The 115,343-nt window shown below is 60.8% G+C and carries 98 protein-coding genes, 1 tRNA gene and 4 pseudogenes (2 of these 103 only partly in view); 48 read left to right on the top strand and 55 right to left on the bottom strand.

Annotated features, from left to right (window positions below; genetic code table 11):
- Positions 1-9,706 carry the 5' portion of an autotransporter-associated beta strand repeat-containing protein gene (locus ACA065_RS12475; protein ID WP_497694773.1) on the bottom strand. It extends 794 nt beyond the left edge of the window, so the window shows 9,706 of its 10,500 coding nt (coding positions 1-9,706); its start codon is at positions 9,704-9,706; its stop codon lies off the left edge, out of view.
- A 304-nt stretch (positions 9,707-10,010) separates the two neighbouring features.
- Here ACA065_RS12475 and ACA065_RS12470 point away from each other — a divergent pair, with 304 nt between their 5' ends.
- Together ACA065_RS12470 and ACA065_RS12465 are read left to right on the top strand one after the other, a co-directional pair.
- Entirely contained in the window at positions 10,011-11,819 is a 1,809-nt protein-coding gene (locus ACA065_RS12470; RefSeq protein ID WP_497694772.1) for a monovalent cation:proton antiporter-2 (CPA2) family protein, read from the top strand.
- A gap of 72 nt (positions 11,820-11,891) precedes the next feature.
- A complete protein-coding gene (locus ACA065_RS12465) occupies positions 11,892-12,449 on the top strand; it encodes a DcrB/PsbP domain-containing protein (protein ID WP_497694771.1) in 558 nt (185 codons plus the stop codon).
- A gap of 195 nt (positions 12,450-12,644) precedes the next feature.
- Here ACA065_RS12465 and ACA065_RS12460 read toward each other — a convergent pair whose 3' ends face one another.
- From ACA065_RS12460 to ACA065_RS12445, 4 genes are read right to left on the bottom strand one after another with little or no spacing between them, the layout of a single operon-like run.
- Positions 12,645-13,364, bottom strand: coding sequence for an alpha/beta hydrolase (locus ACA065_RS12460; protein WP_497694770.1), 720 nt, complete (start codon positions 13,362-13,364; stop codon positions 12,645-12,647).
- A 12-nt stretch (positions 13,365-13,376) separates the two neighbouring features.
- Positions 13,377-14,132, bottom strand: coding sequence for a precorrin-6A synthase (deacetylating) (gene cobF, locus ACA065_RS12455; RefSeq protein ID WP_497694769.1), 756 nt, complete (start codon positions 14,130-14,132; stop codon positions 13,377-13,379).
- A 45-nt stretch (positions 14,133-14,177) separates the two neighbouring features.
- A complete protein-coding gene (locus tag ACA065_RS12450) occupies positions 14,178-14,732 on the bottom strand; it encodes a histidine phosphatase family protein (protein WP_497694768.1) in 555 nt (184 codons plus the stop codon).
- A 53-nt stretch (positions 14,733-14,785) separates the two neighbouring features.
- Positions 14,786-15,337, bottom strand: a complete 552-nt coding sequence (locus ACA065_RS12445; protein ID WP_497694767.1) for a DUF4865 family protein — start codon at positions 15,335-15,337, stop codon at positions 14,786-14,788.
- Positions 15,338-15,430: 93 nt separating this feature from the next.
- Here ACA065_RS12445 and ACA065_RS12440 point away from each other — a divergent pair, with 93 nt between their 5' ends.
- Positions 15,431-16,297, top strand: coding sequence for a LysR family transcriptional regulator (locus tag ACA065_RS12440; RefSeq protein WP_497694766.1), 867 nt, complete (start codon positions 15,431-15,433; stop codon positions 16,295-16,297).
- A 25-nt stretch (positions 16,298-16,322) separates the two neighbouring features.
- Here the strand turns inward: ACA065_RS12440 and ACA065_RS12435 are convergent, their stop codons facing one another.
- From ACA065_RS12435 to ACA065_RS12425, 3 genes are read right to left on the bottom strand one after another with little or no spacing between them, the layout of a single operon-like run.
- Positions 16,323-17,651 carry an MFS transporter gene (locus ACA065_RS12435; RefSeq protein ID WP_497694765.1) on the bottom strand — a complete coding sequence of 443 codons (1,329 nt, stop codon included), beginning with the start codon at positions 17,649-17,651 and terminating at the stop codon, positions 16,323-16,325.
- 43 nt (positions 17,652-17,694) lie between these two features.
- Positions 17,695-19,230 (bottom strand): class I adenylate-forming enzyme family protein, encoded by a 1,536-nt coding sequence (locus tag ACA065_RS12430; protein ID WP_497694764.1) that lies wholly within the window; start codon positions 19,228-19,230, stop codon positions 17,695-17,697.
- Positions 19,231-19,233: 3 nt separating this feature from the next.
- Positions 19,234-20,412 carry an acetyl-CoA acetyltransferase gene (locus ACA065_RS12425; RefSeq protein WP_497694763.1) on the bottom strand — a complete coding sequence of 393 codons (1,179 nt, stop codon included), beginning with the start codon at positions 20,410-20,412 and terminating at the stop codon, positions 19,234-19,236.
- 129 nt (positions 20,413-20,541) lie between these two features.
- Between ACA065_RS12425 and ACA065_RS12420 the strand changes: the two genes are divergently transcribed.
- Positions 20,542-21,129, top strand: a complete 588-nt coding sequence (locus tag ACA065_RS12420; protein ID WP_497694762.1) for a LuxR C-terminal-related transcriptional regulator — start codon at positions 20,542-20,544, stop codon at positions 21,127-21,129.
- 201 nt (positions 21,130-21,330) lie between these two features.
- Complete coding sequence (locus ACA065_RS12415) at positions 21,331-22,647, top strand: phophatidylserine decarboxylase associated domain-containing protein (RefSeq protein WP_497694761.1); 1,317 nt, start codon at positions 21,331-21,333, stop codon at positions 22,645-22,647.
- A gap of 1,146 nt (positions 22,648-23,793) precedes the next feature.
- On the opposite strand, the gene ACA065_RS12410 is transcribed toward ACA065_RS12415, so the two are convergent.
- Entirely contained in the window at positions 23,794-24,864 is a 1,071-nt protein-coding gene (locus ACA065_RS12410) for an NAD(P)-dependent alcohol dehydrogenase (RefSeq protein ID WP_497694760.1), read from the bottom strand.
- 148 nt (positions 24,865-25,012) lie between these two features.
- Here ACA065_RS12410 and ACA065_RS12405 point away from each other — a divergent pair, with 148 nt between their 5' ends.
- Positions 25,013-25,831: an alpha/beta fold hydrolase gene (locus ACA065_RS12405; protein WP_497694759.1), complete on the top strand. Its 819-nt coding sequence runs from the start codon at positions 25,013-25,015 to the stop codon at positions 25,829-25,831.
- Between the two features lie 53 nt (positions 25,832-25,884).
- Here the strand turns inward: ACA065_RS12405 and ACA065_RS12400 are convergent, their stop codons facing one another.
- The gene (locus ACA065_RS12400; protein ID WP_497694758.1) at positions 25,885-26,271 is read right to left on the bottom strand and encodes a DoxX family protein; all 387 of its coding nucleotides are present in this window, start codon (positions 26,269-26,271) and stop codon (positions 25,885-25,887) included.
- A gap of 174 nt (positions 26,272-26,445) precedes the next feature.
- Here ACA065_RS12400 and ACA065_RS12395 point away from each other — a divergent pair, with 174 nt between their 5' ends.
- Positions 26,446-27,444, top strand: coding sequence for an NAD(P)H-quinone oxidoreductase (locus ACA065_RS12395; protein WP_497694757.1), 999 nt, complete (start codon positions 26,446-26,448; stop codon positions 27,442-27,444).
- 818 nt (positions 27,445-28,262) lie between these two features.
- Here the strand turns inward: ACA065_RS12395 and ACA065_RS12390 are convergent.
- Together ACA065_RS12390 and ACA065_RS12385 are read right to left on the bottom strand one after the other, a co-directional pair.
- On the bottom strand, positions 28,263-29,384 hold the full coding sequence (locus ACA065_RS12390; protein WP_497694756.1) for an alkene reductase: 1,122 nt from the start codon (positions 29,382-29,384) through the stop codon (positions 28,263-28,265).
- Positions 29,385-29,462: 78 nt separating this feature from the next.
- On the bottom strand, positions 29,463-30,140 hold the full coding sequence (locus ACA065_RS12385) for a type 1 glutamine amidotransferase domain-containing protein (protein ID WP_497694755.1): 678 nt from the start codon (positions 30,138-30,140) through the stop codon (positions 29,463-29,465).
- Between the two features lie 324 nt (positions 30,141-30,464).
- Between ACA065_RS12385 and ACA065_RS12380 the strand changes: the two genes are divergently transcribed.
- Complete coding sequence (locus ACA065_RS12380; RefSeq protein ID WP_497694754.1) at positions 30,465-31,403, top strand: GlxA family transcriptional regulator; 939 nt, start codon at positions 30,465-30,467, stop codon at positions 31,401-31,403.
- On the opposite strand, the gene ACA065_RS12375 is transcribed toward ACA065_RS12380, so the two are convergent.
- Positions 31,400-31,666, bottom strand: a complete 267-nt coding sequence (locus ACA065_RS12375; RefSeq protein WP_497694753.1) for a hypothetical protein — start codon at positions 31,664-31,666, stop codon at positions 31,400-31,402. The two genes, ACA065_RS12380 and ACA065_RS12375, sit on opposite strands and share 4 nt — an antisense overlap.
- A 79-nt stretch (positions 31,667-31,745) precedes the next feature.
- Positions 31,746-32,322, bottom strand: a pseudogene (locus tag ACA065_RS12370) (GNAT family N-acetyltransferase).
- A gap of 120 nt (positions 32,323-32,442) precedes the next feature.
- On the opposite strand from ACA065_RS12370, the gene ACA065_RS12365 reads away from it, so the two are divergent.
- Positions 32,443-33,315 (top strand): undecaprenyl-diphosphate phosphatase, encoded by an 873-nt coding sequence (locus ACA065_RS12365; protein ID WP_497694752.1) that lies wholly within the window; start codon positions 32,443-32,445, stop codon positions 33,313-33,315.
- A gap of 115 nt (positions 33,316-33,430) precedes the next feature.
- On the opposite strand, the gene rtcA is transcribed toward ACA065_RS12365, so the two are convergent.
- The 3 genes from rtcA to ACA065_RS12350 are packed head-to-tail and all read right to left on the bottom strand — an operon-like array spanning position 33,431 to position 36,493.
- On the bottom strand, positions 33,431-34,456 hold the full coding sequence (gene rtcA / locus ACA065_RS12360) for an RNA 3'-terminal phosphate cyclase (protein WP_497694751.1): 1,026 nt from the start codon (positions 34,454-34,456) through the stop codon (positions 33,431-33,433).
- Between the two features lie 8 nt (positions 34,457-34,464).
- Positions 34,465-35,253 carry a nucleotidyltransferase domain-containing protein gene (locus ACA065_RS12355; RefSeq protein ID WP_497694750.1) on the bottom strand — a complete coding sequence of 263 codons (789 nt, stop codon included), beginning with the start codon at positions 35,251-35,253 and terminating at the stop codon, positions 34,465-34,467.
- 13 nt (positions 35,254-35,266) lie between these two features.
- Complete coding sequence (locus ACA065_RS12350; protein ID WP_497694749.1) at positions 35,267-36,493, bottom strand: RtcB family protein; 1,227 nt, start codon at positions 36,491-36,493, stop codon at positions 35,267-35,269.
- 211 nt (positions 36,494-36,704) lie between these two features.
- Here ACA065_RS12350 and rtcR point away from each other — a divergent pair, with 211 nt between their 5' ends.
- On the top strand, positions 36,705-38,303 hold the full coding sequence (rtcR, locus tag ACA065_RS12345; protein WP_497694748.1) for an RNA repair transcriptional activator RtcR: 1,599 nt from the start codon (positions 36,705-36,707) through the stop codon (positions 38,301-38,303).
- A 1,035-nt stretch (positions 38,304-39,338) separates the two neighbouring features.
- Here the strand turns inward: rtcR and yghU are convergent.
- The 3 genes and pseudogenes from yghU to ACA065_RS12330 all read right to left on the bottom strand — a co-directional run bounded on the left by yghU (position 39,339) and on the right by ACA065_RS12330 (position 41,472).
- A complete protein-coding gene (gene yghU, locus ACA065_RS12340) occupies positions 39,339-40,175 on the bottom strand; it encodes a glutathione-dependent disulfide-bond oxidoreductase (RefSeq protein ID WP_497694747.1) in 837 nt (278 codons plus the stop codon).
- Between the two features lie 2 nt (positions 40,176-40,177).
- Positions 40,178-40,562 (bottom strand): annotated as a pseudogene (locus ACA065_RS12335) (TolC family protein); the annotation flags it as partial.
- 142 nt (positions 40,563-40,704) lie between these two features.
- Positions 40,705-41,472: an SDR family NAD(P)-dependent oxidoreductase gene (locus ACA065_RS12330; RefSeq protein ID WP_497694746.1), complete on the bottom strand. Its 768-nt coding sequence runs from the start codon at positions 41,470-41,472 to the stop codon at positions 40,705-40,707.
- A 138-nt stretch (positions 41,473-41,610) separates the two neighbouring features.
- Between ACA065_RS12330 and ACA065_RS12325 the strand changes: the two genes are divergently transcribed.
- A complete protein-coding gene (locus tag ACA065_RS12325; protein ID WP_497694745.1) occupies positions 41,611-42,759 on the top strand; it encodes an aldose epimerase family protein in 1,149 nt (382 codons plus the stop codon).
- 476 nt (positions 42,760-43,235) lie between these two features.
- Here ACA065_RS12325 and ACA065_RS12320 read toward each other — a convergent pair whose 3' ends face one another.
- Genes ACA065_RS12320 through ACA065_RS12300 form a run of 5 tightly spaced genes read right to left on the bottom strand, consistent with a single transcriptional unit; the run spans position 43,236 to position 49,079 of the window.
- Positions 43,236-44,240, bottom strand: coding sequence for a substrate-binding domain-containing protein (locus tag ACA065_RS12320; protein ID WP_497694744.1), 1,005 nt, complete (start codon positions 44,238-44,240; stop codon positions 43,236-43,238).
- Between the two features lie 38 nt (positions 44,241-44,278).
- Entirely contained in the window at positions 44,279-45,142 is an 864-nt protein-coding gene (locus ACA065_RS12315) for an SMP-30/gluconolactonase/LRE family protein (protein WP_497694743.1), read from the bottom strand.
- A 15-nt stretch (positions 45,143-45,157) separates the two neighbouring features.
- Positions 45,158-46,738 carry an aldehyde dehydrogenase (NADP(+)) gene (locus tag ACA065_RS12310; protein ID WP_497694742.1) on the bottom strand — a complete coding sequence of 527 codons (1,581 nt, stop codon included), beginning with the start codon at positions 46,736-46,738 and terminating at the stop codon, positions 45,158-45,160.
- 10 nt (positions 46,739-46,748) lie between these two features.
- Positions 46,749-47,741: an AraD1 family protein gene (gene araD1 / locus ACA065_RS12305; RefSeq protein WP_497694741.1), complete on the bottom strand. Its 993-nt coding sequence runs from the start codon at positions 47,739-47,741 to the stop codon at positions 46,749-46,751.
- A 15-nt stretch (positions 47,742-47,756) separates the two neighbouring features.
- On the bottom strand, positions 47,757-49,079 hold the full coding sequence (locus tag ACA065_RS12300) for an MFS transporter (protein WP_497694740.1): 1,323 nt from the start codon (positions 49,077-49,079) through the stop codon (positions 47,757-47,759).
- Positions 49,080-49,272: 193 nt separating this feature from the next.
- Between ACA065_RS12300 and ACA065_RS12295 the strand changes: the two genes are divergently transcribed.
- From ACA065_RS12295 to ACA065_RS12285, 3 genes are read left to right on the top strand one after another with little or no spacing between them, the layout of a single operon-like run.
- Complete coding sequence (locus ACA065_RS12295) at positions 49,273-51,009, top strand: IlvD/Edd family dehydratase (RefSeq protein WP_497694739.1); 1,737 nt, start codon at positions 49,273-49,275, stop codon at positions 51,007-51,009.
- 47 nt (positions 51,010-51,056) lie between these two features.
- Entirely contained in the window at positions 51,057-51,779 is a 723-nt protein-coding gene (locus ACA065_RS12290; protein WP_094952623.1) for a FadR/GntR family transcriptional regulator, read from the top strand.
- 42 nt (positions 51,780-51,821) lie between these two features.
- Positions 51,822-52,505 carry an SOS response-associated peptidase gene (locus ACA065_RS12285; protein WP_497694738.1) on the top strand — a complete coding sequence of 228 codons (684 nt, stop codon included), beginning with the start codon at positions 51,822-51,824 and terminating at the stop codon, positions 52,503-52,505.
- Here the strand turns inward: ACA065_RS12285 and ACA065_RS12280 are convergent.
- Positions 52,487-52,966 (bottom strand): metallophosphoesterase family protein, encoded by a 480-nt coding sequence (locus ACA065_RS12280; protein WP_497694737.1) that lies wholly within the window; start codon positions 52,964-52,966, stop codon positions 52,487-52,489. The genes ACA065_RS12285 and ACA065_RS12280 overlap by 19 nt on opposite strands.
- Before the next feature lie 130 nt (positions 52,967-53,096).
- Between ACA065_RS12280 and ACA065_RS12275 the strand changes: the two genes are divergently transcribed.
- The 3 genes and pseudogenes from ACA065_RS12275 to ACA065_RS12265 form a co-directional block, all read left to right on the top strand.
- On the top strand, positions 53,097-53,987 hold the full coding sequence (locus ACA065_RS12275) for a bestrophin family protein (RefSeq protein WP_497694736.1): 891 nt from the start codon (positions 53,097-53,099) through the stop codon (positions 53,985-53,987).
- 154 nt (positions 53,988-54,141) lie between these two features.
- Positions 54,142-55,173 (top strand): annotated as a pseudogene (locus tag ACA065_RS12270) (cache domain-containing protein); the annotation flags it as partial.
- A 375-nt stretch (positions 55,174-55,548) separates the two neighbouring features.
- Positions 55,549-56,085: pseudogene (locus ACA065_RS12265) on the top strand (methyl-accepting chemotaxis protein); the annotation flags it as partial.
- Between the two features lie 40 nt (positions 56,086-56,125).
- On the opposite strand, the gene ACA065_RS12260 reads toward ACA065_RS12265, so the two are convergent.
- Positions 56,126-57,508, bottom strand: a complete 1,383-nt coding sequence (locus tag ACA065_RS12260) for an APC family permease (RefSeq protein ID WP_497694735.1) — start codon at positions 57,506-57,508, stop codon at positions 56,126-56,128.
- Positions 57,509-57,647: 139 nt separating this feature from the next.
- On the opposite strand from ACA065_RS12260, the gene ACA065_RS12255 reads away from it, so the two are divergent.
- From ACA065_RS12255 to ACA065_RS12240, 4 genes are all read left to right on the top strand, one after another.
- Positions 57,648-58,406: a helix-turn-helix transcriptional regulator gene (locus ACA065_RS12255; RefSeq protein WP_497694734.1), complete on the top strand. Its 759-nt coding sequence runs from the start codon at positions 57,648-57,650 to the stop codon at positions 58,404-58,406.
- 80 nt (positions 58,407-58,486) lie between these two features.
- Entirely contained in the window at positions 58,487-59,374 is an 888-nt protein-coding gene (locus tag ACA065_RS12250) for a proline iminopeptidase-family hydrolase (protein ID WP_497694733.1), read from the top strand.
- Positions 59,375-59,520: 146 nt separating this feature from the next.
- Positions 59,521-61,929: a glucose/quinate/shikimate family membrane-bound PQQ-dependent dehydrogenase gene (locus ACA065_RS12245; RefSeq protein WP_497694732.1), complete on the top strand. Its 2,409-nt coding sequence runs from the start codon at positions 59,521-59,523 to the stop codon at positions 61,927-61,929.
- 72 nt (positions 61,930-62,001) lie between these two features.
- Entirely contained in the window at positions 62,002-63,267 is a 1,266-nt protein-coding gene (locus tag ACA065_RS12240; RefSeq protein ID WP_497694731.1) for a carbohydrate porin, read from the top strand.
- A 42-nt stretch (positions 63,268-63,309) separates the two neighbouring features.
- Here the strand turns inward: ACA065_RS12240 and ACA065_RS12235 are convergent, their stop codons facing one another.
- Positions 63,310-63,906: an imm11 family protein gene (locus tag ACA065_RS12235; RefSeq protein ID WP_497694730.1), complete on the bottom strand. Its 597-nt coding sequence runs from the start codon at positions 63,904-63,906 to the stop codon at positions 63,310-63,312.
- 259 nt (positions 63,907-64,165) lie between these two features.
- Positions 64,166-66,802 (bottom strand): hypothetical protein, encoded by a 2,637-nt coding sequence (locus tag ACA065_RS12230; protein ID WP_497694729.1) that lies wholly within the window; start codon positions 66,800-66,802, stop codon positions 64,166-64,168.
- A 647-nt stretch (positions 66,803-67,449) separates the two neighbouring features.
- Between ACA065_RS12230 and ACA065_RS12225 the strand changes: the two genes are divergently transcribed.
- Complete coding sequence (locus ACA065_RS12225) at positions 67,450-67,746, top strand: DUF6124 family protein (RefSeq protein WP_497694728.1); 297 nt, start codon at positions 67,450-67,452, stop codon at positions 67,744-67,746.
- A 116-nt stretch (positions 67,747-67,862) separates the two neighbouring features.
- On the opposite strand, the gene ACA065_RS12220 is transcribed toward ACA065_RS12225, so the two are convergent.
- Complete coding sequence (locus tag ACA065_RS12220; protein ID WP_497694727.1) at positions 67,863-69,362, bottom strand: CoA-acylating methylmalonate-semialdehyde dehydrogenase; 1,500 nt, start codon at positions 69,360-69,362, stop codon at positions 67,863-67,865.
- 109 nt (positions 69,363-69,471) lie between these two features.
- On the opposite strand from ACA065_RS12220, the gene ACA065_RS12215 reads away from it, so the two are divergent.
- Positions 69,472-70,410, top strand: a complete 939-nt coding sequence (locus tag ACA065_RS12215) for a LysR family transcriptional regulator (RefSeq protein WP_497694726.1) — start codon at positions 69,472-69,474, stop codon at positions 70,408-70,410.
- Positions 70,411-70,795: 385 nt separating this feature from the next.
- On the opposite strand, the gene ACA065_RS12210 is transcribed toward ACA065_RS12215, so the two are convergent.
- Positions 70,796-70,969 carry a hypothetical protein gene (locus ACA065_RS12210; RefSeq protein WP_497694725.1) on the bottom strand — a complete coding sequence of 58 codons (174 nt, stop codon included), beginning with the start codon at positions 70,967-70,969 and terminating at the stop codon, positions 70,796-70,798.
- A gap of 21 nt (positions 70,970-70,990) precedes the next feature.
- Entirely contained in the window at positions 70,991-71,149 is a 159-nt protein-coding gene (locus tag ACA065_RS12205) for a hypothetical protein (protein ID WP_497694724.1), read from the bottom strand.
- A gap of 232 nt (positions 71,150-71,381) precedes the next feature.
- On the opposite strand from ACA065_RS12205, the gene ACA065_RS12200 reads away from it, so the two are divergent.
- Positions 71,382-71,945: a hypothetical protein gene (locus tag ACA065_RS12200; protein WP_497694723.1), complete on the top strand. Its 564-nt coding sequence runs from the start codon at positions 71,382-71,384 to the stop codon at positions 71,943-71,945.
- 18 nt (positions 71,946-71,963) lie between these two features.
- Here ACA065_RS12200 and ACA065_RS12195 read toward each other — a convergent pair whose 3' ends face one another.
- Positions 71,964-72,161, bottom strand: coding sequence for a hypothetical protein (locus ACA065_RS12195; protein ID WP_497694722.1), 198 nt, complete (start codon positions 72,159-72,161; stop codon positions 71,964-71,966).
- A 695-nt stretch (positions 72,162-72,856) separates the two neighbouring features.
- Between ACA065_RS12195 and ACA065_RS12190 the strand changes: the two genes are divergently transcribed.
- The 3 genes from ACA065_RS12190 (at position 72,857) to ACA065_RS12180 (ending at position 78,094) form a co-directional block, all read left to right on the top strand.
- Entirely contained in the window at positions 72,857-72,979 is a 123-nt protein-coding gene (locus ACA065_RS12190) for a hypothetical protein (RefSeq protein WP_497694721.1), read from the top strand.
- Between the two features lie 268 nt (positions 72,980-73,247).
- Entirely contained in the window at positions 73,248-73,904 is a 657-nt protein-coding gene (locus tag ACA065_RS12185) for a hypothetical protein (protein ID WP_497694720.1), read from the top strand.
- Between the two features lie 62 nt (positions 73,905-73,966).
- Positions 73,967-78,094 (top strand): RHS repeat domain-containing protein, encoded by a 4,128-nt coding sequence (locus ACA065_RS12180; RefSeq protein ID WP_497694719.1) that lies wholly within the window; start codon positions 73,967-73,969, stop codon positions 78,092-78,094.
- Between the two features lie 119 nt (positions 78,095-78,213).
- Here ACA065_RS12180 and ACA065_RS12175 read toward each other — a convergent pair.
- Positions 78,214-78,304, bottom strand: a tRNA-Ser gene (locus ACA065_RS12175).
- A gap of 152 nt (positions 78,305-78,456) precedes the next feature.
- On the opposite strand from ACA065_RS12175, the gene ACA065_RS12170 reads away from it, so the two are divergent.
- The gene (locus ACA065_RS12170; protein ID WP_159955664.1) at positions 78,457-79,128 is read left to right on the top strand and encodes a Bax inhibitor-1/YccA family protein; all 672 of its coding nucleotides are present in this window, start codon (positions 78,457-78,459) and stop codon (positions 79,126-79,128) included.
- Between the two features lie 62 nt (positions 79,129-79,190).
- On the opposite strand, the gene murB is transcribed toward ACA065_RS12170, so the two are convergent.
- From murB to ACA065_RS12130, 8 genes are all read right to left on the bottom strand, one after another.
- Entirely contained in the window at positions 79,191-80,210 is a 1,020-nt protein-coding gene (murB, locus tag ACA065_RS12165; RefSeq protein ID WP_497694718.1) for a UDP-N-acetylmuramate dehydrogenase, read from the bottom strand.
- Positions 80,207-80,671, bottom strand: a complete 465-nt coding sequence (locus tag ACA065_RS12160) for a low molecular weight protein-tyrosine-phosphatase (RefSeq protein ID WP_497694717.1) — start codon at positions 80,669-80,671, stop codon at positions 80,207-80,209. Before ACA065_RS12160 ends, murB begins: the two co-directional genes overlap by 4 nt.
- Entirely contained in the window at positions 80,671-81,435 is a 765-nt protein-coding gene (gene kdsB, locus ACA065_RS12155) for a 3-deoxy-manno-octulosonate cytidylyltransferase (protein ID WP_497694716.1), read from the bottom strand. The genes ACA065_RS12160 and kdsB overlap by 1 nt, the downstream gene beginning before the upstream one ends.
- Positions 81,432-81,617, bottom strand: a complete 186-nt coding sequence (locus tag ACA065_RS12150; protein ID WP_003174668.1) for a Trm112 family protein — start codon at positions 81,615-81,617, stop codon at positions 81,432-81,434. The genes kdsB and ACA065_RS12150 overlap by 4 nt, the downstream gene beginning before the upstream one ends.
- Positions 81,618-81,641: 24 nt before the next feature.
- Positions 81,642-82,652 carry a tetraacyldisaccharide 4'-kinase gene (lpxK, locus tag ACA065_RS12145; protein WP_497694715.1) on the bottom strand — a complete coding sequence of 337 codons (1,011 nt, stop codon included), beginning with the start codon at positions 82,650-82,652 and terminating at the stop codon, positions 81,642-81,644.
- Positions 82,652-83,080 (bottom strand): flagellar polar localization protein PocB, encoded by a 429-nt coding sequence (gene pocB / locus ACA065_RS12140; protein WP_497694714.1) that lies wholly within the window; start codon positions 83,078-83,080, stop codon positions 82,652-82,654. The genes lpxK and pocB overlap by 1 nt, the downstream gene beginning before the upstream one ends.
- Positions 83,077-83,712, bottom strand: coding sequence for a flagellar polar localization protein PocA (gene pocA / locus ACA065_RS12135; protein ID WP_106579832.1), 636 nt, complete (start codon positions 83,710-83,712; stop codon positions 83,077-83,079). The genes pocB and pocA overlap by 4 nt, the downstream gene beginning before the upstream one ends.
- A gap of 109 nt (positions 83,713-83,821) precedes the next feature.
- Complete coding sequence (locus ACA065_RS12130) at positions 83,822-86,047, bottom strand: DNA internalization-related competence protein ComEC/Rec2 (protein ID WP_497694713.1); 2,226 nt, start codon at positions 86,045-86,047, stop codon at positions 83,822-83,824.
- 134 nt (positions 86,048-86,181) lie between these two features.
- Here ACA065_RS12130 and ACA065_RS12125 point away from each other — a divergent pair, with 134 nt between their 5' ends.
- The 5 genes from ACA065_RS12125 (at position 86,182) to ACA065_RS12105 (ending at position 91,743) form a co-directional block, all read left to right on the top strand.
- The gene (locus tag ACA065_RS12125) at positions 86,182-86,697 is read left to right on the top strand and encodes a DUF2062 domain-containing protein (protein WP_497694712.1); all 516 of its coding nucleotides are present in this window, start codon (positions 86,182-86,184) and stop codon (positions 86,695-86,697) included.
- A 253-nt stretch (positions 86,698-86,950) separates the two neighbouring features.
- The gene (locus ACA065_RS12120) at positions 86,951-89,704 is read left to right on the top strand and encodes a response regulator (RefSeq protein WP_497694711.1); all 2,754 of its coding nucleotides are present in this window, start codon (positions 86,951-86,953) and stop codon (positions 89,702-89,704) included.
- A gap of 136 nt (positions 89,705-89,840) precedes the next feature.
- The gene (locus ACA065_RS12115; protein WP_497694710.1) at positions 89,841-90,830 is read left to right on the top strand and encodes a 2-hydroxyacid dehydrogenase; all 990 of its coding nucleotides are present in this window, start codon (positions 89,841-89,843) and stop codon (positions 90,828-90,830) included.
- Between the two features lie 71 nt (positions 90,831-90,901).
- The gene (locus ACA065_RS12110) at positions 90,902-91,342 is read left to right on the top strand and encodes a hypothetical protein (RefSeq protein ID WP_497694709.1); all 441 of its coding nucleotides are present in this window, start codon (positions 90,902-90,904) and stop codon (positions 91,340-91,342) included.
- On the top strand, positions 91,339-91,743 hold the full coding sequence (locus ACA065_RS12105; protein ID WP_497694708.1) for an META domain-containing protein: 405 nt from the start codon (positions 91,339-91,341) through the stop codon (positions 91,741-91,743). Before ACA065_RS12110 ends, ACA065_RS12105 begins: the two co-directional genes overlap by 4 nt.
- 141 nt (positions 91,744-91,884) lie before the next feature.
- Here ACA065_RS12105 and ACA065_RS12100 read toward each other — a convergent pair whose 3' ends face one another.
- A complete protein-coding gene (locus ACA065_RS12100; RefSeq protein ID WP_497694707.1) occupies positions 91,885-92,346 on the bottom strand; it encodes a TlpA disulfide reductase family protein in 462 nt (153 codons plus the stop codon).
- A 116-nt stretch (positions 92,347-92,462) separates the two neighbouring features.
- Here ACA065_RS12100 and arsC point away from each other — a divergent pair, with 116 nt between their 5' ends.
- The 3 genes from arsC to ACA065_RS12085 are packed head-to-tail and all read left to right on the top strand — an operon-like array spanning position 92,463 to position 93,818.
- Positions 92,463-92,816, top strand: coding sequence for an arsenate reductase (glutaredoxin) (gene arsC / locus ACA065_RS12095; RefSeq protein WP_497694706.1), 354 nt, complete (start codon positions 92,463-92,465; stop codon positions 92,814-92,816).
- Positions 92,813-93,427 (top strand): NAD(P)H:quinone oxidoreductase, encoded by a 615-nt coding sequence (gene wrbA / locus ACA065_RS12090; RefSeq protein WP_497694705.1) that lies wholly within the window; start codon positions 92,813-92,815, stop codon positions 93,425-93,427. The genes arsC and wrbA overlap by 4 nt, the downstream gene beginning before the upstream one ends.
- Complete coding sequence (locus ACA065_RS12085) at positions 93,411-93,818, top strand: DUF2069 domain-containing protein (protein ID WP_497694704.1); 408 nt, start codon at positions 93,411-93,413, stop codon at positions 93,816-93,818. The genes wrbA and ACA065_RS12085 overlap by 17 nt, the downstream gene beginning before the upstream one ends.
- 124 nt (positions 93,819-93,942) lie before the next feature.
- Here ACA065_RS12085 and ACA065_RS12080 read toward each other — a convergent pair whose 3' ends face one another.
- Complete coding sequence (locus ACA065_RS12080; RefSeq protein ID WP_497694703.1) at positions 93,943-94,614, bottom strand: DNA-3-methyladenine glycosylase I; 672 nt, start codon at positions 94,612-94,614, stop codon at positions 93,943-93,945.
- A 67-nt stretch (positions 94,615-94,681) separates the two neighbouring features.
- Positions 94,682-95,506 carry a tRNA 2-thiocytidine(32) synthetase TtcA gene (gene ttcA, locus ACA065_RS12075; protein WP_497694702.1) on the bottom strand — a complete coding sequence of 275 codons (825 nt, stop codon included), beginning with the start codon at positions 95,504-95,506 and terminating at the stop codon, positions 94,682-94,684.
- A gap of 367 nt (positions 95,507-95,873) precedes the next feature.
- On the opposite strand from ttcA, the gene ACA065_RS12070 reads away from it, so the two are divergent.
- On the top strand, positions 95,874-96,476 hold the full coding sequence (locus ACA065_RS12070) for a Yip1 family protein (RefSeq protein ID WP_497694701.1): 603 nt from the start codon (positions 95,874-95,876) through the stop codon (positions 96,474-96,476).
- 128 nt (positions 96,477-96,604) lie between these two features.
- Positions 96,605-97,099 (top strand): SprT family zinc-dependent metalloprotease, encoded by a 495-nt coding sequence (locus ACA065_RS12065; RefSeq protein ID WP_497694700.1) that lies wholly within the window; start codon positions 96,605-96,607, stop codon positions 97,097-97,099.
- A 99-nt stretch (positions 97,100-97,198) separates the two neighbouring features.
- On the opposite strand, the gene ACA065_RS12060 is transcribed toward ACA065_RS12065, so the two are convergent.
- The gene (locus tag ACA065_RS12060; protein WP_497694699.1) at positions 97,199-98,380 is read right to left on the bottom strand and encodes a CaiB/BaiF CoA transferase family protein; all 1,182 of its coding nucleotides are present in this window, start codon (positions 98,378-98,380) and stop codon (positions 97,199-97,201) included.
- 157 nt (positions 98,381-98,537) lie between these two features.
- Between ACA065_RS12060 and tusD the strand changes: the two genes are divergently transcribed.
- The 6 genes from tusD to ACA065_RS12030 all read left to right on the top strand — a co-directional run bounded on the left by tusD (position 98,538) and on the right by ACA065_RS12030 (position 101,974).
- A complete protein-coding gene (tusD, locus tag ACA065_RS12055) occupies positions 98,538-98,930 on the top strand; it encodes a sulfurtransferase complex subunit TusD (protein ID WP_497694698.1) in 393 nt (130 codons plus the stop codon).
- Between the two features lies 1 nt (position 98,931).
- On the top strand, positions 98,932-99,282 hold the full coding sequence (tusC, locus tag ACA065_RS12050) for a sulfurtransferase complex subunit TusC (protein WP_497694697.1): 351 nt from the start codon (positions 98,932-98,934) through the stop codon (positions 99,280-99,282).
- Positions 99,282-99,560, top strand: coding sequence for a sulfurtransferase complex subunit TusB (gene tusB / locus ACA065_RS12045; protein WP_497694696.1), 279 nt, complete (start codon positions 99,282-99,284; stop codon positions 99,558-99,560). Before tusC ends, tusB begins: the two co-directional genes overlap by 1 nt.
- A complete protein-coding gene (locus ACA065_RS12040) occupies positions 99,557-99,892 on the top strand; it encodes a TusE/DsrC/DsvC family sulfur relay protein (protein ID WP_497694695.1) in 336 nt (111 codons plus the stop codon). Before tusB ends, ACA065_RS12040 begins: the two co-directional genes overlap by 4 nt.
- Positions 99,889-100,890, top strand: coding sequence for a glycosyl transferase family protein (locus ACA065_RS12035; RefSeq protein ID WP_497694694.1), 1,002 nt, complete (start codon positions 99,889-99,891; stop codon positions 100,888-100,890). Before ACA065_RS12040 ends, ACA065_RS12035 begins: the two co-directional genes overlap by 4 nt.
- An 88-nt stretch (positions 100,891-100,978) precedes the next feature.
- A complete protein-coding gene (locus tag ACA065_RS12030) occupies positions 100,979-101,974 on the top strand; it encodes a glutathione S-transferase family protein (protein ID WP_497694693.1) in 996 nt (331 codons plus the stop codon).
- Between the two features lie 47 nt (positions 101,975-102,021).
- Here the strand turns inward: ACA065_RS12030 and cysG are convergent, their stop codons facing one another.
- Genes cysG through ACA065_RS12000 form a run of 6 tightly spaced genes read right to left on the bottom strand, consistent with a single transcriptional unit; the run spans position 102,022 to position 109,524 of the window.
- Positions 102,022-103,416 (bottom strand): siroheme synthase CysG, encoded by a 1,395-nt coding sequence (gene cysG / locus ACA065_RS12025; RefSeq protein ID WP_497694692.1) that lies wholly within the window; start codon positions 103,414-103,416, stop codon positions 102,022-102,024.
- On the bottom strand, positions 103,417-104,697 hold the full coding sequence (serS, locus tag ACA065_RS12020; protein WP_497694691.1) for a serine--tRNA ligase: 1,281 nt from the start codon (positions 104,695-104,697) through the stop codon (positions 103,417-103,419).
- 16 nt (positions 104,698-104,713) lie between these two features.
- Positions 104,714-105,088 carry a fluoride efflux transporter CrcB gene (crcB, locus tag ACA065_RS12015; protein WP_497694690.1) on the bottom strand — a complete coding sequence of 125 codons (375 nt, stop codon included), beginning with the start codon at positions 105,086-105,088 and terminating at the stop codon, positions 104,714-104,716.
- Positions 105,088-106,410: a replication-associated recombination protein A gene (locus ACA065_RS12010; protein WP_497694689.1), complete on the bottom strand. Its 1,323-nt coding sequence runs from the start codon at positions 106,408-106,410 to the stop codon at positions 105,088-105,090. The genes crcB and ACA065_RS12010 overlap by 1 nt, the downstream gene beginning before the upstream one ends.
- Before the next feature lie 27 nt (positions 106,411-106,437).
- Positions 106,438-107,061, bottom strand: a complete 624-nt coding sequence (gene lolA / locus ACA065_RS12005) for an outer membrane lipoprotein periplasmic chaperone LolA (RefSeq protein ID WP_497694688.1) — start codon at positions 107,059-107,061, stop codon at positions 106,438-106,440.
- A 54-nt stretch (positions 107,062-107,115) separates the two neighbouring features.
- Positions 107,116-109,524: a DNA translocase FtsK gene (locus ACA065_RS12000; protein ID WP_497694687.1), complete on the bottom strand. Its 2,409-nt coding sequence runs from the start codon at positions 109,522-109,524 to the stop codon at positions 107,116-107,118.
- 495 nt (positions 109,525-110,019) lie between these two features.
- On the opposite strand from ACA065_RS12000, the gene aat reads away from it, so the two are divergent.
- The 3 genes from aat to infA all read left to right on the top strand — a co-directional run bounded on the left by aat (position 110,020) and on the right by infA (position 111,783).
- Positions 110,020-110,700 carry a leucyl/phenylalanyl-tRNA--protein transferase gene (gene aat, locus ACA065_RS11995; protein WP_497694686.1) on the top strand — a complete coding sequence of 227 codons (681 nt, stop codon included), beginning with the start codon at positions 110,020-110,022 and terminating at the stop codon, positions 110,698-110,700.
- A 56-nt stretch (positions 110,701-110,756) separates the two neighbouring features.
- Positions 110,757-111,464 (top strand): arginyltransferase, encoded by a 708-nt coding sequence (locus ACA065_RS11990; protein ID WP_448651843.1) that lies wholly within the window; start codon positions 110,757-110,759, stop codon positions 111,462-111,464.
- A 100-nt stretch (positions 111,465-111,564) separates the two neighbouring features.
- Positions 111,565-111,783, top strand: a complete 219-nt coding sequence (infA, locus tag ACA065_RS11985) for a translation initiation factor IF-1 (RefSeq protein WP_002553999.1) — start codon at positions 111,565-111,567, stop codon at positions 111,781-111,783.
- A gap of 237 nt (positions 111,784-112,020) precedes the next feature.
- Here the strand turns inward: infA and clpA are convergent, their stop codons facing one another.
- Positions 112,021-114,291 carry an ATP-dependent Clp protease ATP-binding subunit ClpA gene (clpA, locus tag ACA065_RS11980; RefSeq protein WP_034120239.1) on the bottom strand — a complete coding sequence of 757 codons (2,271 nt, stop codon included), beginning with the start codon at positions 114,289-114,291 and terminating at the stop codon, positions 112,021-112,023.
- Positions 114,292-114,320: 29 nt separating this feature from the next.
- Positions 114,321-114,689 (bottom strand): ATP-dependent Clp protease adapter ClpS, encoded by a 369-nt coding sequence (gene clpS / locus ACA065_RS11975; protein WP_005789091.1) that lies wholly within the window; start codon positions 114,687-114,689, stop codon positions 114,321-114,323.
- Between the two features lie 224 nt (positions 114,690-114,913).
- On the opposite strand from clpS, the gene cspD reads away from it, so the two are divergent.
- Positions 114,914-115,219 (top strand): cold shock domain-containing protein CspD, encoded by a 306-nt coding sequence (gene cspD / locus ACA065_RS11970; protein ID WP_497694685.1) that lies wholly within the window; start codon positions 114,914-114,916, stop codon positions 115,217-115,219.
- A 71-nt stretch (positions 115,220-115,290) separates the two neighbouring features.
- On the opposite strand, the gene icd is transcribed toward cspD, so the two are convergent.
- Positions 115,291-115,343 carry the 3' end of an NADP-dependent isocitrate dehydrogenase gene (icd, locus tag ACA065_RS11965; RefSeq protein WP_065931181.1) on the bottom strand. Its footprint extends 1,204 nt past the window's final position, so the window shows 53 of its 1,257 coding nt (coding positions 1,205-1,257); its start codon lies beyond the right edge, outside the window; it ends in the stop codon at positions 115,291-115,293.

Here is a 115,343-nt window from a genome sequence, read left to right as displayed (position 1 = left end):
TGCCAAGCACGCGCATCCAGCCGACCATCTCGCCATGGCAACCGGCGCTGCTCAGGCGGTTTTCACTCGGCGCCAAGCTGTTGCGCGGGTCGTCCTCGCGGTAGCAGCCAGGTTGGCGCAGGCGCTCATTGACCGCGTCACGGATGTAACGCGAATCTTCAAGCAGGGCGCTGGCAGTGCTGGCGTGGATCTCGCCGGACAAGCTGTCGAAGGCCGCCCGCGCCCCGGCCGCATCGGCGTTGAGCAGTGCATTTTGCACCGCCACCCCGCCCACTGCGGCCCCACTGCCCAATGCCGCTGCGACGCCACGCTGATTACCCGTAGCCGCCACGCTGGCGTAGCTGACATTGTTACGGCTGACCGCCAACGCTACCTGAGTAGCGCTGTAGTTCAACGACGTGGTGAGGAACGCCAGGTTCTCCAGATTGGTAGTGCTGAAGGTGCCGTTCACCGCGCCCGCCGTCAGCAGTGTGTAGGTGGTCGGGCCGGCGTACGGCGCCAGGTTGATCACATTCAAGGTGCCGCCCAGGTTGGCCGTACCACCGACAGCCAGGGAGCCGGTCACCGAAGGCGTGATGACCAAGTTGAGTGCGCCCGTGCTGGCGTTGGTGAAGTTACCGGCCACCGTCAGCTTGCCGCCATCGGGGGTGACGCTGCCGTTGTTGACCAGCGAGCCGACACTGCCGTTGCCAGTCAGGCCTGCGCCATTGGCCACCGTCACCTGCCCGCCCAGCACCGTGCCGGGGTTGGCCGCATTGCCGACCTGCAACACGCCTTGGTCGACCGCCACAGTGCCGCTGAACGGCTGGTTGCCAGTCAGCAACAGCGCGCCTGTGCCCTGCTTGGTGACCGTGCCGGTGCCGGCGAGGCTGCCGTTGAAGGTGCCATTGGTGTTCTGCACAAACAGCATGCGCGCATTGTTCAGGAACCGACCTTGCAAGCTCAGCGTGTTACCGGCCAGCGTACCGCCGCTGACGGTGGTGCCTCCGCTGTAGGTATTGGCGCCGGTCAGCAACAAGGTGCCCGCATCGAGTTTGTCGATGCTGCCGGTGCCGACGATCGGCGCGGCAATTTCGGTGGTGACGCCCGAATTGATGCGTACCGCCGCCGTGCCGGTCGGCGTCAACGTGCCGCCGGCACCCGCCGTCAGCGTGTAGCCAGCGTCCAGCACTTGCAGGCCGGTGAAGCTTTGGTTGCCGACCACGGTGACGGTGCCGCCCTGCCCCGCGAACACCGCAAACTGGTTGTTCGACACCTGACCCTGGGTGCCTGTAGGGTCGGTCCAGTTGGTGCCTGGGCCCCAGGTGCCGCTGCCACCGGTGATGGTGCCATCCGGGTTGGTGACGCCGCCGTTCCAGAACTGGATTTGCCCTGGCGTGGTTTGCACCAGCAGGTTGAGCTGGTTGGCCAACGAGGTCTGCAGGGCTACGTTGCCCAGGCCGACGGGCAGCGAGCCAACGGTCAAGCCGTTGTCAGTCAAGCTGCCGCCGTAGCGGAACAGTTGGTAAACGCCGATGCCAAAGCCGCCGGCGTCAGTGACGTTGAGGGTGCCATCCAGGGTCAGGTTACCCGCGACATTCACCGCCGTGGTGGACGCACCCGGTGCACCGAGGGCGAAATCCAGCGTGGTGCCCGACGACAACGCCAGCGACCCCACCGACAAAGGCGTCGCCGCCCCGGCCTTGAGGATCGAGCCATCGGCCATGTTCACGGCACCGCCGAGGGTGCCGCTGCCGCCGAGGGTCGCGCCGCTGGCCACTTGTACCGCCGCACTGTTCAAGGTGCCGTTGACCAGCAAGCTGCCGGCGTTGACGTTGGTGTTGCCGGTGAAGGTGTTGTTGCCGGTCAACAGCAACTCGCCGGTGCCGGTTTTATTCAACACGCCAGCACCGGTCAGGTTGCCGGTGTAAGTGCCGTTGGCGGCCTGCTCAAAGGTCAAGGTCGCGTTGTTGGCAATCGCCCCTTGAAGGCTGGAGGTGTTGCCGCTGGTGGTGCCGGCGTTGAGTGTGGTGCCACCGCTGTAAGTGTTGGCGCCGGTCAACAACAGCGCACCGTTGCCGTTTTTCACCAGGCTGCCGGTGCCGCTGACCACGCCGCTGAGGGCCAGGTCATGGCTGCCGGCCAGGGTCAGCGGGCCGCCGAGGTTGATCGCGTTGGCCAGTTGCAGGTCGGTGCTGCCGTCCAGTTGGGCGGCGCCGCCCACGGTGAGCGCACCGGTGCCCAGCGCGGCGTTGTTGCCGAGGATCAGTTGACCGGCATTCAGCCCGGTGCCGCCGCTGTAGGTATTGGCGCCGTTGAGGGTCACGGTCGACGCGCCATTTTTCAGCAGGCTGCCGTTGCCGCTGATCACCCCATTGAGCGTCAGCGCATGGCTGCCGCCGATGGCCAGCGCACCATTGAGTACCGCAGCGTTGCCCAGCGTAACGGCAGCGTTGCTGTCCAGGGTGGTGCCGGCAGCCGCGGTCAGCGCGCCCGTGCCCAGTGCACTGTTGCTGCCGACCACCAGCGTACCGCCATTGAGCGCAGTGCCGCCGGTGTAGGTGTTGCTGCCGTTGAGCACCAGGGTGCCGCTGTCGAGCTTGGCCAGAGTGCCGGTGCCGCCGAGGGTTACGCCCAAGGTGGCGGTGGCGTTCGGGTCGACACGGATCGCGGTGTTGCCGGTGCCGCCATTCACCAGGTTGAGCACGCCCGCCGTGCCGGAGACCAGGTTATAGCCATCGGTGACGAACTGCATGCCGGTGATGCTTTGCGTGCCGTCCACGGTCACAGTACCGGCCGTGCCCTGGAACACCGCAAAACTGTTAGCCCAGCTCTGGTTGAGGCTGCCGTCGACGTTGGTCCAGTTGGTGGTTCCGGTGCCCCAACTGCCGCTGCCGCCGTCGATGGCACCGTTGCCGAGCAGGTTGGCGCCATCCCAGAATTGCACGGTGGTGTTGGGCGCCGTCACCAGCAGGTTGACCTTGTTGCTGACGGCGGTCTGCACCTGCACGTCGCCTGGGGTCACACTGCCTGGCAGCGTGCCGAGGGTCAGACCGTTGTCGGTCAACGCGCCGCCGTAGTTGATGATGTTGTAGACGCCGCTGCCAAAGCCGCCGACATCGGTGACATTGAGGTTGCCGTCCAGGGTCAGGTCGCCGCCGACGTTCAGCAGCCCGCTGCCACCGCCGACCACGGGCGTGCCCAGGCCGACATCCAGGTTGGCATTGCCGCCCAGCACCAGTGAGCCCACCGACAGCGCGCTGCCGGTAGCCAGGCTGATATGCCCACCGTCGGCCACCGTCACCGCGCCCGCCACTGAGCCGCTGCCGGCCAACGTGGCGCCGTTGTTCACCGCCACGGTGCCGCTGGCCAGCGAGCCGCTGACATTCAAGGTGCCGCCGTTGACGTTGGCGGCGCCGCTGATGCCATTGGTGCCGGTCAGGTTAAGCACACCGCTGCCGTTTTTATCCAGGTTGCCGGCACCGGTCAACGCACCGTCAAAGGTGTTGTTGAGGTTGCTGCCACCCACCGCCAATGTACTGCCGCCCGCCACCTGAGCCACGCCGTTACCTGCCAGTGTATTCAGGCTGGCATTGCCGCCCAGGTTGAGACTGGCACCCGTGCCCACGGTGACGCCGGACGTGCTGCCCAGCGCACCATTGCCCACCGTGGTCAGGCTACCGCCCAGCACATTCAAGGGCCCGGTGAAGGTGTTGTTGCCACTGAGCAGCAGGTCGGCACCGCCGTTCTTGATCAGTGCTGCGTTACCGGCGAGCACGCCGGCCAGGGTCAGGTTGTTGGTGCCGGCCACGCTCAGGTCGCCGTTGAGGTTAATGGCGTTGGCCATTACCAGCGGCACACTGTTGTCCAGCGTGGCGGCGCCACCCACCGTCAACGCCCCCGAACCCAGCGCCGTGGCGTTGCCGACGGTTAGCGTACCGGCGTTCAACGCCGTACCGCCGCTGTAGGTATTGGCACCATTAAGGGTCACATTGGCCGTACCGTTCTTAGCCAGGCCACCGGCCCCGCTGAGTACACCCCCCAAGGTCAGGTCATTGCTGCCGGCGAACCCCAGGTTGGCATTCAACACCACGTCGTTGCCCACGCTCAGCACCGCGTTGTTGTCCAACGTCGAAGCACCGCCCACCGTAAGGTTACCCAGGCCCAACGCCGAGTTATTGCCCAGGGTCAGTGTGCCGGCGTTCAAGGTGGTGCCACCGAGGAAGGCATTCGTACCGTTGAGGGTCAGGTTGGCCGCGCCATTTTTGCTCAGGCTGCCGGCGCCATTAATCGCGCCACCCAGCGTCAGGTCGGCGGTGCCGCCGATCCCCAGGTTGCCGGCCAGGTTGATCGTGTTATTGGCGCTGACGAGGGTGCTGGCGTCCAGCGTGGTGCCGTTCGCCGCATTCAAGACGCCACTGCCCAGCGCCGTGTTGGACGCCAGGATGAGCCCACCCGCATTCAAGGCCACCGGGCCGAGGAAGGTGTTATTACCCCCCAGCGTCAGGGCGGCTGCGCCGTTCTTGATCAGCCCACCGGTGCCGCCAATCACACCATTGAGGGTCAGCCCATTGCTGCCCGCGACCGTCAGGTTGCCGTTCAAGATGACGCTGTTGCCCAGCGTAATCGCGGCATTGCTGTCCAGGGTTGTACCGGCCGCAGCGGTCAGTTGGCCCACGCCCAGGGCCGTGTTGCTGCCCACCACCAGCTTCCCGCCATTGAGCAAGGTGCCACCGGTGTAGGTATTGGCGCCGCTGAGCACCAAGGTGCCCGCATCCAGCTTGGCCAGGGTGCCCGCGCCGTCGATGTTGACGCCGATGGTCGCCGTGGCGCCGGGGTCGACGCGCATCGCCACGTTGCCGCCGCTGCCGTTGACAGCCGTCAGTTGCCCGGCAGCACCATTGACCAGGTTGTAGCCGTCGGTGACGAATTGCATACCGGTAAAGGTTTGCGGGCCGTCCACGCTGACCGTGCCCGCCGTGCCCTGGAATACCGCGAAATCGCTGGCCCAGGTTTGGTTGAGTGTGCCGTTGGCATTGGTCCAGTTGGTGCCCGCGCTGGTCCAAGTACCGCTGCCGCCATCGACGCTGCCATTGGGAATGGTTTGGCTGCCGTCCCAGTAACGAATAATGGTATTGGGTGCCGAGACTTCGACGTTGATCTGGTTCGCCACACCGGTCTGCACCGCCAGGTCGCCCAGGGCGTAACCCACCGGCACGCCGGCCACATTCAGGCCCAGGTCAGTCAAGGCGCCGGTGTAGTTGATCAGGCGGTAGACGCCTACGCCAAACCCACCGGCATCCGTCACGTTCAGGTTGCCATCGAGGGTCAGGTTGCCGCCGATGTTGAGCAGCGAGGTGGTGGACGGTGTGCCCAGCGCCACATCCAGATTGGCGCTCGAAGCCAGCACCAAGGAACCGGCCGACAGCGTATTGCCGCTGCTCAGCGCCAGGTGCGCGCCATTGTTGACGTTCACACCCCCCAACGCCGAGCCGGTGCCGGTCAGCGTACCGCCGCTGTTGACGTTGATCTGGCTGCTGCCCAGTGAACCACTGAGGTTCAAGGTGCCTGCATTGATGGCGGTGTTGCCGGTGAGGCCGTTGATGCCGGTGAGGTTGAGCGTACCGGTGCCGACTTTGATCAGCCCACCCGTACCGCTGATTCCACCGTCAAAGGTGCTGGTGCCGTTGTTGCCGCCAACCGTCAGGAGGTTGCCGCCGACCTGCACGTCACCCGCACCGCTCAAACTGGCCACGTTGGCGTCAACCCCAAGCTGCAGGCTCGCACCTGCGCTGACGCTGGCGCCGGGCCCATTGCCCAGGGCATTGGCATTCAACAGCGTGAGGCTGCCAGACAGTACATCCACGCCGCCGGTGAAGGTATTGTTGCCGGCCAGGGTCAGGTCAGCCAGGCCATTTTTGATCAGGTTGCCGGCGCCACTGATCACACCGTTCAGGCTCAAGTCGTTGTTGCCGGCGATGCTCAGGTCGGCGTTGAGCGCAATGGCGTTGCCGATTCCGAAGGCTGCGCTGTTGTCCAACGTCGCCGCGCCGCCGACGGTCAGTGCACCGCTGCCCAAGCCATTGGCGTTGCCCAGGGTCAAGGTCCCGGCATTCAGTGTGGTGCCGCCGCTGAAAGTGTTGTTGCCGTTAAGCGTCAGGTTGGCCGCGCCGTTCTTGATCAAGGCGCTGGCGCCGCTGACAACGCCGCCAAGGGTCAGCCCATTGCTGCCGCCCACGCTCAGGCCTGCATTCAAGGCAACGTTATTGGCCAGCGAGACAGGCGCGTTGCTGTCCAGGGTCGCGGCGCCAGCGACGATCAGGTTACCAAGGCCCAGGGCCGCGTTGGTGCCGACGGTCAGGGTGCCCGCATTAAGGGTGGTGTCGCCCAGGAAGCCATTGTTGCCGTTGAGAATCAGGTTGGCTGCGCCATTTTTGGTCAGGCTGCCTGCGCCATTCACAACACCCGCGAGTGTCAGGTCAGCAGTACCACCGATGCCCAGGTTACCGATAATGTTCACCGCGTTGGCCAAGGTCACAGCCGCATTGGCATCCAACGTTGTGCCCGCCGCGGTGCTCAATGTGCCGCCACCCAACGCGCCTGTGGCGCCGACCACCAGCTTGCCGGCATTCAGCGCGGTGTTGCCCAGGTAACTGTTCGCGTGGTTGAGGACCAGGTCGGCGGCGCCGTTCTTGACCAAGCCACCGATGCCTGCGATTGCACCGCCCAAGGTCAAGGCGTTGGTGCCACCCACCGTCAGGTTGCCACCCAGGTTGATGTTATTGCCCAGGTTCACGCCAACGCTGGCATCCAGCGTGGTCCCCGCCGCCGCATTTAACGCCCCGCTGCCCAGCGCGGTGTCGGAGCCGACAATCAGGGTGCCGGCGTTCAGCGCAGTGGTGCCGCTGTAGGTGTTGGCGCCACTGAGGGTGAGGCTCGACGCACCGGTTTTGATCAAACCCGACGCACCGCTGATGATGCCGCCGAGGGTCAGTGCGTTGGTGCCGCCTGCCGTGAGGTTGGCATTGAGGGTGATCGCATTATTGACGGCAAGCGCCGCATTGCTATTTAAGGTAGCCGCGCCGCCCACGGTCAGGCCACCGGTGCCCAGCGCGGCCGCGTTGCCCAACGTGAGGGTGCCGGCATTCAAGGTGGTGCCGCCCTGGAAGGTGTTGGCGCCGCTGAGCACCACGCTGGAGGCGCCGTTTTTGATCAATGCGCCGGCGCCATCAATCACCCCGTTCAGGGTCAGTGGGTTGGTGCCGGCCAACGTCAGGTTGGCGCCCAAATTGATGGCATTGGCCAGGTTGATGCCGGCACTGTTATCCAGCGTCGACGTGCCGGTCACGCTCAGCGCGCCAGTGCCCAGGGCCAGATCGTTGCCGACGTTCAACGTGCCGCCGTTGAGGATGGTGCCGGCGAGGAAGGTGTTGGCACCGCTGAGAATCAAGGCGGCCGTGCCGTTCTTGGTCAACCCGCCTGCGCCGCTGACGGTGCCGGTCAAACCAAGGTTACTGGTACCGCCGATATTCAGGTTGCCGGTCAGGTCCAGTCCGTTGTTCAGGCTGATTGCACTGCTGGCATCCAGCGTGGTGTTGTTGGCCGTACTCAGCGTGCCGCCGACCCCAAGGGCCGTATTGTTACCCAGTACCAGCGAGCCGGCATTCAGGCTGGTGTTGCCGGTGAAGGTATTCGCGCCGCTGAGGTTCAAGGCAGCCGTGCCGTTTTTAATCAGGCTGCCGGTGCCGGAGATGATGCCGCCCAGGCCCAACGCCTGAGTGCCGCCGAGCGTCAATTCGCCCGTCAGACCGACCGCGTTGCCGAGGGTGACGGCCGTGCTTGCATCCAGCGAGGTGCCCCCTGCGGTATTCAGCGCGCCCGAGCCCAAAGCGGTATTGGAACCGACCACCAGGCCACCGCCATTAAGCGAGGTGATCCCGGTGCGGGTGTTGTTGCCGGTCACGGTGAGCAGGCTTGCGCCGGTTTTGATCAAGCCACCGGTCCCCGACATCAACCCGCTCAGGGTCAGCGGGTTGGTCCCGGTCAGGGTAAGGTCGCCGGCCAGGGCCACGTTATTGGTCAGAGCAGACGCCCCACTGGCGTCCAGGTTGGCAGCGCCGGTCACGCTCAACGCACCGCTGCCCAGGGCGTTGCCATTGCCCAGCACCAAGGTGCCGGCGCCCAGGCTGGTGGTGCCGGTGTAGCTGCTGTTGTCGCCGTTGAGGGTCAGGCTGCCGGTGCCGCCTTTGCTGATGCCCGATGCGCCGCTGATCGCGCCCGCCAGGGTCAGTGCGCCTGTGCCGGTGGCCGTCATGGCACCGTTGAGGGTGATCAGGTTGTTCAGGTTGATCGTACCGGGCGCCGACAGTGACGTCGCACCCGTGAACGTAATCGTGCCGGTACTCAAGGCCTGGTTGTTGCCCAGTTGCACCGTGCCGCCGTTGAGCGTGGTGTTGCCCAGATAAGTGTTGGCGCCCGTCAGCGACAGTTGGCCGGAGCCAACCTTGGTCAAGCCGCCGGAGCCTGAGATCACCCCGGACAACGTCGTGGCGTTGGTGCCCTGTACGGTGAGGCCGCCAGCGCCGAGGGCCACCAGGTTACTGACGTTCAAGCCCGCGTTACCCGCCTGCAGAATGCCGCCGTTGGAGGTCAGCACGCCGCTACCAAACGTCGCATTATTGTTGAACTGCGCTATGCCGCCATTGAGCGTGGTGCTGCCCGATACCAGAGGACCTTGCAGCGTCCAGGTGCCGCTGTTGAGGGTCAGGTTGTTGAAGTTGATATAGTTGGCGCTCGACACCGTGCCGACACCGGTGGTGCCGCCGCCGACGCCGACCGGGTTCTGCAGGATCAGCGAGTTGGTGCCCCCTGCCCCGCCATCTACCGTGCCGGTAGGGCCAAAGGTCAAGTTGATGCCAATCAGCCCGCCCAAGCCCACGCTGATTTGGACACCGTCACCGACGCTGACGCTGGAGCCGGTAACCGCGGTAAACGTGTTGGTGCTGCTCGCCCCCATCGACACGCCGCCCGTGATTGCACCGGCGTTGGTAAACGTGTTGCCCGCAGCGGAGGTTTCGAACGCCACCCGCCCGTTGATGACGCCGGTGGCGCCGTTGACCATATTGACCTGAGAGCCGCCGTATACGCCCACCACTGGTGTGTCGGCCAGCGTAATGCCGCCCACCGACAAACCGGTGGACGTAATCGTGCCGTTATTGGTGATGCTCGTGGTGCCGGCGGCCGCGTTGTTAACCGCCAGTGCCAGGCCGCCGATGCTCGACAGGTTGAGCCCGAGCAACATGCCGGTGCCGCGCATGATGCCGCTGGCATTGTTGAGCACGCTGACCGTACTCGTCGCCCCCGTACCGATGAAGGCACCGCCGCTCAATACCGACACCAGGCCCAAAAGGGCCGGGTCCAGGGTGCCGGAGTTGTTCAAGCTGATGTTGACGCCGGTGAGGTCCATCACGTGGCCGCCCAGCGTTGCATTCATCTGCGCGCCGGCGTTGACGTTCACGGTCAAGCCGTTGGTGGCGCTGCTGAAGTTGTTGAGAAACAGCGGCAGGCTCGGCACGCCCGTGCAGGTCACGGTAGACCCCGCCGTGGAACAGGTGGCCAAGGCCTCGGGACTCGCCAGGCCCACCATCAACCCCACGATTCCCAGTCGAATGGCCATATTCAGGGGGGCAATACGCGACACACCGGCAGCAGCAAGTCTTCTTTCCACGTGACACTCCTTCGTGGTTCAAGCTTTTCATCCATGAATGCGCAGAAGCCCAACACTCGTGACCCGCACGCATCAAATTCGAAATACCTGACCGTGGCGACAACTGATCTAGTTTGTCGAAACGGTAGTAGACCTACGGAAAAGTCATTGAATTAAATGGTATTAATACTTTCGTAAACCCTCAGTAAGAATGGGATTACAGCCAACATCCATTGATTCTCGCGACAAAAATACAAGTTTCTAAATGTTAAAAAGCGCTCTAATGGCGCCCTGTCGATTCGCTTTAAAGAGCCTGGAGTTCGCAATGCCCCATGAAGGCAACCTGTTACAAGCAGCCGTGGTGTTTCTGCTCGCCGCCGTGCTGACCGTACCGTTGGCCAAGCGTCTGCAACTGGGCGCGGTGCTGGGCTATCTGTTCGCCGGTGTGATCATCGGCCCGTCGGTGTTGGGCCTGATCGGCAACCCGCAAAGCGTGGCGCAGTTTTCTGAATTGGGTGTGGTGTTGCTGTTGTTCATCATCGGCTTGGAGCTGTCGCCGAAGCGCTTGTGGGTGATGCGCAAGGCGGTGTTCGGCGTCGGCCTGGCCCAGGTGTTGTTGACGGGTTTGGTGATGGGCGTGGTGGCGCTGTGGCTGTTTGGCCAGTCATGGAACAGCGCGATTGTGCTGGGCCTGGGCCTGGCGCTGTCCTCCACGGCGTTCGGCCTGCAAAGCCTGGCCGAGCGCAAGGAGCTGAACCAGCCTCATGGGCGCCTGGCGTTTGCGATTCTGCTGTTCCAGGACATCGCCGCGATCCCGCTGATTGCCATGGTGCCGCTGCTGGCCGGCAGCGATCACCCGACCACCGAAGCCCAGGGCCTGCAACACGTGTTGCAGATCCTCGGCAGCATCGCCGTGGTCATCATTGGCGGGCGCTACCTGTTGCGCCCGGTGTTTCGCATCGTCGCCAAAACCGGCCTGCGCGAAGTGTCTACCGCCACCGCGCTGCTGGTGGTGATCGGCACCGCCTGGCTAATGGAGCTGGTGGGTGTGTCGATGGCCCTCGGCGCGTTCCTCGCGGGGCTGCTGCTGGCGGACTCGGAATACCGCCACGAACTCGAATCGCAGATCGAGCCGTTCAAGGGCCTGCTGCTCGGCCTGTTTTTTATCAGTGTGGGCATGGGCGCCAACCTCAGCCTGCTGCTCAGCTCGCCGCTGGTGGTGATCGGCCTGACCTTGTTGCTGATCGGGTTGAAGCTGCCGCTGCTGTACGCGGTCGGTCGGGTGGTTGGCGACCTTAACCGCGAAAGCGCGTTGCGCCTGGGCGTGGTGTTGGCGGCCGGCGGTGAGTTCGCCTTTGTGGTGTTCAAGATCGGCCGCGACCAAGGCTTGTTCGAACCGCATCTGTACGATGTGCTGGTGCTGACCATCACCCTGTCCATGGCCGTGACGCCGCTGCTGCTCTTGGTGTGCCCGAAGCTGTTCAAGCCCAAGGTCAAACCGGTGGAAGTACCCGAGGAATACCGCGCCATCGAGAGCGATGCGCCGCGTGTGGTGATTGCCGGCATGGGCCGTATGGGCCAGATCGTGGCGCGGATCCTGCGCGCGCAAAACATCTCGTTCATCGCCCTCGACACCTCGGTGGAAACCATCGAACTGACCCGCAGTTTCGGCGGCATGCCGGTGTTCTATGGCGACCCGCAGCGCCCGGAGATCCTGCACGCGGCCAAAGTCGACCAGGCTGAATTTTTCGTGATCGCCATGGACGACCCGGAGATCAACATCAAGACCGCCGAACGGGTGCGCAACCTCTACCCGCACATGAAAATCATCGCCCGCGCCCGGAACCGGCAGCACGTCCACCGCCTGGTGGACCTGGACGCTTCACCCGTGCGCGAGACGTTTTACTCCAGCCTGGAAATGAGCCGCCGCACCCTGGTCGGCCTAGGCTTGACCCAGGCCCAGGCCGATGCACGCATCACCCGTTTCAAAAACCATGACCTGCAAGTGCTCGCCGCGCAGCACGCGGTGTACGACGACGCCGCCAAGGTCATGCAAACCGCCCAGGAAGCCCGTACCGAGCTGGCGCGACTGTTTGAGATGGATCGGCTCGAAGAAGAGTCCGAGAAGGTGTAAAACAGGGGATGAACGAACTAGCGAAATTTCTGACAGAATATGCCGCAATTTCGTTCATCCCTGGAGCGCTTCATGGCCACCTTCACCAAGACCGCCGCCCTGCTGGCCCTCGCGCTCACCGCCGGCAGCGTGTTCGCAGCGAGCAAGCCGACCACCCCACAAACTATCTCGACCCTGGGCGGCAAGTTCACCTTCAGCCTGCCCAAGGCCTACGTCGCTGACACCCTGCCAACCGGCAAGGTTGAAGATGGCACCGCCAATACCCAAGGCACGCTGTACGCCAACTCGATCAGCAAAAGTGTGGTGATCGTCGCCGAAACCGTGCGCAACGATGGCGCAACGATCAAAGACAATGACCCGCAGTTCCTCGATGGCGCCGTGGCCGGTTTCGTCAAGGACCAGAGCGCCGCCCTGCCTGACTTCAAAAAGCTCAACGAGAAGAAACTGACCTTCAAAGGCCTGGGCCTGCGCCAAGTGGACAGCACCGCCACCCAGGGCGGCGGCAAGACCTTGAACTCCACGTTCCTCGGTGGCTCGGGCAACCACTTGCTGGTGATCCAGGCGATTTCGCGGGCGGATGATGTGAAGGGGCATGCTGAGCTGGTGAAGCAGATTACTGGCGGCAAGTAACCTCATACCTGACAACACAAACCCAATGTGGGAGCGGGCTTGCTCGCGAAGGCGGCGGGTCAGTCAGCTCATTTGCAACTGGCCCAGCGCATTCGCGAGCAAGCCCGCTCCCACATTTGGATCTCACTACATCAGCTGGATGTGGTGCTGGTGTGCTATCGCAAACACCCCCTTTTCCACATTTTTAAACCGTGTTTACTTCAGGCTTTTCTCCAGCCAGGCCTTCAGGTCCTGCACTTCCGCCTCGCTCACCGTATGCGGCATGCCCGGATAGCCATGAAACTCCGGTTTCAACCCAAGCCCCACCAACACCTCGTTCGCCCGCGTGGCCGAGGCATACGGCAGCGCCTGGTCCAACGTGCCGTGGCCGATAAAGATCGCCAACTTGCCCAGTGATTGACTGGGCTTGAGCTCAGCCTTGAGCACCGGCAACACACTGCCACTCAGCGCCGCAATCCCGCGCACCCACTCAGGTTTTCGCAAGCCCACCTCGTAAGACATGATCGCGCCCTGGCTGAACCCCACCAGGAACACCCGATCACTTTGCGTGTGGTATTTGGCCGTGGCTTTGCCGACAAAGTCTTCGATCAGCTTGGCGCTGCGCTGCAGGTCGGCGGTTTCGCCGTCGTAATCGCCGTCACCCGGCGTCTTGGTAAACCAGCGATAGCCGTGCGGGTCCACCGGCATTGGCGCGCGCACCGACAGATAGGTCCAGGTCGATGGCAACGCGTCCTTGATGCCAAACAGGTCTTCCTCGTTGCTGCCGAAACCGTGCAAAAAAATCACCAGCGGTTGGTTGCGCGCATCGCTCCGGGTCTGTTCCAGGTAAGACAACGGCAAGTCGGTGTGCAGCGTGGCGTCGGCATGAGCGGCGCCGGCCACCAGGGTCAGCGCCAGGGCAAACAGTTTGAGCATGGGGAAGCTACCTCAGGGTTTGCGCAACAAATAAGTGTCCATGATCCAACCATTTTGCAGGCGCGCCGCCTTGCGCACCCGTTCGATTTCTTCAGCCACTTCACTGACTTTGCCACTGATGAGGATTTCGTCCGGCGTGCCCAGGTAGGCGCCCCAGTAAATATCCATTTCCTGGTTGGCCACGCTGCGGTAGGAATCCTCGGCGTCGAGCATCACCACCAACGTGTCCGCATCACTCGCCTGCCCTGCCGCCAACCGGCGTCCGGTGGTGATCTCGATGGAACGGCCGATGCGGTTCAGCGGTACTTTGTGCTGGGCCGCCAGGGCCTGCACGCTGGTGATGCCGGGGATCACTTCGAACTCGAATTCGATGCGGCCACTGGCGAGAATCGCCTGCAGGATACGGATGGTGCTGTCGTACAGCGCAGGGTCGCCCCAGGCGAGGAAAGCGCCGACTTCACCGTCAGCCATTTCCTCGTTGATCATGCGTTCGAAGGTGTGCTGCTTGTCACGGTTGAGGTCTTGCACGGCGGTGGTGTAATCAATATCACCGCGCACGCGCTCGGGGCAGTCGGCCTCGACGAAACGGTAGCCGGGCTCGGTGATGTAGGTCTCGCAGATCTCGCGGCGCAGGTCGATCAGCTTGTCTTTGCTCTGGCCCTTGTCCATCAGGAAAAACACGTCGGTGCGGTTCAGCGCCTTCACGGCCTGCATCGTGATGTAGTCAGGGTTGCCGGCACCAATGCCGATGATCAGGATGCGTTTCATGGGTTGCTCTCATTGCGGGGCGTGGATTTTGCCATGTTCACGCGCTCAGGCGTGAGTTTCCAGACGCAGGCGCCACACGTTGTTAAAGCGCAGTTCGGTGGTGGACAGTGGCTCGACGTCAATCCGGTAGAACATCGAGACAGGGAACTGCAAGACGTACAGCATCGCGGCGCGAATCACAAATGGGTGGGTGATGGCCACTACCTGACCGGGCTGGGTTTCGAGGGTTTTCATCCACTGCGCGACCCGCGTACAAATCTGCTCCACCGACTCGCCGCCGTGGGGCGCACTGGCGCTGTCGGTCATCCAGGCCGTTAGCGCGTGGTTGTCGATCTCGCCGATGGCCTGGCCTTTCCAAGCGCCAAAATCACCGTCGCGCAGGGCTTCTTCGATCTGCGCGTTATCGCCGAACATGCCCGCTGTCTGGCGGGCTCTGGCCTCAGGCCCGCACACCAGGCGCGGGCTTTTCTTGAAGCGGCCGGCCTGAGATAACGCCGCGCGCTGCCAGTCCATTGCGACGGATTCGTCATCGGCAAACCGCGCCTGCTTTTGCGACGCGGTCGCGGCATGGCAGATCAGTGTCAAACGTGTGGCAGGCAACGCAGCGTGCTCCGAAGACCAGAATCAAGCCTGCAAGACTGGCCCAGTTAACGCTATCGCGCAACGCCTTGCGCCAGATAGAGCACCTGGTAGCCCGTTCCCAGGCGGTCCATCTCCAGCGCGTTCGCCGACAAGGTAAACCGCACCAGCCGCCATGCCTGCACATCCAGCGCCAGGAATACCGCGAACGTATCATTGCTATCCGCCAACTGCTGATTGCGCCGTTTTGCCTCGGCCAATACCCCGGCGCGATCTGCTCCAGGCTCCAGCGGCCACTCTTCTCGGTACAGGCTCAACGCGTTCTGCGCCGGCCCGCGCTGCACGTCCAGCGCCAGCCAGCTCTCGATATCCGGGCGGCCAAAGCTGTCGAGCACCTTCTGAAAACGCTCACCCAGCAAAAAGTCGGCGGCCTGCAACGGGTCGGCCCACAGGTACACCGACGCATACACATTGCCCGTCGTCTGCCCGCGTTCCTGGGCGATAAACGCCTTGAACAGCAGCCCTTCGGCGTGATCCCACAACGGCCCCAGTTGCGCGGCGCGCCGGCGGATCACGTCCATGTCGTAGTCGGCAGGCAGGCGGTGTGAATACTGTTTGGCAAACATGGCAAAGCTCCTGTGCAAGATGAGGGTTCAGCTTGCGCAGCGGTGATGATTTCAACAAGATATGACCCGATATAAGTGCGATAAGGATTTGATATGACTGATGCACTCAAACCCTTGGATATCGATACCGTCCAAGCCTTCGTACTGGTCGCTGATTTCGCCAGTTTCACCCGCGTCGCCGAAGCCCTCGACACCTCCCAGGCCGCCATCAGCCTCAAGCTCAAACGCCTGGAAGAACGCCTCGGCTATCGCCTGCTGGTACGCACCCCACGTCATGTACGGTTGTCGCCCCAAGGCGAGCGTTTCATCGTCGCCGCTCGCGCCCTGCTCAATGCCCATGAACGTGCACTGGGCGACATGGGCACCCACACAACGCGGCGGCTGGTGATCGGTATCAGCGACCATGTGGCCGGGCCAGACTTACCGACGTGGCTCAGCCGACTCGCGGCCTACGACCCACTGGTGATTCTTGAAGTGCGCATCGCCTCGTCCCGCGACCTGGTGGCCGCTTTTGATCGCAATGAGCTGGACGCGGTGATCGTGCGCAACGAAGGCGACCGCCAGGACGGCGACGTGTTGGCGGTGGAGCGTTTTGGCTGGTTTGCCGCACCGACGTGGCAACACAGCCCCGGCACACCGCTGCGCATGGCGACCATGGCGGCGCCGTGTGGTGTTCGGCATTTGGCGGTCAGGGCATTGGAGGCAGCGCGTATCGACTGGGCAGAAGTGTTTGTCGGCGGCGGCGTGATGGCCGTGGGTGCGGCGGTGAGCGCCGGGTTGGGCGTCGCCGCCCTCGCCCATCGCGTGGCCCCGGCCGGGGCGGTGGACGTGAGCGAGCAATACGGTTTGCCCGCACTCCCGGTCAGTGAAGTGGTCCTGCATAGCCGGATCAGCGACGCGCGGTCCCGCGAAACGCTGCGGGCCTTGAGTGCAACGTTTCGCGGCGTATTGCAGCGCTGACCTGATTTTTAAACGCCGTAATCGTTCAAGAGGCTGGCGCCAATACAGCCGCCGCCGGTGACGTCACCGGGCTGCCACTGGCGACAAAATCCTCTTTGCGCAGCACCACCAGGGCGATCAACGACACCACGCCAGTCGCCACGTAGAAGTACCACGGGGAGGTGATATCGCCGGTCACCTTGATCAGCCACGTGGAGATCAGCGGCGCGCTGCCGCCGAACACCGCGACCGGCACGTTGTACGCCACCGCAATCCCGGTGGAGCGGATGCGCGTCGGCAGCAGTTCACTCATCAGCGCATAGGTGGACGAGGCATACAGCCCGAACAGAATCGCCACCGCCATCAACGGCGCAAAGAACGTCGCGGGGGTGGCGGTGGGCGCCGACTTGAACAGCCAGAACATCGCCAAGGTGGCCAAGGTGCCGATCACCATCAGGAACGGTTTGCGCCCGTATTTATCGGTGAACGCACCGCCGAACGGCATCACGAAGGCCGCCGAGAAACTCGCGACAAACACGTAGAGCAAGGTGGTGCCGCTGTCGAACTTGAGGATCTTGGCCATGTAGGTTGAGGCGAAGGTCAGCACCAGGTAGAAGATCGAGCTGTGCAAGGTGATGATAAAAAACACCAGGGCGATTGCGCGCTTCCACTGCCAGACTTCGCGCAGCGGTGCGCGGGAGGTTTGGCCGGCGCGTTGCAGGGCGAGGAATTCCGGGCTGTCTTCGAGCTTGAGGCGGATGTACATGGAGATAAAGCCCAACGGTGCGGCGATCAGGAACGGCACGCGCCAGGCCCATTCCTGCATCACGTCGGCCCCCAGAATCCAGGTCATGCCATTGGCCACGGCGCCGCCCAGCAGCAGGCCGAGTACGGCGGTGACCATCAACCAGCACGTGGCAAAGCCGCGTCGACCGGGGCCGGCATATTCGGAGATAAAGCTGGTCACGGTGCCGATCTCGCCACCGGCCGAGAAGCCCTGCACACAGCGCACCAGAATCAGCAGGATCGGCGCGACGATGCCGAGGGTGGCATAGGTCGGCAACAGGCCGAGCATGACGGTGGAACCGGTCATCATCACCAGCGCCATGATCAGGGTTTTGCGGCGGCCGATCTTGTCCGCCAACGGGCCGAAGAACAGCCCGCCCAGTGGCCGGATGAAAAAGCTCAGGGCGAACGCTGCGAAGCTGGCCAGCAGGCTGGTGGTGGGGTCATCGGAGACGAAAAAGGCCTGGCCGATGTACACGGCGAGAAAGCCGTAGACGCCGTAGTCATACCACTCGATCAGGTGACCGGAAGTGGCACCGAGAAACGCACGGCGCCGTTTGCGAACTGTGTCTTGCGCTTGATTGCCCATCGAAGGGACTCCTTGTCTGATGATCTGTCCATGTACAGCGGGTCTAGGGAAGCGCGGCGATACTCGCTGCTTTCAACGCCTGCCGCAAGTCAGTCTTGAGGATTTTGCCATAGCTGTTCTTGGGTAAATCATCGCGAAACAGGTACTTTTTCGGTTTTTTGAACGAGGCCATGCGCTCCAGAAACCACGCGGTCAGCGCGGCTGCGTCAAGCGGCTGACCGCTGCGCGTCACCACAAACGCCACCACCGATTCGCCCCATTGCGCATCCGGCTCACCCACCACACACACCTCGAACACCTCGGGATGCTGCGCCAAGACTTCCTCGACTTCACGCGGGTACACATTGCTGCCGCCGGTGATGATCACGTCCTTGGAACGGTCCGTGAGGGTCAGGTAGCCGGCCGGGTCGAGAAAGCCGATATCGCCGGTCAACAGCCAACCCTCCACCAGGGCCTGGCGAGTGGCCTCGGGGTTGCGCCAGTAGCCGTGCATCACCGTGGCGCCGCGCACGGCAATTTCGCCGCGCTCACCCGTCGGCACCGGCTGGTGCTGTGCGTCGAGAATACGGATCTCCACACAGGATTGCGCATGCCCCACGGAGGCGGCCAGCGCTGCCCAGCCCTCGCGTTGGCGGTCGGCGATCAGGGCGCGGGGCAGCACGCTGATGGTCATCGGGCTTTCGCCCTGGCCGTAAATCTGCACCAGCCGCGGGCCGAAGGTGTCGACGGCCGCGCACAGGTCAGCCAGGTACATCGGGCCACCGCCGTAGACGATGGTCTTGATGCCTTCGCCGCCATAGCCCTGACCACGCGCCTGTTCAACCATGCGCTTGACCATGGTCGGTGCGGCAAACAACGAAACCTCGCGCAACTCGACGGCCAAGCCGAACAGCTCGGCGGCGTCGAAACCCTGAGAGGCAGGCACCACATGGCGTGCGCCACAGCGCACATGAATGAAGTTGTAGAGCCCGGCGCCGTGGGACATGGGCGCGGCGTACAGCACAGCGTCGTCGGCGCTGACGGCGTCGACATCCGTGGGGTAACACAGCGACATCGCGATCAAATTGCCATGGGACAGCATCACGCCTTTGGAGCGCCCGGTGGTGCCGGAGGTGTAGAACAGCCAGGCGAGGTCTTGATCCTGGCGTGGCACCGGTTGCGCCAAGGTCGGCCAGCCACGGGTAGGCGGCAGCGTGTGGCCGTCCAGTTCCTTGCAGCGCTGCGGCAAGTCTCGCAACGCCGAAAACACCCGGCCGCCATCGGTAAAGATAACCCGCGCCTCGGCGTTATCTGCGATCCACGCGGCTTCAGCCGGGTGCAGTTTGGCGTTGATCGGCACGACCACCCCGCCCATCCACCAGATGGCGTAGAGCAACTCCAGGTAATCGCAGCTGTTCTTCATCAGCACGGCGACCGCATCACCCGCCACCAGCCCGTGCTGGTCTACCAGGTGCGCGGCGCGCTGGCGAACGTGAGCGGCAAAGGTCGCGTAATCGGCCACTTGCCGCGTGCCTTCGAACAACGCCGGGCGTTGCGGGTCGCGACGCTGGGTGTCGTGCAACCAGTTGGCAATGTTCATGGCTCAGTACCTGCGCGCGTGCAGGACCGAGGCGTAGTTGGCGACGGCCATGCCGCCCATATTGAACACCAGGCCGAACTCCGGGTTAGCCGCGGCCAGGCCGATCGGTTCGCCGGTCAACTGCCGGAACGCCAGGGCATGCATCGACACACCGGTGGCGCCAACCGGATGCCCCTTGGCCTTGAGCCCGCCGGAGAGGTTCACCGGCAGCCGCCCGCCCGCGCGCACCACGCCGCTGTCGAGCACGCGATGGCCCTCGCCTTTGGGCGCCAGGCCCATGGCTTCGTAGATCAGCAGCTCGGCGATGGTGAAGCAGTCGTGTACCTCGGCGAAACTCAGGTCGGCCAAGGTGATATTCGCCCCGCGCAACGCCGAGTGGATCGCCCGTTGCGGGCCTTCAAAGGCCAGGATGTCACGCTGGGCGATGGGCAGGCAGTCGTTGACCTGGGTCATCGCGCGAATCTGTACATCACGGCGAAACGCCCGCGCACGCTTGGGCGAGGCCAGGATGATCGCGGCGGCGCCGTCGCTGATCAACGAGCAATCGGTGAGGCGCAGCGACTCAGCCACAAACGGGTTGCTCTTGGACACATTGTTGCAGTGCTCAAAATCCATCACCCGGTGCATCTGCGCCAAGGGGTTGGCCATCGCATTGGAGTGGTTCTTGGTGGCAATGGCCGCCATCGAGCCCAGCGGGCAGTGGTAGCGCTCGGTGTATTGGCGCGCCGCACGGCCGAACAACTGCGGGAAACTCAAGCCGGCTTCGGCCGGGTCGTTCTGATAACCCGCACCTGCCAGGGCCTGCGTGACCTCGGCGGTGGACGTGTGGGTCATCTTCTCGGCGCCCACCACCAGCACCAGTTCGGCGCTGCCGGACAGAATCGCATTGACCCCCGCCTGAATCGCCGCCGAGCCGGACGCGCAGGCGTTTTCACAGCGGGTGGCCGGCTTGAAGCGCAGGCCAGGGTCAGCCTGCAACAGCAGCGACGCTGCAAACCCGTCTGGCACCAGGCCCGAGTTGAAGTGGCCGAGGAACAACGCATCGATTTCTGACGCATCAATGGCCGCGTCCGCCAAGGCTTCGCGGGTAACCTGTACGATCAGGTCTTCAAGGGTGGCGCCTTCCAGGCGACCAAAACGCGAATGACCGGCGGCAACAATGGAGACGCAATCAGCTGGCATAATCAATTTTCTTCTGTTTTTGGTGCGGACATTTACCTACAATGACTCACCGCTGGGCGCTCGCCAATTCGTGTAACTACTTACATGGATAAGTAGCCCGGTGAGAAAAGCAACGAGGCAGGATGCCCAATGAACGCGTTTACACAGCAACTCCACGATATCGAACGCCTGGCGTTCCAGCTCTCCCCCGCCCCGCAACTGGTCACCCGCAACCGCGTGATGGTCGACTGCAATGAGGCCTTTTTACAGTTGTTCGGCTATTCGCGCGACGAATTGGTCAACCAGCTGACCCTGCTGATTTACCCGTCCCAGGCCGACTATCACGCCATCGGCAAGCGTAGCCATGACTGGTTGCTGGAGAGCGAGAACGGCTTCTACTCCGACGAACGCTTCATGCAGCACAAAAACGGCGAAGTGTTCTGGGCCAAGTCCCACGGCTACACCCTCACGCCCAAAGACCCGTTCAAGCTGATGATCTGGCACTTCGAGCGCCTGGACCGCACCCACCAAGGCACCGGCGACCTGACGCCACGGGAGCGGGAAGTGGCGATGCACATCGTCAACGGCCTCAAGTCCAAGGAAATCGCGCAACGCCTGGCCATCTCGCACCGCACGGTAGAGGTACACAGGGCACGGCTGATGAAGAAACTGGAGGTAAAAAACATTGTGGAGCTGGTGTCGAAGATGATTTTCGTCGGCGGACGCGCCTGGTTATAGCCAACCATTACAAACCCCGGTCCTGCACTGGCTACGCTGAGAATGCTCAAAAGGAGCTTTCCCACGCAGTTACGTTTAAAGGACTAATGTCATGGCACACTCCGACCGTTCCTCACCCGCCACCCAACCCCGCAAAACCCCGCCCTCCGTCGAGAGCAGCGGTTCCAACCTGCTCACCCTGGACAATGCCGGCCCGTGCAAATGGGCTTCTGGGTGCCCAACCGCGTGTGGGCCACGGCCAACTTCCTGGTGCCGCTGCGCGACTACATCGCCGCCATGAAGGCCGCCGGCACCCTTGCGCCCATGCAGCCACAACTGGTGGCGTTCAAGCACTGGGTCACCACCCACAGCGTGTACCGCATGTGGGTCATGTCGATGATCGAGCAGTCCAACGCGTTCGTGCTGACCCTGCCGCCGCACACCCGCGACAAGATCAAGACTAAAGATGGCGACGCCTTGTGGATCAAGGACTACGACAGCTTCTTCGAGATCCTCAACGAGATCGTTACCACCTCGTCCTCCTTCAACGATACCGCCCAAGTGGGCACGCCGATGAATGCCTTCCTGGCGATTTCCATGGCCACCGAAGCCGGCGTCGCGCTGTTTCATGACACCACCTTCAATGAGCAATTCAAAAAGGTGCTCGACACCTGGAACGCCTACCTCAAAAGCCCGCAATCGCTGGACAAACTCGACATCAACAACCCCGAGAAGCCCGGCTCATGGATCTCCAAGGCCGCCTGGAAAGCCGGTGTATGGCACCAGATGGAGTGCGACCCGAAAAAGCCCGGCTATGGCTACGATTCCTGGAACGCGTTTTTCATCCGCAAGTTCGTGCCCGGCGCCCGGCCGTTCCAGGGCGACGCGCAAACGCAGGTCGACATTGGCTGTGAAACCACGCCGTGGGAGTACCAGAACAACATCGCCTTCGAGAGCGACTTCTGGATCAAGGACGTCAATTACTCACTGCTGGACCTGTTCGCCGGCCAGCGCGACTGGGCCAAGCATTTTGAAGGCGGGCAGCTTTACCAGGGCTTCCTCTCCGCCACCCACTACCATCGCTGGAACGCGCCGCTGGATGGCACGCTGCTGCGTTCATGGGTGCAACCGGGCACCTACTTCGCTCAGCGCCCCGCCCAGAAAGAGGGCCAGGGCACGTGGGAAGGTACTGAGTCGCAACCCTACTTGGGCCATGTGGCAGCCCGCGCCATCTTTATCTTCGAACACCCCACCTGCGGGTATGTGGCGCTGATCTGCATCGGCATGGTGGAAGTGTCGACCTGCATCATTGAACCGGCGTTTATCGTCGATGAAGGCAGCAAGCCGGTGAAGATCACCCGCGGCACCGAAATCGGCCACTTCGAGTTCGGCGGTTCTACCCACATGATGGTGTTCCAGCGTGACCGGGTGCGCCTTGAAGAGTGGGCCCTCAACGCGGTGAAGCACCGTCAGGCGGCGAACCCAACGCCTATGGGCAGTGTGATTGCAACTGCACTGGACACTCAAAAACCTAAGTGACCCGGGGGGCAGCGGCGGCGTGCTGTGCACCGCCGTGTCTGGCCGGATCAGGGTGGGGGCGACGATTCTTTGCGAGCACTTGTCGGCCTGATAAACCGCGAATGCTTCGATGTTGGGTTGCCTTTGATACTGCACAGCTTTTGGGGGCATATCCGTTATTTGGGTGATGGCGGGTATTGGTTCCGCTCTTACAGCGGGTCACTTTTGAAAAGAGCCCAAAAGTAACCAAAAGGCTCTTGCCCCACCACTCGGCACCTCGCTTAGGCTCGGTGTGCCCTCACGCAGGCTTTGGAGCGGGGGCCGCCGCGATGGGCCATCCTTGGCCCAGCGCGGCTAAACCGGCGTCCTGCCGGTTTACCCCCGCTCCAAAGCCTGCGTTCGGCCAGCGTGGTTGACGGGGCGCCTAAGATCAAAATCAAGATCAAGATCTACAGCACGGCGGCCTAGTAGCCGACCTGAGTGGTTGAATCAAAAGCAAAGCCAAGGCGGCCTGACAGCCGACCTGCTTACTGAAGCTGTTCTCGGTCTAATTGTGGGAGCGGGCTTGCTCGCGAATGCGGTGTGTCAGTCAGTTTATTTGTAACTGGCCCACCGCATTCGCGAGCAAGCCCGCTCCCACATTTTGAGCTCAGTACATCAGGTAGATGTGTGTGTGTACTCGGTCAATGTGGGAGCTGGCTTGCCTGCGAAGGGATCAACTGGGTTTGCCTGATGTACCGAGGTGTCTGCATCGCAGGCAAGCCAGCTCCCACAGAAAAGCAGCTCTGCTTTTGCCTTGTTTTTGCCCTGCTTTTGCTTCAACCACTCAGGTCGGCTACTAGGCCGCCGTGCTCTTGCTTTTGATCTTGATCTGACAGGCCCCGTTAACCACGATGGCCGCACGTAGGCACGGTGGAGCGGGTAAACCGGCAGGGATGCCGGTTTAGCCGCGCTGGGCCAGGGATGGCCCATCGCGGCGACCCGCGGAACCGGGCCGGAGTGCGGGCATGCCGAGCCTAAGCGAGGCACCGAGTGGTGGGGCAAAGACCTTTTGGTTACTTTTGGCTGGGCCGGCATTCCGGGCGTTTGCCAAAAGTGACTCGCTGTAAGAGCGAAACCATAGGTGGCCGTTACCGCAGCAACGGATATGTACTCACCCCCCCAAGATCACATCGCCACGTCGCTTTCCTTCTTCAAACTCTCCATATCAATCACAAAGCGATACTTCACATCGCCCTTGAGCATCCGCTCATACGCCTCATTAATGCCCTGAATATCGATCATCTCAATGTCCGAAACAATCTTGTGCCTGGCGCAAAAGTCCAGCATGTCCTGGGTTTCCTGAATGCCACCGATCAAAGAGCCGGCCAGGCTGCGGCGCTTGAAGATCAAGTTGAACACCGTAGGCGACGGATGCGGGCTATCAGGCGCGCCCACCAACGTCATGGTGCCGTCGCGCTTAAGCAAGTTGAGAAACGCATCCAGGTCATGCGGCGCAGCGACAGTATTGAGAATGAAGTCCAGACTGTTGACCACCTTGGCCATTTCGTCCGCGTTCTTCGACACCACCACTTGGTCAGCACCCAAGCGCAAGCCATCTTCGCGCTTGTTCGGCGAAGTGGTAAACAACGTGACGTGAGCACCCATCGCATGGGCGATCTTCACCGCCATATGCCCCAGCCCACCGAGCCCGACCACGCCGACTTTCTTGCCGGGGCCCACCTTCCAGTGGTGCAGTGGCGAATAGGTGGTGATCCCGGCGCACAGCAGCGGCGCCACGGCGGCCAGGTTCGCATCATCGTGGGAGATGCGCAGCACGAACTTCTCCTTGACCACGATGTTGTCCGAATAGCCGCCAAAGGTATTTTCACCGCCGAACACCGGGCCGTTGTAGGTGCCGGTAAAACCGTTCTCGCAGTATTGTTCCTCGCCCTCGGCGCAGGATGCGCAGTGCTGGCAGCTGTCGACCATACAACCGACACCGGCCAAGTCACCGACCTTGAATGTCTTCACATTGGCACCGACCGCCGTAACGCGGCCGACGATTTCATGGCCCGGCACCGACGGGTACAAGGTGTTGTGCCACTCGTTACGCGCGGTGTGCAGGTCGGAGTGGCACACGCCGCAATACAGAATGTCGATCTGCACGTCATCCGCGCCCGGCGCGCGGCGCTCGAAGGTAAAGGGCTTGAGCGTATCCTTGGAATCCCGCGCGGCGTAGCTGTAAGTCTTGGCCATTTGGTTCACCTGTTGATCTGACGGTAGAGGTCAGTGGACCCACATAGACGCTGAACCGTTCAACCGAGCACATCCGTACAAGCCCTTCGTCCGGTTTACCGCAATAGTGAGGCTGAGCGTTTTGCCCCCTGAACCCAAGGAGTTTTCCATGAGCACATTCGTTGCCAAAGACGGTACGCAGATCTACTTCAAGGACTGGGGCAGCGGCAAGCCCGTGCTGTTCAGCCATGGTTGGCCGCTGGATGCCGACATGTGGGAATACCAGATGGAATACCTGAGCAGCCGTGGCTTTCGCACCATCGCCTTCGACCGCCGGGGTTTTGGCCGCTCGGACCAGCCGTGGACTGGCAACGACTACGACACCTTCGCCGACGACATCGCCCAATTGATCGAACACCTGGACCTCAAGGACGTGACCCTGGTGGGCTTCTCCATGGGCGGCGGCGACGTGGCGCGCTATATCGCCCGCCATGGCAGTGCCCGCGTGGCCGGCCTGGTGCTGCTGGGCGCCGTCACGCCGATTTTCGGCCAGAAACCCGACTACCCGCAGGGCGTGCCGACCGAGGTGTTCGACGGCATCAAGGCCGGGTTGCTCAAGGACCGCGCGCAATTTATCAGCGACTTCAACACGCCGTTCTATGGCATCAACAAGGGCCAGAAAGTCTCCCCAGGCGTACTGACCCAAACCCTGCAAATCGCGCTGCTGGCGTCGCTCAAATCGACCGTGGACTGCGTCACCGTGTTCTCCGAGACCGACTTCCGCCCGGACATGGCCACGATCGACGTGCCGACCCTGGTGATCCACGGTGACGGCGACCAGATCGTACCGTTCGAGACCACCGGCAAAGTCGCGGCCGAAATGATCAAGGGCGCGCAATTGAAGGTGTACAAGGATGCGCCGCACGGTTTCGCAGCCACCCATACCCAGCAGTTGAACGAAGATTTGTTGGCGTTCCTGAACCGCTGAAACAACTGAATCACCCGCTCCTTGTTTGGCCGGGCTTGCCCGGCCTTTTTTATTCAGGCACACCGCTGACTGAGCGCCAGGCGGCCCGGCCCCGCGACCAGAATGCTGGTGAAGATGATCAACAGCAGCCAGCCAAACTGCCCTTCAAACAACGTCCACTGCGGATGCACCACCAGCAGGGCCACCCACAGCACGGCCAGGATCGGCAAGCACGCCAGGCGCACCAGCACCCCGACGATGATCAGCAGCGGGCACAGCACTTCGGCAAAAATCGCCAGCAACAACGTGACGTGGGCGCCGAGGTGAAACGGGGCTTCGATCAACGCCAACTGCTCGCTGTAGTGCAGCAGCTTGGGCAAGCCATGCACCCACAACAGAAACAGCGCCCCGCTGACGCGCAGAAACAACAGCCCGAGTGCCTGGTACTTTGATTCGTTCATAAACGCCTGTCCCCGTAGAATCGACCGGCGCCTGTGCGCCGGAGCCGGGGCGATTGTGTCGGCACAGGCGCTGGCAGACTTGCAGGCATGTGCTGACATGCCAGCGTTCCTGTTGAATCAACGGCCGCGTATTGTGGTCCCACTCTCTACGCTCCCGGTTAAAGGAATTGCACGATGAACCTGCCCAAAGAAATGACCCTGATCGAAATCACCACCCCAGGCGGCCCTGAAGTGCTGCAACCGCGCCGCGCCGACGTGCCGGTGGCAGGCGCCGGTGAGATCCTGATTCGCGTACACGCCGCCGGGGTCAACCGCCCCGATGCTTTGCAGCGTGCCGGCAAATACCCGATGAAACCTGGCATGAACCCGATCCCAGGGCTGGAAGTGGCCGGTGAAGTGGCCGCAGTGGGCGAAGGTGTCAGCGAATACGCGGTTGGCGACAAGGTCTGCGCCCTGACCAATGGCGGTGGTTATGCGCAGTTTTGCACGGTGCCGGCGAGCCAGGCCTTGCCCATCCCCGAAGGCATGGACTGGATTCAAGCCGCTGCCGTGCCGGAAACCTTCTTCACCGTCTGGGCCAACCTGTTCGGCCTTGGCGATGCGCACACCGGCCAGCGCGTGCTGATCCACGGCGGCACCAGCGGCATCGGCACCACCGCGTTGATGCTCTGCCGCGAGTACGGTATCCAGGCGTTCGCCACCGCCGGCAGCGCCGACAAATGTGCGGCTATTGCCAAGCTGGGCGCAGAGCCGATCAACTACCGCGAGCAGGACTTCGCCGAGGTCATCGCGCAAAAAACTGACGGCAAAGGCGTGGATGTGATCCTCGACATCATGGGTGCCTCGTACCTCAACAACAACCTCAAGGCCCTGGGCATGGACGGGCACTTGGTCATGCTGGGGTTCCTCGGTGGCGGCAAGGCCAATGACGTCGACCTGCTGACCATCCTCGGCAAACGCGCCGTCATCACCGGTTCGCTGCTGCGTGCACGCACCAAGGACGAAAAGGCCGCCATCGCCGAACAACTGCGCGAGTACGTGTGGCCGGTGCTGGCCGCTGGACGATGCCTGCCAATCATCGACAAGATGTACGAATACACCGACGCCGCCCAAGCCCATGCGCGGATGGAAGGCGGCGACCATATTGGCAAGATTGTGTTGCGGGTGGAATGAATACCAGCGCCCCCGTGTGGCGAGGGAGCTTGCTCCCGCTGGGGTGCGAAGCAGCCCTAAAACCCGCGACCGCGATCAGCCAGGCCAATCACCCGTGTAGGGTTTGGGAGGGCTTCGCCCTCCAGCGGGAGCAAGCTCCCTCGCCACAGGGATCAAGCAAACCTGGCTATCCGGCGTACGTCGGGTAATCGGTACGGCAAGATTGTGTTGCGAGTGCAATGAACACCAGCGCCCCCGTGTGGCGAGGGAGCTTGCTCCCGCTGGGGTGCGAAGCAGCCCTAAAACCAGCGACCGCAATCAGTCAGGCCAATCACCGATGCAGGCTTTGGGAGGGCTTCGCCCTCCAGCGGGAGCAAGCTCCCTCGCCACATTAGTCCGGGTGGCTGCTGAACTGGCCGCCGGGCGATGCCTGCGGATGATCGACAACGTGTACCCAACACCAACGCCCCCCTTGTGGCGAGGGAGCTTGCTCCCGCTGGGCTGCGCAGCGGCCCTAAAGCCCGCGACCGCGATCAGCCAGGCAAATCACCCGTGTAGGGTTTGGGAGGGCTTCGCCCTCCCGCGGGAGCAAGCTCCCTCGCCACATTAGTCCGGGTGGCTGCTGAACTGACCGCCGGGCTATGCCTGCGGATGATCGACAACGTGTACCCAACACCAGCGCCCCCCTTGTGGCGAGGGAGCTTGCTCCCGCTGGGCTGCGCAGCAGCCCTAAAACCCGCGAGCGCGATCAGCCAGGCAAATCACCCGTGTAGGCTTTGGGAGGGCTTCGCCCTCCAGCGGGAGCAAGCTCCCTCGCCACACAGGTCAAGCCAATTCGCCTATCCGGCGTACACCGGGTAATCGGTATAGCCAAGCTGCGAGCCGCCATACATGCCCTCTGCGCGCAGCGGGTTCAGCGGCCAGCCGTTGAACAGCCGCTGCGGCAAATCCGGGTTGGCGATAAACGGGCGGCCGAATGCAATCAAGTCCGCCAGCCCGGCCTCCACCAGTTTCGCACCGCGCTCAGCGGTGTAGCGCCCAGCGTAGATGATCCGCCCGCTGAAGGTGCTGCGCACCGCTTGGCGGAAGGATTCGGGCAGGTCCGGCGCGTTGTCCCAATCAGCCTCGGCGATGGACACATAGGCGATGCCCGACGCTTGCAGCACCTTGATCGCTTCGATGTAGGTGTGATGCGGGTCTTCTTCCACCAGGCCGATGTACACGCGGTCCTGGTCGGTGCCGCTGAACAACGGTGAAAAACGCACACCCAGGCGTTCCGGCCCGACCACGGCGGTTACCGCTTCAACGATCTCGCGCAGGAAACGCAGGCGGTTGTGCAGCGAGCCGCCGTACTCGTCATCACGCTGGTTGGCGTGGGCCGAAATGAACTGGTTGACCAGGTAGCCATTCGCCGCGTGGATTTCCACACCGTCAAACCCGGCATCCAACGCATTGCGCGCGGCCTGTGCGTAATGCCCGACCAATTCCTCGATCTCAAGCACGCTCAAGGCACGCGGCACGGGCGGCTGCTTCAGCTCACCCACCCCAGGCCCGGTTTCGATAAAGGCTTTGGCCTGCTCGGCCGCAATGGCAGACGGCGCGACCGGCGCGGCGCCGTCCGGCTGCAGCGCATTGTGGGACACGCGGCCCACATGCCAGAGTTGCGCAAAGATCACCCCGCCTTCGGCATGCACGGCATCGGTCACTTGGCGCCAGCCGTCGATCTGCGCTGGCGTGTAGATACCCGGCGTCCAGGCGTAACCCTGGCCGCGCGGCTCGATCTGCGTGCCTTCGCTGACCATGAAACCGGCCGTGGCGCGCTGGCGGTAATACTCGGCCATCAGGCCCGTGGCGATATCACCGGGTTGCGCGCTGCGTTGGCGCGTCAGAGGCGGCAAGACAACACGGTTATTGAGCGTGTGATGCCCCAGCTTTACCGGGGTATTTAAACTATCAGTCATTTGAAACTTCCAAATTCAGGGCGAGCAAAAGCATTGGCGGCTCTTGAGAGCCGCCAATCAATAAAGCGATTAATTAACTCAGGCGGTGAGTTTGAGCAGTGCCTTGGCCACATCACTCGAACTGGCAGGATTCTGCCCCGTCACCAACAAACCATCTTCCAATACAAAGGTTTGCCAATCTGCGCCCTTCTCATAGTGGCCGCCAAGTGCCTTGAAATCATCTTCGATCAGGAACGGCACCACATCGGTCAGGCCTACAGCGGCTTCTTCGGAATTGGAGAAACCCGTAACACGACGGCCCTTGACCAGCGGGTCGCCATTCACAGCCTTGACGTGACGCAACGCGCCCGGTGCATGGCAGACAAAACCAATGGGCTTGCCGGCGCGCTCGAACGACTCGATCAACGCGATGGAAACAGGCGATTGCGCCAAGTCCCACAGTGGGCCATGCCCCCCTGGGTAGAACACCGTGTCGAAGTCGTCGGCGTTGACCGAGTCCAGCTTGACGGTGTTGGCCAGGGCCTGCTGGGCAGCCGGGTCGGCAGCAAAGCGCCGGGTTTGCTCGGTTTGTGCATCCGGCTGGTCGCTGACGGGGTCCAGCGGCGGCTGGCCACCGGCCGGGGATGCCAGCACCAGCTCAGCACCGGCGTCCTTGAACGTGTAATACGGTGCAGCGAACTCTTCGAGCCAGAAGCCGGTTTTACGACCGGTAGTGCCAAGCTGGTCGTGAGAGGTCAGTACCATTAATACTTTCATTTTCAAGTCCTCCATCGAGGTGCATGTCGGTGTATTCAGGGCAACCCGACAGCGGTCGGGTCAGCGGCAGCGCCTCGTCAAAAGGCGCGGGTGTTCGGTGATCTTGCTTATGACGCTGGTCTTCAACCATAGCGCATCAAATGGGTGGCCCCCTACCCTCACAAGATTAGACCAGTCGTCTATTTCGTTAAGGGGATGTTAGCCGTCGAGAAAAACTTCAACAATGTCATATCCGCAAGGATTTCGGACACGCGGCAACGGCGGTTGCCGTTTCCCCGTTACACGCCGACAATCCCCCTCTTGCGCGCCACTTGGAGAATGACGATGCACAGCGTTGCGCTGATGGTTTACCCGAACTTCCAGTCCCTGAGCCTCAGCCTGGGCTCGGTGTTCGAGTGCGCGAACCTGCTGCGCGGCGAACCGGCCTATGAGTTCCACCTGGTGTCGCAAAGTGGCGGCGCCGTCATGACCTCCCAGGGTTTTTCGGTGAATACCACACCGATTCGCGCGCAGGGTTATGACACGCTGATCGTCAGCGGCTACCTGGAGTTTCGCCTGCCGGAGGCTAACCTGCTGGAGCTGGTCAAGGCGGCATCCGCGCAATCGCGGCGCGTGGCCTCGCTGTGCATGGGCATTTTCGTCCTCGCCGAAGCCGGCTTGCTCGAAGGCAAGCGCACCACCACCCACTGGATTCACGCACCCGCGTTCCGCAAGCGCTACCCGCATATTCAGCTGGATGAAGACAAACTGTTTGTGGTGGACGGCCAGGTATGGACCGGCGCCGGCATGAGCGCCGGTGTGGACATGGCACTGGCGATGGTGGAGGCCGACTTGGGCGGCGACCTCGCCCGGCGCATTGCGCGCAAATTGGTGATTGCCCAGCGCCGCGGCAGTGAACAATCGCAATTGTCAGCCTTGTTGGAACTGGACCCAAAATCCGACCGCGTGCAACTGGCCCTGGCCTATGCGCGCGAGAACCTGACCCACGAGCTGTCGGTGGAAGCCCTGGCTGGCGTGGCTCGGCTGAGCCCACGCCAATTCAGCCGAGTGTTTCGTGAAGAGACCGGGCAAACACCGGCCAAGGCCATCGAGTCGCTGCGGGTGGAAGCCGCCCGGGCGATGATGGAAACCAGCCGTCACCCGGTCGAAGTGGTGGCCCGCGAAACCGGCTTTGGTGATCGCGAGCGCATGCGCCAGGCGTTTCTGCGCGCATTCGGGCAACCGCCGCAAGCGATGCAGCAGGTGTTCAACGTGGGTGCCTAGCGACAGTGGTAAGGACTTTCGCTTTTGAGTTCTTCACCCGTGTCCAGGTCACGGATGGTGACCGTGCCCTTTGGGTTATTCATGCAAAACGCATTGCGAATAGAGTAGATGCCCCGGCCTTGGGTGGTGAACTCCATCTTGGCCGGCGCGCCGGTGGCGTCTACGGCGGTGACCTTGTAGTTACCCGACATCGTCAGGCAGCCGCCCAAGGTCAGCAATACGCCAGCGCAAACGACGACTTTGAACGAAGAGAAGGTGTTCATTTCGCATCCTTGTGAAATCAGGGCCCAACCGGCCGACGAGTCTGGGAGCCGTCATGCCCGGTTAAGTTCAACGTCGTGTTTAATGCAGCGCCGCCCGCGTGATCAAATAACTCACCAACTGCGGATCATCGTCCAGTTCAATCGTCTGCGCCGGGCGCGGCAGGTTATCCAGCACCGCACGCCAGAACGCCTGGGACACTTCATCCTGGTCATAGAAACGCACCAGCCAATTCGCCTCGCCGCTGCTCAACACCTGGGTGGCGATGGCGCGGCCGATGCCTTTGCGGCGGTAACGCTTGAGGATGAACAAATCAGCCAATTCCAGAGCATCCATGCCCGGTAATTCACTGCCTTCGATCAGCAGGAAGCCGGCGATATAGCCATCGACCAGCAGCAGATTTGCGCTCCACTGCGGGTCTTGCCAGTAGCGGGTCAGGTGCTCGTCATGGATGTAGAAACGGCCATCCGCCTCGACGTCTTCCTGTTCCCAATCCGACGACTCGTAGGCGTAGTACTGGTAAAGATTGCGGATCAGCTCAGACGCATCGGGGCCGGTCTGGATCAATTCGACAGTGGTTTCAGGCATTGGGCTCTCAGTGAAAATTACGCAAGGCCTCATTGTTCACAAAACTCATACACACGCCAATACATTGCATAACCTTTCTGCTTGCTGAACCGATTGCGGATTTGTTTGGCTCGGCCGAAAATCTTGAAACATTTAGAATAAACTTCGCTGAATACTCTTTTTCTCAAGCCCTTTTTCAAGGACATGTACTTTGACCAACGTCTGTTCCGCCGGCCTGGATGTGGGCTTTGCCTCCCTGGATTACCTGCAGATTCTGATCCTGGGGGTGATCCAGGGCATTACTGAGCTGCTGCCGGTGTCGTCCACGGCCCACATGCGCGTAGTGCCGGCCTTGCTCGGCTGGCAGGACCCGGGTTCGGCGTTTTCGGCGGCGATGCAGTTGGCGGCGCTGGCGGCAGTGGTGAGTTATTTCTGGCGCGATGTGTGCCAGGTCACGACCGGAAGTATCAGCGCAGTGCGCCGGGGCGACTACAACGACCAGTGGTTCAAGTTAGCCGTAGCGATTGTGCTGGCGACCCTTCCGATCGGGATTGCAGGCTTGGCGCTGTCTTCGACCTTGAACACCTGCAACTCGCCTTTGCGCGGCCTGATGGTGATCGGCATCTCCTGCGTGGTGATGGCGGTGCTGCTGGCCGCCGCTGAGTTGCGTGCACGCCATACGCGCGACATGAGCCAGATGCGCCTGCGCGATGCGTTGATTGTCGGTATTGCGCAGATTGGCGCGCTGATTCCTGGCGTATCGCGTTCCGGCTCCACGCTGACCGCCGCGCTGTTTCTGAACTTCAAGCGTGAAGAAGCCGCGCGCTTTTCCTTTCTGCTGGGCCTGCCCGCCATCGCCCTCGCCGGCTTGAAAGAGCTGTGGGTGTTGCTGCACGCCGACCTGCCTGCCCACGCTTGGTCGCACTTGATCTTCGGCCTGGTGGTCGCCAGCATCTCGGCGTTCTTCGCCATCTGGGGCCTGATGCGCTTCCTTGAACGGTTCTCCACCTGGCCGTTCGTGATCTACCGCGCGCTGCTGGGGATCTTTTTGATTGTGGCGGTCAGCACCGGGCTGTTGAGCTAAGTGGCAGGCTCGCGCTCGGCCCATCGGGTGGGGTGGGGGCTTCATCGCCCTGCGCGCCGGCGAGCGCGTAGGGCTACAGGCCCAATTGGCGGGCGAATGACAGCGTATTTGAGCGCTAGCGCGCCCGGCACTCCACCAGTAACCCGCCCTCCTCGCGCACACGGCTTTCGATTACCACCGGCAGGAAGCGCTGGATCACCGTCATATTGCTGTGCAAATGCTCGCTCATGTGTGGCGTGGTAAAGCGCCCGCCGCCTGCCAACGCCATCGGCAACAGCAGTTGATCCGCCAGGTGCTCACCCACCGCCGTGTCGGTGCTCTGCCATTCCACCACCTGGTCGATCGCCTCGTCAGCCACGGTCTCGGCGCGCACAGTGGCCATGCCAAACGCGCTAAACACCTCGGTGACGTGCGTGTGCACGTATTCGAGCATCAGCACATTGCCCGGCCCCTGCTGCGGGTCAATCTCAACCGGGAATAACTGCGCCTCGCTGAAGCCCAGGCGCTGGCGAACACGTTTGAACTCACGCGCGCTGACCTGGGCGGGCAGCCCGGCATTCAGAGTGATGGCGCGTTTTTCCAACAGTTTGCCGCGCTGCATCAGCTGCAACGGCAGCAACTGCGATGGCTGGATAAACACCTCAATTTCACCACCACCCGCCGGGACGAAACCATGGCGGTTGAGGTTCAATTCGACACACGCGCCCATGCGTCGCAACAGTGGCAGCCAGGCCCGCTGCAAAAAATCCACCGGCGGCGCCAGCGGGTTATGCGTGCCGCCGCTGATCGTCACATGGCTGGCGGTCGGCGCGCGCAATAACGCGGGTAACAGCGTCTGCAACACCAGCGTGCAACTGCCGGCCGTGCCGATGGCAAAGCGGTACTCGCCGCCTTGAATCGGCCCGGGCTCAAACACCAGGGTCTGCGAGCCCAACTCAGCCCCTTGCACCTGGGCACCACACACCTGCGCGGCGGCCAGCACGGCCGTCAGGTGCTGGCGCATCAAGCCTGGCCGGCTGCGTTTGGCGCGAATGTTTTTGATGCGCAAGCCAAGCCCGGTCACCATCGACAGGCTCAAGCCACTGCGCAGCACCTGGCCACCGCCGATGGCGCCGTCGAGTTCAATCACGTCCTGTTTCATGTTCATCCTTATGCGTAGCGGTTGACGGTGTGCCGCAGGTATTGGTCGAGTCGGTGCGAGTCTGCTTGCGTACGTGGCAATACCGGCACGCTGCGTTCCAGTTCGCGCAGGATAAATTCATGCAGCGTCCTGCGGCGTGGGCCGCTAGCGACTTCTCCGGCGCTGCGCTTGAGGGCCAGCAATGTCTCGATTTCATCGAGCAGTTGCGAGTCGTCCACCGTGCTCAACAAGTCGGTAAAGGTCATCGGGGGCCGCCCCAGGCCTAAGTCGATCCAGCGCACCGCCAGCAACGGCCGTAACGCATAAAAGTACTTTTTGAAACGCACCGTGTCCCCCTGCAAATGTCCATGCAAGGTCTTCTTGGCCATCGACAAGTAATGATTACGCGCCGCTGGCGGGCTGTAGAACGCCTCGGCCAAGGCACGCAGTTGCGCCGTCGCCTCAGTCTCCTGGCGATACACCAGTGGCGAATCCAGCCACTCCAGCAACGTGGGGTTGGATTTGCGCAACAGGCCCAAGGTCTTGCGCAACTCCCAGCCGCTCACGTCCAATTCGTCATCCAGCGGACGTTCGATCACGTCCCGCGGCGTATCCACCTGTACAAACCAATCAGGCTTCTCCACGTAGACAAAGCGCACGTCGTAGTCACTGTCGGTGGAGGCAAAACCCCAGGCGCGGCTGCCGGATTCGCAGGCATACAGCACGGTCACATTGCGCTCGCGCTCGATGCGCGACAATTCATCCAGCACCCGCGCACGCATGGCGTCGCTCAATGGGTGTCGTTCATCCTTTTCCATCGTTGTTCCCCTCTTAACCTTTTACGCACACCACTTGACGCAAGGTGTGCAGCACTTCCACCAGCTCGCGCTGGGCGTGCATGACTTTGTCGATGTCCTTGTAGGCCATCGGTATTTCATCGATCACATCGGCGTCCTTGCGGCACTCCACGTGGGCTGTCGCACGGATCTGGTCGGCCACCGTGAAGGTGTTTTTGGCCTTGGTGCGGCTCATGGTGCGACCGGCACCGTGGCTGCATGAGCAAAACGACTCTTCGTTGCCCAGGCCGCGCACGATGAAGCTTTTAGCGCCCATGGAACCCGGAATAATCCCCAGCTCACCCTTCTTCGCTGACACCGCGCCCTTGCGCGTCACCAGAATTTCCTCACCAAAGTGCCGCTCTTTTTGCACATAGTTGTGATGGCAATTCACGGCTTCCAACGCCACTTCAAACGGCTTGCTGATCACCTGGCGCGTGGCCTGGACCACCGCGCGCATCATCAACTCGCGGTTCTGGCGGGCAAAGTCCTGGGCCCAGCCCACCGCCTCCACGTAGTCATCGAAGTGCTGGCTGCCTTCTTCGAAATAGGCCAGGTCGCGGTCCGGCAAGTTGGCCAGGTGCTGGCGCATGTCCGCCTGGGCCAGCTGGATAAACAGGTTGCCGATGGCGTTGCCCACACCGCGCGAGCCGCTGTGCAGCATGAACCAGACACGGTTGGCTTCATCCAGGCACACCTCGACGAAGTGGTTACCCGTGCCGAGCGTGCCCAAATGCTGGCGGTTGTTGCTGCGCTCAAGCTGCGGGTATTTGTCGGTGATCGCCTTGAAGCGCGGGTGAAGCATCGCCCATACCTGATCGGCCTGGGCTGGCACGTCTTCCCAGGCACCTTTGTCGCGACCTTTACGGCTACGGGTGCGCCCATGGGGCACCGCAGCTTCGATGGCGCAGCGCAACCCGTGAAGGTTGTCCGGCAAGTCGCTGGCGGTCAGCGTGGTGCGCGCGGCGATCATCCCGCAACCGATATCCACGCCCACCGCCGCCGGGATAATCGCGCCCACCGTGGGGATCACGCTGCCGATGGTCGAGCCCTTGCCCAGGTGCACGTCCGGCATCACCGCGAGGTGTTTGAAGATAAACGGCATCTTGGCGGTGTTCATCAATTGCTGGCGGGCCTCGGGCTCCACCGGCACGCCTTCGGTCCAGAGTTTGATCGGCTTGCCGTTGGCCACTTCCAGCAGTTGATAGGTCTTCTCTTGCATGATTTCGATTCTTTCTTGTAGGCCGTCACTGCGGCGTTGACAGGGCTATAGCAGCGGTCGTGCCAGCTTTTCACGCTTTTCGCTAAAATCACTTATCTAATTGTTTTATATAAGTATTTAAAATTTATCGGTTTTATTAACTAAAAAGCGGTGACAAAACTGCCAGCCTATTTCTATCCTTATCTATCGTTATTTATATTTTGGTCTAGCCATGAAACACAAGCGCACGGTCGCCATCGGGTTTATCGGTTCCAAACTGGATCGCGTCGGCAAGGGCGCCAACCGCTGGAACCATTGGCGCCCCAGCGTCGGCCTGTGCCAACAAGCCGATGTGCTGATTGATCGCCTGGAGCTGATCCACGACGTCGATGCCCGCGACGTCAGCCTCGCCGAACGGGTGCGCGCCGACATCCTGCAGATCTCACCGCACACCGAGGTGCGCCTGCACGCGATGCCGCTGCACAACCCTTGGGACTTTGAAGAGGTCTACGCCGCGCTGCATGACTTCACCACCGACTATGCCTTCAATACCGAACACGAGGACTACCTCGTGCACATCACCACCGGCACCCACGTCGCGCAAATTTGCTGGTTCCTGCTGACCGAGGCGCGCAACCTGCCGGCGCGCTTGATCCAGACCGCGCCTGCACGGCGTGGCGATGACACCGCGCCGGCCACCGGCACCCACACACTGATCGACCTTGACCTGTCGCGCTACGACCGCATTGCCTCGCGCTTTGCCCACAAACGCCTGGAGGGCCTGGCGTTTCTCAAGTCGGGGATTGCCACGCGCAATGTCGCCTTCAACGGCTCCATCGAACAGATCGAACGCGTTGCGGTGCGCTCCAAGGCGCCGATGCTGCTGATCGGCCCCACTGGCGCCGGCAAGTCATTCCTGGCCCGGCGCATCTACGAACTCAAGCGCAGCCGCCACCAAGTGCAAGGGCGCTTTGTCGAAGTGAACTGCGCCACCCTGCGTGGCGACGGTGCGATGTCGGCACTGTTCGGGCACATCAAGGGCGCCTTCACCGGCGCCCAAAACGCACGGGACGGCCTGCTGCGCGCGGCGGACGGCGGCATGCTGTTCCTCGATGAAATCGGCGAGCTGGGGCTGGACGAGCAAGCCATGCTGCTCAAGGCCATCGAAGAAAAACGCTTTTACCCACTGGGCGCCGACCAGGAGGTAGCCAGTGACTTCCTGATCATCGCCGGCACCCACCGCGACCTGCGCGGGCGGGTGGCCCAGGGGCTGTTTCGCGAAGACCTGTATGCGCGTATCAACCTGTGGACCTTTGACCTGCCCGGCCTGGCGGGCCGCCGTGAGGATATCGAACCCAACCTCGATTTCGAACTGGAGCGCCACGCCCGCGAGCAAGGCCGCCGCGTGCGCTTCAACCTGGAAGCACGGCGCCGTTACTTGGCGTTCGCCTGCTCCAGCGAAGCGGCGTGGCTGGGTAACTTTCGTGAGTTGTCTGCGTCGATCACGCGTATGGCGACGTTGGCGGACAGTGGGCGTATTGATGAGGCCCAGGCTGAAGAGGAAATTCAACGGTTGCGCTATGCCTGGGGCCTGTCTGCGCCGCTGGCTGAATGGCAGGCCTTGCTACCTGCGGATCTGGATCTGTTTGATCAGTTGCAACTGAAGGCGGTGATTGAGGTGTGCTTGCAGGCAGACAGCCTGTCCGATGCGGGGCGCCGGCTGTTCGGTGTGTCGCGACAGGCCAAGGCGCAGCCGAATGACGCGGACCGTTTACGCAAGTACCTGGCGCGGTTTGCGATTGATTGGAAGCAGTTGGTAGCGCTCAAGTAGAGCGGGTTGTTTTGACGGGTTTGGGTGCATATCCGTTATTTGGGTGATGGCTGAAATGGGTTCCGCCCTTACGGCGGGTCACTTTGGAAAAGCACCAAAGTAACCAAAGTGCTCTTGCCCCACCACTCGGCACCTCGCTGTGGCTCGGTGTGCCCGAACGCAGGCATCACGAAGCGGGCCGCCGCGACGGGGCGTCCCTGCCCCGTCGCGGCTAAACCGGCGTCCTGCCGGTTTACCCGCTCCGTAATACCTGCGTTCGGCCAGCGTGGTTAACGGGGCGCCTAAGATCAAAATCAAGATCAAAATCTACAGCACGGCGGCCTAGTAGCCGACCTGAGTGGTTGAATCAAAAGCAAAGCCAAGGCGGCCTGACAGCCGACCTGTTGTTGGAAACTGAACTCGGTTAACTGTGGGAGGGGCTTGCTCCCGATGGCGGTGTGTCAGTCAGCTTATTTGTAAATGACCCACCGCATTCGCGAGCAAGCCCGCTCCCACATTTGGAGCTCAGTACATCAGGTAGATGTGTGTGTACTCGGTCAAATGTGGGAGCTGGCTTGTCGGACCGCCGAACCGCTGCGAAGGCATCAACTGGGTTTGCCTGATATACCGAGGTGTCTGCATCGCAGGCAAGCCAGCTCCCACAGAAAAGCAGCTCTGTTTTTGATCTGTTCCTGCTGTGCTGTTGCCCTGCTTTTGCTTCAACCACTCAGGTCGGCTACCAGGCCGCCGTGCTGTAGATTTTGATCTTGATCTGACAGGCCCCGTTAACCACGATGGCCGAACGCAGGCTTGAATCCGTGGGTAACCCGGCAGGACGCCGGGTTAGCCGCGCTGGGCCAAGGATGGCCCATCGCGGCGGCCCACGGATTCAAGCCGGAGTGAGGGCATGCCGAGCCTTAGCGAGGCACCGAGTGGTGGGGCAAAGACCTTTTGGTTACTTTTGGGGCGTTTGCCAAAAGTGACCCGCCGTAAGGGCGGAACCCTAATCCGCCATTACCGCAGCAACGGATATGTACTCAACCAAAAAAAACCCCATCAGTCCAAATCACTAGCATCATGCCGCTCACGCAACTGCTCCGAAACCTCCCCCGAAACCCGATTCACCCTGCGCCCCCGCTGCACCGCAGGCCTCAGCTCAATCGCCTCAGCCCAACGCAGTACATGCTTGTACTCATGCACCGATAAAAACTCCGCCGACGCCCCATACAAGCGGCCTTTGACCAACCCACCATACCAAGGCCAAATCGCAATATCGGCAATGGTGTACTCATCCCCCGCAATATACTCACTCACCGCCAACCGCTGATCCAGCACATCCAGCTGCCGCTTGGTCTCCATGGCAAACCGATTAATCGCATACTCCATCTTGCTCGGCGCATACGCATAAAAATGCCCAAACCCACCGCCCAGATACGGCGCGCTGCCCATCTGCCAGAACAACCACGACAAACACTCCGCACGCGCCGCAGGCTCAGTCGGCAAAAACGCCCCAAACTTCTCCGCCAGGTACTGCAAAATCGCCCCCGACTCAAACACCCGAATCGGCGTATCGCCACTGCGATCCAGCAACGCCGGGATCTTCGAGTTCGGGTTCACCGCCACAAACCCACTGCCAAACTGATCACCGTCACCGATCTTGATCAGCCAGGCATCGTATTCCGCGCCGGTATGCCCCAAGGCCAACAACTCTTCCAGCAAAATAGTGACCTTCTGCCCATTGGGCGTGGCCAGGGAATACAGCTGCAGAGGGTGCTTGCCGACCGGCAGCTCCTGGTCATGCGTCGCACCGGCGATAGGCCGGTTGATACTGGCAAAGGTGCCGCCGCTTTCAGTGTCCCAGGTCCAGACTTTCGGGGGTACGTACTCGGTCATGCTCACTTCTCCTTAGTTTCAATAGGGTTCGACGCAGCCAATTGAGCCACATTCCAGCCGCCGCCCAGCGCCTTGATCAGGCCCACATTGGCGCTCAATTGCTAAGTTTGCAATTGCAAAACACTGCGCTTGGCTTCCAGCGCCGCCATCAAACAGCGTGCCCACCAGTGACGGGCCGATAGCCCAGAACAGGTTCGGCGCGCTGAGCAAGCGGGCAAACTCATCACTCTGATAACCGCCTTGGGCGCTCAAAGTGACCTGCGGGAACCACGCCGCCTTGGCGACGCCAATCCGCGCATTGGCCGCAGCAATGCGACGCTCGGCGGCAGCGATATCCGGGCGGCGTTGCAACAGGCTGGAAGGCACCCCGGTCGGCACATTCGGCAAGACTTTGGCGCGGCCTGAATTCAAGGCTGCGGCGACCGCGTTTGAACAAAAAATCCGCCACTGCCGGTCCCAACCTGCAGCGCCTTGCCAGTCAACTGGAACGCCACCCTGCCTTCAAGAAGTACCCCATCGAATAACCGGCCTACACCCAACCGCCGTCCACAATAAAGTTCTGCGCCGAACACATCGCCGACACATCGGAGGCAAGAAACAGCGCCATATTGGCGATGTGCTCGGGCAATACACTGCCGGGCAAACACTGGCTGCGGCTGATCAATTCCTTGGCCGCATCGTCGACCCACATCGCCAGCTGTTTCTCTGTCATCACCCAACCCGGCACCAAGGTGTTCACCCGAATACGGCTGGGGCCCAGCTCCCGCGCCAGCGCTCGGGTCATGCCATGGGCCGCCGCCTTGCTGGCGGCGTACACCGGGTAGCCGGCGGAGGCCATCATCCAACCGACCGAACCCAGGTTGATAATTGCCCCGCCGCCCGCGCTTTTCATCATCGGCACCACCGCTTTGGCGGCGAAGAATGCATGCTTGAGGTTGACCGCGATCAGCCTGTCGAACATCTGCGAGTCGATTTCCTCCAGGCTGTGGCGCACGTCGTTGGCCGCGTTGTTCACCAGCACGGTGATCGGCCCCAGCGTGTGTTCAAAACGCGCTATCGCGGCCTTGTAGGCGATTTCATCGGTGATGTCGCAACACACGAACTCAACGCTATGCCCCTGGGCACTCAACAACGCCGCCAGCCGCTCGCCCTGGCTCTGCGCGCGATCCACAAAGGCCACCTTGGCGCCCTGCGCGGCGAAGGCGCGCACCATGAATTCGCCAATGCCCGAGGCACCTCCGGAAATCAATACGGCCTTACCCTGAAGGTCGGGATAAACGGCCTGTTCAGTACTCATATAACGATTGCCTCGATCAATTAGTCTTATTTTATTTTGCGTAATCGGCGTTAAAGGCTATAAATTCGCTGTCAACCTGACGAAATATCGCACATTAGTAGAACTATTCCACTCAAAACAACAAAAGGAAGTTCGACCATGAAGCACCCTAGACACCTGCTTTCGGGCCTCGCCCTGTCCATGTTGATTGCCAGCGGCGCCGCCCAGGCCGCAGGGCTTACCAGCGAACACAAGCCATTCGGCAAAACCAACGACGGCACCGCCGTCGAGCAATACATCTTGCGCAACAGCCATGGCATGCAAGCCACGGTAATCACTTACGGCGGCGTGTTGCAGTCGCTGAAAGTGCCGGACAAAAACGGCAACGTCGATGACGTGGTACTCGGTTTCGATGACGTGCAGGGCTACCAGAGTGGCACGGCGTTTTTCGGTGCGACCATCGGGCGCTTCGGCAATCGCCTCGCCGGTGGCGCCTTCGAACTTGACGGCAAACGCTACCAGGTGCCGCTCAACGATGGCCCCAACTCGCTGCATGGCGGCGCGCAGGGGTTCGACAAGCACGTGTGGCAAGCCGAGCCGGTCAAGGGCAAGGACTCGGTCGGCGTGAAGCTGAGCTACCTGTCCAAGGACGGTGAAATGGGCTTCCCCGGCAACCTGAAGACCGAGGTCACCTACAGCCTCAACGATAAAAACGAACTGCACATCGCCTACACGGCCAGCACCGACAAACCGACGGTGCTGAACCTCACCAACCACAGCTACTTCAACCTTGCCGGCGCAGGCAATGGCGACATCCTCAAGCAAGTCGCGACCTTGCATGCCAGCCACTACACGCCGGTGAATGCCACCTTGATCCCGACCGGCGAACTGGCCCCGGTCAAGGGCACGCCGATGGATTTCCTCAAACCTACGCCTATCGGTCAGCATATCAAGGACGACCACCCGCAGCTCAAGTTCGCCGAGCCCAAACAAGGCGGGTTTGACTTCAACTGGGCACTGGATAACAAAGGCGATATCAAGCAACTCGCCGCCGATATACATGACCCGGCGTCCGGCCGACGTTTGCAGCTCTACACCACCGAGCCGGGTGTGCAGTTCTACACCAGCAACTTCCTGGATGGCACGGTCAAGGGTAAAGCTGGCAAAACCTATGCGCACTGGAGCGCGTTTACCCTGGAGACGCAGCACTTCCCGGATGCGCCCAACCAACCCAAATTTGCCTCGACTCGCTTGAACCCGGGGCAAACCTACACCCACAACACCGTGTTCAAATTCTCCGCCGATTAAACGGTGGGGGCTGGCTTATCGGATCGCCGCACCGCTGCGATGGCACCGACTGGTTTTGCCTGATGGACCGAGGTGCCTGCATCGCAGGCAAGCCAGCTCCCACAGAAATGCAGAGCACTGCGGTGCTGGCAGCTGAACTCGGTCAAATTGTGGGAGCGGGCTTGCTCGCGAATGCGGTGGATCAGTTACAGATAAGCTGACTGACCCACCGCATTCGCGAGCAAGCCCGCTCCCACATTTGGAGCTCAGTACATCAGGTAGATGTGTGTACTCGGTCAAAGGTGGGAGCTGGCTTGTCGGACCGCCGAACCGCTGCGATGGCATCAACTGGTTATGCCTGATGCACCGAGGTGCCTGCATCGCAGGCAAGCCAGCTCCTACAGAAAAGCAGAGCACCGCGGTGCTGGCATCTGAACTCGGACAAAACTGTGGGAGCGGCGGTGCGAGCAAGCCAGCGCCCACATTTTTTGATTGCCTCAGTTCCACAGGCCGATTTTTTCCAGCTCCTGCTTGAAGTTCTCGCGGGTGATCAGCGTCACTTCATCCATGGCGGTGTACTTCGGGGGTTCCTTGCCGGTGGTGACCCAGTCGAACATCATCTTCGCGGTGTTGTAGCCTTCAATGTGCGGGCTTGGCAGCATCGAGCCGAAGAAGCCGCTGTCAGGCTTTTTCAGTTCGCCGATGGCATCGGTGCCATTGATACCGATGCCGATGACGTTGGCGGCGGCAAAACCGGCCGTTTCAGTGGCGCGTACGCCGCCGAGCACGGTGTTGTCGTTCATGCCACCGATGATCAGGTTCTTGGCGCCGCTTGGCAGCTTGACCAGTGCCGAGTTGGTGGCGTCCATGCTGCCCGGTACGTCGAGGGTCTTGGCGGCGGTGAACAGAATGTGGTCCTTGGGAACGCCGGCCTCTTCCAGGGATTTGACCGAGCCGTCAGTGCGTTTTTTTCCGGTGTCGAGTTCGTTGAAGGTGTTGATCACCGCATAGGTGTCCTTCCAGTCCCAGCCGCGCTTTTTCGCCTCGGCCGCCATCGCCGCGCCCTGCTTCTGGCCGACCTCAAACGCGGCCATGCCCAGGTACGGCACGTCCTCCATGAAGTTGCCCTTGGCATCGACGAAGCGATCATCCACCGCAATCACTTTCAAGCCGTTGGCCTTGGCCTTGGCGACAATCGCCGGGCCCAGAGACACGTCCGGCGGGCAGATCACAAAGCCCTTGGCGCCGTTGGCCGCCAGGCTGTCGATAGCCGAAAGGGTTTTCTCGCCATCGGGCACGGCGATCTTGATCACCTTGAAGCCATGCTCCTTGCCGGCTTTTTCGGCAAAGGCCCATTCGGTCTGGAACCACGGTTCTTCAGCCTGCTTGACCAGAAAGCCGATCTTCACTTCTTCGGCGGCCAGCAACAGGCCGCTCAAGCTCAGGGCTGACACCGCCACAGCGGCGCAGCAAAGGGAACGCAAACCACGACGACGATTCATACGGGTGACTCCTTGTTGTTGTTTTTGAATGTCAGGATTTAACCGGCAAAGCGGTGACAGGGTTTGCCTGGCACGTCGACCTCGATGGCTAATACCGCGCCATCCAAGGGGTGATCCAATGGGCTGGCGGCGCTGGTGATATAGAGCGTGGTGAGGTTCGGGCCACCGAATACACAACTGGTGGGACGGCTGACGGGCAGTTCGATGACGCGGTCCACTGCACCGTCCGGCGTCAGGCGCAGCAGGCAACTGCCGTCCCAACGGGCGTTCCAGATGTAGCCCTGGCTGTCCATCGCCGAGCCGTCCGGGCCGCCGCGTGAATGCGGGCCGAACCACACGTGCGCCGGGTCGAGCTGGCCACCCGCCTGGATCGAGTGTCGGTAGAGCGTGCCGTCCAGGCTGTCGCCGAAATGCACCTGAGTGCCGTCCTCGTTCCACAGCAAAGTATTGGGAATGCCCAGGCCGTGCAGCAGCGGCGTGACCTGCGCATCGGCATCAATGCGAAACAGGCCGCCGGAACGCCGCGTGATCGGCAGGTCTTCGCCCTGCTCGCCAATGTTGTTCTGCATGGTGCCCAGCCACAGACGGCCTTGGGCATCGCAGCGCGCTTCATTGCCACGGTTGCCGGGTTGCGGGTCGGCCACGCACAGCAGGGTCAGGGCTTCGGTTTCAAGGTTCAGCCGGTACACGCCGCTGCTCAGCGTGACCAACGCATCGCCGCTTTCACACGGGATGAACGCCGAGACGTGCTCAGGCAACTGCCAGATCTGCAAGTGCCCGCCCAGCAGACGCAGCGCCTGTTTGCCGGCGATATTGACCCAATACAGTGCCTGGGTCGGCACGTCCCAAAACGGGCCCTCCCCCAACTGCGCTCGGTGCGCAGTGACTGCGGTACACGACATAAAACCTCCTGGTGTCTACAGTGGGTCGCGCGATGGCGTGCCATCTACCAGCCGCTGGATACGCAACGGGTTGGCGTTTTTCAACGCGTCGGGCAGCAGGCTATCAGGGTAATTCTGCAAGCACACGGGGCGCAGGAAGCGGTCGATGGCCAGGCTGCCGACCGAGGTGCCACGCGCATCCGAGGTGGCGGGGTAAGGGCCGCCGTGGACCATGGAGTCGCAGACCTCAACGCCGGTCGGGTAACCATTGAGCAGGATGCGGCCAACCTTCTGCTCCAGCAACGGCGTCAGTTCAGGGAACTGCGCAAAGTCGGCTGGCTCGCCAATGATCGTCGCCGTCAGTTGACCGCGCAGGCCGTGCAAGGCGGCGCTGAGTTGGGCCTGGTCAGCCACTTCCACGAACACGGTCGTCGGGCCGAACACTTCTTCCTGCAGCACTTCATCGCCGTCGATCAGCAGGCTGGCTTGGGCCTTGAACAGCTGCGGTTGCGCCTGATTGCCCGCCTGGGCAGCGCCCGCCAGATGCTGGATGCCAGGGTGCGCGAGCAGCGTTTTAAGGCCTTTGCCGTAGCTGCCGAGGGTGCCAGCGTTGAGCATGGTTTGCGCGGGTTGATCGCCGATCAGCTGCGCCACTTGCTGGGTGAACGTGGTAAAGGCTGGCGAGGCAATGCCGATCACCAAGCCAGGGTTGGTGCAGAACTGGCCACAGCCTTGCACCACTGAGGCGGTCAGGTCGCGGGCGATCGTTTGCGCCCGCGCCTGCAAGGCCTGGGGCAACACGATGACCGGGTTGATGCTCGACATCTCGGCAAACACCGGGATCGGCTGCGGGCGTGCCGCTGCCATGTCGCACAACGCGCGGCCGCCCTTGAGTGAGCCGGTAAAGCCGACGGCCTGGATCGCCGGGTGCTTGACCAGCGCCTCACCGACGCCGCCGCCGAAGATCATATTGAACACGCCGGCCGGCATTTCGGTGGCTTCGGCCGCCCGCAGGATGGCATCGGCAACGCGCTCGGCGGTCGCCATGTGCCCGCTGTGGGCCTTGAACACCACCGGGCAACCCGCCGCCAGCGCAGCCGCCGTGTCGCCACCCGCCGTGGAAAACGCCAGGGGAAAGTTGCTCGCGCCAAACACGGCCACCGGGCCCAGGCCGATGCGGTAGTGGCGCAGGTCCGGGCGCGGCACTGGCTGGCGGTCGGGCAAGGCGCTGTCGATGCGTGCGCCGTAGAAATCACCGCGCCGCAGCACTGTTGCGAACAGGCGCATCTGGCCGCTGGTACGCCCGCGTTCGCCTTTGATACGCGCGGCAGGTAAAGCGGTTTCGCGGCAGACCAGCTCGACGAAATCATCACCCAGCGCGTCCAGCTCATCGGCTATTGCATCGAGAAACTGCGCGCGGCGCGAGGCACTCAACGTACGGTACGCCGGGTAAGCGGCGGCGGCGGCCTTGGCGGCGGCGTCGACTTCCTCCGGGGTGGCTTGGTAAAACACTTGGGCCAAGGCTTCGCCGCTGTTGGCGTCGATGCTTTTGAGCGTAACGCCGCCGTTGGCGCTGCGCTGGCCGCCGATGTAGTTGTGGCCGAGGAACTGGGTCATGGTGCTCTCCTTAAAGGGGGATGACAGTGCCGGGTTCGAACGCCGCGTCGGCCTTGCCGACAGTGTTGACCAGCGGCGCCCCGAATTCGGCCTGGCTGATCTCGAACACATCGCCCGGTTGGGTACGTATACCGTCAGCGAATGACAGCGTGGCGGTGCCGAAGAAATGAATGTGCACATCGCCAGGCGTCAGGAACTGGCTGTATTTGAAGTGGTGGTATTCGAGGTTTTCCAGGCTGTGGCACATATTGGCCTCGCCACTGAGGAATTCGTTCCGCCAGATTTCCTCACCGTCACGCAGGATGCGGCTGGTGCCCGCCAGGTGCTGGGGCAAATCACCCACGCGCAGTTCCGGGCCATAGCTGCAACTGCGCAGTTTGGAGTGGGCCAGGTACAGGTAGTTTTTGCGCTCCATCACATGGTCGGAAAACTCGTTGCCCACGGCGAAGCCCAGTCGATAGGGTTTGCCGTCGTGGCCAATCACGTAGAGGCCGCCGATTTCCGGCTCTTCACCGGCGTCGTCGGCAAACGGCGGCACCGGGAACGCCTGGCCCGGGCGCACCACGATGCTGCCGTCGCCCTTGTAGAACCATTCCGGTTGTACGCCTGCTTGGCCGGCCGGTGGTTTGCCGCCCTCCACGCCCCATTTGAAGATGCGCATGGTGTCAGTCAGGGCGCTGTCGTCAGCGGCATGCTGGTGCATTTTGTCCCGCGCCGAGGCACTGCCCAGGTGGGTCAGGCCGGTGCCACTGATGAGCATGTGGGCCGGGTCCGGGTGGTCGAGTGGCGGCAGGATTTTCAGGTCGGCGAGCAACGCGGCGTAGTCGTAGCTGTTGCCCAGGCCCAAACGGTCGACCTGTTGCTGCAACTTGACGCCCGCCTCGATGGCCGCCAGCGCCAACTCACGCACGCTGCGTGCGGTCTGCACTTCGCGCAGTTTGCTGCCTTGCACCACGCCGACGCGGCGCTCACCATTACGCAATTCGAACTGAACTAAACGCATCAAACTTCTCCAGGATTAAGTCCGCGTGGCGCCACGCGCACTGGCGGCGAATTGGTCGGCGGGCAGCACGTGCTTGCGCTCCAACACGCGGTAGACCACGCCGGTCAAGACAAGCCCGAACACCATCACGCCGGACAAGAAATACAAACCCGAAGCCAGGTTGCCGGTGTGCTCCTTGAGCGCGCCGATCACAAACGGGCCGATATAGCCGCCGAGGTTGCCCACCGAGTTGATCAGCGCAATGCCCGCCGCCGCACTGGCGCCGGCGAAGAACCGCCCCGGCAAGGTCCAGAACACCGCCGTGCAGGAGAACAGCGCGAACGCCGCCAGGCACAGCGCGGCCATTTGCAGCACCGGCACACTCAGCCAGGCACTGAAGAAAAGGCCAATGGCACCCAGCACATAGAGCACGGCGAGGTGGCCGTAACGGTCATTCAGACGGTCGGAACTGCGCGGGATGATCAGCAGCCCGATGATGCCGAAAATGTACGGCACCGCTGAGACGAAACCGGTCACCAGGTCACTCCCGCCGAACTGCTTGATCAGCGTCGGCAGCCACAGGCCCAGCCCATAGATGCTCAAGGTCACCGGCAGGTAGAACAGCGCCAGCAGCAACACGCGTTTGTCTTTCAGCGCATGCAGCGGGTTGCCATGGCGAGTCTGGCCGTACGCTTGCAGGTCTTTATTGAGCTCGCCGGTAAGCCAGGTTTTCTCGTCCTCGCTCATCCACTTGACCTGCTGGGGGCCGTCCGGCAAAAAACGCAGCACCGGCCAGGTCAGCAGCAAAGCCGGGGTGCCGATGACGATAAACAGCCACTGCCAGCCGTGCAGGCCGAGGATGCCGTCCATGCCCAACAAGCCGCCGGACACGGGGCCGGTGATCATCATCGCAATGGGTTGGGACAGGATAAACAGCCCGAGAATCTTGCCGCGATGGCGCACCGGGAACCATTGGGTGATGTAGTACAGCACGCCCGGAAAGAACCCCGCCTCTGCCGCGCCGAGCAAAAAGCGCATCACATAAAAGCTCTGCGGCCCTTGCACGAAGGCCATGCCGATGGTGATCGCGCCCCAGGTCAGCATGATGCGCGCGAACCAGCGCCGCGCGCCGAAGCGGTCGAGCATCAGGTTGCTGGGAATCTCGAAAAGAAAATAGCCAATAAAGAACAGCCCGGCGCCTAAACCATAAGCCGCATCACCGATGCCCACGTCGGCGCCCATGTGCAATTTGGCAAAGCCCACGGCGGAGCGGTCCACGTAGGCGATCAGGTACAGCAGGATCAGGAAGGGAATCAGTTTCAGCGTGATGCGCCGTATAAGCCGCAGTTCCTGGCTCATGGGGGTCGATCTCCGATTGTTGTTTTTATAGAAGCTCGGGGGCCGCCTCCGGCGAAATTCAGCCAGGGTCACGCCTCAGTTGAGGTCGACTATATAGTATGACTATTTGCAAAACAACACTTCCAAACCCACGATTTTGCGCTTATGTTTAAACGAATTTAGAACATATAGTCATACAATAAGAGAGTCGATCATGCCTGATAAAAAGCCCGCCCTGCGCTCTGCCCAGTGGTTTGGCACCGCCGACAAGAACGGTTTCATGTACCGCAGCTGGATGAAGAACCAGGGCATTGCTGACCATCAGTTCCATGGCAAGCCGATCATCGGCATCTGCAATACCTGGTCGGAGCTGACCCCGTGCAACGCGCATTTCCGCCAGATCGCCGAGCACGTCAAACGCGGCGTGATCGAGGCCGGAGGCTTCCCGGTGGAATTCCCGGTGTTCTCCAACGGTGAATCCAACCTGCGCCCCACCGCCATGCTCACCCGCAACCTGGCGAGCATGGACGTGGAAGAGGCGATTCGCGGCAACCCCATTGACGGCGTCGTGCTGCTGACCGGTTGCGACAAAACCACCCCGGCGCTGCTGATGGGCGCGGCCAGTTGCGACGTGCCGGCCATCGTCGTCACCGGTGGGCCGATGCTCAACGGCAAGCACAAAGGCCAGGACATCGGCTCGGGCACGGTGGTGTGGCAGCTCAGTGAACAGGTCAAGGCCGGCACGATCACCCTGGATGATTTCCTCGCGGCCGAAGGCGGCATGTCGCGCTCGGCCGGCACCTGCAACACCATGGGCACCGCGTCGACCATGGCCTGCATGGCCGAGGCACTGGGCACTTCCCTGCCCCACAACGCAGCGATTCCAGCGGTGGATGCGCGGCGCTATGTGCTGGCGCATATGTCCGGCATGCGTGCGGTAGAGATGGTGCGCGAAGACTTGAAGCTGTCGAAGATCCTCACCAAAGAGGCGTTTGAAAATGCGATCCGCGTCAATGCGGCTATCGGTGGTTCGACCAACGCGGTGATCCACTTGAAAGCCATCGCCGGGCGCATCGGCGTCCAGCTCGACCTGGATGACTGGACGCGCATGGGCCGTGGCATGCCGACGATTGTTGACCTGCAGCCGTCGGGGCGTTTCCTGATGGAAGAGTTCTACTATGCCGGCGGCCTGCCCGCCGTGCTGCGCCGCCTGGGCGAGGCTAACCTGATCCCGCACCCGAATGCCTTGACCGTCAACGGCAAATCCCTGGGCGAAAACACCAAGGACTCGCCGATCTACGGCCAGGACGAAGTGATCCGCACGCTCGACAACCCAATCCGCGCCGACGGCGGTATTTGCGTGCTGCGCGGCAACCTCGCGCCGCTGGGCGCCGTGCTCAAGCCGTCGGCCGCCAGCGCAGAGCTGATGCAGCACCGTGGCCGCGCGGTGGTGTTCGAGGACTTCGACATGTACAAGGCGCGCATCAATGACCCGGAACTGGATGTGGACGCCAACTCGATCCTGGTCATGAAGAACTGCGGGCCCAAGGGTTACCCCGGTATGGCCGAAGTCGGCAACATGGGCTTGCCGGCCAAGCTGCTGGCCCAGGGCGTGACTGACATGGTACGGATTTCCGATGCGCGCATGAGCGGCACGGCCTACGGCACGGTGGTGTTGCATGTGGCACCGGAAGCCGCCGCCGGCGGGCCGTTGGCCACGGTCAAGGAAGGCGACTGGATTGAGCTCGACTGCGCCAATGGCCGCCTGCACCTGGACATCCCCGACGCAGAGCTGGCGGCGCGCATGGCGGACCTGGCGCCACCACAAAAGTTGATCGTCGGCGGCTACCGCCAGCTGTACATCGACCATGTGCTGCAAGCCGACCAAGGCTGTGACTTTGACTTCCTGGTGGGCTGCCGTGGGGCTGAAGTCCCCCGTCATTCCCACTAATTGGGATGCTATGATGCCGCTTATTTAGCCAGAGCCTCCCGTTCGTTATGGATCACCAGCCGCCCAAGCCGCGCAAGAGCATGCATGCCCAGATCGTTCAGGACTTGGGCATGCACATCGTTTCCGGTCGCTTCAAGCCCGAAGAACGCCTGCCCATGGAGGCCACGCTGTGCGAGGAGTACAAGGTCAGCCGCTCGGTGCTGCGTGAGGCGACGCGGGTGCTCAGCGCCAAGGGCCTGGTGTATTCCAAACCACGGGTGGGCGCCGTGGTGCGGCCGCGCTTGAAATGGCACTTGCTCGACCCGGACGTGCTGTCCTGGCTGATGCAGACCACGCCTCACAGCGAGTTCTTCAATACCCTGGCGGGCGTGCGGCGCATCCTCGAACCGGAAATCGCCGCCATGGCGGCGACCACCGCCACCGATGAAGACATCGCCACCATCGAAAAAGCCTACCTGGGCATGGAAACCGCCAAAACCCACGACGCGCTGTTGCAGGCCGACCTGGACTTCCACCGCGCCATCGCCGACGCCACCCGCAACGACCTGCTCGCCTACATGTGCAACATGCTCTCGCTGCCGCTGCGCGAGTCGATCAACATCACCAACCGCCGGCCGGACATCCAGGGCCTGAGCCTGCCGCGCCACAAGGCGATCCTCACCGCCATCCAGAACCGCGACGCCCTCGGCGCCCGGCACGCCTCGCTGGTGCAACTGGATGACACGCGGGTGGCGCTGGACACGGTGATGAACGTGCTGACCCCGCTGTAAATCCATCGTCTACGCTCAGGGGGTCAGTTCGAGGAACCGACCATGTGTGGACGACTTTCGCAGTACCGCGGTATTCATGACTTCGTGGCGGCCTTGAGCATGCCCAATGCCCTGCTCAACAACGTGGGCGAGCTGCCGCTTGAGCGCTACAACGTGGCGCCCTCCACGCCCGTCGCGCTGCTGTACCTGGAAAATGACCGGCGGCATGCCGACCGGGTGCGCTGGGGTTGGCGCCCGCACTGGGCCAAGGACCGCGCGCCACCGATCAATGCGCGGGTCGAAAAAGTCGCCAACGGCCCGTTCTTTCGCGCGATCTGGCCGCACCGCGCGATTGCGCCGGTCGATAACTGGTTTGAATGGGTGGATGAAGGCGGCCCGAAAAAGCAGCCCTACCTGATTCGTCGCCGCGACGGCGCACCGGTGCTGTGTGCCGCCATCGGCCAACTGCCCGACGCCGATGAGGGCGCGGGCGTTGACGATGGGTTTGTGATCATCACCGCCGACAGCGCCGGCGGCATGGTCGATATTCATGATCGCCGGCCGGTGGTGCTGAGCCCCGAGCTGGCCCGCGAATGGCTGGACCCGGCGACCAACCGCGGCCGCGCCGAGCAGATGGTGCTGTTTCAGGGCGAGCCGCCAGAGGTGTTCGAGTGGTTCAAGGTCGACAGCGCGGTCGGCAACCCACGCCACGACGGGCGCCCGGTGATTCAGCCCAGCGGTGACTGAACAGGCTCCAACAGCGCAATCAACTGCGGCTCAATACAAGCCTCAACAATCTCCAGCACCGCGAGTGTCACCGGCAGCTTGAAACGTCGCCGGCCGGCGCTGCCGGGGTTGACGTACAAGGTTGCGCCGCGCCACTCGATCAAGGGCTTGTGCGAGTGGCCGGTGATCACCAGCCGCGTGTGCGGAGCCAGTAACGCGGGCACGTCGGCAATGTCATGCACGACCAGGGTTTGCCAGCCCTTCAGATCAATACTCAGATGGTCCGGCACCTGCTGCGCCCAGGCCGCGTCCAGGTCATTGTTGCCGCGCACCACGTGCACGGGCGCGATGTGCGCCAATTGTTCAAGAATGTCCGGCCCGCCGATATCGCCCGCATGGATGATCTGTTCACAGCCTTGCAACGCCGCTATGGCTTCAGGCCGCAGCAAGCCGTGGGTGTCGGATATCACGCCAATTTTCATAGAGCCTCCTGACGGTTATAAACATTGACCGCACGCGACTTAAACGATTCAGGTCTTTGGCGAACCTTTCCCCCCAAACCAGCGTCCGAGCTAGGGCATTGTTGCTTACCGCTCGCCGCGAGGTCCTCGTTTGAAAGCCGCCATCATCAAAAAATACCGCCTGATTATCAAGACCATGGGCTATGTGGGCTGGGCTTTGTTCTGGTTATTGTTATGGGATGTCGCCGTCACGGTGGATTTCATGCTGTTTCTCACCACCAAGATCAATTTGCCGCTGATGCCGCTGACGCTGCTGGGTTCGGCGCTGGTGGTGCTGATCAGTTTTCGCAACAGCAGCGCCTATAACCGCTGGTGGGAAGCCCGTACGCTGTGGGGCGCGATGGTGAATAACTCGCGCAGTTTTGCCCGCCAGGTGCTGACCTTGCTGGACGACCCGGACGGCGAGGTGAACCCGGTCAAAGCCACCTTGCTACGCCGCCATGTGGCCTATGTGAATTGCCTGGCGGCGCACCTCAAGGGCCAGCCGTGCCCGGATGAGGTGCGGGCATTTATCCCTGCGGACGAATTCGCGCGCAACGGCGCCACCAACAACTTTGCCAATGACATCCTTACCGGCTCGGCGGCGCTGCTGGCCAAGGAGTACAAGGCCGGTCACCTGGACAGCATTCGCCTGGCGCGGCTGGAATCGACCCTTGTGGACTTGTCCAACGCCCAGGGCGGCATGGAGCGTATCGCCAATACGCCGCTGCCCTACCCTTACGTGTATTTCCCGCGCCTGTTCATTTCGCTGTTCTGCCTGATCGTGCCAGTCGGGTTGGTGGAATCGCTGGGCTGGTTCACCCCACTGGCCTCGACGGTGGTGGGCTTTATGCTGCTGGCGATCGAGCGCATCGGCACCGACCTGCAAAGCCCGTTTCACTCCAGTGAGCATCAGATCCAGATGGAAACCATCTGCGAAACCATCGAGAAAAACCTGCAGTCGATGCAGCGTGATGCGCTGGGTGGCGAGCGTATCGGCTGACCGCACGTCTGCCCATCATTTGACGCCTCAAGTGCCCGCTGCCCCGGTCGATACATCGGGGTAAGCATGGGCCGCTTCCCTTCTAAAAAACACATGCGACGCTCACCGCTACCGTTTCCCCTTGCCAAAATTATAAATACCCGCGGGAGAAGTCATGAATATCAAGCAAAAGCTGACCTGGGCGTTTGCCGCTGTCGCGTGCGTGCCGGTTATCCTGGTGGCCGTGCTCGTCGTGTTGAACCTGCGCGAGGGCGCCTTGGCGAATTTCCTCGACAGCAGTGGCCGTGAGATCCGCCAGATCGACAATGGCATGAAGCAATTCTTCGACGGCATCAGCCAGAACGTCGAGTATGTGGCCAAGGACCCGCGTGTTGTCGCGGCTAAAGACCTCAAGAGCTACGCCGGCGCCGATGCTGCGCAAATCCCGCTGACCCCGACAAACACTGAGCTGCTGGCGATTTTCGACCAGTTTGCCAAGAGCCACCCGAGCACCGCCTACCTGTCGCTGGGCTTGAAGGACGGGGGCTACGCCAGCTGGCCTGATGACACCAAACTGAATAACTACGACCCGCGCGTACGCCCCTGGTATCAGGCGGCCCTCGCGGCGCCGGGCAAAACCGTGCGCACCGGTGCCTACTATTGGGCGCCGGACGATGTGTCGCTGATCGGCACCGTGCACACCGTCGCCGACGCCAGCGGCAATGTGCTGGGCGTGGTCGGCCTGGACGTGTCGCTCAAGCAGCTCACGGAACTGGTGAGGAATATCAAGCTCGGTGACAGCGGCTACCTGATGTTGGTGGAAGCCAACGGCAATGTGCTGGTGGACCCCAGCGATGCCAAGCACAACTTCAAGCCCATGGCTGACCTGGGCGCCAACTACGCCGAGCTGGCCAAGCGCGGCGATGGCGTGACCCAGGTCGACATCAATGGCGTGACCTACATGGCCAACGTCGTCAGCTCCAAGGACTTGGGCTGGCGGTTTATCGGCTTGATCAAACGTGATGAAGTGATGGCCCAAGCCTCCAGCCTGACTTGGCTGATCGCCGCCATTGCGGCGGTACTGGCGGTGGTTTTTGCGATTGTCGGCGCCAGCTTTGCCCGGGTCATCGTGCGCCCGATTCGCGGGGTCGCCGATGGCCTGCAAGAGATTGCCGAAGGTGAAGGCGACCTGACCCGTCAACTCAAGGTCGAGGGCAAGGACGAAACAGCCAGCCTGGCAGGCTGGTTCAACCAGTTCCTGAGCATGATCGCCCAGTTGGTGCAGCGTATCGGCAGTGCTTCCAGCGACCTGCAAACGGCCGCCGCCGACACCCGCGAAGTCGCCCATAACATGAACCAGGCCGCCGGCCGCCAGCGCGAAGCCGTGGAACTGGTGAGCACCGCGTTCAATGAAATGGTCGCCACCGCCAATGAAGTTGCGCGCTCGTGCAGCGCTGCCGCGTCGAGTGCCGACGAAGGTTACCGCGACGTGCACGACGGCCAGCAGCACATCGGCGAAGCCACCGGCAGCGTGCTCAAGCTGAGCGAAGACCTGCAGCGCTCGACTCAGACCATGCAGTTGCTGGAGCAGGACAGCAAGAACATCAACACTATTCTCGACACCATCCGCTCAATCGCCGAACAGACCAACCTGCTGGCGCTCAACGCAGCTATCGAGGCCGCACGCGCCGGCGACCAGGGCCGTGGCTTTGCGGTGGTCGCCGACGAGGTGCGCGCCCTGGCCCGGCGCACCGCCGACTCCACCGGCGAGATCGACAGCCTGTTGGGCAACCTCGCCCGCCGCACCCAGGAAGTCACCCAGCAAATGCAGGGCAGTCTGCTGGTGTCGCACACCAGCGTGGAACGCATCCAGCAGGCCCGCGACAGCTTCGACAAGATCCGTGGCTCGGTGGACTCGATTCGCGACCAGAACACCCAGATCGCCACGGCCGCCGAAGAGCAGCACCAGGTGGCCGAAGAGATCAACCGGCACATCGCGCAGATCCATGCCGATGCGCAGTTGGTGGAAGGCTTTGCCCACTCGGCGCAAACCGGGTCGGGCCGCTTGACGGATATTTCCGGTCAGCTCAAGGGGTTGGTGGGGCGTTTCAAGTTTTAGCTCGCCAACGCGGCGGTGAGCCACTCACCGCCTCCCCGGCTTAGCCCAATTGCGCGTCCACCTTCAGCTCGGTGGAGCGCCCGCTGGCCTTGAAGTAGATCAGCACCACCACGCCCAGCGCCAACCAGCAGGTGCCGCCGACCTTGGCGTAGATATCCGAATTAACCAACACATAACTGATGATTACAAAACCGATCAGCGGCACCAGCCCATGCACCACCCGCCGACCGGCGCCGCGGTAGTGCCACACCACGGCCACATGAAGCAGCAGGAAAGCGCTCAGCGCACCAAAGTTGCACATCGATGCCAACAGGTCGATCTGCCCGACAAACAACAGCCCCAGCACCAGGCTCAAGCCCGCCACCAGCAACGTGGCGCGTTGCGGTACGCCGGTGACCGGGTGCACCTGGCTGAGGAACTGCGGCAGTTGACGGTCGCGGGCCATGGCGAACAGCAGGCGTGAGGTCGCCGCCTGGGCCACCAGCGAGTTGGCAATCGCAGCGCCAATGGCCACGGCCAGGGCAATCACGATTTGCAGCCACGGGCCAGCTACCAGCCGGCCGATTTCATAGAACGCATTGTTCGACGCATCGGGGTTCGGGTACTGGATCAGGTTAGGCTGCAGCAACGCCGCCAGCCAGGTTTGCAGCATGAACAGCGCCGCGACCAACGCCAGCGCCCACAGGGTCGCGCGGCCAACGGCGCGGCTGCCACCACGGGTTTCTTCGGACAGGGTGGAGATCGCATCAAAGCCCAGGAACGACAACACCGCCACCGACAATGCGCTGAAGATCAGCGGCATGGAGAATTCAGCCGGGTTGTACAGCGGCTTCATCGTCCAGCTCGCACCGTTGACGCCGTTGCTGATCGCGATACTGGCCAGCACCACAAACACCACCAGCACCACCAGTTGCCCGTAGAGGAACCAGCGGTTGGCGCGGGCAGTGGTCTGGATGCCACGCCAGTTGACCAAGGTATTGAGCACCACGAAAAACACGATCCACAGCGGCTGGGGAATGCCGGGAATCACGTTGGCCATGGCGTTGGCGCCGATCACGTAGAGCAAGGTCGGCACCAGCAAATAGTCGAGCAGAATTGCCCAGCCCGCAAGGAACCCCAGCTGGCTGTTCAAGCCGCGCCCGACGTAGGCATACACCGAACCTGCCACCGGGAACGCATGGGACATCTGTTGGTAGCTGATGGCCGTGAACAGCATGGCGACGAAGCCGATCAGGTAGGTCAGCGGCACCATGCCGTGGCTGGCGTCAAACACGCCGCCGAAGATCGAGAACGGTGCGAGTGGCACCATGAAGACCATGCCGTAGATCAACAGGTCACCCAGGCTGAGCTGGCGCTTGAGTTGCTGGGTATAGCCGAAACGCGCGAGCTGCGCGCTGTCGCCGGGTGTGGAAGTGTCGGTCATGTGGGCGCTCCGAACGGGTTGGACTGAAGCTTCACTCTAAGGCCACGGCGGTTCGGGCTGTATCCTGAAAAGTACTAGGTTTTCGGCCTTGGCAGAGTGTTTGCTTGGGCAAATGCGCATCCCACTGCCCGGAGGCGCCATGCACACCGACCTGATGACATTCAGCGAGCAGCTCGCCCACCTGACCCGCCTGGACGCGTGCCTGGCACATGTGCAGGCGGCGACCAACCCGCTGGGGTTCAAGACGCTGATCTACGACTACGCGCCGGTGCCGGTGAGCCATGAAGGCGCGCTGATCACGCCGTCGGTGTTCATGGCGCTGAATGCGCCGGTAGATATGCACGAGCTGTGGTGCGCGGGCGGTTACTACCAGATCGACCCGGTGCAGCAATGCGCAGCGCGCAGGACGACGCCGTTTGTGTGGTCGTTCAGCACCGATACCCACTGGAACGGCACATTGACCGACGCGCATCGCCCGGTGGCCCACTACATCCGCGACTACGGCCTGAGCACCGGCCTGACCGTGCCGCTGCACTTGCCGGACGGCGGCTTTGCCACGCTCACTGCCATCGTCGATGGCAGCCCGGCCAATGCCGAGCAACTGGCCCAGCAGCACCTTGGCGACATGCTGGTGCTGGCCCATACCTTTCAGGCCCGCGCCAGCGAGTTGCTGGCGCCGACGGAGCGGTGCTGCAGCCATGTTCACCTCACCCGCCGCGAGCGCGAGTGCCTGCAGCATTCAGCCAAGGGTCTGTCGGCCAAGGGCATTGCCGCTACCCTCAACCGCTCCGAAGCCACGGTCAACCTGCACCTGATTGCCGCCGCAAGAAAGTTGGGTGCACGCAATCGCGTCGAAGCCGTGGCGCGTGGCTTGCACTACCGACTGGTGGAAGTCTGAGAACCTAGCATTTTTACCAGTGCACCTGGCGCGCGGTTTTGATTAGCCTGTAACGCATTGATCCCAATGAGGTACAGAGCATGCAGGTACGCGAAGGTTATGCCGATTTCCGTGGCTATCGGACGTGGTTCCGGGTCACCGGCGACTTGAATTCAGGGCGCCTGCCCTTGATCGTTGCCCACGGCGGCCCGGGCTGCACCCATGATTACGTCGACAGTTTCAAAGACCTGGCCACCACCGGCCGCGCGGTGGTGCACTACGACCAAGTCGGTAATGGCCGCTCGACGCATCTGCCTGGCGCCTCCACCGATTTCTGGACCGTGGCGTTGTTCCTGGCGGAATTGAACAACCTGATTGAGCATCTGGAAATCAGCGACTACGCGCTGCTGGGCCAGTCCTGGGGCGGCATGCTCGGCGCCGAACATGCGGTGCGTCAACCGGTCGGCTTGAAGGCGCTGATTATTGCCAACTCGCCAGCGTCGATGGATTTGTGGCGCGCGGCGGCCAATGAACTGCGCCAGGCGTTGCCGCCCGAGGTGCAGGCGACGTTGCTGCACCATGAGGCTGCGGGCACCACCGACAGCGCCGAATACCACGCAGCCGCAGAAGTGTTTTACGCGCGGCATGTGTGCCGTATCCAGCCGGAGCCTGCCGACGTTGCGCGCACCAATGCCGCCATCAAGGACGACCCCACCGTCTACCACGCGATGAATGGCCCCACCGAATTCCATGTGATCGGCAGCATGCGCAACTGGACGATCATTGATCGGCTACCGCGCATCCAGGTGCCGACGCTGCTGATTTCCGGTCGCTTCGATGAAGCCACACCGGCCACCGTGCAACCGTTTGCCGATGGCATCAGCGACGTGCGCTGGCAGATTTTCGAGCAGTCCAGCCATATGCCGCACGTTGAGGAACGTGAAGCGTGCATGGCGTGTGTAGACGGGTTTCTCACCTCGCTGGCGTGAGACCCAGCCCTCTGTGGCGAGCAGGCTTGCTCGCCACACCATCATCCCCAAGTCTGTAAAAGACTATTACCAAGCAGAATGTACTAACCAGTTACTTATCTTGCTAAAATCGCGTCTTTGCCCACTCACATTCGAGTCCTGTCGACATGAAACGAGCATCGCGCGCCGCTGGCGCCTCTAGATTCCTCCTCCTGGGCCTGGGCATCGTCATTGCCCTGCTCGGCGTGGCCCTGGCCGTTGGCGGCGCCAAACTGGTCAGCCTGGGCGGTTCCTGGTACTTCCTGACGGGTGGCGTGGCCATGGCCGTTTCCGGCCTGCTGATTGCCCGGCGCAAACCGGCTGGTGCGTGGTGGTTCGCCGCCTTTCTGGTCGGCACGGCGGTGTGGGCGGTGGCGGACGTCGGGCTGGTGTACTGGCCGCTGTTCTCGCGGCTGTTCATGTTTGCGGTGATCGGCGTGGTGGTGGCGCTGGTGTATCCGCTGCTGGCCGGCAAACCCGCACGCGGTGCGTATGGCATTGCTGGCGTATTGGCGCTGGGGGTGGCCGTCGCTGCGGGCAATATGTTCGTCGCCCACCCAAGCGTGGCGCCGACCGGCAAAGGCCCTGGCATCACGCCGGTGGCTGCGGCCGACGCGCAGAAAGACTGGGCGCACTACGGCAATACCGAAGGCGGCAGCCGTTTTGCGGCGCTGGACCAGATCAACCGCGACACCGTCAATAAACTCAAAGTAGCGTGGACCTACCACACCGGCGACGTGGCCATCAGCGACGGCAACGGTGCCGAAGACCAACTTACGCCCCTGCAAATTGGCAACAAGGTGTATATCTGCACCCCGCACAACAACCTGATCGCGCTGGATGCTGACACCGGCAAAGAACTGTGGAAGAACGACGTCAACGCCAAGTCGGCGGTATGGCAGCGCTGCCGTGGCATGGCGTATTTCGACGCCACCGCGCCCCTCGCCCAGCCGACCCAGCCGAACAGCTCGCCGATCATGGCCGCCAGCGTGCCTGCCGGTGCCCAATGCCAACGCCGTCTGCTGACCAACACCATTGATGCGCGCCTGATCGCGGTGGATGCCGACACCGGCAAATTCTGCGAAGACTTCGGCAACCACGGCCAGGTGGATTTGAAAGCCGGCCTGGGCAATGTGCCGGACAGCTACTACCAATTGTCTTCGGCGCCGTTAATGGCCGGCACCACCGTGGTGGTGGGCGGGCGCGTGGCGGATAACGTGCAAACCGACATGCCAGGCGGCGTGATCCGTGGTTTCGACGTCATCAGCGGGCAAATGCGCTGGGCCTTCGACCCAGGCAACCCGCAAGACAAACAAGCCCCTGCAGCCGGCAGCACCTATGTGCGCAGCACGCCGAACAGCTGGGCGCCGATGTCTTACGACCCGCTGATGAACACGGTTTTCCTGCCGATGGGCAGCTCATCCACCGACATCTACGGCGTGGAACGCACCCAACTCAACCACAAATACGGCGCCTCGGTGCTGGCCCTGGACGCCTCCACCGGCGCGCAAAAGTGGGTGTACCAAACCGTCCACAATGACCTGTGGGACTTCGACCTGCCGATGCAGCCGAGCCTCATCGACTTCACCCCACCGGGCAGCGACACGGCTGTGCCTGCCGTGGTGATCGGCACCAAGGCCGGGCAAATCTATGTGCTCGACCGCGCCACCGGCAAGCCGCTGACCGACGTCAAGGAAGTGCCGGTCAAGGCCGCGAACATCCCTGACGAACCTTACTCGCTGACCCAGCCAAAATCGCTCGGTATGCCGCAGATCGGCGCGCAAACCTTGCGCGAATCGGACATGTGGGGCGCCACGCCGTACGACCAGTTGCTGTGCCGCATCGACTTCAAAGGCATGCGCTACGAAGGCCTGTACACCGCGCCGGGCACCGACAAATCGCTGAGTTTCCCGGGGTCATTGGGCGGCATGAACTGGGGCAGCATTTCCACCGACCCAGTGCATGGCTTTATCTTCGTCAACGACATGCGCCTGGGCCTGTGGATCCAGATGGTGCCATCGCAGAACAAGGCCCAGGCTTCGTCCGGTGGTGAAGCGCTGAACACCGGCATGGGCGCCGTGCCGCTCAAGGGCACGCCGTATGCGGTGAACAAAAACCGCTTCCTGTCCGTGGCCGGCATTCCGTGCCAGGCGCCGCCATTCGGCACCCTGACCGCCATCGACATGAAGACCCAGCAGATCGCCTGGCAAGTGCCGGTCGGCACCGTGGAAGACACCGGCCCCTTGGGCATCCGCATGCACCTGCCGATCAAGGTTGGCCTGCCGACGCTGGGCGGCACGCTGTCCACTCAGGGCGGCCTGATCTTTATTGCGGGCACCCAGGACTTCTACCTGCGCGCCTTCAACAGCGGCAACGGTGATGAAGTCTGGAAGGCCCGCCTGCCCGTGGGCAGCCAAGGCGGCCCGATGACCTACGTGTCGCCGAAAACCGGCAAACAGTACATCGTCATCACCGCTGGCGGCGCGCGACAGTCCACCGACCGTGGCGACTTCGTGATCGCCTACGCCCTGCCATAACCACCCTCTGTTCGCGCGGTGCCCACCGGCAGCGCGCGCGCCTTTATACACATGCAGTTTGGAAAATCCCGCATGACCCCCACTTCTCACATGCCCCTTGGCCGCCTCGTGCTGGGCCTGGCTTTGGCTGCCGCCCTGCCCGTTCAAGCCGACGACACCACCCTGACCGGCGACTGGGGCGGCCTGCGCCGTGAACTCGACGAGCAAGGCCTCCGCTTCACCGGCGACTACAGCGGCGAGACCGCCTACAACGCTAACGGCGGCCAACACCGCTCGGCGCGCTACTCGCAAAACATCAAGCTGGGCGTGCAGTTCGACCTGGGCAAGCTCTACGGCTTCAACAATGGCGACCGCATCCAGCTGACCATCAACGACCGGCGCGGCAATAGTGCCTCCGAAGACTTGGTGGGCAACCGCTTGCCCATCCAGGAAAACTACGGCGGCCTCTACACGCGCCTCACCGAGTTGAGCTACGAACGCACGCTGTTCACCCCGGCGCTGAACCTCAAGCTGGGCTACATGGCGATGGGCAATGACCTCGGCGGTCTCGACAGCGGCATCCTGTGCAACTTCATGAACGCCGGTTTCTGCGGGCACCCGCTGAACATGTCCGGTGGCAGCGGCTGGGCCAACTACCCGAACGCGCACCTCGGCGCGCGGGTGAAATACGACTTTTCGCCAGCGTGGCAACTGCGCGTGGCGGCGTTCAATGTCGACCCGTCGAGCAATGGCAACACCAGCCGCGCGTGGCACTTGGGGCCCAAACACACCACCGGCACCGTGGTGCCCATCGAGCTGGTTTACAAGCACGCGGGCACGCTGCCGGGCGAGTACAAGCTGGGGTATTACTACGACAGCTCAGACGTAAAACGCATCGGCAGCAACAAGGAGGTCAGCGGTCGCGGCGGCCACTACCTGCTGATCGACCAGGCGGTGTGGGCGTCCAGCTCGTCTGCGGGGCGCGTGTTGCATGCCTTCGGCCAATACTCGGCCGCCAGTGAGGCCGCCTCGCCATTCAGCAAGTGGTACGGCGCGGGCGTGGTGCTGTACAAGCCGTTCGAAGGTCGCCCGCGCGACACACTGGCCCTGGGTTATGGCCGTGCGGTGCCGAACCCGCGCAGTCGTGAGGTGCAGGAGTTGGCGGCATTTAACGCTGGGGCGGACTACCCCAACCTGAACAATGCCGAGCAACTGATCGAGCTCAGTTATGGCTACCAGGCCACGCCGTGGCTGACGTTGCGCCCGGATGTGCAATACATCATCGAGCCGGGGGCGTTTTCCGGTGTGGATATCGATAATGCATTGGTATTGGGCTTACAAGTGAAAGCCATTTTCTGACGAGATGATGGCCTGGGCGCGAGCGACACCGGCTTGTCGCGCCTAGGTCACCGTGGTTGTATCACCATTCACCGAATCAAACGCCATCCCGACTACCCCTGCTCTCTCGAAGCGACGTTTGACTTCTTCACTGACGATGATTGCGCCCAAATAGTGTTTGAGCCTGAAAATATCTCGGCAACCGACTTTTACCGGGTCAATAACGAGCCTAGTAAAGCCGCGATAATCCCCCGCCAGGTCCGGCCTCACCGGATCATCTACGGTATACCGCTGATATTCCGATCGTTGTTCATCAACGCATTCAACCTGCGTCTCGATGATCATCACGAAATAGTCCTGTTCAACGTGCGTGTCCGCGATGTGCACCGGCTCAAGTACGAGGTGCTGATAAGGCTCATCCACCTCCGGCAAGCCCACTAATGCATCACGCGCTCTTCTGCTCAATACCGGGACACTGCCATAACCCGCCAGGGCGTAATCAACCTCAGCCCCTTCGAACCTGACGTCGAGGGTGTAACTGCCAGGCTCCATGTAATTGACCGGCGGATCTCTGAAGTGCCAGTTGTCAACGTGCCGTATAGCGCCAAGCACCCACTTGCCCGGTACGGCGTGATCCGGTCGGAGTAAGTAATACCGCATGTCCTTCATCCTTTTTATTTGCACCCGCTGACGTTATGAAGTAACTGAGTGCTGATGCTACTGCGCCGAACACTGAATATAAAATGATAGATCGTTCCCCACGTTCCACGTGGGACTGCAGCCCGTGACGCTCTGCGTCACATGCGCGCAAGGTCCGAACTCCGCGCTGGCTGGCGGGACGCGGAGCGCCCCATGAGGCATTCCCACGCAGAGCGTGGGAACGATCGAATAACCCAGGTATAAAATACTACGCAGGGGATTAGTAAATGATCTCGCCATTAAAAATATTATAAATATGATCGGGCGTTTTGGAAGGTGACGATATATAGACAAACAGTTTGTCGTCGAACTCTTTCACCGCCATTATCTTCATCACTTCCCTAGGCCCGATTGCCACATGATCCTTCATTAAGTCGGCTGACAGGTTCTTTTTTGGCACTAACTCATCAAACACATAGACCACCTGTTTTTTCGCATTATTTCGACCCCCTGCCACACGTTTCGCCCAGTCCTCCCATCCAATTGAGTTATGCACGGTCGTCGAGGCTGACTGCACACCGGGATCTTGAAAAACCTTGCCAACGCCCTCTTTAATTCTTTTTGCGCCTTCCGGCGTGACGAAGGCTGAACGATAGGCTTTACCTTCATAAGCAACAAGCTGATTAAACTCATCAAGAAATGCCTCAAGCTCTGGCGTGCTTCTACCGGCTCGCAGCGGCACGTTAACAAAATCAGAATCTGCGTGAGTATAGGTTTCAATATGCTCAAAATAATCGGCATTACTTTTATCAGAGAGCTCGGTCAACGTCGCCGCAAACGCTTGCGTTTCTAGTTCAGTGGGAGGGGTGGCTGCATGCTTGTATTTTTCAATAACAACCTCCAGCGCCTCGCGTGCCTGCCTGTATCGTCGTGAAAAAACTTCCGCGACCGTCCCCCCGCCCCTTTTGCCCTCTAGTCTCCATACGTTCGCCTCATCAGGCGCAGCAATTTTGCCGCTGCTTCCCAACTTTTGTGGGTCACGTGCGTCTGGTATACGCAACAGGTAATGCACCCCGTCCCCCGCATCAGGATGATAAGCGGCATAGTATGTTCGGCCCCTGAACTTAATCTCTCGCATTCCGGGAAAAGACAAAGGCGCGTCTAGCGCGGGCGTTATTTCAGGCCCGGCCGTGACTGACGCGGGAACTTCATCCGCCGTGACTGGAGACTGGGGTGTTCGCACCAATTCCAATTCGCTCGTCGACGAATCAAATCGCCAACTGTAATGTTCGGTGTCAAGGGCCTTAACCCTGATGAGCTGCTCACCCACCCCATACTCTGCGCCAATGGGCGCAAGCTCGTGCGCCAGTTGCAGGGCCGAAATCACCGCTGCGGCAGTGCCACCAACCCGATCGTTGGCCGTCATGCCGTAGAGGGAATCATGCACGCCAAAGACAATATTACCGAGGGTGCCAGGGAGGGGTAAATAACCGAACGTATTCCCCCAAAATTCTTTCGCCGCCTTCCATTCTTGTTGCGAGGAACCAAATACCTCTGCCCGGTCTGACGCGATCGCGTTGTTGGCGTTCACCTCTTCATAGTGGCCGGCAATACTGGAATAAAGGCCACCGAACTTCAGCGTATAATCACTGTCGCGCGACTGAGTATAATTAAAGGTCTCCCACACCGGCACCGCTTTATCACTTAATAAACCGGAACGCCCTGGAAAAGTGGCATGATTACCCGCAATAAAATCATCAAGCACATCGCCCGCCTTCGGCCAATGGGCATCTTTGCCGCCTTGCTTGTCATCCGCATTGAAACTACGGAGCACAGGGTCACGGTTTTGTTTAGCCCAGCTAGCAAAATCACCGTCGCCCTTTATTTCATTGACCGTGCCGTTCTTCAGGTCAATCATCAAACCCGTATTGGGTCTATTGTCGACATTACCGTCAAAGGGGTGGTAAGGAATAAAAGCATAGCCCGCCAGTGGATAACCATAAATATTGGGCACAATGACTTGTCCATTTCGCTGCACGGTGCGATTGACCGCCTCTTTAGCATCATGGCTTAACCGATCAAAACTATTCTTGTCATTCGCCAGGCTTTGCAAGGTTCCGCGCACAACATAGGCGTCCGCCTTGCCCGAGCGCGTTGCCAGTAGACGCCAAGCATTCGACAGGGGCCCCGATATCTCGCGCTCCCAATGATGCTGAAGTTTCTCGCCAGCCGATTCCAGATCGCTGACCTTGCTGCGATCTTTTTGCTCGATATGCATCGACTGGAAGTTGATCGGGCCGCCGCGCTCCACTTTATCGTGCGCAAGAGCACCGGCGGCAATCTCCCATGCAAAGTAAGTGCGTGGGTGACTGCTGGTCAGCTTATCCGGGTTTCCACGCCCTACGTAGGTGTTGAACGTTACGGTGATTTTTTCATGTGGGTCGTACCCCGCAGCCAATAACCCGGCGCTAAAATAACCCGCGGGTTCCAGGAACTGACGAGCCTGCTGGAATCTGATATTGCGTTCGCCTTCATTACCGCTTTCTACGCTTCTGACCAACGCCACTACTCGCTCCGCATAGTCATCTATGCGCGGCAACCGCTGTTGCAGCGTATCGGTCGCAGAGAGCGGACAAACGGTGGCAGTTCCATAAATGACCGTATTGCAAAGAACCTCGTTTGAAACAGACTTGGCTAAAATAGCCGACGTGGCCTGGCGCCAGTCAGAGGCGTTGTGTCGAACAACAAGAAACCCTCCTGCCTCACTCGAATACAATGGATCGCCGGGCTGTACTTCGTCGGGTTGCTGTATGGAAGGCTGATCTGAGACGTTGTTTCGAACGGTGGCAGATGTTCCCGCCATCTCCGAATATACTTGACCGTCGGGCTGCTGTAAGGAGGGTGGAATGATAGCCACTGCAGGTTTGCCTTTTCAGAAAGTTGGAATTACCCACCTGCCAGTTAAAATACGACCGGGGTTTAAACACCGACAGCGTCTTATTCACATTGCATTTTATGGGGCGTTTTATGCGGGTGTATTTTTCACACACGGATCACACGATCCTGCTCACATCAACAGCCGAGTAAGTCGTACCCACAGGTGTTTAGGTTCCTTCCATAAGAAGGCCGTATGTTGCACAGTGTTTTTGCAGGTAGAGGGTAGAAGTGGTCAAGACAGAAGGTTAAGAGCCGTTCTAACGCTCGTCTTCAGACGGGTCTTTTGCAGCGCGTGAGAATGATCGGTTAGTGGCCTTTGGTCATGGTTTGTAAAAGGCCAGCAAGGCGTGTCGCTTTTAATTGCAGGACGTTTCCTAGACAATCCCTGCCGCCTTGTGCCTGTTGGAAGGGGTGGCTAGTCTTCGCTGCGTCGCTGGATTTCAGCGATCGGGTTTAGCAGCCTGACTTCAATAGGCACACGGTTCACTTCTGCTTTTATGGTGGCTGTGCGTGGGGCACCTTCGGGTGCGCTGGTTTTCCTATTGACCGGTCTGCTAACCCGCGTACAGCTGCCACCCTCGTTTAGCAGCGTTGGCGGTAGCTTCCTTGCTCAATAGGAGTTACACCATGAACAAAGTCGTCCCCGACCCACCCCTCAGTTCTGCCAAAGCCCGCGCCGCGTTCAACCGCGCCATCGACCATTACCTGCCCACCCAAGGTGTGCCAATCGAAGACTTGAGCTTCGAAGATGCCCTGCTCTACACCGCCAGTTTGCTCGACAGTGCTTCGGCCACGACGCTCAATTGCAGTGAACTGCTGCCAAGCCCCGAGCGGGCGAAGATTCTGGCGGTGTGGCATTTGCTGGAAATGGCCAGGACCACGGTGGATCGCTCAATCGAATGCCTGAAACCTGATACACGGTAAAAAATGTGGGAGCGGGCTTGCTCGCGAATGCAGGGTGTCAGTCGCCAAATGTGCTGACTGATACGCCGCATTCGCGAGCAAGCCCGCTCCCACAGTTGATCTACGGTGTTATTGGCCTACTTGGACACCGGCATCGCAAACTCCGCGCCCTGCTCAATGCTCTCTGACCAGCGCTGCATGATCGACTTCTGCTTGGTGTAGAAGCGCACGCCCTCAGTGCCGTAGGCGTGCATGTCACCAAACAAGCTTTTCTTCCAGCCACCAAACCCGTGCCAGGCCATCGGCACCGGGATCGGTACGTTGATGCCAACCATGCCCACTTCGATACGCCGCGCAAACTCGCGGGCGATGTTGCCGTCTCGGGTGAAGCAGCTCACGCCATTGCCGAATTCGTGGTCGTTGACCAGCTTGATCGCCTCGCCGAAGTCATTCACGCGCACGCAGGCCAGCACCGGGCCGAAGATTTCTTCGCGGTAGATGCTCATGTCTTGGGTCACGTGGTCGAACAAGGTTGCACCGAGCCAAAAGCCATTTTCCAGGCCGGGTTCGGTGGGCACGTAGTCACGCCCGTCGAGCAGCAATTGCGCACCGGCTTGCACGCCTTGTTCGATGTAGCCGCTGATGCGCTCCCGTGCGGCGCGCGACACAATCGGGCCCATCTCGGCCTTTAAATCGCGGCCGTCGGTGATGCGCAGTTGCTTGGCGCGCCCGGTCAAAGCGGCGATAACCTTGTCGCCCACATCGCCCACCAGCACGGCCACCGAGATGGCCATGCAGCGCTCGCCAGCACTGCCGTAGGCGGCGCCCATCAGCGCGTCGACGGTTTTTTCGATGTCTGCATCGGGCATCACCACCATGTGATTCTTAGCACCACCCAAGCCTTGCACGCGCTTGCCGTTACGCGCGCCGGTTTCGTAGATGTAGTGCGCAATCGGCGTGGAGCCGACAAAACTCACGGCCTTGACGTCCGGGTGTTCGATCAGTGCATCCACCGCTTCCTTGTCGCCCTGCACCACATTGAACACGCCTTTGGGCAAGCCGGCTTCATGCAGCAGTTCGGCCATGAACAGCGACGCGCTCGGGTCGGTCGGGCTTGGCTTGAGGATGAAGGTGTTGCCCGCCGCAATGGCGATAGGGTACATCCACATCGGCACCATCACCGGGAAGTTGAACGGCGTGACGCCGGCCACCACGCCCAACGGTTGGCGCATCGTCCAGTTGTCCATGCCGCGGGAAACCTGATCGGAATGCTCGCCCTTGAGCAGATTGGGAATGCCGCAGGCGAATTCGAGAATATCGATACCCCGGTCGACTTCGCCCTGGGCGTCGGTGAACACCTTGCCTTGTTCAGCGACGATGATGCGCGCCAAGTCGTCTTTGCGTTCGCGCAGCAGGTGCAGGTATTCGAACAAGACACGGGCGCGGCGGATCGGCGGCGTGTCGGCCCAGCTTGCGAAAGCAGCGTGGGCGGCGGCGACGGCTTCACTCACGGTCTGGCGGCTGGCCAGCGCAACGCGGCCGGTTACTTCACCAGTGGCCGGGTTGTAGACGTCCTGATAGCGATCATCGCGGCTCACGCGCTGGTCGTTGATGTAGTGCTCAATCGTGGTGGTCATGGCAGATAATCCCAGGTCGGTAGCGTTGGAACACACGATAGACTTCCGATTTGTTCCAAACTAGAGCAGAATCCAGAACTTATTGTCCTTATAGGCGAACAATAGAAGCATGGAAAAGGCTGAGATCGAGGGGCTGTGGACCCATATTCATTGGCTGTCGGTGCTTGAGGAGCAAGGCACCTACACCGCTGCCGCTGCGCGCCTGGGGGTAAGCAAGTCCGCGGTCAGCCAGCGCATCTCGGACCTCGAAAAAGCCACCGGCACGCGGTTGGTCACCCGCACCACACGCAGCGTACGGCTGACCGATGCAGGGCTGTCTTTAACCCGTGAAGTGCGCAGCGCCTATGAACACATCGCCCGCAGTTTCTCGTCGGTGCGCGACTCTGCCGGGGAAATTCGCGGGCTGGTGCGCCTCACCGCGCCAGTGGCGTTTGCCCGTCAGCAGTTGGTGCCGCACCTGTCGGAATTTTTGCAGCTGTACCCGCAGGTGCGCATCCAACTGGATGTGTCGGATGCTTTGAGTTCGTTGGCCGCCGAGGGTTACGATCTGGCGGTGCGGCACGGCTTTCAGGTGCCGGAAACCCATGTGGCGTGGAAGCTGTGCGACACCACCTCAGTGTTGGTCGCCTCACAGGACTATTTGCAACGTCACGGCGAGCCGCGCGAACCCGGCGACCTCACCTCGCACAACTGCCTGTACTACCCACGGGGCACCGACCAGCCGGCGTGGACCTTCGAACGCGGCGGCAAAAAGGTGCAACGGGTCACCGTGCCCATCGCCGGCAGCTTTTCGACCAACAACAGTGAGGCGCTGCGCGACTCGGCGCTCAACCACTTGGGCATCGCCCTGCTCCCGGACTTCAGCGCGCATGCCGCGCTGGCCAGTGGCAAGTTGGTGCAGGTGCTCAAGGGCTGGACGCTCAAAGGCGCGTTTGCCGATGAGATTTACCTGATACGGCCGTACTCGCCCCATGTGCCCAAGTCGGTGAGTGCGTTGGTGGGGTTCCTGAAGGAAAAGCTGTCGGGTGGCTTTCGTTTCGTTGGGTGAGCTCCACCGGGCCCGCAACGGCGACTTCACGCGTGAGAAAGTCGATCAACGTACGCGCCTTTCACTGCAACTTATGTCAGCGCCACGCCGTTATTAACCGGAGCCATTCTCGACAATCCAAACCAACTGGAACGTGAGCTGAGAGCATCGATGCAAAAAACCGAAACCGCCGTGTGCATTTCACGCGGTTTTCACAGTCGAGCGCCTAGTCTGGATTCAGCTCCTAAGCGAACACCTTTAAGCCCGCGCCCCCATCGTGGGCTTTTCTTTGCCTGCGATTTGGATCGCGACAGTCTCGAGCCTGACGCGATAAAAATGTTTTAATGCGGCCGCTATCAATCACCGCGACAACAGCGCTAAATGCCTGCCTGCACTGAAAGGGATTTCATGAAAAAGCGACTTCCTGGTCTTTGAAAACCCCTCCCTGTTTACCCGTCAAGGCGACGCAATAAAGGGCGAGCGAATCATCGTCAATAAAAATGACGAGGGCGTTCTCCCACTCACCACCACGCAAACCTTTACCGGGCGCTTTGACGGCGACAAGCTCGACAGGGCGCACAGCAGCACCGCCCTGCAACACTTACGTCGAGCGGCTTTCGTTACTATTTTGTTGTTTTTTAACGCCTTTCCCGGTCTTTCGCTCGTATTGATGGTGAACAAACCACACCACCAAAAGCAGGCCTGCCAAGCCAAAAACGAACAGCAGCAGCTCTATTGCGGGACCTTCGTGTGAAAACATTTTTCGTTCCTCGTCCTGAAGTCGCACGACCCAGAAAAGGCCGCACCCGAAATTGTTCGTAACAATTCAAACATTTTCAGGTTAGCGATCAAAACGGCTCATGGCAACCCTAAATAGCGGTGAAACCATTGATCTAGACGGGTTGCCTATCGAACAACAGCATCGCGAGCGTCTTCGCAAGCGTGGAAAATGCTTTAATGCCCGCCCGATCACAACAAATGGAATTGGCCTGATGAACAGATATCTCCTGTATTCGCTGTTGGCACTGGTCGCCGGATGTAGCACGGGGCCCTATCTGCATCCCGAATCTTCAATAGGCCAGAACGCCCTGCTTGACCGCACGTGCCCCGGCCCCAAAGCTGCGATGAGCGTTGAGCCGTTATCTGAAGCGCTCAATTGGGTTCACGTGCTGGTGTATGTCGCGCCACCGGACAGCTACAGCGGGTACGGCAAACCGCGCTCCGTTGAGACCGAGCTTCGTGTGTTCGGCCGTCTCTACAGACCGCGCCAGCTCGATCAACACGTAGCGCTGTGGGTCAGTGCCACGTCACCACTGGTCACCGTGCAATTGGCGTCGGGACACACCTATCAGGTCAGTGTCGAGTTGCTGAAGACCGGCTTTGACCCAAAGGAGATATCCAGTTCCGACCTCAAGGGCACGCCCTTGGGCAAAGGCGATATGGACGACTTCACCCTGACCTTTCCGGATATTTTCGTGAACGGCGAAAAACTACCCATGGCGCCCATTCACTTCAAGAAACGTGAAGAGCGCTATGCACCGGTGTTCAATTGCTGAGTTGATCCCCCACAACTTTTAATTGTCGGGATGCTCACTGGCGACCGAATCGGCAGCGTCCACATCCGACATGTCCTCTTCAAGCGGCGCATCGTCCTCCGGCGGCAATGGAACCGCTTCGTCATCACGCCGAGGATCATGGCCGGTTTCATTGTCCGTGCCGCGCGTGACGGCCTGCTGGGATAGATTGCCTGGGGCTTTCTCGTTGATGTCCATGCTGGCTCTCCACTCTGGCACGCGGAAAACCCGCGCTTAAACTTGAGAGGCGGCACCGCTTGCAAAGTGCAGAGCGTTAGACGAATGGCTCCCAAAGAAGGCGTTTCAAGCACGCCCGACGAACAGTAAAAAAAATTGGAGCATCGGCTCATCAGGTGCGAACAGCAGGTTTCCCTGCCCCACTCGCGCTGAGCATTGGCGCCCTGTATAAAGGCAGCATTTTTGACATTGCCGACAGGGAGACAGCCAAATGGCATTTCTGACAGACACTCAACTCAAGGAAATGGGCTTCAAGAAGCTGGGCAAGCAGGTAAAGATCAGCGACAAAGCCTCCCTCTACAACTGCGATCAACGTTCAATCGGCGACAACAGCCGCATTGATGTTTTTTGCGTGATCCGGTACGGGAAAAGTAACCCTTGGCCGGAACGTGCACATCGCTATTTTCAGCAACGTGGCCGGCGGCGAGTCAGGTGTGACCATGTAGGACTTTTCCGGCCTGGCCTACGGCTGCCAAGTGTTCACTCAGTCAGATGACTACTCAGGTAAAACACTGACCAACCCAACCGTCCCCAGCGCCTACAAGACCGAAACCAAAAGCCCTGTCCATATCGGTCGGCACGTGATCATAGGCACCCACTCAATCGTGCTTCCGGGTGTAAACCTGGCAGAGGGATGTTCTGTAGGAGCTATGACCATGGTGACCAAATCCACCGAGGCCCGGGGGATATACTTCGGCATTCCGGCCAAGCGCTTAAAGAACAGAAGCCGTGACCTTCTTGATCTTGAAGCTGAGTACCTTGCTTCGAAAAACGATTAATCCATAGCGAATTTACCGAGCCCGTCAGCGTGCTACAGCCCTGGCGTTGGCTTGGCGCATTCACCTCACCCCGACATTATTGGCGTACACGCTTGGGCCCTGCCTGAAAGCTTCGTGGCGCCAATAGAATAAAAACCCCACCAGCTAGTTCCTTTCAATATAAATACCTGTGAGAACTGACAGTTACCCCCTGCTAAAAGCGGCGTATGTTCAAAACGCAACCGCAGCCCTAAATGAATAGGGGCACACACAGCATAGGGAGATGAACATGGCTCACAATCCAATGGGTACGGACCCGGTCGATTCCGAAAACGACCCGATCTTTAACGCAACCACTCAAAAACGCAACGTGGTCGACCCACGCACCGGTCTATTTGAGACCTATTTCCGAACGAGCTCGATAATCGCCAACAACGGCAATGGGCCGGTGATTGATATGAGCCTCAACTACACGCCAGTCGTCAACAATAAAGCGGCATTGGGAGACGGTATTTTTTACGCGATGACCCACTATGATCGAACCCGTCAAAAGTTGACGCTGCACTCGGGTGAAGTGCTGGAAGTATCTCCATATGTAGGGCTAAAACATCCAGCTGTTATTGTAACTTGGTTGGATCGCATCGAAAGACTGACGGTGCTCAGCAAGGGAGGCAGAAAAGAAACGCTCGCACGGATGGAAGGCACAGATTTTTATTTGCCGGAATATTTGACCACCGATGGTTATAACAGTGTGAATTTCACCTGGATAAAAAGAGAACAAAAAATAAATGGCAAGTCTTATTTTCAGGTTCTGTTGGCCAGCATCCAAGAGCAGCCCGGCCGCACCCTGCTCAAAGTCGAATATACCCCCGCCCCCCAGACACAACACCGGCAGTTGAGCGCGTCAAGTTTATCTTCTGGCCTGATGATGCAGCACAAACTCTGACTTATACCCTGGATATCAAGGATTACGCCCTGCAGTCCGTGAGCCTGGGAAATGACATTCAGATGACCTTAGAGTACGACGAGCATACCAAATGCGGCTGGCTGATGAGAAAGGTCAAGACCGTCGATGGCGTCGAAGAAACGGTTGAATACAAAGACAATGGGCTGACCTTCCCAGACAACCCGAAGTTGTCGGCATTGCCCTGCGTCAGCACGCACACCTTGACACCCAATGGGGGCGGGACGCCTGTTATCACAACGTATGTCTATAAGCGTGATGACGAGGATGCATACAGAACCATCATGAGTGAGGGCGTGCCGGCAATCCGCACCACGGTTTATCAATACGATAAAGACCATAACGTCAAATCAGAAACCGTAACCCAGGGTACTGCCGAAACCAAAAAAGAATACGACAATAAAGTAGAGAGCTCACTGCTTCACCTCAATATCACTACCACTTACAAAAAAGCAAATAAAAGCCGTGCGGAAAAAATTATAAACAAACTACTCAAGGGCCCCGCCCTGGAGAGCAATGAGCAAAATGATATTTTTACTCAAATTGAGTATTCTAACGTCCATGGCGAAAGACATTTAGACTCATTAATGAAGGACATTTTTAACGCATCCAAAAAAGGCCCGGGGGACACACCGCAACCCCACTGGCGTTACAATGAGGCTTACAGTGAATTTGATTTTTCCCATGTTGCCGCCGAAGTACTTCGTATGCCGCCGGGCCTATTAAAGACTTTGCTCCCCGGCCTCGACCCCATTATCGGCCGCAATTTAGACGTTCAGCAGTTCAAAGTTCACAGCTATACCACTGTGCCCGGAATGAGTGAGGGAAAGCTGCGCAGTACATTGCAAGTCAATCTTGCCAGCAATGACCTTAACCGTAAATTTGCCGAAGCCGCATTGACCGGCAAGGAATATCAATACTACGAAGAGGACGGCTTTCGCAAAGGGCGCCCAAAAAGCATCCTCCAGTCCACACTCAAAAACAGTACCCTGGAACCCATTGTAAAGGAACCCTTGCGCACTTTCGATTACGCTCTGGGAGGCACGGGCAACATCGAACGGACCACCACGACCACCGATACCGATGACCAAGGTAACCAACGTACCTCGTCAGAAACCCTCAGCACCCTCAATGGCAGCCTTATTCGCCAGGTCGACACCGACGGCAACCGTACCGAGTACACCTATAACCCATCTGGCCAACTGGCTACTCTCACGGTGTGCGCGCAAAGCCCGATCTATCGCCAAGTCACCACTTACACCTACCCGGCGCCGGGCCAGATGCAAGTTACCGAGCCCAACGGGGAAACCCGTTTAAGCCAGTACGATGGCCGAGACCGTTTGGTGAATGAATACCGGCTTGAAGGTGACCAAAAAAAACTGACCAAAACCGTCAGCTACGACCGCATCGGACGTGAATTACGTACCACCCTTTATGATTATGTGTTGGATGGCTTACGCGTCAGCCATTGGCAGGAAAATCAATACGATGACTGGAACCAGGTCTGCGGCATCACGTATAGCGACGGCCGGGAGGACTTCGATTTCTACGATCCCGTCGCGTTGACGCGCACGCAGTGGACGGGAAAAGCCACCGACAAGCACGCTACAGTCACCTCCTTTAACCCGGATAAGACGATCAAAAAAATCGAATGGAAAGGCCAGGATGGCAAGGTCTACCAAACCCAGACAGCCAGCTACAGCCATTTCAAACTGGTCACGCGGCTGCACACCGACGGCGAGCTGGGCGAAACCACCATTGATTACACCTACGATGGCAGCGGCCGCCTGCTGAGCGAAAAACATAGCGAAAAAGCCAAAGGGTTACTCGCGCCAAGCCTTGTCTACACCTACCACTACACCTACCTCCCGCAATGTCTACTGCATGAGGCCGAACAGGTGGAGATCGAGTTCGATGGCAAACGCCAGCGCCTCGGTAAACGCACCTTCGACAGTTGGGGCCGAGTCACGTCCATGACACGTGGTACCTGCACCGAAACCTACACCTATACCGGCGCCAGCAAGGTGCCAACATCAACCGAGACCGCTGAAGGCAGCGTACTGCAGCATGAATACATCAAGGAGCTGGGTAACCGCCTGGCCAAAACCCAAACCGCTAACGCCGGCGAACAAAAGACCTTCACTTACGCCTACGGAACACAGGGTATCGCGACGGCCAGCGAAGGCGAGCATTTGCTCAAGTACACCCATGACCGCTATCTACACGTGACCCAACAGCACGTAGAAACGCAGCCAGACCAAATCAAAGAGGTGCTCTCGAACTACACAATGAGAGGGCGCGCGAACGAGATTACAGACGCGCTGGGTAATAGGACAGTTTTGGCTTACAGCCTACTAAAGGCACAGTGCCTTTCCACCGACAGTCGTCACTTTAGAAGCGATAATGATTACGATGAGCAAGGACGACTTCGGCTGGAAACGATTAAAGGCTACCTGAACTCGCGCGATCCGATCATCAGCTTCGATGTGAACTATGCCTACGATTCACAACACCGAGAAACCAGCCGCCAATTTACACTCAGCGGCAAAGTTGACCTCACGTTGGCAAGCACCTACTACGCCGATGACAAATTGAAGTCGGTGCAGCTCAAACAAGGTAGCACCGTGCTGGGCTCGCGCAGCCTGACCTACACCCCGGGTGGGCGACTCAAGGCCTGCACCACCACCGGTGTATGGCGACCGAAGACGCCCAAGAACAAAGACATCGACAAGCAGGAGTTTACTTACGACGCATTGGGTAATGTCACCACGTGTATCACCACTTTTGGCACCGCGAAAAATACCGCGACCTACACCTATGACGGCTTGAATGGTTTCCGCCTGAAAACGCTTAAGAACGATCATGCGGACTACCCCACCGCGCTCGCCACCTTGAGTTATGACCTGGCCGGGCGGATGACCCAGGACCAGTCCGGTAAAAAGTACACCTATGACTGGCTGGGGCGATTGACCCAGGCCGGAAGTACCCGGTACAGCTACGACCCCTCGGACCGCTTGATGACCCGCGAGCAAGACGGCGAAAAAAACCAACTTATCTATGACGGGTTCAACGTATGTGGCGAGTATTCACTTGGGAGCGATGATGCTTATCGCAACCTTTACCCTGGTAGCTCGGCCTGCACGGTGCAACAGATCAAACGCTCCGGGGTGGTGAGAACGCTGTTTGAACTGCGTGATGCCAATGGGACCGTATGCGTCAGCTACGACATGAACGCCGAAACCTTTAAGCACCACGCTTATACAGCCTGGGGCGAGCATTTTTCCGACGAGCCCGACTCGATGCTGGGCTTCAACGGCGAATACCGCGACTCCGCCACTGGCCAGACCCCGCTGGGTACGGCGGACCGTTGGTATGACCCGCGGAAAATGGGTTTCGGACAACTGGACACCTTAAGCCCATTTGGGGACGGTGGCCCGAACATGTATGGCTACTGTCCCAACGGCGATCCTATCAATTATCAAGACCCCAGCGGGCACCAAGACGTGCAGGCCCAATGGACGGCCCGCTATGGAGGTATGCAGGTTCAGCCACTCGGGCTCGGATCCTCAGGCGCATTGATCAGCGCCTTCATTTGGGGAGGGGTTGGCTTACTCTCAACCTTCTTAACAGGCGGTTTAACGCTCCTGGTGTTGGCCTCGTTGGCCGCGATCTCGCTTGGCACAGCTGTCGCATCAGTATTGACCAGCGATTCCAATCCCGATCTGTCCAAGGCGCTGGGCTGGATATCCCTGGGGGCGGGAGCACTCGGTGGCCTGGCCTCGCTGGCGGGAAAAACGGCGACTCTCTCCATGTACTTGGCGCGAACCGCTTTGGCGACTGCCAGAAACCTCGTGGGTAAAGCGGTTCCCACCGCAACAACCGTACTCAGACAAGTGGGACAGCTCAAGGAGGTTGGGCGTTTAAGCATGAAGGCGCGATTCTTAAAGGAAATTGGATTCAACGCAAACGCGCTGACATTCAAGGAAGCCATAAAAAGCTTCAGCGTCGGTGAGATCAATACAATCCTCTTCGTCACCACGGGGGCCTTGGGGAATACAAACGCGCTCGAATCCGAATCCCTCCAGACTGGCAACACCCTTGTCGGCGACCTTACGTGGCTTCCTTGGGGAAACTTCATGAAAAATTGGGGATTCCGCATCCGCTTCCGTTGAAAACCTTGATAAGGCGGCGTGACCGCCTCCACAAACTGCGCACAGACGGGTTATAAAACCCAAATCGCAGGCAAAAAAAATCCCGCAGCACCTCGGTGCGCGGGATTTCCTTTTATGTTTGGCGGGAAACCAGGGATTCGAACCCTGGGAACGCTATTAACGTTCGCCGGTTTTCAAGACCGGTGCATTCAACCACTCTGCCAATTTCCCTTTTGCATCACAGGATTATAGTAGCCCATCCCGTGTCAGCGGGCGCCATAATACCCGAATGAAACACACTGTCAAACTCTTGCCATGGCTTGTTACAGAGCGTCTGTTATGATCCTTGCGACTGAATGTTTCAAAACTGAAGGAGTGTCGCCATGCGCGAACAGAATTACGCAGTGAATGGTCACGCGCAGGCTGAGCAGCTTGAAGTCAGCCGCGTGTTGCGCAATACGTACGGCTTGCTCGCCCTTACCCTCGCATTCAGCGGCGTGATGGCGTATGTAGCGCAGCAAATGCGCGTTGGCTACCCGAATATCTTTGTCGTGCTGATCGGCTTCTACGGTCTGTTTTTCCTGACCAACAAGCTGCGCGACTCGGCCTGGGGCCTGGTGTCGGCGTTTGCCCTGACCGGTTTCATGGGTTTCATCCTCGGCCCGATCCTTAACCGTTACCTCGGCATGGCCGGTGGCGCCGAAGTGGTCAGCTCGGCCTTTGCCATGACTGCCCTGGTGTTTGGTGGCCTGTCGGCCTACGTGCTGATCAGCCGCAAGGACATGAGCTTCCTGGGTGGTTTCATCACCGCAGGCTTCTTCGTGCTGCTGGCGGCCGTTGTAGCTGGCATGTTCTTCCAGATCAGCGGGCTGCAGTTGGCGATCAGCGCCGGTTTCGTGCTGTTCTCCTCCGTGTGCATCCTGTTCCAGACCAGTGCCATCATCCACGGCGGTGAGCGTAACTACATCATGGCAACCATCAGCCTGTATGTATCGATCTACAACCTGTTCATCAGCCTGTTGCAGATCTTCGGCATCATGAGCCGTGATGACTGATTGCTAGCGCTATAAAAAATGCCCCGTATCGTGAGATACGGGGCATTTTTGTTTCTGGAGGTTCAGTACCTGTTTGGTTCCATTTCCAGGTCAACCTTGAAGCGTTCAGCAATGTCCTGCTGGATACGCAGCGCCAGGTTGGCAATGTCGTGCCCTGTGGCCGCGCCATAGTTGACCAGCACCAGCGCCTGCAGCTTATGCACGCCTGCATCGCCCTCACGAAAGCCTTTCCAGCCGGCCTTGTCGATCAACCAGCCAGCAGCGAGCTTCATCTGCCCGTCCGCCTGCGGGTACGCCACCAGGTCCGGATAAAGCGCTTGTAGCTCTGCGGCCAGCACCTGGGACACCAGCGGGTTCTTGAAAAAGCTCCCTGCATTGCCCAACTCAGCCGGGTCCGGCAGTTTTTCGCGACGGATGCTGCAGATCGCCCGGCTGACGTCGCTGGGCGTGGCCTCAGTGATCCCCTGCGCGGCCAGGCGCTGCTGCACCGGGCCGTAGTCGAGTTTCAGGTGGCTGACGCGACTTAAGGCAAAGCGCACGCGCAAGATCAACCAGCGTCCGGCCTCGTGCTTGAACAGGCTGTCACGGTAGGCAAAGTTGCACGCTTGCGGGCTGAAATCGCGCAGCTCGCCGGTGTGGCGATCCAAGGCCGTCAGGCCGGCAAACACATCCTTGATCTCCACACCGTAGGCACCGATGTTCTGCATCGGCGCAGCGCCGACGGTGCCGGGGATCAGGCTGAGGTTTTCCAGGCCGCAAAAACCGTGTTCCAAGGTCCACAGTACAAACGGATGCCAGGCTTCGCCCGCTTCGGCCTCGACCACCACGTGCAGGCCATCATCCTGCAGCACGCGAATGCCTTGGGTTGCCATGCGCAGCACCACCGCCTGGATATCCTGGGTCAGCAGCAAGTTGCTACCACCGCCAATCACCAGCAGCGGCAACGCTTGTGCAGCCGCGTAGGCCAGGGCTTCGCGAACATCGGCGTCGCTGTGGGCTTCGGCGAACAACTGGGCGCGCACATCGATACCAAAGCTGTTGAATGGCTTGAGCGATACCTGCGCAAGCACCTGCAAGGTCATAACCGCCCCTTCAATTCGATCACCAATAAATCACAGGCGCGCTCGATCAGGTCGAGCACGCGTTCAAAGCCTTGTTCGCCTTCGTAATAAGGGTCTGGCACTTCGTCCACTTCAGCGTCATAACGGCGCAGGAACAAGTCCACTTCCGCCTTGCCCTGCCCCAGATGCAGCGCCTTGAGGTTGCGCAGGTTGCTGTTGTCCATGGCCAGGATCAGGTCATAACGCGCAAAGTCGGCGCGCGAGACCTGCTGGGCACGCTGGGCCGACAGGTCATAACCGCGCACCAGTGCAGCACGCTGGCTACGCTGGTCCGGCGGGTTGCCGACATGCCAGTCGCCGGTGCCGGCCGACGCTACCTCGACCTGACCGGCCAAGCCCGCTTCGCGCAACTTGTGGCGCAACACGCCCTCGGCGGTGGGCGAGCGGCAGATATTGCCCAGGCAGACAAACAGGACTTCCATCAAGCCCCCAGCAGGCGACGGACGCGCTCCAGGTCTTCCTGAGTGTCGACGCCAGCCGGTGGCGCTTCCAGCGCATCGCCCACATGAATACGCACGCCGTGCCACAGGGCACGCAGTTGCTCCAGGGATTCGGTGTTTTCCAGCCAGCACGGGCCCCAACTGACGAAGTCATGCAGGAAACCGGCGCGGTAGGCGTAGATGCCGATGTGGCGGCGGTACGGCACACCCTCCGGCAGTACGTCGGGGTGTTTGGCGAAGGCGTCGCGCGCCCAAGGCAAGATAGAACGGCTGAACGTCAGCGCCAGCCCATTGATATCGGTGACCACCTTGACCACGCTCGGGTTGAGCAGGGTGTCGATATCTTCAATCGGCTCGGCCAGGGTCGCCATACGCGCCTCGCCATGGGCGGCCAGGTTGGCGGCCACCTGGTCGATCACGCACGGTGGGATCAACGGCTCGTCGCCCTGCACGTTAACCACGATTGCATCCGCCGCCAGGCCGAGCTGCGTGGCTACTTCGGCCAGGCGGTCGGTGCCGGAGTTGTGGTCTTCGCGGGTCAGTACCGCTTCGGCGCCAAAACCCTTGCAGGCTTCGATGATGCGCGGGTCATCGGTGGCGACCACTACCCGTTCGGCGCTGCTTTTGCAGGCTTGTTCCCACACCAGCTGAATCATCGGCTTGTTGCCGATCAATTGCAGCGGCTTGCCCGGCAGACGGGTCGAGGCGTAGCGCGAGGGGATGATAACGGTAAAGGCAGTGGTCATTTATCCAGACGCTCATCGGTGGTCAGGGTGCGGGCTTCGCTCTCCAGCATCACCGGGATGCCATCACGGATCGGGTACGCCAAGCCGGCGCCTTTGCTGATCAGCTCGGTTTTGTCGGCGCTGAGCTTGAGCGGGCCTTTGCAGATCGGGCAAGCGAGGATGTCGAGCAGTTTGGTGTCCATGAGTGTTTCCTGGAAAAAAGCGATTTAAGGCAAGAGTCGGTCGGGCAGCAAGCGCATCAGTTGCCTGTCGAACCAGGCAACAAATGCCGGCGACGGCAGCGCATCCACCGCAAGATACCACCAGTCTGGCTGGGCAAAGGCGCGGCACTTCACCGCGTCTTTTTCGGTCATGACCAAGGGTAATGACGGCGTGAAATTCAAGACCTCGGCGCTGTAAGGCGCGTGGTCGGCAAACGCATGGGGTATCGGCCGCCAGTGTAGCGTTTCAAGGGTATTGAAGAAACGTTTCGGGTTACCGATACCGGCAACCGCATGCACCTGCTGGCCAACCGGGAAATGATCAGCCGGTTGGCGCTCACCGGTTTTCAAGTTGATCAGCGCCGTGGGCAACAGGCGGAAGGCGAAGCCGCCCTCACGATCAGCCTCGGCGCCGTTATAAAGCACCGCATCGACACTTTGCAGACGCTCCACCGGTTCGCGCAAAGGCCCGGCCGGCAGGCAACGACGGTTGCCCAGGCCGCGTGCGGCGTCGATCAGCACCAGTTCAAGGTCGCGGGCCAGGCGGTAATGCTGCAGGCCGTCGTCGGAAAGGATCAGATCCAGCGGCTCGCTGGCCAGCAGTGCTTTCACGGCGCGGCTACGGTCGGGGTCAATCATCAGCGGCACGCCGCAGCGTTGCACGATCAGCAGTGGCTCGTCGCCGGCCACTTCAGGGCTGTGACTGGCTTCAACCCGCCACGGCAATTGCGGCGGCTTGGCGCCGTAGCCACGGCTGACCACTCCGACGCGCAAGCCACTGCGCCGGCAGTGCTCGATCAGCCACAGGATCAGCGGCGTCTTGCCCGTACCGCCCACAGTGATATTACCGACCACCACCACCGGCACCGGCGACTGGTAGATCTCGCCCTCACCCGCGAGAAAGCGTGCACGCTTGCGTTGCACCACACGGCGATACAAAGACTCCAGCGGGCGCAGCAGCATCAGCGCCGGATGGCCCTCGTACCAGGCCTTGAGCAAACGATCGGACATAGCCATCAGGGTTGCGCCGCCGCCTCAACGGTGGTCATGCGCAAATGGGTGAAGCCGAGCTTGCCGGCGGCGTCCATCGCGGTGATCACGGCTTGATGCTGGGTTTTGCCATCTGCGCTGATGGACAGCGGCATTTGGGTATCGCCGCCGGATTCTTTCTGCAGGGCATCCATCAGGCTGTTGAGGTCGTTCTTTTCCAGCAATTGGTTATTCACCGAAAACACACCGTCAGCGCTGATGGCGATGTCCAGTTGCTTGACTTCCTGGTCCTCGGCCGGCGAGCCGCTCACCGCTTCCGGCAAGTCGACACGCAGCTGGGTTTGCCGGGTGAAGGTGGTGGTGACGACAAAAAACAGCAGCAGGATGAACACCACGTCGATCAATGACGCCAGGTTGATATCGACATTTTCCCGACGCTTGCGGCGAAATTTCACACTCGGCCCTCGACGAAATCGACATCACGATCACCCTGCACCACTTCCACCAGCTTGATTGCCTCCTGCTCCATGCCCACCACCAGTTCATCGATGCGGCGCTGCAGGAAACGGTGGAAAAACACCGAGGGAATACCGACCATCAGGCCCGCAGCGGTGGTGATCAGCGCCTTGGAGATACCGCCCGCCAGCACGGCGGCGTTAGTGGTCATGCCCGAGCCCATGAAGGAGCTGAAAATATCAATCATGCCCAGCACCGTGCCCAGCAGGCCAAGCAACGGCGCCATGGCGGCAATGGTGCCGAGCGCGTTGATATAGCGCTCCATTTCATGAATGACTCGGGCGGCCGCCTCTTCAATGCACTCTTTCATGATCTCGCGACCATGCTTGGAGTTGGCGAGGCCTGCGGCGAGGATTTCACCCAAGGGCGAATTGGCGCGCAGTTCCTTGAGTTTATCTTTGTCCAGTTGCTTGTTCTTGATCCAGCCCCACACCTGCCCCAACAAATGCTCGGGCGTGATACGACTGGCGCGCAGGGTCCACAGGCGTTCGGCGACGATGCCGAGTGCGGCGATGGAGCTCAAGATGATCGGCAACATCATCCAGCCGCCGGATTTGACCAATTCCCACACAGTGAATGTCCCCTCGAAAAAGTGCGCCACTTTACCATATAGGTTCGCCAGCGGGGCTCGTCGGCCATAGACCCGCCCGTGCCGGGCCTTGGCCCTTGGTAACGCTGCATCAGGGTAGCGCTTCGCGCCAGAACCGGCGTTGACTGCGCGCAACAACTGGGGGTGCAAAGGCGCCCAGTTGCAGACGTACGGCACCTTGCACGGCGCTGTCGTACACACGAGCGCCCACCACCTGATAACGCTGCATCACCTGGGGGTGGGGATGGCCGAATGCGTTGCCACGGCCCCGGGAAATCAGCACCGACTTGGGCGCAAGCCGCTCTAGAAAAGGCCCGGATGAAGAGCTGCGGCTGCCGTGGTGCGGCGCTTGCAACCAATCGGTCGGTACGGCCAAGGGAGACGCGAGAAAAGCCTGTTCAGCAGCGCGATCAATGTCGCCGGTCAGCAGCAGGCGCTCGCCATTGGCCTGAACCCGTAGCACACAGGATTTCGGGTTGCTGCTAGCGGCACCTGGCCATCTCCACACCTCGAATAACACGCCATCCCACTCCCATTGCTCACCACTGACACAGGGCTGAACAGCGAGCAATGCTGGCAATCCCTCGACCTCCCCGCCAACAACCCGCTTCACCGCAAGCGCAAGGGCCACCGCTGCCGCCCCGCCAGCATGATCGGCGTGGGCGTGGCTGATCAGCATCATGTCCAATGCCTCTACTCCGAGCTTTTTCAAGGCTGGCAGTACCACACGCGCGCCAAGATCAAACGCCCCCGAACGCGGCCCTGCGTCATATAGCAAGGTGTGATGGCGTGTGCGCAGGATCAACGCCTGCCCCTGGCCGACGTCCAACTGCGTCACCTCCACTTGCCCATGCGGCACCCACTGCCTGGGCGGAAAGATCGCCAGCAACAGCATTGGCCAGCCCAGCAGCCGAAACGGCACGCCTTTGGGCAACAGCAACACCACCGCACCCGCCAGGCTCACTAACCAATAACCCAACGGCACCTCAGCCGGTATCCAGGCCGGTCGTTGCCCTGCCAACAGCGCCAACCCCTTGAACAGCCCATCCAGCGCCCCACCGGCCAACCACAGCAAGCCCTCGCCTAAAAACGGTACGGCCAGCAGCGCAGTTCCCAGCAGTGCCAACGGCAACACCACGAAGCTGATCCAGGGCACGGCAAACAAATTGGCCACGGGCGCACTGAGGCTGATGGGCAAACCCAGCACCAGCAATACGGGAAACAAGCCAATGGCGACCAGACATTGAGGCCGCGTCCATAACTGCCACAAGCTCCAGGCGCCCAAACGCCCGCTGAATGCCAGCACCAAAACCGCGACGGCGGCAAACGACAACCAGAAGCCAGGCTGCAAACTGGCCAATGGCTCCAGCATCAATACGCCATTGAGAGCCAGCAACAACGGCCACCAGGCGCCCAAATGCCGAAAGCGCAGACGCCATAGCAATACCAACCCGACCATCACACACGCCCGCTGCACCGGCACGCCGAACCCCGCCAACATGCCGTAGCCCAGCGCGGCGGCCAACGCCAGGGCGCACGCCCATGGCAGCCACGGCAAGGCTCGGGGCCAGCAACCGTAACGCGCAAGCCCGGCTACCAAGCCGTAGATCAGCCCCGCCAGCAACCCGATGTGCTGGCCCGAAATCACCAGCAGATGCACCGTGCCGGTGTCCTGCAACACTCGCCAGTCCTCAGCGCCCAACCCCGAGCCGTCGCCCAGCACCAGCGCCGCCAAGCCGGCCTCGCGGCCCTGGGCATCCACGCTACTCAGGCGCTGCCGGAGGCTGTCGCGCCAGGCGTTACGGGCTGGCGCAAGGCGCTGGCCATCCTTCACCGAGCCGGTTGCGCCAATACGCTGGGCCAGCAGCCAAGCCTCATAGTCAAAGCCATGAAAGTTGAGCAACCCCGACGGCCGCTTCAGCGTGACCGCCAGACGCCAACGCTCGCCACTGTTTACCGGCGGGCCAGCGTGCCACGACACGCGGATGCGCTTAGGCAGTTGAGTCTTGCGCGACCGGCTGTCGGTCAATTCGAAGCGCACGCCGGTACTCGTCTGTTGCGGCAGCCCGACCACACGCCCCTCTATCCAACGCGTCTGGCCATCCAGTACAGGCTTGAGGCGATCATCCAATGCCCACTGCGCGCTGATGCAGGCCCAACTCAAGCCCAGTAGGAAAAACGCCAACGGGTGGGTACGAAAGGGCAACAGCATCAACGCCACAACCAACATTGCCAGCAGCCAACCGGTAGAAGGCAAGGCTGGGAAAAATCGCAGCGATAGCAGGCCAAGTCCGAGCGCAAACATCCCAGTTCTCATGAATCATCCTTTTCAAGTGATCCATCAGTCTTAGTCGGGCGCCCAACACAGCCTATGATGTTTTGTCACAAAGTCTGAATTTTCTGTTTATAGAATGCGGGCATACTTGCCCCTCGAACTGACCTGGACCCCTTATGCCCCGGCGCTTATTCAAACGGTACATGCCCGACCCCACGAGTATCCGGGAACACAAGTCCTTACGATTTCTCGGCAAGTTGCTGCATGACCCCAACCTCTGGCACCTGAACCGGCACTCAGTGGCACGCGCCATGGCGGTCGGTTTGTTCGCGGCATTCATCCCGATTCCCTTGCAGATGTTATTGGCGGCGGTCCTGGCGATTGTGGTGCGCGGCAACATGCCCATCGCCGTCAGCCTGGTGTGGCTGACCAACCCGATCACCATGCCGTTTGTGTTCGTCGGCACCTACCTGACCGGCGCCTGGCTGATGAACGTGCCGCCGCGCAGCCTGCCCGACAACCTGACCTGGGAATGGATCAGCAGCCAATTGAGCACGCTGTGGCAGCCGTTCCTGCTGGGTTCGGTGGTGCTGGGGTTGGTGCTGGGCGTGCTGGCCTACTGCCTGACCATGGGTTATTGGCGCTGGTGGGTCGCGCACCAGTGGAAGAAGCGCAAAAAGCGCCGCGCGTGAGGGCTGACAGGCCGGCAGACGCATCCGCCGGCTGTTCGCCCACCCTACGCCAAGAAACCCCCGCTAGCCCCCTGCCCCGCTTGACCCGCCCACCGTCAGGCGCGCTTGCGCCACGCCCTCCCCATCGCGCGAAGATTGCCGCCAATCATTAATTTGCGAGATTCCAGACCGCGCAAATGGCTACACTGCGCAAGTGGCGCGGGCCGGATGCCTGCGCGGATGATTGATATCAATGTGGTAGCAGGAGAGTGGCGTGCTTAGAAGAATGGGGATAAAAGGCCGCGTACTGTTGCTGACCTTATTACCGACCAGCCTGATGGCTCTGTTGTTGGGGGGCTATTTCACCTGGATGCAGCTGTCGGAGTTGCAAACCCAATTGCTGCAGCGCGGCGAAATGATCGCCGAGCAATTGGCGCCGCTGGTGGCCCCGGCCCTGAGCAGCAGTAACGCCGACCTGCTGGAACGCATCGCCACCCAATCCCTGGAACAGCCCGACGTACGCGCGGTGTCGTTCCTGGCGCCGGACCGCTCGCCCCTCGCCCACGCCGGCCCGACCATGCTCAACCAGGCACCGATCGGCAATAGCTCCCACCTGCTGCAGCGTACCGGCAATGACGCGACACGCTACCTGCTGCCGGTGTTTGGCCGCCATCGCAACCTCGCCGGCGAGCTGATTCCGGACGAAGCCGACCGCCTGCTGGGCTGGGTCGAAGTGGAGCTGTCACACAATGGCATGCTGCTGCGCGGCTATCGCAGCCTGTTCGCCAGCCTGCTGTTAATTGCCATCGGCCTGATCTGCACCGCCGCGCTGGCACTGCGTATCAGCCGCACGATCAATTCACCCATCGGCCAGATCAAACAGGCCGTGGCCCAGCTCAAGGACGGCAACCTGGAAACCCGTTTGCCGCTGCTGGGCAGCCAGGAACTGGACCAACTCGCTTCGGGCATCAACCGCATGGCCGAGACCCTGCAAAATGCCCAGGAAGAGCTGCAGCACAGCATCGACCAGGCCACTGAAGACGTGCGCCAGAACCTGGAAACCATCGAAATCCAAAACATCGAGCTGGACCTGGCGCGCAAAGAAGCCCTGGAGGCCAGCCGTATCAAATCGGAATTCCTGGCCAATATGAGCCATGAAATCCGCACCCCGCTCAACGGCATCCTCGGCTTTACCCACCTGCTGCAAAAAAGCGAACTGTCGCCGCGGCAGTTGGATTACCTGGGCACCATCGAAAAATCCGCCGATAACTTGTTGGGCATCATCAACGAGATCCTCGACTTCTCGAAAATCGAAGCCGGCAAGCTGGTGCTCGACAGCGTGCCCTTCAACCTGCGCGACTTGCTGCAGGACACCTTGACCATCCTTGCTCCCGCGGCGCATGCCAAGCAGCTCGAACTGGTCAGCCTGGTCTACCGCGACACGCCGCTGGCGCTGGTCGGCGACCCGTTGCGCCTCAAGCAGATCCTCACCAACCTGATCAGCAATGCGATCAAGTTCACCCGCGAAGGCACCATCGTGGCCCGGGCGATGATCGAGGACGAACAAGAAGACAGCGTGCAACTGCGCATCAGTGTGCAGGACACCGGCATCGGCCTGTCCAACCAGGACGTACGCGCGTTGTTCCAGGCCTTCAGCCAGGCCGACAATTCGCTGTCACGCCAACCGGGCGGCACCGGCCTGGGCCTGGTGATCTCCAAGCGGCTGATCGAGCAGATGGGTGGCGAAATCGGTGTAGACAGCACGCCGGGCGAAGGTTCGGAGTTCTGGATCAGCCTGAGCCTGCCCAAGACCCGTGACGACGTCGACGATCTGCCTTCTGCGCCGTTGCTCGGCCGGCGTGTGGCCGTGCTGGAAAACCACGAACTGGCGCGCCAGGCCCTGCAACACCAGCTGGAAGACTGCGGCCTGGAAGTCACGCCGTTCAACACCCTGGAAAGCCTGACCAACGGCATCACCAGCGCGCACCAGACTGAACAGGCCATTGACCTGGCGGTGCTCGGCGTCACCGCCAATGACATCCCACCCGAACGCCTCAACCAGCATCTGTGGGACCTTGAGCACCTGGGTTGCAAGGTGTTGGTGCTGTGCCCGACCACGGAACAGATGCTGTTCAACCAATCGGTGCCTAACCCCAACAGCCAATTGCAGGCCAAACCGGCCTGTACGCGCAAGTTGCGCCGCGCCCTCGCCGACCTGATCAGCCCGCGCCCCTCGCGCAGCGAACCCGGCGAGCCGCTGTCCAGCCGCGCACCGCGCGTACTCTGCGTGGACGACAACCCGGCGAACCTGCTGCTGGTGCAAACCCTGCTCGAAGACATGGGTGCCAAGGTCCAGGCGGTGGAAAGCGGTTACGCCGCCATCGACGCCGTGAAGCAGGAAACCTTCGACCTGGTATTGATGGACGTACAAATGCCCGGCATGGATGGCCGCCAAAGCACCGAGGCGATCCGCCAATGGGAAAGCGAGCGCCACGGCACGCCGTTGCCGGTGGTCGCCCTCACGGCTCACGCCATGGCCAACGAAAAACGCGCCCTGCTGCAAAGCGGCATGGACGACTACCTGACCAAACCCATCAGCGAACGGCAACTGGCCCAGGTGGTGTTGAAATGGACCGGTCTGGCCCTGCGCAATCAAGGGCCGGAACGCGTGACCGATGGCATTGGCAACGGTGCGCAACTGTTAGTGCTGGACCATGAAGAAGGCCTGCGCCTGGCCGCCAACAAGGCTGATCTGGCGGCCGATATGCTCGCCATGCTGCTGGCGTCTCTGGAAGCCGACCGCCTGGCCATTACCGTCGCCCGCGAAGCCAATGACAACAACGCCCTGATCGAACGCGTTCATCGCCTGCACGGCGCCACCCGCTACTGCGGCGTGCCGCAATTGCGCGCCGCCTGCCAACGCGCGGAAACCTTGCTCAAGCAAGACGATGCCAAAGCCATGGCTGCGCTGGACGAATTGGACATGGCGATTGCCCGGCTGGCCAGCGAGGCGCGCGTCAGCGCTTGAGGCCTTTTTGTGGGAGTGGGCTTGCCCGCGATAGCGCGGTGTCAGTCGAGCATCTGGTGTCTGATGCGCCGCCATCGCGGGCAAGCCCGCTCCCACAGAGATGTGTATTTATTCAGTCAGTGCAGGGAGCTTTTTAATGCGCGTGATTCTTTTCAGCAGCCAGACCTACGACCGCGACAGTTTTCTCGGCGAGCCGCTGCCGGCAGGTATGGAGCTGCACTTCCAGCCCGCCCGGCTCAACCTAGACACCGTGGCCCTGGCCGAACATCACGACGTGGTCTGCGCCTTTATCAACGATGACCTCAGTGCCCCGGTGCTGGAGCAGTTAGCCGCAGGCGGTACGCGCCTGATTGCCCTGCGTTCGGCCGGTTACAACCATGTCGACCTGCCCGCCGCCAAGCACCTGGGCCTGACCATCGTGCGCGTGCCGGCCTACTCGCCGCACGCGGTGGCCGAGCATGCCGTGGCCCTGATCCTCGCCCTCAATCGCCGCCTGCACCGCGCCTATAACCGCACCCGTGACGGTGATTTCAGCCTGCATGGGCTGACCGGCTTCGACTTGGTGGGCAAAACCGTCGGCGTGGTCGGCACCGGGCAGATCGGCGCCACGTTCGCCAAGATCATGGCCGGGTTCGGCTGCCGGTTGCTGGCCTATGACCCCTTCCCCAACCCGCAGGTCCAGGCCCTCGGCGCCGACTACGTGAGCCTGCCCGAGTTAGTCTCCCAGGCGCAGATCATCAGCCTGCACTGCCCGCTGACTGCCGACAGCAAACACCTGATCAACGCCCGTTCCCTGGCCCAGATGCAACACGGCGCAATGTTGATCAACACCGGTCGCGGCGGCCTGGTTGATACGCCAGCGCTGATCGAAGCCCTCAAAGTCGGCCAACTCGGCTACCTGGGGCTGGACGTGTATGAAGAAGAAGCCCAGCTGTTTTTCGAGGACCGCTCCGACCTGCCGCTGCAAGACGACGTGCTCGCGCGCCTGTTGACCTTCCCCAACGTGATCATCACCGCACACCAGGCGTTCCTCACCCGCGAGGCCCTGGCGGCGATCGCCGGCACCACCTTGAGCAACATTGCCGCGTGGGCCGAGGGCCAGGCGCAAAACCGCGTCGAAGGATGATCAGCGGTCACATACCAGGCTCATGATGGGCCGGCACCCGTGATAGGATGCCGCGCCTATTTGGAGGATCCATGGCCGAACACGATTTCCGCTTCAGCTTGCTGAGCCCGCAACACACCCTGATCGAATGCCGCGCCCTGGTGCCGGGCCGTTATCAAGTCACCGGCAACGGTGGTTCGATCAAGCATGGCGACGTGCTGATCGTCACCCTGCGTGGCAGTAAAACCCTGTCGATGCGCCTGACCGTCGAAGGTGATGCGCGCTACTCCATTCGCCCGGCAGGCCAATGGGTCGCCATGGCCCAAGGGCCGAAATTCGGCGAGCTGGAGATTCATACCTGGAAGGTCAACTGCGACAGCTGCGACAACGTGCTGGAGTTTGAATTCGCGGTAGAAACCAAGCTGACCAAAGAGCCATTGCCTCCGGCCGCCAACGCGCGCGTCAAGGAATTGGGCTGGAGCAGCGAAGGTGACAAGCACCGCTGCCCGAAATGCCAGCAGGCAGCACAATGAAAGGCCTGCTTCTGCTCGCGGCCGTCGGGGTTGGCCTGACGGGCTGCGCCGGCGATGCGGTGAAGCTCAAGCAGGATCACAGCTACGTGGTGGAATGGATTGGTGAGCGGCCGCTGATGGATTACGCGCACCTGACCGTCACCCTCGGCGCCGATGGTCGCGCCTATGGCAATGGCGGCTGCAACCACTGGTTTGCGCCGTACACCGTGGCGGGCGACAAGCTGAGCTTCGGCAAGATCGGCAGCACCCGCAAACTCTGCGCCGAGGCTTTGATGGAGCAGGAGCACCGCTTCTTCCAGGCCCTGCAAGGCGTCGATCGCTGGGACATCTCGCCGATTGAACAGACGCGTTTCTGGCCGGCCGAAGGCAAGCCGATTCGCCTGTGGCTTGAAGAGGGCTGACAGGCCCAATCTGTGCATGGCCGGGGTCTAAATGTGGGAGGGGGCTTGCTCCCGAAAGCGGTGGGTCAGTCAGCTTATGTATTGACTGACACACTGCCTTCGGGAGCAAGCCCCCTCCCACATTTGATTGGGTACAACTCTCTAGCCGCGCAAGGCCTTAAGCTTGGCCAGTACCCCTTGCGCCGTCTGCTCACCCATCAACTGCTCGCGCACCTTGCCCTTGTCATCAATGATGTAGGTAACCGGCAACGCCTCGCTGCGCGGAATATCGAAAATCTCTTCGGGGTTCTGGGCCAGTACGGTGAACTTGATGCCCAGCTTCTCGCTGGCGGCCTTGAGCTCTTCACCCTGCACGTTGTCAAAGTTGACCCCGAACACCCCCACATTCTGAGCTTTCAGTTGCTCGGCCAACGCATTGAGCTCCGGAATTTCCGTGCGGCACGGGCCACACCATTCGGCCCAGTAGTTGACCACCACCCATTGCTTGTCCAAGCGTTCGGACGCGACTTTTTTGCCGTATTGGTCAACGCCGTAATCGTTACCGCAGCCGCTGAGCAGCAGGGTTGTGATGATCGCCAATGCACCGATCAGTCGCCTTGTCATGGGGTAATCCTTCGCAAAAAATGAACGTTGGCTGCGACCTATCGCCTCTTACGGTTTAAGGACAGGACGCTGCGCAGGTAGAATACCCGCCACCTTACGCAAGATGCGACCCGCACATGACCGATCTGACGCTTTATCACAACCCGCGCTGCTCGAAATCTCGCGGTGCGCTCGAATTGCTGGAAGCCCGCGGCCTGACGCCCACCGTCGTACGCTACCTGGAAACGCCGCTGAACGCCGCGCAAATAAAGGCTCTGCTGGGCAAGCTGGGCATCAGCGCGCGCCAACTGCTGCGCACCGGCGAAGACGAATACAAAACCCTTAACCTGGCCGACGCTAGCCTCAGTGAAGCGCAACTGATTGTTGCCATCGCCGAGCACCCGAAGTTGATGGAGCGCCCGATCCTGGAAACCGCCGATAAAGCCGTGATTGGCCGCCCACCGGAAAACGTGCTGGAGCTGCTGCCGTGACTGCGCCCTATGTACTGGTGTTGTATTACAGCCGCAACGGCTCGGTAAGCGAAATGGCCCGGCACATTGCCCGGGGCATCGAGCAAGGCGGCCTGGAAGCGCGCTTGCGCACTGTGCCGGCGATCTCCACCGAGTGCGAAGCCGTGGCGCCGAGTATCCCGGACGAGGGTGCGCTGTATGCAAGCCTGGATGATTTGAAAAACTGCTCGGGCCTGGCCCTGGGCAGCCCGACGCGCTTCGGCAACATGGCCGCGCCGCTCAAATACTTCCTTGATGGCACCAGCAACCTGTGGCTCACCGGTGCCCTGGTCGGCAAGCCAGCCGGCGTGTTCACCTCCACCGCCAGCCTGCACGGCGGCCAGGAAACCACGCTGATGTCGATGCTGCTGCCATTGCTGCACCACGGCATGCTGATCACCGGCCTGCCCTACAGCGAACAAGCGCTGCTCGACACCCAGGGCGGCGGCACGCCGTATGGCGCCAGCCATCACTCGGGGCCTGACGGCAAGCGCATGCTCGACCAACACGAGATCACCCTGTGCCGCGCCCTGGGCCTGCGCCTGGCCACCACCGCCATGCTGCTGGAGAACGGCCGTGGCCAGAAAGCCTAAGGTCCTGCCACCCCAGGCGTGGCTGGAACCACGGGTCAAGGTGGCACGTGCACTGAGCCTGCTGGCGTTTCTCGGCCTGATCGGGTTGCTGTGCGTGTATTACCTGTTCGTCGCCGACCTGCACGGCGCACGCCCGTGGGTGATCCTGCTGATCGAACTGGTGCCGCTGCTGGTGCTGGCGCCGGGCATGCTGCTGGGCAGCGCGCGCGGGCATTCGTGGATGTGCTTTGTGGTGAATTTGTATTTCATCAAGGGCGCGCTGGCGGCGTATGACCCGAACCGGCAGTGGTTCGGGGTGCTGGAGATGCTCGCGAGCCTGGCGGTGTTTTGCACGGCGTTGTTGTATGTGCGCTGGCGGCATCAACTGAATAGGCGGTTGGCTGAGGCCTGATAGAGATTCGGCGCCTGATAGTCAGTCTTCGCGAGCAAGCCCGCTCCCACATTTGTCCGCGTACATCCTTTGGAATGCGGTCGAATGTGGGAGCTGGCTTGCCTGCGAAGGCCTCACCTCGGTCTCAATGGTTGACGGTGTAAGCCAACATCATCGACAGCTGGCACATCGGCCGCCCACTCTCGGCATGCCACTGGTTGAACGCCCCTTGCACCGTCGCTAAATCGCGCAGGCTGGTCGGCGCTTTGTCGACGATCTTCTGCGCGTTCAACGCCGCCACCACGTCATAGCTCGGCACAAGCGTGTCCTTGCCCACCATGCGCAAGAAGCGCGGCGCCGACAGCCCGCCCAACTGGTGGCCGTGCTTGCTCAGGTATTTCCACAAACCGACGATATCGGTCACCGGCCACTCGGCGATAAACGCGCCAAAACTGCCTTTTTCCTGCTCGATGTCCAAAATCATCTGCGCATTGCGCGGCACGCTCTTGAGCTTGCCGAGGTGACGAATGATGCGCGTGTCCTGCATCAAGCGCTCCAGGTGCTCCGCGCCCATCAACACGACCTTTTCCGGGTCGAAGCCAAAAAACACCTGCTCGAACGCGGGCCACTTGCCATCCACCACGCTGTGCTTGAGCCCGGCGCGAAACACGCGCAGCGCCAGGGTCGACAGGTAGCGATCATCACTGATCTTGCGCAATTGCGCCGGGGTCTTGGGCACAGGCAGGTGGGCTTCCAGCTCGGCCGCCGAACCGAAGCGGTTCAGACAATATTCGTGCAGCCACTTGTAATCGCGCATGCCCTCTCCTGGGGTTTGAATTGAAAACGGCGCTCGCAAGCGCCGTGTGTCAGAGCATTGAATGGGCTCAGAGGTTCACAACATTGACGAAGCGCGACGCGGCGCTCTCGTCAATCTTCAGGCTCGTGAAGTCAAACAGGTTGCGGTCGGCCAGCTGCGACGGCTGCACATTCTGCAGGCTGCGGAAGATGCTTTCGGTGCGACCTGGGGTTTTGCGCTCCCAGTCCACGAGCATTTCCTTGACCACCTGGCGCTGCAGGTTTTCCTGGGAGCCGCACAGGTTGCACGGGATAATCGGGAATTGCTTGAAGTCGGAGTAGGCCTGGATGTCTTTCTCGTTGCAATACGCCAGCGGACGGATCACCACGTTGCGTCCGTCATCGGCGCGCAGCTTGGGCGGCATGGCCTTGAGGGAGCCGTTGAAGAACATATTGAGGAAGAAGGTTTCGACGATGTCATCGCGGTGATGACCGAGGGCCATCTTGGTCGCGCCGATCTCATCGGCAAAGGTGTACAGCGTGCCACGACGCAGGCGCGAGCACAGCGAGCAGGTGGTCTTGCCTTCCGGGATCAGTTCCTTGACCACCGAGTAGGTGTCTTTTTCGACGATGTGGTACTCGACGCCCAGCGCTTTGAGGTAGGCCGGCAGTACGTGCTCGGGAAAGCCCGGTTGTTTCTGGTCCATGTTGACGGCGACGATCTCGAACTTGATCGGTGCGACCTTTTGCAGGTGCAGCAGCACGTCGAGCAGGGTGTAGCTGTCTTTGCCGCCAGAGAGGCAGACCATGACCTTGTCGCCGTCCTCGATCATGTTGAAATCGGCGACCGCTTCACCGGCCAGGCGACGCAGGCGTTTTTGCAGTTTGTTCTGGTTGACCGTAAGAGTGCCCATGGCGCTTGGATCCGCTAGAGGTGTGTGACGAAAAGCCGGGTATTTTACTGCTAAGACTGGCCGAGATCCAATGTGGGAGCGGGCTTGCTCGCGAAAGCGGTGTACCTGTGATGAATGTATCAACTGACACAACGCCTTCGCGAGCAAGCCCGCTCCCACATTTCTAATCGCGCCTCGCCTGACAGACCCCGCCGCGATTAGGGCCAACGTTTACAGCGCAATTTGCTCTAAAGCCTTACAGTTTTTCCGGTCATCAGTTCCTATACTGCGACGTGAGGTCGCACATAACTATCCAGGACCTTTGAGGCCATTTGGCCCGTGGGCGCTCCGATGGGGGGCGATGGTAATAACGACAGGAGTGACTGGCATGATCCATCACGTCGTGGGGCTATTTACCCATCCCGACCAGGAATGGCGGGAAATTCGTGGCGATAAAGAAGAAAGTATCGGCCACATGTACCTCACTCACACCCTGATTCTCGCGGCGATCCCCGCCGTTTCCGCTTTTATCGGCACCACTCAGGTCGGCTGGGTCATCGGCAACCGCGCCCCGGTCATGCTGACCCAGGAAAGCGCGTTGTGGATGACGATCATGTCGTACGCCGCCATGCTCGGCGGCGTAGCGGTGATGGGTGCGTTCATTCACTGGATGGCCCGCACTTACGACGCCAGCCCCAGCATGGCGCGGTGCGTGGCGTTTGCCACCTACACCGCGACACCGCTGTTTATCGGCGGGCTGGCGGCGCTGTACCCGCATATGTGGCTGGGGATGGTGGTGGGCACGGCCGCCATCTGCTACACGGTGTATTTGCTCTATGTAGGGCTGCCGACGTTCATGAGCATCGACCCGGACGAAGGCTTCCTGTTTTCCAGCTCGGTGCTGGCGGTAGGCCTGGTGGTGCTGGTGGCGATCATGGCGTTCACCGTCATCGTCTGGGGCCTGGGCGTAGGCCCGATCTATACCAATTAAACTGAGAAAACCCTAGGCAAGGCCACCGCAAGGTGGCTTTGTGCGTTATGCATGACCATTCGGCGCCTGACAGATTCGGAAACACCTGCTTTTGCGGCATACTGGACGTCTCTGGAGATATGGTCAGCATGCCCGAGCAACTCAATACCCGCGTCGAAGATTGTTTCCTACAAGCCGAATCCTTTTTTAAACGAAGCTTCAAACGCCCCCAGGTCAGCCTCAAGCTGCGGGGCCAAAAGGCCGGTGTCGCGCATTTGCACGAGAACCTGCTGCGTTTCAACCCACAGTTGTACCGTGAAAACAGCCAACATTTCCTGAAACAGACCGTGGCCCATGAGGTTGCGCACCTGATTGCCCATCAATTGTTTGGCGAACGCATCCAGCCCCATGGCGAGGAATGGCAATTGATCATGCGCGGAGTTTACGAACTGCCGCCGGATCGCTGCCACACCTATGAAATCAAACGCCGGCAAGTGACCCGGTATATCTACCGCTGCCCGTGTGCCGACAGTGATTTCCCGTTTTCGGCCCAGCGTCATGGCTTGGTGAACCAGGGGCGCCGGTATTTGTGTCGGCGGTGCCGGCATACCTTGGTGTACACCGGGCAAACTCGGGTGGAGTGAGGGCCCTATCGCAGGCAAGCCCCACAGTATTCAGCGGTCGACATGACAAACCGGTCCAATGTGGGAGCTGGCTTGCCTGCGAAGGCGTCAGATCAGGCACTACCCAACGACCTTGGCTCGCCGCAATGCTTCTATCCGCTGAGCACTCAAGCCTAACTCAGCCAACACCTCATCACTGTGCGCCCCCACAGCCGCTCCAATATGCCGAGCCTCTGGCAACCCCTCTGAAAACTTCAGCGGGCAAGCAATTTGCGCTTGAGTCGAGCCATCGCCCCGTGGCACCTGGCTGACCAACTCCCGCGCCTTCAGCTGCGGATGCTCCACCGCTTCACTCAGGCTCAATACCGGCTCCACGCACGCATCCACGCCCGCAAACAACTCGCGCAACTCATCAAAGCTACGCTTCTCAAACTCGACCTGCAGCGCCAGCTTGAGGGCTTTTTGCTGTTCAGGCTTGGGTGACAGGCCTTGCACCGCCAACTCCGGCCGCCCCAGCGCCTCGCACAATTGCTGCATAAACGCGGGCTCCAGGCTGCCGACCGACATCCAGCGCCCATCCCGGGAGCGGTAGTAATCGTAAAAACTGCCGCCGTTGAGCACATGCGTTTCCCATTCCGGCTCCACCCCACACGCCAGGTAACCCGCGCCGGCCATGGCGTTCAGGCTGAATGAGCAATCGGTCATGCTCACATCCAGGTATTGGCCAACCCCGCTGTGCTGCCGCGCAATCACCGCCGCCAGCAACCCCACTACCGCGTGCAGCGAGCCACCGCCGACATCCGCCAATTGCACTCCCAGCGGCAGTGGGCCGCTGCCCTGGCGCCCGGTGTGGCTGGCGATGCCCGCCAGCGCCAGGTAGTTGATATCGTGCCCGGCGCGCCCCTTGTAGGGGCCGGTTTGGCCGTAGCCGGTGATCGACACATAAATCAGCCTGGGGTTGATCGCCTTCAGCGCTGCATACCCCAACCCCAAGCGCTCCATCACGCCGGGACGAAACTGTTCAAGGACAATGTCGTAGTCCTTGACCAACTCCCGCACGATCTGCAGCGCCTCGGCCTGCTTGAGATCCAGCGCCAAACTGCGCTTGTTGCGATTGAGGTAGGCATGGCTCGCCGAGGTGCCCCGGTCATGGGGCGGCAACACCCGCAACAGGTCAATGCGCGTCGGTGATTCGATCCGCAGCACCTCGGCGCCCATGTCCGCCAGCATCAAGGACGCAAACGGGCCAGGCAGCAAGGTGGAAAAATCCAGCACTTTAAGGGACGCCAAGGGACCTGACATGGAGACTCCATTTGGGTTTCGAATGCCCACAGCGTAGGCAGGCTTGGCCCTACCGGCAATCGTCAGAACGATCAGCGACAGTGACCGTTTTGATCACGGCGGGCTTTTTCGCGGCGCCGGCTTTATCATTGGCCCACGTTTGCTTGCAGAGTGTTCCATGAAGTTTGCAATTGCTGTGTTTTCTGCCGCCCATGCGCCCTCCTCGCGCCGCGCCCTGCTGTTCGCCCAGGCGGCGCTTGCCGGCGGGCATGAGATTGTGCGGCTGTTCTTTTATCAGGACGGCGTGTACAGCGCCTCCGATAACATCGTTGCGCCCCAGGATGAGCAAGACATTGCCCGGCAATGGCGCGAGTTGGTAAACCAGCACTCGCTCGACGCCGTGGTGTGCATCGCCGCCGCCTTGCGCCGTGGCGTGCTCAACAACGAAGAAGCCACGCGCTATCAACGTAGCGCGGTGAACCTGGCGGCGCCATGGGTGCTGTCGGGCCTTGGGCAGCTGCATGACGCCGCCCAGGCTGCCGACCGCCTGATCTGTTTTGGAGGGCCGTGACATGTCCAAATCTTTATTGGTGATCAGCCGCCAGGCCCCGTGGGCCGGGCCGAACGCGCGCGAAGCGCTGGATATCGTGCTGGCCGGTGGCGCGTTTGACCTGCCGATTGGCCTGTTATTCATGGATGACGGCGTGTTTCAACTGGCGCCGCACCAGAACGCCAAGGCCGTGCAGCAAAAAGACCTCAGCGCCAACTTGCAGGCGCTGGGCCTGTTTGGCATCGACGACGTGTTCGCCTGCAGCCACAGCCTGGCTGAGCGCGGCCTGGCATCGCCCGCCAGCGCCCAACCACTGAGCAGCGAAGCAATCTCCCAACTGATTGACCGTTACGACCAGGTGATTACCCTCTGATGTCGACTTTACATGTGGTGTCCCACTCCCCGTTTACCGACAGCCGCCTGGCCAGTTGCCTGCGTGTGTGCGGCAGCGAGGACGCAATCCTGCTGTGCGGCGATGGCGCTTACGGCCTGCACAACCCCGCCCTGCAAACCAAAGGCGTGAAAGTCTTTGTGCTGGCCGAAGACATGCAGGCGCGCAACCTGCCCCTGCCGGACTGGGCCGACAGCGTGGACTACCCAGGTTTTGTGCAGTTGTCGATCGACTACGACAAGGTCAACACCTGGCTATGAACACCCTGACCGTAGGTTCACGCACCCTCGAACTGGACAAGGACGGCTACCTCGTCGACCTCAATGACTGGTCCGCCGAGGTCGCCAATGCCCTCGCCGCCGCCGAACCGCTGGAATTGACCGCCGCCCACTGGGAAATCCTCGAACTGCTGCGCGGCTTCTATGCAGAATTCCAGCTGTCGCCCGCCACGCGCCCGCTGATCAAGTACACCGCCTTGAAGCTGGGCCCGGAAAAGGGCAACAGCCTGCACCTCAACACCTTGTTCAACGGCACTCCCGCCAAACTCGCCGCCAAGCTGGCGGGCCTGCCCAGGCCGACGAATTGCTTATGACCGACTTTGCCCCGCTGACCCTTGAAACCCCTGCCGAGCACCCGTTTGCGCAGTTCGTGCGCATCCTGGGCAAAGGCAAGCGCGGTGCGCGCAACCTCACCCGCGAGGAAGCCCGTGAAGCCATGGGCATGCTGCTCGACGAAAAAGTCGAAGACACCCAGCTCGGCGCGTTCCTGATGCTGCTGCGTCATAAAGAAGAAAGCCCGGAAGAACTCGCCGGTTTCACCGAGGCCGTGCGCGAACGCCTGAATGCGCCGACGCTGAATGTGGATGTCGACTGGCCGACCTATGCCGGCAAGAAACGCCACCTGCCGTGGTATCTGCTGGCGGCCAAGTGCCTGGCGCAAAACGGCGTGCGCATTCTTATGCACGGCGGTGGTGCTCACACCGCTGGCCGGCTGTACACCGAGCAACTGCTCGAAGGCCTGCAAATCCCCTTGTGCCGTAACTGGCAACAGGTCGAGACGGCCTTTGAGCAAGGCAACCTGGCGTTTATTCCACTGGGCGATTGGGCACCGCAGTTGCAGCGCATGATTGACCTGCGCAACACCTTGGGCCTGCGCTCACCGGTCCACTCACTGGCGCGCCTGCTCAACCCGCTGAACGCCCGTTGCGGCCTGCAAAGCATCTTCCACCCCGGTTACCAAGGCGTGCACCGCGATGCCAGCGGCCTGCTCGGTGACAACGTGATTGTGGTCAAGGGCGATGGCGGCGAGGTCGAGATCAACCCGGACACGATCAGCCACCTGTACGGCACCACCGGCGGCGAAAGCTGGGACGAAGAGTGGCCCGCCCTCTCCGCTCAACGCCACGTCAAACCGGCCAGCCTGGAACCCGAGCATCTGAAAGCGCTGTGGCGCGGTGACGTCGAGGACAGCTACCCGCAACTGGCCCTGATCGCCACCATGGCCCTGGCCTTGCGCGGTCTCGGCCACCCACGGGAACAGGCCTTCGAACTGGCCCAGCAATACTGGGACGCACGGGACAAATCGATTTAATCGATCATTTGCGCCCGGTCTTTGCGCTTTTAGTTCGAACTCATCCCTTTAGACTGGGCTCCAACGCTTACTAGCAGAGGAGCCAGTCATGGGTTTGCTGATCGAAGGACACTGGAAAGACCAGTGGTACGAAAGTAGCGCAGACGGCGCTTTCCAGCGCGAACAGGCGCAACGGCGCAATTGGGTCACCGCCGACGGCGAGCCTGGCCCGAGCGGCGAAGGGGGCTTCCAGGCCGAAGCAGGCCGCTACCACCTGTACGTTTCCCTCGCCTGCCCCTGGGCCCATCGCACCCTGATCCTGCGCAAGCTCAAGGGCCTGGAAAGCCTGATCGATGTGTCCGTGGTCAGCTGGTTGATGTTGGAAAACGGCTGGACCTTCGACAAGGCCCACGGCTCCACCGGCGACACGCTTGATGGTTTTGACTACATGCATCAGCGCTACACCGCCGACACTGCCGACTACACCGGCCGCGTCACCGTGCCAGTGCTGTGGGACAAAAAGCTCAAGCGCATCGTGAGCAATGAATCGGCGGAGATCATCCGCATGTTCAACAGCGCGTTTAACGAGCTGACCGGCAACACGCTGGATTTCTACCCCGAGGCGTTACGCTCGACAATCGACGCGCTGAACGAACGCATCTACCCCGCCGTGAACAACGGCGTGTACCGCGCAGGCTTCGCCACTTCGCAAAAAGCCTATGAAAGCGCGTTTGACGATGTGTTTGCCGAGCTGGATCACTTGGAGCAGCACCTGGGTGAGCATCGCTACTTGGCCGGTGAGTACCTGACTGAAGCCGATGTGCGACTGTTCACCACGCTGATTCGTTTTGATGCGGTGTATTACAGCCACTTCAAATGCAATGTGCGGCGGATTGCCGATTACCCGAATTTGTCGAACTGGCTGAAAGAGATGTATCAGTGGCCGGGGGTGGCCGAGACGGTGGATTTTGCACATATCAAAGGGCATTACTACGCGAGCCATCGCACGATTAATCCAACCGGGATTGTGCCGAAGGGGGCGTTGCAGGGGTTTGATGCCGGGCATGATCGTGAGCGATTAAACGGTAAAGGTGTCTCAAGCTGAGAACACCTTGTGGGGAGGGAGCTTGCTCCTTCCCCACAGGTAGGGTGTCAAACCTGGGATTGCGCGCCTTCAAACCACTTCAGCTTCTCGCGCAACACCACCACCTCACCGACGATCACCAAGGTAGGCGCATGCACTTCATGCTCCGCCACCATGCGTGGCAGGTCCGCCAATGTGCCGGTGAAGACACGCTGGTTGGATGTGGTGCCCTGCTGGATCAACGCCGCCGGGGTAGCCGCCGCACGCCCATGCTTGATCAACTGCTCGCAGATGATCGGCAAGCCGATCAAGCCCATATAGAACACCAGGGTCTGCGACGGGCCAACGAGGTCATGCCAAGGCAGGTCCGAGGTGCCGTTCTTCAAATGCCCGGTGATGAAGCGTACCGATTGCGCATAGTCGCGGTGGGTCAGTGGAATCCCGGCATACGCCGCGCAACCACTGGCTGCGGTAATCCCCGGCACCACCTGGAACGGAATGCCATGGGCCGCCAGCTCTTCGATTTCTTCGCCACCCCGGCCAAAGATGAACGGGTCGCCACCTTTGAGGCGCAGCACACGCTTGCCTTGCTTGGCCAAATCCACCAACTGCTGGTTGATCTGGTCTTGCGGCACCGCGTGGTCGGCGCGACGTTTGCCGACATACACACGCTCGGCATCACGACGGCACAACTCGAGAATCGCCGGTGCTACCAAGCGGTCGTAAAGCACCACGTCGGCTTGCTGCATCAGGCGCAGGGCGCGGAAGGTCAGCAGGTCCGGATCACCCGGGCCTGCGCCCACCAAATAGACTTCGCCCGGCGCATGCGGCGGTTTGCCGTTGACTTTCTCGACCAGCAAACGCTCGGCCTCATCGCCCTGCCCGGCTAGCTGGCGGTCGGCAATCGGGCCCTGGAAAACTTCTTCCCAGAACGCACGGCGCTGCTGCACATCCGGATACAAACCTTTGACCTGGGCACGAAAACGCGCCGCCAACCCAGCCAATTGGCCATAGGTGGACGGAATCCAGGTTTCCAGCTTGGCGCGGATCAGGCGTGCCAGCACCGGCGCATCGCCGCCGCTGGACACGGCAATCACCAAGGGCGAGCGGTCGACAATCGCCGGGAAGATCACGCTGCACAACGCCGGCGCATCCACCACATTGACCGGTACGCAACGACGCTTGGCATCACTGGACACTTGCGCGTTCAGTGGCTCGTCGTCGGTCGCGGCGATGATCAGGGTGCAACCGTCGAGGTCGGCCTCCTGATAACCACGCAAAATCAGTTCCCCGCCACTGCCCAGTACCAGTTCATGCAACTGGTCTTCGATCTGGGGAGCAACCACCCGCAGCAACGCACCGGCGTCGGCCAGCAGCCGGGATTTGCGCAAAGCAATCTCCCCGCCACCGACGACCAACACACGACTGCCGCGCAGGTTATGAAACAGCGGCAGAAATTCCATTTAACCGATGACCTCAACGCCCGCCATGTACGGCTTGAGCACCTCAGGCACACGGATCGAACCGTCAGCCTGCTGGTAGTTTTCCAGCACGGCCACCAGGGTACGGCCTACCGCCAGGCCCGAACCGTTGAGGGTGTGCACCAGTTCCGGCTTGCCGGTTTCCGGGTTACGGAAACGCGCCTGCATGCGACGCGCCTGGAAATCACCGCAGTTGGAGCACGACGAAATCTCGCGGTATTTGTCCTGGCTCGGCACCCACACTTCGAGGTCGTAGGTTTTCACGGCACTGAAACCCATGTCGCCGGTGCACAGCGCCAGAACGCGGTACGGCAGCTCCAGCAGTTGCAGCACGCGTTCGGCGTTGGCGGTCAGGCCTTCCAGGGCTTCCATGGACGTCGACGGCTCGACCACTTGCACCATCTCGACCTTGTCGAACTGGTGCTGGCGGATCATGCCGCGGGTATCGCGACCCGAGGCACCGGCTTCACTGCGAAAGCATGGGCTGTGGGCGACCAGTTTCAACGGCAGTTGCTTGGCGTCGAGGATCTCGCCAGCCACGATGTTGGTCAGCGACACTTCAGCGGTCGGGATCAGGTACAGGTCGGCTTCGCCGTCGCGGCTGATCTTGAACAGGTCTTCTTCGAATTTCGGCAGTTGGCTGGTGCCCATCAACGCCGGGGCTTGCACCAGGTACGGGGTGTAAGCCTCTTCGTAGCCGTGCTCGCCGGTGTGCAGGTTGATCATGAACTGCGCCAGGGCACGGTGCATGCGCGCGATTGGACCGCGCAGCAAGGCAAAGCGTGCGCCGGACATTTTGGCGGCGGTTTCGAAATCCAGGCCACCGGTCAGTTCGCCCAAGGCAACGTGGTCCTTGATTTCGAAATCAAAGGCTTTCGGCGTGCCCCAGCGGCGTACTTCGACGTTGCCGTCTTCGTCTTCGCCAACCGGCACGGATTCGTGCGGCAGGTTGGGGATGCCCAGCAGGATCGAGTCCAGCTCGCCCTGAATACCTTCCAGCTCAACTTTACCGTCGGACAGCTCAGTGCCCATGCGCTCGACATCTGCCATCAGCGGCGCGATGTCTTCACCGCGCTGCTTGGCCTGGCCGATGGATTTGGAACGCGCATTACGCTCAGCCTGCAGTGCTTCGGTGCGGGTCTGGACGGTCTTGCGCTGTTCTTCCAGCGCTTCGATGCGCGCAACATCCAAGGCAAAGCCACGGGATGCCAGGCGGTCCGCTACGTCCTGAAGGTTGCTACGTAACAGTTTGGAATCGAGCATGTCGGTCTCTCGTTTATCAAAGTTTGGTCAAGGACAGGCCGGCCCAGGTGGCGAGCAGCCCGCCGAACACGCTGATGCCCAAGTAGCCGAAGGCAACCAGGGCTTGCCCGCTTTCCAGCAGGCGCAGCGTATCCAGTGAAAAGGATGAAAAGGTCGTCAGACCGCCTACAAAGCCGACAATCAAGCCGGCGCGAATCTCAATCGGCACGTCCGGGCGCAACAGGAACCAACCGTACAACAGCCCGATGATCAAGCAGCCCACCAGGTTGACCGCCAAGGTCGCCGCATAAAAATGCTTCGGCCAATTGGCGCTCACCCAAGTACCGGTGGCGAAACGCAACAATGTACCAGCGATGCCGGCTACGGACACGGCAAGAATTGTCTTGAGCACTACTTTCTCCGCTGTTTGGGGCTGAGGCGATCAAGTTGGGCGAGGTGGTTGAGCTTTTCGCCGATCTTCAGCTCCAGGCCACGGGGCACCGGCTGGTAGAACGGCTGCGGCTCAAGCTCATCGGGGAAATAGTCTTCGCCGGCCGCATAGGCGTCCGGCTCGTCATGGGCATAGCGGTATTCATCGCCGTAGCCCAGTTGCTTCATAAGCTTGGTCGGCGCGTTGCGCAGGTGCAGCGGCACCTCCAGCGAGCCGTGTTCGGCGGCGGCGCGCAGGGCCGACTTGAAACCCATGTACACCGCGTTGCTTTTTGGCGCGCAGGCCAGGTAAGTAATGGCCTGCGCCACCGCCAACTCGCCTTCCGGGCTGCCCAGGCGCTCCTGCACTTCCCAGGCAGCGAGGCACAGGCTCAGCGCACGCGGGTCGGCGTTGCCGATGTCTTCGCTGGCCATGCGTACCACGCGGCGCGCGAGGTACAGCGGGTCGCAACCGCCGTCGATCATCCGCGCAAACCAGTACAGCGCGCCATCCGGGTTGGAACCGCGCACGGATTTGTGCAGCGCCGAGATCTGGTCATAAAAGGCTTCGCCGCCTTTGTCAAAGCGGCGGCGGGTGTCGCCGAGCAGGCTTTGCAACAGGTCGACGCCAATCTCGCTGTTGTCTTCAGCCAGGTCGGAAGCGTTCTCCAGCAGGTTGAGAAAGCGGCGACCGTCGCCATCGGCGGCGCTCATCAAAATCTTGAAGCCTTCGTCGCTGAGACTCAGCTGGCGCTTGCCCAAGCCCTTGTCTTCGCTCAAGGCGCGCTGCAACAGTTTGCGCATCGCCGCTTCGTCCAGGCTCTTGAGCACATAGACCCGCGCCCGCGAGAGCAATGCATTGTTGAGTTCAAACGAAGGGTTTTCGGTGGTTGCGCCGATAAAAATCAGCGTGCCGTCTTCGACATACGGCAAAAACGCGTCCTGCTGCGACTTGTTGAAGCGATGCACTTCATCAACAAATAAAATGGTGCGCTTGCCGTATTGCCCGGCCTGCTGCTTGGCCACCTCAACCGCCTGGCGGATCTCCTTGACCCCGGCCAGCACCGCCGAGACCGTCTCAAAGTGCGCATCCGAGACCTTCGCCAGCAGCCGCGCCAGGGTGGTTTTACCCACGCCCGGCGGCCCCCAGAAAATCATCGAGTGCAGTGCACCCTGCTCCAGGGCTTCGCGCAAAGGTTTGCCGCGAGCGAGCAGGTGTTCTTGCCCGACGTACTCATCCAGGTTGGTCGAACGCAAGCGCGCGGCCAGGGGTTGAGCAATCGGGTCACTTCGAAACAGATCCATGGGCAGCGCTTGAAACCTCTGAGCAGTTTATTCCTGGATCACGTCGGCACCCTTGGGGATGACGAACTTGAACTTGGAGGCATCCACAGCACCGTTGGCCTTGACTGCGGAGAACAGGATGTCGGTGCGCTGACCAACACTGTCGATCAGGCGCATGTTATTGATCACGCCGTTGCCGAACGACAATTGCAGGCTGTCGAACAGCGTGTCCTTGGATTTGGGCTTGAGGGTGAACTCAATCACGTTGCTGGTTTGCTTGGAGGTGATATCAAAGCTGTCGCTGATCTTCGACACATCGCCCGACAGCAGCAGCGCCGGGGTCTGGTTCAAACGCGGGTCAAGCTTCTTGATGGTCGCCTGCTCCAGGTCCGGGTCCCACAGGGTGACTTTCTGGCCGTCGGAAACGATGGTCTGTTCGTTCGGCGCGTCGGTCTTCCAATAGAACAGGCCTGGGCGCTGCACGGCCATTTCACCGGCGGTTTCCTGCAACCGGGTGCCACCGCCATCCAGGGTCAGCTGGGAGAAGCGCGCGGTCAGGGTCTTGGATTTGTCCAACAGGTTGGTCAGGCTGGCCACAGAGGCCGGGTCAGCGTGAGCCGAAACGGCGGTCAGGGCCAGTGCCGGCAACAACAGCATGCGGATAAGACGCATGGGAGTCCTCATTGAGTCGTTAGGGCGTGCCGCGTGCTGCCACGCGGCACGAGATCAGTCGCGCATCTGCCCGGGGGCGATGACTTCGCGCGAACCGTTGGTGTTCATTGCGGTCACGACGCCGGCGTTTTCCATGGATTCGATCATGCGGGCGGCGCGGTTGTAGCCGATTTTCAGTTTGCGCTGCACCGCAGAGATCGAGGCACGGCGGCTTTCCAGCACGAAGGCCACGGCTTCGTCGTACAGCGCGTCGGTTTCGGCGTCATCGTCGCCACCGCTGCTGCCACCGTCGAAGCCGCTGCCGGCCTCTTCGACACCGGCGAGGATATCGTCGTTGTATTCCGGTGCGCCGCGCAGTTTCCAGGCTTCCACCACGCGGTGTACTTCGTCATCGGAAACAAACGCGCCGTGAACCCGGATCGGCAGGCTGGTGCCCGGTGGCATGTAGAGCATGTCACCGTGGCCCAGCAGCTGTTCGGCGCCGCCCTGGTCAATGATGGTGCGCGAGTCAATCTTGCTGGAGACCTGGAACGCCATGCGCGTAGGAATGTTGGCCTTGATCAAGCCGGTGATCACGTCCACCGATGGCCGCTGGGTGGCCAGGATCAAGTGGATACCGGCCGCACGCGCCTTCTGGGCGATACGCGCGATCAGCTCTTCAACCTTCTTGCCGACGATCATCATCATGTCGGCAAATTCGTCGACCACCACCACAATGGTCGGCAGCTTGACCAACAGCGGCGCTTCGTCGTGGATGCTTTCGCGCTTGTACAGCGGATCGGTCAGCGGCGTGCCGGCGTCCTGGGCTTCCTTGACCTTGGCGTTGAAGCCCGACAAGTTACGTACGCCCATCTTCGCCATCAGCTTGTAGCGGCGCTCCATCTCGGCCACGCTCCAGCGCAAGGCGTTGGCGGCGTCCTTCATGTCGGTGACCACCGGGCACAGCAGGTGCGGAATGCCTTCGTAGATCGACAGTTCCAACATCTTCGGGTCGATCATGATCAGCTTGGCGTCATCGGGGCCGGACTTGAACAGGATCGACAGGATCATCGCGTTCACGCCCACGGACTTACCGGAACCGGTCGTACCGGCTACCAGCAAGTGCGGCATCTTCGCCAGGTCGGTGATCACTGGCTTGCCGCCGATGTCGTGGCCCAGGGCCAGGGTGACCGGCGATTTGAAGTTGTCGTATTCCGGCGTCGACAGCACTTCGGAGAAGCGCACGATCTGGCGGTCTTCGTTGGGAATCTCGATGCCCACGGTGGTCTTGCCGGGGATCACTTCCACCACACGTACACTGGTCACGGCCAGGGAACGCGCCAAGTCTTTCGCCAGGTTGGAGATGCGGCTGACCTTGACGCCGGCAGCCGGCTGGATTTCGTAACGGGTAATCACCGGGCCTGGGTGGATCGAATCCACGGAGACTTCGACGCCGAATTCCTTGAGCTTGATTTCCAGCAGATGGCCGACAGCCGCCAGGGACTCCGGGGAATAATTGAGTTGTTTCTTTTCGGCCGGGTCGAGAATCGAGATCGGCGGCAAGGTGCCTTCCACGGCGCTGTCGACAAACAACGGCGCCTGTTTCTCTTTTTGCACGCGATGGCTCGGCTCGGGCGCCTTGGGCGGCGCCGGGGCGATCACTGGCGGCACCTGCTTCTCGCGGTCCGACATGTGCTTGCTCAGGGCCTGCTCGCGTTCGATCAGGCGTTCCTTGACCTTGGCCTGCTCGCGCCGGTCCGGGGTGGTCGGGGCTACCACCTCATTGACGCGGGTATCCACCTCGCGCAGCTGCGCAACCATGCGTTTGCGATCAACGCGGGCCGACCACCAGCGGTTGGCGGCGCCCTGGAACAATTCGAGCAGGTCGAGGGTGATCTTGCCGGTCACGTCCATCACCTTGAACCACGACAGGTCGGTGAACACCGTGAGGCCGAACAGGAACAATGCGATAAACATCAAGGTGCTGCCCTGGATGTTCAGGGTCTTGCGCGCCAGATCGCCGAGGCTTTCGCCCAGCGCACCGCCCGCGCCCGCCGGCAGGCCGGTGGGTGCATGGAAGTGAATATGTGCCAACGCGGCGCCGGACAGCACCAGGAACACCAGGCCGATCAAGCGCCAGGAGAACAGCCAGCCGCTCCACTGCCACGGCTCGTGACGCTGGCGGAAGATCTGCCAGGTCTTGATCGCCAGCAGCAGCGGGAAGATATACGCGAAGTAACCCAACACCATAAACAGGATGTCGGCGCTGTAGGAACCGGCGGGGCCGCCGAAGTTCTGCACGTCTTCGATCTTGCTGTTGTGGCTCCAGCCTGGATCGTCCTTGCCATAGGTGAGCAAGGCCATCATCAGGAACAGGCACAGCGCGCCGATGGCGATCAGTGCGCCTTCCTTGAGTCGGTAGTGCAGGTGCTGGCGCCAGGCCGGCACGACTGCTGCTTTAGGTGTTGCGGCGGATTTCTTCAAAACGGGTCTTTTCCTGCGCCTTTAGCGCGTCCATCTGTTGAATGACTGCAATACTGCCCAATCCGAGCAGCTGAAAATTAACCACTATCGGTGAATCTACGTTTAACACCCGGTGATATTCGGGCGAAATGGCGATAACGCCATAATGGCCGCATTGTACGGGTTTGCGCCCACGATGCCACGCCCTTGCCCATCACCGCACAGCATAGACAATTCAAGTGTCACAGCATGTTCAATTTGAGCATGCATTGTCTTTGCTGACAAAGGCTTATGAGCTGTTTTTAGCAATCCAGGCAAGCTTGGCAAATGGCCTGCATGCGCCAGACCCGATTACGACCGCGCCCAAGGGGTAGAGTTGCAGCAACACGCGCTCACGCTAATCCGGGCCGATGTCCGATTCGGGCTGGCCCCACAGCGCTGCGTCGACAATAATCATCTCTCTTGCGGCAGGCGACCTACCTGCCACTGCCCTCCCCTTCCGTAAGCCTGGATGCCATGCTGACCTGGTTGCAACGCGATTCCCTGACTTTTCCGCCGCTGGCCAAGGCCATGCGCGAACCCAATGGCCTGCTTGCCGCCGGTGGCGACTTGTCGGCCGAACGACTGATCCAGGCCTACCGACACGGCTGCTTTCCGTGGTTTTCCGAAGGCCAGCCCATCCTCTGGTGGTCACCGGACCCGCGCACGGTGATATTTCCCGACGAGCTGCACATCTCGCGCAGTCTCGGCAAATTGTTGCGCCAGCAGCGTTACACCGTGACCTTTGACCAGGACTTCGCCGCCGTCATCCAAGCGTGCGCCGCGCCACGCAGCTATGCCGATGGCACCTGGATCACCGAAGGCATCCAAAGCGCCTACCTGGCGCTGCACCAGCGCGGTTACGCGCATTCCGTGGAGGTGTGGGACCAGGGAGAACTGGTCGGCGGCCTGTATGGCCTGGCGATGGGCCAATTGTTCTTTGGCGAGTCGATGTTCAGCCGCGCCGATAACGCTTCAAAATTCGGCTTCGCCACGCTGACTCGGCAGCTGCAGGCCTGGGGTTTTGTGCTGATTGACTGCCAAATGCCCAATGACCACCTGCACAGCCTCGGTGCCCGCGCCATACCGCGCAGCGACTTTGCTGGCTTCCTGCACAACCATTTGGACCAACCCAGCTCTGGACCGTGGGTTTCCTAGGCGACTTCCTCGCACCTGGCTTACACTTATTTCAAAGCTTACCCCGAGGGTTGATCATGACCGAGCTGGCGCGCTTGAAGTTTTATGCCACTCAAGCCCACTCTTGCAGCTATCTGCCCGACGAGCAGGCCACCACGCTGTTCCTCGACCCCAGCCAGCCAATGGACGTGCACGTGTATGCCGACCTGTCGGAGATGGGGTTTCGGCGCAGCGGCGATCACCTGTACCGCCCCCATTGCCAGAACTGCAATGCGTGCGTGCCGGCGCGCATCCCGGCTGCGCAATTTTTGCCGGACCGCAACCAGAAACGCATCCTCAAGCGCAATGCAGACCTGACGATCACCGCCACCAAGCCGCACTTCAGCGAAGAATATTTCGACCTCTACCAGCGCTACATCGAGCAACGTCATGCCGACGGCGACATGTTCCCGCCCAGCCGCGATCAGTTTTCGACGTTCCTGGTGCGCGACCTGCCCTTTTCGCGTTTCTACGAGTTCCGCCTGGACGGGCGCCTGCTGGCGGTCGCTGTGACCGACTTGCTGCCCAACGGCCTGTCGGCGGTGTACACCTTCTATGAGCCGGCCGAAGAACGCCGCAGCCTGGGACGCTTTGCGATCCTGTGGCAAATCGGCGAAGCCCTGCGCCAGGAACTGGAAGCGGTGTACCTCGGATACTGGATCAAAAACTGCAAAAAGATGAACTACAAGACCCAATATCGGCCCATTGAGCTACTGATTAATCAAAGATGGGTAACGCTTAACTAGAACCCCTTGGCTTAAACACCCTTTTTCGGGCACAATGCACGCCGCTTTTGCCTGGCGCAGTTGCACCGGGCCATTCACTGGATACCGAGGGCTTTACTGCATGTCGAAAGAAGACAGCTTCGAAATGGAAGGCACTGTCGTCGACACCCTGCCCAACACCATGTTTCGTGTGGAGTTGGAAAATGGGCACGTCGTAACCGCGCATATCTCCGGCAAGATGCGCAAGAACTACATTCGTATTCTTACCGGCGACAAAGTGCGCGTCGAGCTGACGCCCTATGACTTGAGCAAAGGGCGCATCACTTACCGCGCTCGTTAATCAAGTCAATACAAAACGCCCGGTTATGCCGGGCGTTTTTGTGTGTGCGCTGTTTACCTGACACCACAAAATCCTGTGGGAGCGGGCTTGCTCGCGAAGGCGGTGTGCCCGTTACAGATGAGTCAACTGATCGGCCGCCTTCGCGAGCAAGCCCGCTCCCACATTTGATCTTCGGTGCCTGGGACAGACAGCAAAAAGGCGCCTTTCGGCGCCTTTTTGCTGTGTTGCAGTTCGCTATCAGGCCATTTCTGCCGTGGTTTCGAACTCGAAGGTCAGCTCGCCGTCCTTCAGGTCGATGTGCACCACACCGCCATGGTCGGAAAGCTCGCCGAACAGGATCTCTTCGGCCAGCGGCCGCTTGATCTTGTCCTGAATCAGACGCGCCATTGGGCGAGCGCCCATTGCCGCGTCGTAGCCACCTTCGGCGATCCAACTGCGCGCCGCTTCCGTCACATCCAGCTGCACGCGCTTGTCTTCCAACTGCGCTTGAAGCTCGGTAAGGAACTTGTCCACCACGCTTTTGATAACCTCATGGCTGAGGCGACCAAATTGGATAATGGTGTCCAGACGGTTGCGGAACTCCGGCGTGAAGCTTTTCTTGATCACTTCCATCGCATCGGAAGAGTGATCCTGATGCGTAAAGCCGATCGAAGCCCGCGCGGCGGTTTCGGCGCCGGCGTTGGTGGTCATGATCACGATCACGTTGCGAAAGTCCGCCTTGCGCCCGTTGTTGTCGGTCAGGGTGCCGTGGTCCATGACCTGCAGCAGCAGGTTGAAGACTTCCGGGTGGGCCTTCTCGATTTCATCGAGGAGCAATACGCAGTGCGGCTGTTTGGTGATCGCCTCGGTCAACAGGCCGCCCTGGTCGAACCCGACATAGCCCGGAGGCGCACCGATCAGGCGCGACACGGTGTGGCGCTCCATGTATTCGGACATGTCGAAGCGTACCAATTCGATCCCCATGGCCTTGGCCAACTGCCGCGCCGCTTCGGTCTTGCCGACGCCGGTCGGGCCTGCGAACAGGAACGAACCGACAGGCTTGTCCGGCGACTTGAGGCCCGCGCGCGACAACTTGATCGCGGTGGACAGCGCATCGATGGCAGCATCCTGACCGAACACGGTGAGCTTGAGGTCGCGCTCCAGGTTACGCAGCAGCTCCTTGTCGGAACTGTTGACGTGTTTTGGCGGAATCCGCGCGATCTTCGCCACGATGTCCTCGACTTGAGGCACGTCGATGCGCTTCACACGTTTCTCAACCGGCTGCAGGCGCTGGTAGGCACCCGCCTCGTCGATCACGTCGATAGCCTTGTCCGGCATGTGCCGGTCATTGATGTAACGCGACGCCAGCTCAGCAGCGGCACGCAGCGCCTCATCGGTGTACTCGATGCCGTGGTGCGCTTCGAAACGCCCCTTGAGACCGCGCAGGATGCCGATGGTGTCTTCAACCGAAGGCTCGGACACGTCGACTTTCTGGAAGCGGCGTGCCAAGGCACGGTCTTTCTCGAAAATGCCACGGAATTCCTGGAACGTGGTCGAACCGATGCAGCGGATATCACCCGAGGACAGCAGCGGCTTGAGCAGGTTCGAGGCATCCATCACCCCACCGGATGCCGCACCGGCACCAATAATGGTGTGGATTTCATCAATAAACAGGATCGCCTGCGGGCGTTTTTTCAGCTCGCCGAGCAGCGCTTTGAAGCGCTTCTCGAAATCGCCACGGTACTTGGTCCCGGCGAGCAACGCGCCCAGGTCCAGGGAGTAGACAACGCTGTTGGCCAGCAGGTCAGGCACCTGGTTATCGACAATGCGCTTGGCCAGGCCTTCAGCGATCGCGGTTTTACCCACACCCGCCTCACCCACCAGCAACGGATTGTTCTTGCGACGACGCGCGAGGATCTGCGCTACACGCTCAACCTCAAGCTCACGCCCCACCAGCGGATCGATCCGCCCCTGGCGCGCCAGTTCATTGAGGTTGCTGGCATAGGCATCCAGTGGATTGCCCGAAGAAGAAGACTCACCGCCCTCGTCGTCCTGCATATCCTGCTCACCCTCGGAATGATCGCCGTGCCCAGGCACTTTGGAGATACCGTGGGCGATGTAGTTGACGACATCAATACGGGCAACGCTCTGCTGTTTCAGCAGGAACACCGCCTGGCTTTCCTGTTCGCTGAAGATCGCCACAAGCACATTGGCGCCTGTGACTTCACGCTTACCGGAGCTCTGTACATGGAAAACAGCGCGCTGCAATACCCGCTGGAAGCCCAGGGTTGGCTGGGTTTCGCGGTCCTCGTCATGCACGGGGATCAGTGGCGTTGTGGAGTCGATAAACTCCTGCAGGTCATGCTTGAGTTTGTCGAGGTTGGCGCCGCACGCACGTAGAACGGTGGCGGCAGCTTCGTTATCCAAAAGTGCCAGCAGCAGGTGTTCGACGGTCATGAATTCATGACGCTTCGAACGGGCCTCCTTGAAGGCAAGATTGAGGGTGACTTCGAGCTCGCGGTTTAACATAGCTTCACCTCATACCCAAGTGGTCGGCGTTAACCGTCCTTCTCGATTTCACAGAGTAGCGGATGCTGGCTTTCCCTGGCGTACTGGTTGACCTGCATTGCCTTTGTCTCGGCGATGTCACGGGTAAACACTCCACATACTGCCCGTCCTTCTGTGTGAACGGCCAGCATTACCTTGGTCGCCAACTCGCGGTTCAGGTTAAAAAACACCTCGAGTACTTCGACCACGAAATCCATCGGTGTGTAGTCATCATTGAACAAAACCACCTTGTACATCGGCGGCGCCTGTAAGGCAGGCTTCGCCTCCTGAACAGCAATGCCTGCAGAACCGTCGTCATCATGTTCCTGATCCGGGCGATCCTGATTGAATGTTAGTCGAATCTGGCTGTTTGCATGCATGGAAAGAAAGGTTCGTCAGTGGTTCAAATACAGTGGTGGGGGCGACCTGTCAGAATTTCAACTCTGACTATACGGTCGCCTTGACTATCGGCGAATCGGTGTTACAACCAATAGAGCCCACAGTGGGTAAAAAAGGTCCGCGCAGTCAACCTTATTTATTCGGGTTAGGACGGATAAACTGGATGATACTCCAGTGATGGAGTCTGGTGCAGAGGGATATGGTTATGTCTGGCGTCAAGATCGGAAAGGTCAAATGGTTCAACAATGCCAAAGGGTATGGCTTTATCAATGAAGACGGTAAGACCGAAGACCTCTTCGCGCATTACTCAGCGATCACCATGGAGGGGTACAAGACGCTGAAAGCGGGCCAAGCCGTACAGTTCGACATCGTTCAGGGCCCCAAAGGCCTCCACGCTGTCGCCATCTGCGCAGCATGCGTGGCTGAACTTAGAAAAGCCCACGACGACACTCACGACAAGGGGCTCAAGACTGATCAACCTACTCAATCAAAAAAGAAACAAACGGCCTGATCAGCGCTTGAACAACTAAAAAACCGGCGGCCTGATTCATCAGAGCCGCCGGTTTTTTTATAGCCTCAGACTCACATATGCGAAATCAACGCATCGCCAAAGCCCGAGGACGACACCAACTTGG

Source organism: Pseudomonas sp. LBUM1640 (assembly GCF_059716225.1).
This window is presented reverse-complemented; position numbering and strand designations above follow the sequence as displayed.

What these genes read in the sequence shown, in the direction of transcription:
- ACA065_RS12470 (WP_497694772.1), top strand. Translation starts at nt 10,011, where the DNA reads ATGCCCCATGAAGGCAACCTGTTACAAGCAGCCGTGGTGTTTCTGCTC.
- ACA065_RS12465 (WP_497694771.1), top strand. Translation starts at nt 11,892, where the DNA reads ATGGCCACCTTCACCAAGACCGCCGCCCTGCTGGCCCTCGCGCTCACC.
- ACA065_RS12460 (WP_497694770.1), bottom strand. Translation starts at nt 13,364, where the DNA reads ATGCTCAAACTGTTTGCCCTGGCGCTGACCCTGGTGGCCGGCGCCGCT.
- cobF (WP_497694769.1), bottom strand. Translation starts at nt 14,132, where the DNA reads ATGAAACGCATCCTGATCATCGGCATTGGTGCCGGCAACCCTGACTAC.
- ACA065_RS12445 (WP_497694767.1), bottom strand. Translation starts at nt 15,337, where the DNA reads ATGTTTGCCAAACAGTATTCACACCGCCTGCCTGCCGACTACGACATG.
- ACA065_RS12440 (WP_497694766.1), top strand. Translation starts at nt 15,431, where the DNA reads ATGACTGATGCACTCAAACCCTTGGATATCGATACCGTCCAAGCCTTC.
- ACA065_RS12435 (WP_497694765.1), bottom strand. Translation starts at nt 17,651, where the DNA reads ATGGGCAATCAAGCGCAAGACACAGTTCGCAAACGGCGCCGTGCGTTT.
- ACA065_RS12430 (WP_497694764.1), bottom strand. Translation starts at nt 19,230, where the DNA reads ATGAACATTGCCAACTGGTTGCACGACACCCAGCGTCGCGACCCGCAA.
- ACA065_RS12425 (WP_497694763.1), bottom strand. Translation starts at nt 20,412, where the DNA reads ATGCCAGCTGATTGCGTCTCCATTGTTGCCGCCGGTCATTCGCGTTTT.
- ACA065_RS12420 (WP_497694762.1), top strand. Translation starts at nt 20,542, where the DNA reads ATGAACGCGTTTACACAGCAACTCCACGATATCGAACGCCTGGCGTTC.
- ACA065_RS12415 (WP_497694761.1), top strand. Translation starts at nt 21,331, where the DNA reads ATGGGCTTCTGGGTGCCCAACCGCGTGTGGGCCACGGCCAACTTCCTG.
- ACA065_RS12410 (WP_497694760.1), bottom strand. Translation starts at nt 24,864, where the DNA reads ATGGCCAAGACTTACAGCTACGCCGCGCGGGATTCCAAGGATACGCTC.
- ACA065_RS12405 (WP_497694759.1), top strand. Translation starts at nt 25,013, where the DNA reads ATGAGCACATTCGTTGCCAAAGACGGTACGCAGATCTACTTCAAGGAC.
- ACA065_RS12400 (WP_497694758.1), bottom strand. Translation starts at nt 26,271, where the DNA reads ATGAACGAATCAAAGTACCAGGCACTCGGGCTGTTGTTTCTGCGCGTC.
- ACA065_RS12395 (WP_497694757.1), top strand. Translation starts at nt 26,446, where the DNA reads ATGAACCTGCCCAAAGAAATGACCCTGATCGAAATCACCACCCCAGGC.
- ACA065_RS12390 (WP_497694756.1), bottom strand. Translation starts at nt 29,384, where the DNA reads ATGACTGATAGTTTAAATACCCCGGTAAAGCTGGGGCATCACACGCTC.
- ACA065_RS12385 (WP_497694755.1), bottom strand. Translation starts at nt 30,140, where the DNA reads ATGAAAGTATTAATGGTACTGACCTCTCACGACCAGCTTGGCACTACC.
- ACA065_RS12380 (WP_497694754.1), top strand. Translation starts at nt 30,465, where the DNA reads ATGCACAGCGTTGCGCTGATGGTTTACCCGAACTTCCAGTCCCTGAGC.
- ACA065_RS12375 (WP_497694753.1), bottom strand. Translation starts at nt 31,666, where the DNA reads ATGAACACCTTCTCTTCGTTCAAAGTCGTCGTTTGCGCTGGCGTATTG.
- rtcA (WP_497694751.1), bottom strand. Translation starts at nt 34,456, where the DNA reads ATGAAACAGGACGTGATTGAACTCGACGGCGCCATCGGCGGTGGCCAG.
- ACA065_RS12355 (WP_497694750.1), bottom strand. Translation starts at nt 35,253, where the DNA reads ATGGAAAAGGATGAACGACACCCATTGAGCGACGCCATGCGTGCGCGG.
- ACA065_RS12350 (WP_497694749.1), bottom strand. Translation starts at nt 36,493, where the DNA reads ATGCAAGAGAAGACCTATCAACTGCTGGAAGTGGCCAACGGCAAGCCG.
- rtcR (WP_497694748.1), top strand. Translation starts at nt 36,705, where the DNA reads ATGAAACACAAGCGCACGGTCGCCATCGGGTTTATCGGTTCCAAACTG.
- yghU (WP_497694747.1), bottom strand. Translation starts at nt 40,175, where the DNA reads ATGACCGAGTACGTACCCCCGAAAGTCTGGACCTGGGACACTGAAAGC.
- ACA065_RS12330 (WP_497694746.1), bottom strand. Translation starts at nt 41,472, where the DNA reads ATGAGTACTGAACAGGCCGTTTATCCCGACCTTCAGGGTAAGGCCGTA.
- ACA065_RS12325 (WP_497694745.1), top strand. Translation starts at nt 41,611, where the DNA reads ATGAAGCACCCTAGACACCTGCTTTCGGGCCTCGCCCTGTCCATGTTG.
- ACA065_RS12320 (WP_497694744.1), bottom strand. Translation starts at nt 44,240, where the DNA reads ATGAATCGTCGTCGTGGTTTGCGTTCCCTTTGCTGCGCCGCTGTGGCG.
- ACA065_RS12315 (WP_497694743.1), bottom strand. Translation starts at nt 45,142, where the DNA reads ATGTCGTGTACCGCAGTCACTGCGCACCGAGCGCAGTTGGGGGAGGGC.
- ACA065_RS12310 (WP_497694742.1), bottom strand. Translation starts at nt 46,738, where the DNA reads ATGACCCAGTTCCTCGGCCACAACTACATCGGCGGCCAGCGCAGCGCC.
- araD1 (WP_497694741.1), bottom strand. Translation starts at nt 47,741, where the DNA reads ATGCGTTTAGTTCAGTTCGAATTGCGTAATGGTGAGCGCCGCGTCGGC.
- ACA065_RS12300 (WP_497694740.1), bottom strand. Translation starts at nt 49,079, where the DNA reads ATGAGCCAGGAACTGCGGCTTATACGGCGCATCACGCTGAAACTGATT.
- ACA065_RS12295 (WP_497694739.1), top strand. Translation starts at nt 49,273, where the DNA reads ATGCCTGATAAAAAGCCCGCCCTGCGCTCTGCCCAGTGGTTTGGCACC.
- ACA065_RS12290 (WP_094952623.1), top strand. Translation starts at nt 51,057, where the DNA reads ATGGATCACCAGCCGCCCAAGCCGCGCAAGAGCATGCATGCCCAGATC.
- ACA065_RS12285 (WP_497694738.1), top strand. Translation starts at nt 51,822, where the DNA reads ATGTGTGGACGACTTTCGCAGTACCGCGGTATTCATGACTTCGTGGCG.
- ACA065_RS12280 (WP_497694737.1), bottom strand. Translation starts at nt 52,966, where the DNA reads ATGAAAATTGGCGTGATATCCGACACCCACGGCTTGCTGCGGCCTGAA.
- ACA065_RS12260 (WP_497694735.1), bottom strand. Translation starts at nt 57,508, where the DNA reads ATGACCGACACTTCCACACCCGGCGACAGCGCGCAGCTCGCGCGTTTC.
- ACA065_RS12255 (WP_497694734.1), top strand. Translation starts at nt 57,648, where the DNA reads ATGCACACCGACCTGATGACATTCAGCGAGCAGCTCGCCCACCTGACC.
- ACA065_RS12250 (WP_497694733.1), top strand. Translation starts at nt 58,487, where the DNA reads ATGCAGGTACGCGAAGGTTATGCCGATTTCCGTGGCTATCGGACGTGG.
- ACA065_RS12245 (WP_497694732.1), top strand. Translation starts at nt 59,521, where the DNA reads ATGAAACGAGCATCGCGCGCCGCTGGCGCCTCTAGATTCCTCCTCCTG.
- ACA065_RS12240 (WP_497694731.1), top strand. Translation starts at nt 62,002, where the DNA reads ATGACCCCCACTTCTCACATGCCCCTTGGCCGCCTCGTGCTGGGCCTG.
- ACA065_RS12235 (WP_497694730.1), bottom strand. Translation starts at nt 63,906, where the DNA reads ATGCGGTATTACTTACTCCGACCGGATCACGCCGTACCGGGCAAGTGG.
- ACA065_RS12225 (WP_497694728.1), top strand. Translation starts at nt 67,450, where the DNA reads ATGAACAAAGTCGTCCCCGACCCACCCCTCAGTTCTGCCAAAGCCCGC.
- ACA065_RS12220 (WP_497694727.1), bottom strand. Translation starts at nt 69,362, where the DNA reads ATGACCACCACGATTGAGCACTACATCAACGACCAGCGCGTGAGCCGC.
- ACA065_RS12215 (WP_497694726.1), top strand. Translation starts at nt 69,472, where the DNA reads ATGGAAAAGGCTGAGATCGAGGGGCTGTGGACCCATATTCATTGGCTG.
- ACA065_RS12205 (WP_497694724.1), bottom strand. Translation starts at nt 71,149, where the DNA reads ATGTTTTCACACGAAGGTCCCGCAATAGAGCTGCTGCTGTTCGTTTTT.
- ACA065_RS12200 (WP_497694723.1), top strand. Translation starts at nt 71,382, where the DNA reads ATGAACAGATATCTCCTGTATTCGCTGTTGGCACTGGTCGCCGGATGT.
- ACA065_RS12195 (WP_497694722.1), bottom strand. Translation starts at nt 72,161, where the DNA reads ATGGACATCAACGAGAAAGCCCCAGGCAATCTATCCCAGCAGGCCGTC.
- ACA065_RS12190 (WP_497694721.1), top strand. Translation starts at nt 72,857, where the DNA reads ATGGTGACCAAATCCACCGAGGCCCGGGGGATATACTTCGGCATTCCG.
- ACA065_RS12185 (WP_497694720.1), top strand. Translation starts at nt 73,248, where the DNA reads ATGGCTCACAATCCAATGGGTACGGACCCGGTCGATTCCGAAAACGAC.
- ACA065_RS12180 (WP_497694719.1), top strand. Translation starts at nt 73,967, where the DNA reads ATGACCTTAGAGTACGACGAGCATACCAAATGCGGCTGGCTGATGAGA.
- ACA065_RS12170 (WP_159955664.1), top strand. Translation starts at nt 78,457, where the DNA reads ATGCGCGAACAGAATTACGCAGTGAATGGTCACGCGCAGGCTGAGCAG.
- murB (WP_497694718.1), bottom strand. Translation starts at nt 80,210, where the DNA reads ATGACCTTGCAGGTGCTTGCGCAGGTATCGCTCAAGCCATTCAACAGC.
- ACA065_RS12160 (WP_497694717.1), bottom strand. Translation starts at nt 80,671, where the DNA reads ATGGAAGTCCTGTTTGTCTGCCTGGGCAATATCTGCCGCTCGCCCACC.
- kdsB (WP_497694716.1), bottom strand. Translation starts at nt 81,435, where the DNA reads ATGACCACTGCCTTTACCGTTATCATCCCCTCGCGCTACGCCTCGACC.
- ACA065_RS12150 (WP_003174668.1), bottom strand. Translation starts at nt 81,617, where the DNA reads ATGGACACCAAACTGCTCGACATCCTCGCTTGCCCGATCTGCAAAGGC.
- lpxK (WP_497694715.1), bottom strand. Translation starts at nt 82,652, where the DNA reads ATGGCTATGTCCGATCGTTTGCTCAAGGCCTGGTACGAGGGCCATCCG.
- ACA065_RS12130 (WP_497694713.1), bottom strand. Translation starts at nt 86,047, where the DNA reads ATGAGAACTGGGATGTTTGCGCTCGGACTTGGCCTGCTATCGCTGCGA.
- ACA065_RS12125 (WP_497694712.1), top strand. Translation starts at nt 86,182, where the DNA reads ATGCCCCGGCGCTTATTCAAACGGTACATGCCCGACCCCACGAGTATC.
- ACA065_RS12115 (WP_497694710.1), top strand. Translation starts at nt 89,841, where the DNA reads ATGCGCGTGATTCTTTTCAGCAGCCAGACCTACGACCGCGACAGTTTT.
- ACA065_RS12110 (WP_497694709.1), top strand. Translation starts at nt 90,902, where the DNA reads ATGGCCGAACACGATTTCCGCTTCAGCTTGCTGAGCCCGCAACACACC.
- ACA065_RS12105 (WP_497694708.1), top strand. Translation starts at nt 91,339, where the DNA reads ATGAAAGGCCTGCTTCTGCTCGCGGCCGTCGGGGTTGGCCTGACGGGC.
- ACA065_RS12100 (WP_497694707.1), bottom strand. Translation starts at nt 92,346, where the DNA reads ATGACAAGGCGACTGATCGGTGCATTGGCGATCATCACAACCCTGCTG.
- arsC (WP_497694706.1), top strand. Translation starts at nt 92,463, where the DNA reads ATGACCGATCTGACGCTTTATCACAACCCGCGCTGCTCGAAATCTCGC.
- ACA065_RS12080 (WP_497694703.1), bottom strand. Translation starts at nt 94,614, where the DNA reads ATGCGCGATTACAAGTGGCTGCACGAATATTGTCTGAACCGCTTCGGT.
- ttcA (WP_497694702.1), bottom strand. Translation starts at nt 95,506, where the DNA reads ATGGGCACTCTTACGGTCAACCAGAACAAACTGCAAAAACGCCTGCGT.
- ACA065_RS12070 (WP_497694701.1), top strand. Translation starts at nt 95,874, where the DNA reads ATGATCCATCACGTCGTGGGGCTATTTACCCATCCCGACCAGGAATGG.
- ACA065_RS12065 (WP_497694700.1), top strand. Translation starts at nt 96,605, where the DNA reads ATGCCCGAGCAACTCAATACCCGCGTCGAAGATTGTTTCCTACAAGCC.
- ACA065_RS12060 (WP_497694699.1), bottom strand. Translation starts at nt 98,380, where the DNA reads ATGTCAGGTCCCTTGGCGTCCCTTAAAGTGCTGGATTTTTCCACCTTG.
- tusD (WP_497694698.1), top strand. Translation starts at nt 98,538, where the DNA reads ATGAAGTTTGCAATTGCTGTGTTTTCTGCCGCCCATGCGCCCTCCTCG.
- tusC (WP_497694697.1), top strand. Translation starts at nt 98,932, where the DNA reads ATGTCCAAATCTTTATTGGTGATCAGCCGCCAGGCCCCGTGGGCCGGG.
- tusB (WP_497694696.1), top strand. Translation starts at nt 99,282, where the DNA reads ATGTCGACTTTACATGTGGTGTCCCACTCCCCGTTTACCGACAGCCGC.
- ACA065_RS12040 (WP_497694695.1), top strand. Translation starts at nt 99,557, where the DNA reads ATGAACACCCTGACCGTAGGTTCACGCACCCTCGAACTGGACAAGGAC.
- ACA065_RS12035 (WP_497694694.1), top strand. Translation starts at nt 99,889, where the DNA reads ATGACCGACTTTGCCCCGCTGACCCTTGAAACCCCTGCCGAGCACCCG.
- ACA065_RS12030 (WP_497694693.1), top strand. Translation starts at nt 100,979, where the DNA reads ATGGGTTTGCTGATCGAAGGACACTGGAAAGACCAGTGGTACGAAAGT.
- cysG (WP_497694692.1), bottom strand. Translation starts at nt 103,416, where the DNA reads ATGGAATTTCTGCCGCTGTTTCATAACCTGCGCGGCAGTCGTGTGTTG.
- serS (WP_497694691.1), bottom strand. Translation starts at nt 104,697, where the DNA reads ATGCTCGATTCCAAACTGTTACGTAGCAACCTTCAGGACGTAGCGGAC.
- ACA065_RS12010 (WP_497694689.1), bottom strand. Translation starts at nt 106,410, where the DNA reads ATGGATCTGTTTCGAAGTGACCCGATTGCTCAACCCCTGGCCGCGCGC.
- lolA (WP_497694688.1), bottom strand. Translation starts at nt 107,061, where the DNA reads ATGCGTCTTATCCGCATGCTGTTGTTGCCGGCACTGGCCCTGACCGCC.
- aat (WP_497694686.1), top strand. Translation starts at nt 110,020, where the DNA reads ATGCTGACCTGGTTGCAACGCGATTCCCTGACTTTTCCGCCGCTGGCC.
- ACA065_RS11990 (WP_448651843.1), top strand. Translation starts at nt 110,757, where the DNA reads ATGACCGAGCTGGCGCGCTTGAAGTTTTATGCCACTCAAGCCCACTCT.
- infA (WP_002553999.1), top strand. Translation starts at nt 111,565, where the DNA reads ATGTCGAAAGAAGACAGCTTCGAAATGGAAGGCACTGTCGTCGACACC.
- clpA (WP_034120239.1), bottom strand. Translation starts at nt 114,291, where the DNA reads ATGTTAAACCGCGAGCTCGAAGTCACCCTCAATCTTGCCTTCAAGGAG.
- clpS (WP_005789091.1), bottom strand. Translation starts at nt 114,689, where the DNA reads ATGCATGCAAACAGCCAGATTCGACTAACATTCAATCAGGATCGCCCG.
- cspD (WP_497694685.1), top strand. Translation starts at nt 114,914, where the DNA reads ATGTCTGGCGTCAAGATCGGAAAGGTCAAATGGTTCAACAATGCCAAA.